Here is a 105,874-nt window from a genome sequence, read left to right on the forward strand (position 1 = left end):
TTCGTGCATATCGTACTGCTCGGCACGGGAGATGGGCATTAAACCAAAAATGTCTGCAGGGTTTCGTTTCGGTTTTTCTGGTTGTGTTCTGTTGAATCCTGCTTTTTTATTGTCCCCGAGGGAGGCTACTATTTTTTTAATATGATTAAGCGCATCCGCATCATCCTTAGCTCTGTAATCAGTAACCCCGGATATTTCGGAGTGCGTTTTGGCTCCGCCAAGTGTTTCATTATCAATGACTTCCCCTATTGCCGCTCTCACTAGATAGCTGCCTGCAAGGAAGATAGTCCCGGTGTTTTCCACAATGATTGCTTCATCGCTCATAGCCGGCAGATAAGCGCCCCCCGCCACGCAGCTCCCCATGATTGCTGAGATCTGCACGATGCCCATCGCACTCATTTTTGCGTTGTTCCGAAAGATTCTCCCGAAATGTTCCTTATCCGGGAAAACTTCGTCTTGCATTGGTAGGAAGGCACCGGCAGAATCCACAAGATAAATTATCGGAATACGGTTTTCCATTGCAATTTCCTGTGCCCGGAGGTTCTTCTTTGCGGTGATGGGGAAGTAGGCACCGGCTTTTACTGAGGCATCATTGGCTACCACCACGCAAAGCTTCCCCGAGATGTAGCCCAATCCAGCAACCGTGCCGCCGGCAGGGCAGCCGCCATGCTCCTCGTACATCCCGTGTCCAGCAAATGCCCCGATTTCCAGAAAATCTGTGCCTGCATCGAGGAGGAAATTTATGCGTTCCCTGGCGGTCATTTTACCCTCTTCCCGTATTTTCTGCAGCCGTTTTTTGCCGCCGCCCATTTTTATTTCTTCTAGAAGCCGGTTGATTTCCGCCAATTTCAACTTATTGTGATCTTCTCTCTTGTTGAATTCCAAATCCACGATTTAAATTTTTAAGATAAATTTTATTGCGACCTATTATAATTCGCACTAAACAGGAAACGCAAAATTGCGAAAATTATGAATAAATTTGCATCCTGATGAAAAATTCTGCTGTATTTCGGCTGCATCTAATTGTTTTTATCTGGGGCTTTACTGCTGTGCTGGGCAAGCTTATCCAAGCAGGGGCATACCCGCTTACATTCTACAGGATGCTATTCGCAGCATTTTTTCTTTTTATTTATTTAAGAATGATTCGCAAAGAATCCATCGCGGTACCTAGGAGGCTGCTGCTGCAGCTCGTTGGGATCGGTGGGCTGATGGCTGCGCACTGGCTGTGCTTTTTTTATTCTATCAAGGTCTCCAATGTCTCCATCGCGCTGTCGTGCATGTCTCTCTCCACGCTATTTGCGGCGTTTATTGAACCTATGGTATACCGCAGGCGGATAGACCTTACCGAGTTGCTTTTAGGCATCGTGATCGTTTTTTGCATCGGCTTGATTTTCAGGACGGAGTTTCACTACAAGGAGGGCATCGTTGTCGGCATTGTATGTGCGCTTCTGGGAACCATATTCTCAGTACTGAACGGGAAAATTTTTGGAAAAACTTCGGCGGGAAATATTATTTTTTACGAAATATTTGGCGGATGGCTTCTGATGGCGATTTATTTCACGATTTCTGGCGATATTTTTAGTTTTACTGAAATATCCAGTCGGGATTTAGCGTTAATACTTTTGCTTGCCAGTGTTTTTACCGCATATCCGATGTTTGAATCTGTGAGGCTAATGCAGTACATTTCTCCATTTACCTTAATTTTAACTGTAAATTTGGAGCCCGTGTACGGAATTATCCTCGCTTACCTTATCTTTGGAGAACCGGAGCACATGAGTCCCGTGTTCTATCTGGCATCCCTCGGGATGATTCTGGCGATAGTAGTTAACGGAATCATAAAAGCAAAGCAAAAATCTGTTTCTCAGTATGATTAAGAGAATTCTTCCCGTAATATTTGCCTTCAGTTCAGGCTTTGCACACTCGCAGATTGTCCGGAAATATTCCAATGAATTCCTGAACATCGGCGCGGGAGCACGCGGCCTCGCCATGGGCGGAGCGGTGATTTCCAATCAGAATGATGCCTATGCCCCGATGTGGAACCCTGCGGGGCTTACCGGCGTGGAGAGCGACTGGCAGGGCGCTGCGATGCACGCGGAATATTTTGAATCCATCGCGAAGTACGACTATATCTCCTATGCCAAAGCGCTGGACAACAACGGCGGTGCGCTGGCGCTTTCCTTGGTGCGGCTTGGGATAGATGACCTCCTCGATACTACACAAATGATAGATCCGGAGGGGAATATCGATTATGACAAGATTTCAAAGTTCTCGCAGGCAGATTATGCGGGGCTCATTTCGTATGCCTTCAGGCTGAACCAGAGGGTGGATGTGGGAGCCACCGCCAAAATCGTTTACCGGAATGTTGGGAAATTTGCCAATGGTTTTGGGTTTGGCTTTGATGTCGGTGCCCTGTATCACGCAGATTCAGGCTGGAATTTTGGCGGGATGCTGCGCGACGCCACTACTACGGTAAATTTTTGGAAGATCAATGAGGAAAAGCTCTCCGCAACTGTAGAAGGCGAAGAATTTAACCCCGCACCAGAAGATAGGCTGGAACTCACAATGCCCAAGCTAAATCTCGGCGCGAGTAGGAATTTTACGCTGTCCAGAGATCTATCGCTGCTACCTGAAGTGGGCATCAATGTGGACTTTGCTAAAACCGCGGCGGTAATTTCCACCGACTTTGCCAGCATCACGCCGTACTTCGGTGCCGAGCTGGTGTACGATAATTTAATTTTCCTACGCGCGGGGGTGAACCGTTTTCAGACCATCACCGATATCGAAAACGAAAAAAGGAAAGTTTCCTTTCAGCCCAGCGCGGGCATCGGCGTGCGCTACCGCGGCGTCACCGTGGATTATGCCATTTCCAACTCCGGGGTGGGCGGGTCTAATTATTACTCTAATTTCTTCTCACTGAAACTGGATATGGCGCCTATCCGTGGCAGATGATTTAGCGGCAAGTGCCGAGAGCCAAAAAACGAAGATTTAATTCAAAAATAGTTTCGGGTTTACGGGCGTGCCGTTGCGGTGCACCTCGTAGTGCAGGTGCGGCCCTGTGGATCGCCCATTGTTGCCCGTTTTTGCGATCACTTCGCCTACCTTTACCTCATCGTTTACCTTGGTAAGGATTTGCGAAAGATGCCCGTATAGCGTAGCGAGCCCGTTTTTGTGGGACACGATTACGCAATTCCCGTAGCCTCCTTTTACTCCGGCGAAAATTACCGTTCCCTCCGCGGTGCACCTCACATCGCTGCCATAGGGTACCGCGATGTCCATACCTTTGTGAAACTGCATTTGCTCCGGTTCGGATTCGTCGCTTTTTCCTTCCGCCTTACTTTTTCCTGTGGGCTTTTGCGCTGCTATTTTGCCCGGTATTATGTTCCCCAGGCTATCCCTTTCTTCAGGGTATATCTCTGTAGGTTTGGCAGGCTCAGGAGCTGGTTTTATATCTTTATCTTTTGGCGGAATTGGATTTTTTCTCAACCCGAAATTTGATGACACATACCCATCGGCGGGCATACCCAGCGGGGTTTGCAGCAGTTTTTCCTGAAGCTCGGCAAGGTAGCGGCTGTAGCGCTGGCTGCTCCTGGCGAGGTATACTGCGCTGGCGAGGCTGTCCGTGGAGAGTTTCTGTAGTTTTTCATTCGGGATTTTCTTTGCTGCAAAAAGATTGTTAAGACTCCGGAGATATTGATCTACATCCGCCAGATCGCTGCGCATCTGCAGAAAATCTACGCTGTCCCGCTCGTTCTTTATGGGCATCAGATTTACTTCGTACAGCTTGCCGCCTGCCTTATCTTCTGTTTTGAGTTTTAAGATCCACAACGCCTGTGCTATGATAATTGCTAAAAGAATCACTACCGACAGCGGGCTTTTTGCCACTTTTTTAAATATGTCCTTCATCGGGATTTGAAAATAAAAGCAAAAATACAAACTTAATAACAACTTAATCCCTAATGAATTAGTATCTTTGCTCTCATTATTTTTTCAGTAAAATTGGCTGCAAAAAAAGCGAAGAAATCGGAGAAAAATACCAGAACCCTGCCTGCAGTAGGCGTAGTGGGCAGCGGCAGTTTTGCCACGGCTATTGTGAAGATGTTGTTGGAGAACTGCGAATGCGTGCACTGGTGTGTACGAAGCGAGTTTGTAAAGGGCGCCATAGAGCTCCGCGGCCACAACCCGACATATCTTCCAGCGGTCAATTTTAACTTAAAATGCCTGAAGCTTACCACTGATATCAACGAGCTGGTGGCGCAGTGCGATGTGGTAGTGCTCGCCACGCCATCCATTTATCTCTCAGAAGCAGTAGAAAAACTCTATGTACCGTACGAAGGCAAGATTTTTGTTTCCGCAATAAAGGGTATTGTTCCGAAGGCAAATGATGTGGTAGCTCACTACCTGAGGGATGAATTCAACATCCCCTTTGAGCGCCAGGCGGTGCTTGCCGGCCCGTGCCACGCGGAGGAAGTGGCGATGGAGCGGCTCTCCTACCTTACCATAGCGGCTGGGTGCACCGAGGTTTGCGGGATGCTGGAGCAGGCATTTACTTCTGATTTCATCCGGGTGCACCCCAGTGCCGATATTTTAGGAAATGAATATAGCGCTATCCTGAAAAATATTTATGCCGTGGGGGCAGGCATCAGCAGCGGGCTAGGGTATGGGGACAACTATACGGCGGTCTTTGTAAGCAATGCTATCCGCGAGATGGAACATTTTCTGGAAGGCATACACGAGGTGCCCCGAGATGTGAACGAAAGCGCCTACCTTGGCGACCTAATCGTGACGGCGTACTCTCTATTTTCCAGAAACAGAAATCTTGGGAACTTAATAGGGAAGGGCTACACCGTAAAATCTGCCATCCAAAGCATGAATATGGTTGCGGAAGGCTATTACGCTGCCAAAAGCATCTACGAAACCTCCAGGGCAAAGGGCTTGCACACGCCGATCATTGATACTGTCTACAGAATCCTTTACGAGGAAAAAAATCCGGAAAAGCAGTTCCGGAAGCTAAGCACAATACTGAATTAAAAAAATAAAAAATTAAAATATGCCACAAAATAAAACTCCAAAACCGCACTACGACGCCGTAATGATCGGCGGAGGAATAATGAGCGTAACCCTTGCGATGATGCTCCACGAGCTGAACCCGGAGATGAACATAGCCATCTTTGAGAGGCTTGGGAAATTTGCCAAAGAAAGCTCCGATGCTTGGAACAACGCAGGCACCGGGCACTCCGCTTTTTGTGAGCTGAACTACACCCCGGAGGCGAAGGACGGAAGTATATCAATCTCAAAGGCTGAGAAAATCGCCGAGCAGTTCGAGGTTTCCAAGCAGTTCTGGGCATACCTCGTGGACAAGGGCTATATCGAAAACCCGGCGGATTTCATCAATACCTGCCCGCATATGAGCTTGGTTTTTGGTGAGAAAGATTCAGCTTTTTTAAAGAAAAGATTTGAGGCTCTTCAGAAATCTCAGCTTTTCGAAGGAATGGAATTCAGTAACGAGGCTGAAAAAATCAGAGAATGGGTGCCGCTGATGATGAGCGGAAGAAGCGAGGCAGAAGCCATCGCGGCCACAAGGATGCACCTGGGTACCGATGTGAATTTTGGCGAACTTACCCGGAAAATGGCGCAGTACCTCTCGCAAACTGGTAAGGTAGAAACCTTTGTTTACCACGAGGCCAAGGATATTACCCCGGATCAGAATGGTAAGTGGAGAATCACAATCAAAGACAGGATCAATAAGCACAAGCAGCGTGTTTCCGCAGATTTCCTCTTTATCGGCGCGGGCGGGTATGCCCTGCCGCTCCTGAATTCTTCGGGAATCAAAGAGTCCCAGGGCTACGGTGGGTTCCCCGTATCCGGGCAGTGGCTGGTATCGTTCAATCAGGATCTGGTAAAGCAGCACCGCGCAAAAGTCTATACCCAGGCAACGGTGGATGCGCCGCCAATGTCTGTACCGCACCTTGATTTAAGAATAATCGACGGGAGGGAGGCGCTTCTCTTCGGGCCGTTTGCCGGCTTTTCCACAAAATTCCTCAAGCAGGGCAGCTACCTGGATCTGCCGTTCAGCGTGAATTTTAAAAACCTCGTGCCGATGCTTGGTGCGGGCATTCACAACATCCCGCTTTCAAAATATCTTGTGGAGCAGGTGGCGATGACCAAATCGCAAAGAATGGCGCACCTTCGCCATTTCATAAAAGATGCCCGCGATTTTGACTGGGAGCTAAAGATAGCGGGGCAGCGCGTGCAAATCATTAAGGCCGACGAAAAAGATGGCGGAAAACTTGAATTTGGAACGGAGGTAGTAGTGAACAAAGCCGGCAATCTGGCATCGCTCCTCGGGGCGTCCCCAGGCGCCTCTACCGCGGTTTTTGCGATGCTTACTGTCATCGAAAAGTGCTTTCCGGAGCAGGTGAAAGGCGATTGGAAAGAAAAACTTTCTGCGATGATCCCATCTTACGGTAAATCGCTTGCAGAAGATGCCGGCTTGGTAAAAGAAATAAGAGATTACTCCCACAGCAAGCTTGGTTTGAAGAGATAATAAAGTTATAAAAAAACTGAAAAATCCGGCCAATAGTGGTCGGTTTTTTTTATTTATTCTGTCATTTGCTTTATCACTTCAAGAGATTTCGGGATTCTGATGCCCTGGTGATAGCTTAGAAATACCAGCAGGCTCTCCAGCAGTGCTTCCTTTTTTTGGATAGGAATTTTTTCGGCGTAATGAATCCCTGCGTCTAAAACTCGCTTCCAAATTTCAGAAACCTCTGCGCTGAAAAGTGTACTGCTCTGCTCCGCAGAAAAAATCCCTCTTTCGGGATCGAGAAAATCCCCACTACCCGACAGCGGCAGGATGCCAAATATCTCAATCAGTTTGAAGATGAATAGATAATGCGCGCTGTAATTCCTGCCCTCCAGCTGCCGGAGGAATTCTTCAACGGCGGTGTATACTGCAATGTTTCGTTGCTCATCCCGCAGCAAATCATTCAGCAAATCGGCGGCGAAAAACAATATGAGATTAGCTTTTACGCTGAATTCCCGGGAATCCTTTGCCTCAAATCTTGAAAGATATGCTAAGCTGGAGTGCCTCGTACTGTAGGAAAATTCTACTTTCTGCAAGGGTTTCAGTAGGGCTTTCTTACCTCTTCTGGATTTAAAAACAGATTTTGAAAAAAAACTTTGGTAGCCGGAGTTTTGTGAAAAAATATGCACTACGGCATCATAATCTCCCACTTTTACAAATGAGAGTAGGTAGCCTTCATCGCTGTGCATCAGTTTACTACTGCAATTTTTGCCGATGCCTTGTCGGTGCCGTCCGCATTGGTCATCAGCACGAAATAAATTCCGGACGCCACTCTTTTGCCCTTGCTGGTAAGATCCCACTCATAGGTGCCGCCGCGTGCCACCGCCTGGTGCACCAAGTTGCCGGCTGCATCCGTAATCCTGATATTTGTTTTCTCTGCAAGGCCTTTCAGGTGTACGCTGCCCTTGTACTGGGTGTAAATCACGGGGTTAGGGTAAACGAGGACATCGGAAAAGTTTTCAGTGACATTGGCAGTATACTCCTGAAAACTTACTATCCCAGAGTGTGACACGAAATATACCTTGCCGGAGGAGTCTATTTTAATGTCCGTTACGCTGTTGTCCGGCAGCGGCGAATTTTCCTTGGTGAAATGATAAATAGTCTGCTGCCCGGAAGCGCTGAGATAATACACCCCGCCGCCATCTACGGATACCCACTTGCGGTTCCCAGAATCCACCGCGATCTGAAGGATAGCCGAATCTCGGAAGAGTTCCTCGCCAAGGCCGTTTTGGCTAATGATTACGGGGTCGGTTTTCGGGTTATTTGTCACGGCATCATTGGCATTGCGGAGGATCCTCAATCCCGCATCCGTGCCCAGCCAGGCATCGCCATTATTATCGAAGGCCAGAGCGATGGCTCTGTTCGAATTTTCAGGCAGATTGTTGGTTTTACTTATATGATAAATTTTATCATCGTTCAGGTTCTGCGGCGTGCCGTTTAAGTTTATGGCAATTACTTCGCTTCGCCGAGGGTTGGTGTACCATAGAAAGCCGTTGTAATAGATAGGTTTCTGAGCCCCGGCAAAAGTTTGTGCGGATCGGCTCCCGGTGATGCTCAAATTCTGCGAGAGATGAATATAGCCGGAATAATCCGTCTTGTTAATCAGCGCTATCGTGGCGAAGATATTTTTATTCTCATCAAAAGCAAAGCCTACAGCTCTGTCATAAGCTGAGCCATATCCTATCATCAGTTGCTTTTTTAAACTGAATGTTTCGTCATTTCGTTCCAAAAGCAGAAGCCCTGTACCAAAGAAGGGACTGTTGTAATTTGCAATCAATACTTCTTTTGGATTTGCCGGATTAGGCTCCACATCTAAGATATTTAAAGTGAAGCCAAGAGATTTGGAAATCTGTGGATCAATCCATTTTTTACCGTTGAAATAGTAAAAGCCCAGGCTGCTGGCTTCTATCTGCTTATTGTAATTATCCCTGCCACCGGAGGAAACATATAGCTCCTTGTTCCTGATGCTCATCTTATAGGAAATATTGCTGTGGGGCCCGTCCGGCTTTATATTAAGATTATTTTCTGTAATAATTCCTTCCGTTAGGCTGGCGGCATAAATCCTGTTATCAAAATAAAAACCGGCGTTTATCTCGGCGTCATAAATTTTCTGGGCATTTCCAGCTCCGGGAACCTGTATTCCGAAGCTGTTGACATTTTTAAAAGTCACCACCGGTGCAGACTCTGCAACGCTGAGGTTTTTTATCACCCCATTTATTGCCAATGCCCCGCCACCGAGTTCATATAGCCAGCCATCCCCAGCCGAGTAATATATTTTTCCACCGGCATTTATCAGGTTATCAAAAGGCTGTTGGCGTATGGTGTTCCAGGATTTCGGATCAGGAAAAGTAACATTCAGCAAATGCGATTTCAGAGCACTGTCGGTAATTACAAAAACTTCCTCATCTCTTATTGCAGCTTTTCTTATGGCCTCCCCCATTATCACCGACTGCCCGAATTCCTTTTTTTCGAGGTCGAATATAGCCAGAGCATACTGGCTGGATTGTTTGCCATTCTCGTAGCCTATCGAAACCGCCGCCTGATTCCCTGTGATGGAGATATGGTTGATGCGCTTCGTGCCCCTATATCCTCCGGAGAGCGGCACATCTACTACAAGGCTAATACCCTCCGGTGTGATCACATCCAGACGCCCGTTTTCGTAGCCGATGAGTCCCGTCTTTGTTTCATTATTATAATCAAAGGCGGAAATTTTTACATCGTGTAGCCCATTGGCTTTGGAAAGTTTGCTGATCTCCCCCGAAACGGGATGGTAATAAAAAATTCCGTTCTCCGCGGCAGCTATCAGCCGCTCCCCGTCTTTACGGATGGCGAGGACATTATTGTAAGAAAACAAATCCTGCCAGCGGCTGTCGCTTATCTTCTGAGCAGAAGACAAAAAAGGTAATGCCGAAAAGATGGCAAATATAATTTTCCTCATATCTTACACAATTATGCTGCCGTCCACCGGCAGTGCGCCCCACGCGATGCGCTGCACATTTTTCTCCTTATCGAAATAATAATCCAGCCGGCCGAGGAGCAGCCCTGCCCAGCCAACCTGGTTAATGAGCACCGGTTTGCCGGCTCGGTTCATCACCTGCTGGGGCTCCGGGAGGAAGGTATGCGTATGCCCGCCGAGAATCAGGTCGATGTTTTCCGTCCGCGGAGCAAGCGTAAGGTCTGAAATCTGGTCATTGCCGTACTTGTACCCAAGGTGGGAAAGGCAGATTACCAGGTTGCATTTTTTTTCTTTCTTTAAAAATTCAGAATAATGCTGCGCCATTTCTACAGGGTCTAGGTATTGAGTCTCCCCGTAGTGCCTTTTGCCCACCAGCCCTGCCAGCTTTATACCGAGCCCAAAAATTCCCACCCGGATTCCTCCTTTTTCAAAAACTTTATATGGGAGGGTCTTCCCGCTCAGGATAGTATTGTCAAAATTATAGTTTGAAATAATATAGGGGAAATTGGCATTCGGCATTACCTTTAGCAGGCCCTCCAGTCCGTTGTCAAACTCGTGGTTGCCTATAGTGGTAGCATCGTAGCCCATCATGCTCATCAGCTTCAGCTCCAGCTCGCCGCCGAAGAGGTTGAAATAAGGCGTCCCTTGGAACACATCCCCGGAATCCAGCAGCAGCACATTTCTTTCCTTGCCTCGGATGTCGTTTATCAATTTGGCGCGCCTGGCGAAGCCGCCCTGGTTGGGGTTGCGGGTGTAGCCGGCATCGAAGGGGTCTATACGGCTGTGCTGATCGTTCGTGTGGAGTATCGTGAGCTTGTGCTGCGCTTTTTCCGCAGAGAGGTTTCTGCCGCCGGCAAACAGCATGCCGGGCGCGAATGAGGCTGCAAGTATGCCGCCGCCCGCTAGTTTCAGGAAGTGTTTTCTGTCCATTATCTGCCGGTTTTTTTGTTTTTAAAATTAAGCCGAATGTCGCTCGGTGCGGTAATTTCTGGGTTTTCCCTGAACATTTCCACGAAAGCATCCCGCAGTTTCAGCCCGGTGCTTATCATCTCTCCTTTGCCGAAAAAATCCATATTGTCCCCGCCCAGGGCGAGGTAGTCTGAAGTAGCGATTATGTAAGTCTTCTCCGGGCTCGGCGCTGCCCCCCGGATAAGGTAGTTAGTAAGCCTGCCGCTGTCGGTTTCAATATAGAGCTGAGAAACCGGATTGTTTTTCTCCGTTGTTTCATAATAGTGGAAGAGTTCCCCTATGTCCTTACCCTTTATTTTTACCAGTACCAGTTCGTTTTCAAACGGCATTACTTCGTAAATATGCCGCAGCAGTATTTCGCCGCGCCCGATGGTGGAGCGGATGCCGCCGATATTGATGATGGCCGCGTCGGGCTCCGCGATGCCGTTTTGCTTTGCCCAGCGTTTGGCGCTTTCCAGCGTGTAATCTGCCAGCAGTGCGCCCAGGTTGCTGTTGTCCCCGGTTTTTGTAAGGTCCATCGCGGTATGCGAGATGCGCTCGTTCATCTGCTTTTCCATGGTGTTGCGGTAGGGCTCTATCGTGGCGCTCACGCGCGGCTCATCCTCCAGCTCCGCGGTGATGGCGATGTTTTTCTGAGTATGCACATCCGCTACTGCCAGCGGAGCCCTGCAGGCGGATAGCGCTACGGAGGCGGCAGCGAGCGCGAAAAATTTTCTTTTCATCGGAGAGAAAGTCTTGCGGGCAAATATAATGATATACTCTAAAAATCGGTTGCAAATCCGGCGCATACTCGGTTATTTTTTTTAAATTTGGATAAAAGATTTGCTATGGAAAAACTTAGAGGTGTTGGGGTGGCCCTGGTGACGCCTTTTCAGGATGATTTGTCAGTCGATTTCGAAGCGCTCACCCGCCTGATAGAATTTAATATAGAAAACGGCACAAACTACCTCGTGGCGATGGGTACCACCGCAGAGGCAGCCACGCTGAGCACGGAGGAGAGGTCGCAGGTCATCAGCCATATTATTAAGGCGAATTCCGGCAGGCTGCCGCTCGTCCTCGGCATCGGTGGCAACAATACCGCCGAGGTAAGACATCAGATCGAGGCTGCGGATCTTTCGGAATTCGAGGCAGTGCTTTCGGTCTCTCCCTATTACAATAAGCCAAACCAGGAGGGGCTTTACCAGCATTACAAAACCCTCGCGGAAACGGGCAAACAAATCATCATCTACAATGTACCGGGCAGAACCGGGCAGAACATAGACGCTGATACCACGCTGCGGCTCGCCGGGGAGTTCCCGAATCTTTTTATGATAAAGGAGGCAGCGCCGAACATCAGCCAGTATTTCGATATTTTAAGGAAAAAGCCCGCGCACTTCAGCCTTTGCTCCGGTGACGATGAGTATACGCTGCCCGTCACGCTAGCGGGTGGGAGCGGCGTGATTTCGGTAATCGCGCAGGCTTACCCGAAAGAATTTTCAGATATGGTACAGCTTGCTTTCAGCAGGAAGGTGGACGAGGCCTATGAAATTCACAACAGGCTTGTGGATATTACGCGGCTTATCTTCGCGGAGGGGAATCCGTGTGGCATCAAAACCGTGCTGGCAGAAAAAGGCATCATCAAAAACAATCTGCGCCTGCCGCTGGTGAAAGCATCCGATATTCTCCAGGAAAAAATCCGGAACGAAATGCGAGAGATTTCTTTTTAAGGAAATTTTAACAATTTTCTACCGTCTTCGGCAGCATATTTGCGGTAAACTATTCAAATTTTAAATCTTATAATTATGAGCGATTCAAACAAAAAAGAAGTCCTTCTAGGAACAGCAGCAGTAGTGGGCGTAGGTGCGCTAGCTTATTATCTGACTAAGGGAAATGACAAAAAATCCCTGAAAAAAACTAAGAAAAAAGTAAACAAATTTGCGCACAATGCTTCTGATAAATTTGAAGACTGGAGAGACGAGGCAGAAGATAAAGTAGAGGATGCAAAGGAAACCATTTCCGACTTCGTAAATGATGTTCTGGATTATATCGTGGATAACCGCAAACTTATCGAGAACACAGTATCTTACGCTACTAAGATTTTTGGAAAATAATCCTACACAAAAGTTGAGACAAAACCTGCAGATTGCTGCGGGTTTTTTTATGAAATCCTGCCCCAGCGATTTTTCTGACGAAGATTTTTTTGATAAAAGTTTTTTACCAACATATTTTTTGGAAACAACAATAGTGGGTCTTCTTCCAGCAGCCGTTCTGCGGATTTCTTTGCCGCGCGCATAATGTGTGCATCAGCCACGAGGTCTAGTTTTTTAAAGTCCAGCGTCCCGCTTTGCTGTGTCCCGAGAATGTTGCCGGGACCGCGAAGCCTCATATCCATCTCGGAAATCCTGAACCCATCGTTCGTTTCGCACATTGTCTTTATCCTCGTGCGGCTGTCCTGAGAAAGTTTATTGGAAGTCATCAGTATACAATAACTTTGCTCGGCTCCGCGTCCCACTCTGCCCCGAAGCTGGTGCAGCTGCGAAAGCCCGAAACGCTCGGCGCTCTCGATTATCATCACAGAAGCATTGGGCACATTTACCCCAACCTCTATCACGGTGGTAGCTACCAGGATCTGCGCATTTCCTGAGGCGAAATACTGCATCGCTTCTTCCTTTTCATCAGGCCGCATACGCCCGTGCAGCATTGCCACATTGTACTCATTGAAAAATTCTTGGATGTGGGCGAAGCCTTCCGTAAGATTTTTATAATCAAGCGTTTCGCTCTCCTCTATCAAAGGATATACGAAATAAACTTGCCGGCCTTTCCGGATCTCGTCTGCCGCAAACCGGTAGACGGACAGCCGTTCCTGCTCTCGGCGGTGCACGGTGAGTACAGGTTTGCGCCCTGCCGGGAGTTCATCAATTACGGAGACATCCAGATCGGAATAGAAGCTCATCGCCAGCGTCCTGGGAATTGGGGTGGCGCTCATGATCAGGATGTTCGGAGGCGTACTATTTTTCGCCCATAGCCTTGCGCGCTGTGCCACGCCGAAGCGGTGCTGCTCATCGATGACGGCAAGCCCGAGGTTGTGAAATTCCACCGGATCCTCCAGCACAGCGTGTGTACCGATGAGGATGGGCAGGGCGCCATTTTTCAATTCCTCAATGATGCCGCGGCGGGCGGAATTTTTCGTAGAGCCCGTGAGGAGCGCGGTTTCGATGCCGGTGTTTTTCAGTAATTCCGAAATGCTGCTGTGGTGCTGTTGCGCAAGAATTTCCGTAGGTGCCATCAGCACGCTTTGGTATCCGTTGTCCATCGCAATCAGCATAGATAGTAGCGCCACCATAGTTTTTCCGGAGCCTACATCACCCTGAAGCAGCCTGTTCATCTGGATAGGAGACTTCAGATCTGCGCGTATCTCCTTTAAAACTCGTTTCTGTGCAGCGGTGAGCTGAAAGGGAAGATGATTTTCATAAAAATCATTAAAATAATCTCCTACTGCAGGCATTGCGATTCCCGCCGGCGTGCTTTTCCTCAGCTGTTTTTTCAGTGCGTAAGTCAGCTGGAAGTAGAAAGCCTCCTCGAATTTCAGCCGTTCCTCAGCCCTCTTAAAATGTTCCAGATCTTTTGGGAAATGGCTCTGTTCAAACGCCTGGCTGCGGGGCATCAGTTTATATTTGTTTAAAATATCTTCTGGCAGGTTTTCCGGAAGCAGCCTTTCAGCTTCGGCAAGGATCAATTTGTTTGTTTTAAGGAAAAATGCCTGGTTGAAGCCGCGTTTTTTAAGTTTTTCTGGCAATGAATAAACCGGCATTAACGAGTGATCTTCCAAATTTCCTTTTGGAATTTCAATTTCCGGATGCGCTATTGAAATTGAGTGATTAAAAAAATTGGGTTTCCCGTACACCAAAACCTCACGGTCCGTCGGGATTTGCGCAATCAACCAGTTTTTGTAGCGGAACCATACCAGCTCCAGCGATCCGCCCTCGTCCTGAAACCTCGCAGTTAGCCTCCTTTTATAGCCTTCGCCCACCTCGCGCAGTGCTGAGATTCTTCCTTTCAGCAGTACCTCCGAGGAGAGTTCCGGCTGGAGTTCGGAAATTTTATAAATTTTTGTTTTATCGGTAAATTTAAACGGGAAATAGAAAAGAAAATCCTCCACAGTCCGTATGCCCAAGGCGTCGTTCAGTAGCTTGGCGCGCTCCGGGCCGATGTTCTTCAGAAATTCTATGGAGGTGTCCAGTTCCAGCAACACAATATTAAAAAAAGAGGCCGAAGCCTCTCGTAGATTATCTGATCAGGTGTTCGGCGCAGGTTTCTTCCGCACATTGGACAGAATATCCGGGAAGAACTGATCAGAAAGATGATCAAATTCATCCCCACGCATAAACATCGAAGCATCTACCTGATCGTAGGTTTCCCTTCCAGCCGCGGCTAGCAGCTCGTTGCAGGTGTGTAGCGTATTCTTGTGAAAGTGGTAAACGCGCTCTGCTTTATCGGTAATGTTCAGGCCTTTAATCAGGTTTTTATCCTGCGTAGCCACACCTGTAGGGCAGGCGTTGGAATCGCAGCGCAGCGCCTGGATGCAGCCCACCGCGAACATAAAGCCGCGCGCATTGTTGCACAGATCGGCACCCATTGCCAAAGCGCGAAGGATATCCAGCGCCGTTAAAACTTTTCCACTCGCAATGACTTTGATTTTATCGCGTACGCCATAATTGATCAGCGTTCTGTTCACGAAAATAAGGGCGGGTTCCAGCGGCATCCCCACGCCGTCGGAAAATTCCGGCGGAGCAGCACCGGTACCACCTTCAGCACCATCCACCGTGATGAAGTCTGGGTAAATGCCCAGCACATTCATCTGCTCACAAATGTCTTCAAATTCCTTCGTATCTCCGATGCAAAGCTTAAAGCCGATAGGCTTCCCATTTGAAAGTTCTCTCAGTTGCTGCACAAATTTGAGCAGCCCAGCCGCATCTGAAAATGCACTATGCCCCGGCGGCGATAAGATGGTAACGCCCGGCGTCACATGGCGGATCTTCGCAATTTCCGGAGTGTTTTTCACGCCTGGCAAAACGCCGCCGTGCCCCGGTTTTGCTCCCTGGGATACTTTAATCTCAATCATTTTCACATTCGGGATAGCGGATTTTTCCCGGAAAAGCTCGGGATAGAACATCCCTTCTTCATCGCGGCAGCCGAAATATCCTGTCCCGATTTGCCAGCAGAGATCGCCGCCCTCCAGGTGGTAAGGGGAGATGCCGCCCTCGCCGGTGTTGTGGTAAAAATTCCCTTTCTTCGCGCCGCGGTTCAGGGAAATCTGTGCGCGGTCACTCAGCGAGCCGAAACTCATCGCAGAAATATTGAAAAGCGAGGCGCTGTAGGGCTGAGTGCACTGGTGGTTGCCCACGGTTACGCGGGGTAGTTCCTCTTTCGGGATTTTTGCATAGATGGAATGCTTTATTCCTTCGTATTTCCTGTGGTTGATGTCTAGCTGGGTACCGAAGGGTACGGTATCTCGCAGGTTTTTTGCCCTGCGGTACACTGCGCTTCTCTGATGCCTTGGAAACGGCCTGCCGTCGGTTTCCCTTTCGATGAAATACTGCTGAATTTCCGGCGAGATGCTCTCGAAGAAATAGCGGAAATAGCCTAGAAGCGGGAAATTCCGCATAATGGAGTGGCGTTTCTGCGTCATATTGTAGATGCCGATCCCAAACAGGATAGTGAGGATAATCGGTATCGAATAATGCACTTTGAAAATCAGCGTCAACGCCCAGCTTACGGCCAGGATGATGCCGCCATACATCAGAAATTCCTTTCTCATTATTTCAAGCTAAAAAATTGCTCAAAGGTAATAAAGTTTTTGATAAAATGTAAAAATTCTACAGGTCGCGAAGCCGCGTTAAATAACCCTGCTGAGGAAACTGCGGAAAGCATCTGCGGAGGAAGCTGGCTCTATGGCAACTGTGCCGTCATCCTCAGCGGAAATAAGTTTTACAAGCTCAATATTGTTTGCAGAATCCGCATTATAAGGTTTTTTTACCCTTACATAATTTTCTGTGAATCCATACATCGTCCCGTGTTTGTTGTCGTGCTCCCAAAGCACAGGCAGCGTGTTCCCCATTTGTGTGCGGTAAAATTCCGCCCGCTTTTTCTCGGAGAGAATCCTTAGCATTTTGGTGCGCCGCTTTCTCTCGGCAATTGGCACGGCACCTTCCATCAGCACGGCTTCTGTATTTTGCCTTTCGGAATAAGTGAAGCAGTGCAGGTAGGAAATCGGCAGGCTGCTCAGGAAGTGGTAGGTTTCCAGGAAGTGCGCTTCGGTTTCGCCGGGAAATCCAGTGATGACATCCACACCGATGCAGGCATCGGGCATTACTTCGCGGATTTTCGCAATGCGGTCTCTGTAAAGTTTCGTAAGATAGCGCCGCTTCATCTTCTTCAGGATTTCATCGCTGCCGCTTTGTAGCGGGATGTGGAAGTGCGGCACGAATCTTTCTGACCTGGCCACAAGCTCTATGCACTCGTCTTTCAGCAGGTTGGGCTCTATGGATGAAATCCTGATGCGCTCGATGCCTTCCACTTTATCGAGTTCGGAAATCAGGTCGAGGAATGTGTGCTCGTGCTTTTTGTTGCCAAATTCACCCTTGCCGTAATCGCCGATGTTCACGCCGGTAAGGACAATTTCCTTAATGCCTTTTGCCGAAATTTCTCGGGCGTTTTTCAGCACATTTTCGATGGTGTCAGAGCGGGAAATTCCGCGCGCCAAAGGAATGGTGCAGTAGGTACATTTGTAATCGCAGCCGTCCTGAACCTTCAGGAAAGCCCGAGTCCTGTCGCCGATTGAGTAGCTACCCACGAAGAAATCTGCCTGCTCGATTTCGCAGGAATGCACGGTGCCAAGGTTTTCCGCTTTCTTTAAATCATCGATGAAATGGGCGATGTTGAATTTTTCCCTGGCTCCCAAAACCAAATCCACACCGGGAATCGCGGAAATTTCTTCGGGCTTCAGCTGTGCGTAGCAGCCTACCACCACCACCAAACCATCGGGATTGGCTTTCATAGCGCGCCTTACCACGAGCTTGCATTCGCTGTCTGCATTTTCCGTGACGGAGCAGGTATTGATGACATACACATCTGCCGCATCATCGAAATTCACCTTTTGGAAGCCTGCATCGCTGAGGTTTCGGGCAATGGTGGAGGTTTCCGCAAAGTTCAGCTTGCAGCCCAGGGTATGATATGCGGCGGTTTTCGGCAAAGAAAAGATTTTTAAGGGTGCAAAATTAGTGAAATAAAGCTAATTTTCTCTGGAGTGGCTCAAGCCTTAATGGCCGTGATGTTTCCGCAAAGGTTTTCCAGGTGAAAAATCTTATGGAACGGGCTCTGCACCTTGCTCAGCTTCTCCTTGTTAAGAATGAAAGAATAGCGCGAGGCGAGGGAATTCATATCGGAAACAATCACCAGCCAGCATTCATCCACGGTGCGGTCGTAGTAGGGATATTTCTTGTTTTTCTTCTCAATCAGGCTGATGATTTTCTCCGAAGAAAGCCCGTCGAACAGGTTCAAATCATACTCATAGGTGATAAACACATTGCGGCGGTGCGGCGTTTTCCGTAGTTTTTTCACCGCGCCGCAGGGCCTGCCCAGCCGGATGGACTTCGTGATATCAGCAATGATCTCCGCCTCGCGGCAATAAACGCTCGCAGATTTCTGCTCGGCAAGTTCCACAAAATAAATGCCGCGAAATTCCGCGACATTCTCGTTCTCCAGCTCCAGCTCCGCCTTGCGGAAAATTTTATTCAGAACCGATTCTTTCTTCTTGATTTCCAGGTGGTTGATAACTTCAGTAAGCTCGATGCCTATCTTTTTATCATTCACCTTCGCTATAAAATCCGGGCTCTCGCAGGTCAGGTTCTCAAACTGCACATCCGGGAAGTGGTGCAGGAAGGCATTCAGCAGCAGGATCTCAGATTTCTTTTTAAACTTCTCCCGCTCGTGCAGCGCGGAGCCGTCTATTTCCTCGTGGTACTTCCGGATCCGGGTTTTTTTCAGGTGCCGGTTGTGGTAGTACAGGGAGAGATTTTTTACCAGGTTATCATCAAAAGCAGCAGTTTTCATTGCAGAAACTTTTTGATAATGAAAAAATTACGATGCTAAAGTTAGCCAATATTTTAAAATCAAAATCATTGTTAAGGAAATTTAAAATAGGGAATTAGGCTGCAAGATTTTAATGCCTAACTTTGCACTTTAGCAAAATTTTTTCTTGTGATGGATTTTAGAAATTTTGAAATGCCATTCGCCATCAGCGAAAAATATAAGAAAAAGGTGGCATATTTTTCAATGGAATTTGCGATAGATCAGTCGCTGAAAATCTACTCCGGGGGGCTGGGCTTCCTCGCAGGCTCCCATATGCGCAGTGCGTACAGCCTCCGGCAGGATTTCGTGGGCATCGGCATCCTCTGGAAGTACGGCTACTACGACCAGGCGCGTAACGCCGACCAGACGCTGGTCCCGGTATGGACGGAGAAATTCTACTCCTTTCTTGTGGATACAGGCATCAAGTTCCAGATAGAAATACACGGAGCGCCGGTTTGGGTAAAGGCGATGTACCTCGATCCGGAAACCTTCAACACGGCGCCGATGTTCTTCCTCACCACCGACCTGGAGGAAAATGATGAGATGTCAAAAACCATTTCCCATCGCCTTTACGATGCCAACCAGGCCACCAAGGTGGCGCAGTATATCCTACTGGGCAAAGGCGGGGCTAAGCTACTGGACGAGATGAATTTTGAGCGCGATATATACCACCTGAATGAGGCGCACGCGCTGCCAGCAGCATTTTATTTACTCGATAAATTTGGGGGGAATCTGGAGAAGGTAAAAGAGAAGCTGGTCTTCACCACGCATACGCCGGAAGAGGCGGGGAACGAGAAACACAGCCTCCAGCTGTGCGAGGAGATGAGCTACTTCAGCGGGCTTCCCGCCGAAAAGGCGAAAGAAATTGAAGGCTACCCCGCTCCGGATCAGTTTAACCATTCCCTTTGTGCACTGAAGATGGCGCGCATCTCCAACGGTGTATCCCAGTTGCACGGGATTGTTTCCAATGAAATGTGGGGCAAATACGAAGGGATATCTGAAATTACCTCCATCACCAACGCTCAGGATTATAAATATTGGGCGGATAAGCAGCTCTACGACGCAAAGGACGACAGCGACGGGGCGCTTTTCGAATTCCGAAAAAAAAGGCTAAAAAAACAATTATTCCAAATAGTGGCGGATCAGTGCGGAAAGCTTTTCGATCCGGATGTTCTCACCATCGTCTGGGCTAGGAGATTTGCAGGATACAAGCGTGCAGACCTCCTTTTGAGAGACAGGGAAAGATTCGAAAAACTACTGAACAATCCGGAGCACCCCGTGCAGATCATCTGGGCAGGAAAGCCGTATCCGCTGGACTATGCAGCGATAGACACCTTCAATTATCTGGTGAGGGAGAGCCACAATTACAAAAATATGGCGGTGCTTACCGGCTACGAGCTGGAACTGAGCCGCGAGCTGAAACAAGGCTCCGATGTATGGCTGAACAACCCGCGGGTGCCGCGCGAAGCATCGGGTACTTCGGGGATGACGGCCGCAATGAATGGCTCCATAAACCTCTCTACCGACGACGGCTGGATTCCGGAATTTGCCCGCCACGGAGAGAATGCCTTCGTGGTGCCAAAGGCAGATTATGAAAATATGTCCATAGAAAAACAGGATCAGTACGATCTTGAAAAAATCTATGAAATAATTGAAAATGAAGTACTGCCGACCTATTACGATAAGCCGGCAAAATGGAGGAAAATTCAGTTCGCGGCGATGGATGAGGTAAAGGAGTGCTTCAGCAGTGACCGTATGGCAGATGAGTATTATACCAAATTATATAATTTTTAAAATTTCTAAAAGATATTGAAAATTCCGCAATTTGTAGGTTGCGGAATTTTTTTTCTTTCCCTGCCTGCTTTTTAGTCTGGCTGAGAAAATCTTATCTTTGAAGATTTTGTAAACTTAATTTTTTTATGAAGAAATTCTTTTTTTCCGCGGCGGTTTTTATGGCGGTTTCGGTGTTTGGCCAGGAAATTACCCTGGATAAAATTTACTCGGGATATTACCGTGGGAAGGGCATTGCGGGAATTTCTTCGATGAAAAACGGCGAAAATTATACCGTAATGGAAGCCGGCGGAATCGCAAAATATTCCTACAAAACTTCGCAAAAGGAGGGCAACATTGTGGAAGGCGGTTTTCAATCTTACGAGTTTTCCGATGATGAATCTAAAATCCTTTTGCTGAAGCAAAGGCAGCAGATTTACCGCCATTCTTTCCTGGGAAAATATGAGGTGCGCGATTTGAAAACCGGAAGAACGCTGGCTATTAACAATGGGGATTTCGTGCAGGAGCCCGCATTTTCGCCGGATGGAAAAAAGGTGGCCTTCATCGCGGCGAACAATCTTTTCTATCAGGATTTGGATTCCGGGAAAATCGTGCAGATTACCACTGATGGCGAAAAAAATAAAATTCTCAACGGCCTTGCAGATTGGGTTTATGAGGAAGAATTTGGGCACGCCAAGCAATACGAATGGACGAAGAATTCTGATGCCATAGTCTTCGTGAAGTCCGATGAATCGGAAGTTCGCGAGGTTTTGATTCCGGTTTATGAGAAGCAGCTTTATCCATCGGAAATGCGTTTCAAATATCCAAAAGCCGGCGAGAAAAACTCGGTGGTTTCGGCGCATCTTTACAGGCTGGATGCCGGAAAAGTGCTGCCCATCAACCTTTCGCAGTTCAAAAACTACTACATCCCGAATGTTTTCCAAACTGCGAAAGCCGATGAAATGGTGCTGATAACTTCCGGCAGAACGCAGAATGCGAGCGATGTGCTGAAGGTGAACACGAGGAACGGCAGCGTGACAAAACTTTTCACGGAAACCGATGACAAGTGGATTGATACGGATAATGTGACGATGAAATTCCTGGAAGACAACTCGTTTCTCTGGGCTTCTGAGCGTGATGGTTTTCGCCATCTTTACTGGTATTCTGCGGACGGAAACTTGAAAAAACAGGTAACGAAAGGCAACTGGGAAGTTACGAATTATTACGGCTATAATCCTGATACTAAGGAAATTATGGTGCAAACCACGCAGAACGGCAGCACGAATAAAGTGGTTTCCAAAATCAATATTCTCACTGGGAAATCTCAGCTGATTTCCAACGCTGAGGGCAATAATTCCGCGGCGTTCTCGAAGAATTTTAAATATTTCATCGAAACTTCTTCCACCGCTGCAAAACCGCATACTTTTACCCTGAAAAATTCGGACGGTAAGATTTTAAAAGAAATTCAAAATAATGACGAATTATTGCGAAAACTTCAAAAGGATAATTTCGTGGTAAAGGAGTTTTTCACCATGCCGAACGATGCTGGCGACCAAATGAATGCCTGGATTCTGAAGCCGAAAAATTTCGACAAAAACAAGAAGTACCCGCTCTTTATGTATCAGTATTCTGGACCCGGTTCTCAGCAGGTTTCCAATTCGTGGGATGGGGGTAATACGCTGTGGTTCAACCATCTTGTGCAGCAGGGCTACATTGTAGCCTGTGTGGATGGCAGAGGTACAGGCTACAAAGGTTCGAGGTATAAAAAAGTGACTTTCAGGAACTTAGGCAAATATGAAATTGAAGATCAGATTGCGGCAGCGAAATGGTTTGGCAAGCAATCTTACATCGATAAAGACCGCATCGGAATTTTCGGCTGGAGCTTCGGAGGCTATATGGCGAGCCTTGCACTTACGAAAGGTGCCGATGTTTTCAAGCTGGGAATTGCCGTGGCACCGGTTACAAACTGGCGTTATTATGACACCGTTTACACCGAAAGATTCCTGCTGACACCGCAGGAAAATCCATTAGGATATGATGAAAATTCACCCACAAATTTTGCGAATTTGCTAAAAGGAAAATTCCTGATGATTCACGGAACGGCTGATGACAATGTGCATTTCCAGAACGCATTGGAATTTTCCGAAGCGCTGATACAGCAGAAGAAGCAGTTTGAATTTATGACCTATCCAGACAAAGATCACGGCATCTATGGCGGCAACACAAGGCGCCAGCTTTATGAAAAAATGACACAGTTTGTGGTGGAGAATCTTTAATCCAAATGAAATTGTGAAGCTATAAGTTTAACTTCCATAAAAAACTTTTTGCATTTTTGTGAATTGTAAATTAATTTAGTGTTAAATTTTTATTCAAAGGAAATGCAGAAAAATTCGCCAAAACATCCTAAAGGACTGCCATATTTATTCCTCACAGAAATGTGGGAACGCTTCGGTTATTACCTGATTCTTGGAATTTTCGTGCTGTATCTCATTGAACCTGAGGGATATAACGGTGGTCTTGGCCTGCCAGACAAAGCAGCGGACGATATCTTCGGCACCTTCATCGCGCTCACCTATCTTACGCCTTTCATCGGAGGTTTCTTGGCAGATAAGGTCATCGGTTATGTGAAATCCATTTACATCGGCGGTGTTCTAATGGCTGCCGGCTACATCGGTTTGGGGCTTTTCAAAGAAATGCCATTGTTCTACCTTTCGCTGGCGTTCATCATTATCGGAAACGGATTTTTCAAACCCACGATTTCCACGGTGCTTGGCAACCTTTACAGCGAGGAACCCTACAAGGCGAACAAAGATTCCGGCTACAATATTTTTTATATGGGCATCAACATCGGTGCGTTCATCTGCAACATTATCGCGGCCTATATGCGCAATAAGTATGGCTGGGGGCCTGCGTTCATCACGGCAGGTGTTGGTATGCTGCTGGGCTTGGTGGTGTTCACGATGGGTAGGCCGCACTACAAACACGCCGTTCATATGAAGCCCGTGCAGGAAGGCGATACGAAGCTGTCCGAAATTTTGCTAAAGGTATTCGTGCCGGCAATTATCGCAGGAGTTATCGGCTGGTTTTTACCAAGTTTATTGCTCGGGCAGCCGCTTATCGGCAGCCAAAATACGGATGCGTTCATCTTTGCCTGCATCCCTGTCATCTACTTTTATGTATCGCTTTACTTCAAATCCAACCCTGTCGAAAAGCCTGCGCTTGGAGCCCTGCTTTCGATATTTTTGGTATCGATGTTCTTCTGGGCGGTATTCAAGCAGAACGGAACGGCCTTGACACGATGGGCTAATTACTACACCGAGCGTTCCGTACCGAAAGCTGTGGAAAAACCGCTCGCCAATCTTTTCCTGGTGGAAGAGAAAACCTTTGCAGACAAGGAAGTCCCAATTTACGATAATGAATTTCGGGCGAAAAAAGATGCTGACGGTAAAACGCTGAAAACTATCGGAAAAGATGTTTATTTCCAAAATGCTTCGCCGGAGCAAAAAGCCGAACTGGCGAAAAATCCGGAGCAAACGGTTTACCTCTACAACACGGAGCTTTTCCAATCGGTAAATCCTTTCTGGGTGATCGTTCTCACACCTGTGCTGGTAGGCGTTTGGGCATTTTTGAGAAGGTTCGGAAAGGAGCCTTTGACGCCGTCCAAAATCGTACTCGGATTATTCATTTCTGCACTGAGTTGCTTGGTAATGTATTTCGCCGTAAAGGCTGGAGGCAACGGCGCTGTGAAGGTTTCGCCGTGGTGGCTTATTGCGTCGTACGGCGTAATCACAGTGGGAGAGCTTTGCCTTTCACCAATGGGCTTGTCCTTCGTTTCCAAGCTTTCGCCGCCAAGGCTTACAGCTTTAATGATGGGCGGTTTCTTCCTGGCAAATTCCGTGGGCAACAAGCTTTCCGGGATTTTGGCGAGCACCTGGTACAGCTACGAAGACAAGGGCCATTACTTTTTGGTGAATTTTGCGCTGCTGATTTTCGCCACACTTCTAGGCCTATCCATGCTGAAAAGGCTGAACAGAATTATGAAGGAGCAAGGACATTAGTGTATTAAGGTTTAGTTTAAGGCTGAGACTGAGTTTAGGTTGGACAGAATAAAAATAAACAGTGAAATTTTATACTTAAAAAAAACTTTTCTCAACCAACCTCCGCCTTAATCTCAAACTTAACCTTAATCTCAAACAATACTTTTTCAAAAAAAACTATATTTGCATTTGTTAAAAAATCTTAACATATGTTAAACCCTGATTATAAATTAATGCTCATCGCCTGGATTGGCGTGGCACTGTGGGTTGGAATCGTGATTTTTTCCAACCGGAAAGTTCATCCTAAGGCACTCTTCACGCTTTTTATGGTAGAGCTGTGGGAGCGCTTCAGCTACTATGGTATGCGTGCGCTGCTCATACTTTATATGACGGCAAACCTGATGGACGGCGGCTTCGATTTCGATGATGCCAAAGCCTACGGTGTTTACGGTGCCTACGGTGCCTTGGTTTACCTTACGCCTATTATCGGCGGTTATTTCGCGGATAAGCTCATCGGTTTCCGCAGGGCTATCGTTGTCGGATGTTTGCTGATGGCAGCCGGCCAGTTTACTTTATTCCTAAACAATCAGACCACATTCTATATCGGCCTGGCGCTGCTTGTGGTAGGGAACGGCTTCTTTAAACCAAACATTTCATCGATGGTTGGCCGTTTTTACGAAGACGGCGACAAAAGGAGGGACGGTGCTTTCACCCTGTTTTATATGGGTATCAATATGGGTGCGTTTCTTGCGCCGCTTACCTGCGGTGCCATCGGTGAAAACGAAGGCTGGCAGTACGGTTTCCTTACGGCTGGTATCGGTATGCTGCTCGGTTATGTCATTTTTGCCGTGGCTTCGCGCCGTGGTGTTTTCAAGGAAGTTGGGCTAAAACCTGACGAACTTCCGGCGAAGGATGTAGTGCCTGCAGTGCCAAACAACATCCTGCCGTACATTACTATTGTTGCCATGGTGGCAGTTTCCTGGTTGCTGATTCGCAATAATGATATTGTGGATGTGCTGCTCAGCGTGCTTGCTGTGGGAATTATCGGCTATCTGCTGTATCAGGCGAGCAAGATGGAAACCGTGGCAAAACAGAGAATTTGGGTGGTGGTAATCCTGTTGCTTTTCACCACGATTTTCTGGACATTCTTCGAGCTTGCAGGCTCTGCCCTGAACCTTTTCACCGCAAGGAATGTGAACCGCCAACTTTTCGGGTTGGAAGTTCCTACAACTTTCTTCCAATCCATCAATCCGCTCTTCATTATGCTTTTTGCGCCGATGTTCTCGCTGCTTTGGATAAAGCTTGCTAATGCGAACAAAGAACCTGCGGCACCATACAAATTCGGTATCGGGCTGTTGCTTCTTGGTGCAGGATTTTTGATGCTGATGTTCGGCGGAAATTTCGCAAAACTGGGTATGGTGCCTGCGCTTTTTATGGTGCTGCTTTACCTGCTTCACACACTGGGTGAGCTTACGCTTTCGCCGGTTGGCTTGTCGCTGGTTACCAAGCTTTCGCCAAAGCATATGGTGGCATTTATGATGGGAATCTGGTTCCTATCATCATCCATCGCTCACCAGGGCGGAAAGCACATTGCAAAACTGACAACCGTGAACGAGAAAACCATCGTGCAGAGCGATGCCTTCCGGAATTCTCAGGAAATTGATCAGGATATTAAAAACCTGCTGCTTAGTGAGGATTTCGTGGACAACCTGGATGAAACTTCCGTGGAAAGCCTTTTGGTTTCGGATGAATTCATCAGCAAAATTAATTCTGTAAATCCTGAAAAGCAGTATGCGAAAACCACGGTAAAAATTAAGGATTTGGAAGAAAATGCGCAGAACTACAGCGGTACGAAGCGTGATAAGATGCTGCAATCGTCGCAGGCTTCCTTCCTTACAACTGCCGACAAAGCGCAGAATACCGAAGTTCAGTCGATTGAAGATTACGAGAAACTGCTGGAGCAATCACCGGTTTCAAAAATCGGCAGCGTAATTGCCAGCGAATCCCTGAACAAAGGCCTCAGCGTATTTTCCACGCTTGGTTTCATCGCGATTGGTTGCGGTATTTTACTGTTCGTCCTTGGTCCATTCATCAGCCGCTGGATGCACGGCATCAAATAATTGTATTGATTTAAAACGAGAAAAACGCGGGACGAAATGTTCCGCGTTTTTATTTTTTTGCAGAAGTTCAAACAAAAATCCGTGCCCTGTTTCAAACGGCACGGATTAATAATTCAAATCGAAAAAAATTACTTTCTTTCCGAAGTTTTATAAACCTGAAAATTAAAAACAAAGTTGCGGTTGCGCCAGCTGGTGCTGCCGTAGGGATAGTGCGCGTCCCGAGCAAATGCCGCGCGCGAAGGCACGATAATCACGCCCTGGAGGTTGTAATTCTGGCTGTCCGGGATTTCGCAGCTTTTGAAGTGTTTTAATCCTTCGCGGAAACCTTCTATTTCATAAAAATCTCTTGCCTTGCCGGATTCTGATAGAGTTTTAGCGCTGGCAAAATAGAAAGACGGGTCGTTCTGCGGTGCGCCGGAGCCATCAATCGTATTTCCGAAAACAAGCTCGGAAATGTAGTTCGCCTTGCCATCTTCCAGGTTGGAAAGGAAGGTGCCGGTATGGTGCATAATCCTTATGATATCGGTATCGCCTATGCTTCGGCCATTCTCCGGTTGCGCGCCTTCTCGCAGTATTACGACTACCCCCGAGCTCAGCTTTAAAGGATTCATTGAAGAGAGCCTCGGGTGGTTTTCAGGAGTTTCTGTGGCGGTAAATGCCATTATTTTCCCCTGGCTGTTCAGGTAATGCTCATCCAGATACTTGGCGATGGCAGCATCATCATTCGTGTTTTGCGTGGAAATATTTTCGGGTTCTACATAGGCGGGCTGGCCGTCATTATCATCATCTTTCTTGCAAGCACCGAGGCTGATGCCAGCCACCATTGCGAAAATGAGCACTTTTTTCATCAGAATCTTTTAAATTTGATTGACAAAAGTAACAAATTTTATGAGAGTGGATAAGTTTCTGTGGTCGGTAAGGTTTTACAAAACCAGAAGCATCGCCGCGGAGGAAATTAAGAAAAACCGTGTATCGGTGGGCGATTCTGCCGTCAAATCTTCCAGGGAAATAAAGCCCGGGGATGTCATCAAAATCAAAAAAAATCAGATTGAGTATGCCATAGAGGTAATACAGCTGCCGCAAAGCAGGGTGGGGGCGAAGCTTGTGCCGCTGTATGTGCGCGACAGAACGGAGAAGGCACAGTACGAAATTCTGGAGCGGCGCAGGCTGGAGCAGAGCTACTACCGCTCGAAAGGTGAGGGCAGGCCCACGAAGAAGGACCGCCGGGAAATTGCGGAATTCATTGATAATGACGAAGATACATCAAAAACTTCCTCGGAAGATGATTGGGATGCGTTTTTCAGAATGCAGGAAGAAGACGAATGATTTCATCGGAAACTTCCTGCGCAGTTTTTCCATCAACCGAGATAACTGCCTGACACTGAGTGTAATAAGGATTTCTTTCGAAGAGGTGTTTCGCGATGAATTCCGGTAAATCTTCATCCGAGATTTTTGCGATTAGCGGCCTTTCGGATTTCTCAGATTGAAGTCTTTCGGATAAAGTTTTCACGCTGGCCTGCAGGAACACGCTGAAGGATTTTTGGTTGAGTAGGTGTATGTTGTCAAAATACGCCGGGGTACCGCCCCCAAGGCTCAGTACGCTGTTTTCGGGGGCGTTCAGGATGTTTTCCAAAATTTTCCGCTCAGCTTTTCGGAAGAAAATTTCACCTTGCTTTTCAAAAATTTCCGAAATCTCAAGTTGGTTTTCGGCTATAATTTGTTGGTCTAAATCTACAACCTTAAAATTTAGTTTTTTGGCTAAATCGTTAGCAATCAAAGATTTGCCGCTTCCCATATATCCTGCGAGAGAAATAATCATCTTTGGATTTTGCACAAATTTCGAAAAAAATTTTGAGAGCTGTAAAAAAAGCGTATCTTTGCACCGCTTTTTTAGAAAAAGGGAGACTCGGTAGCTCAGCTGGTAGAGCAATACACTTTTAATGTATGGGTCCTGGGTTCGAATCCCAGCCGAGTCACGGGTCGCCGTGCGACGCGGCAGTGCAGCCTGTGTGGTGAAATTGGTAGACACGCCATCTTGAGGGGGTGGTATTCGTAAGGATGTGCTGGTTCGAGTCCAGTCGCAGGCACAATCCATAATTGATGGATGATTAATGATCCTTGATGACAATCAATTATCGCATATCATCTGTCAATTGTAAATTTAGACTCGGTAGCTCAGCTGGTAGAGCAATACACTTTTAATGTATGGGTCCTGGGTTCGAATCCCAGCCGAGTCACGAATTTGCTGCAAAGTAGATTTTTTTCATATTAATATTTTGTGATTTGGTGTTCGGAGGCCTTCCCTTATTGGGAGGGCTTCTGTTCTTATTCCAGGTGCATATTGTCTATCAGCCGCACGCCTTCCGCCCATACTGCGATGAAGGCGCGGTAGCTTTTCCCCGCGTAGAAAAAATCTGTTTCCTTCAGGGTTTCTTCGTCGGCAATGATGAAATATTCGAGATCGAAAGCTTCTTCTTTCTCAAAAATTTCCTGAACTCTTTTCTTGATCTCCGGGATGGAAATGATGCGGAACCAGTCCTTTACTTTCACCAATGTTTCGTAGATCAGCGCAGCTTTTTCCTTCATTTCTGGGCTTAGGCGCATATTCCGGGAGCTCATCGCCAGCCCGCTTTCTTCTCGTTTTATTTCTACGCTGCGGATTTTTACGGGAATTTTTTCATCGGAAACCATTTTACTTATGATCGCGAGCTGCTGGAAATCTTTCTCGCCAAAATAAGCATTATCAGGCTGCACCTGTTGGAAAAGCTCCTTCACCACGGTGCCTACTCCATCGAAGTGTCCCGGTCTGGAGGCGCCCTCCATCTCGTTTTCCAGCCCGCCGAAATCAAATTTCTCGCTTATTGCGCCGTTCGGATAAATGTCTTCCACGGAAGGCAGATACACTGCGTCCACAAGGCCACTGTCTCTAAGTTTTTCGATATCCTGCTCCACCGTTCTGGGGTATTTTTCCAGGTCTTTGGGATCGTTGAACTGGGTAGGATTTACGAATATGGAGGAAATTACCACATCGTTTTCCGGCCTTGCAGCGGCGTAAAGCGAAAGGTGCCCGGCGTGTAGTGCGCCCATCGTAGGTGCAAAGCCGATAGTCTTGCCGTCAGTTTTTATCTCTGAAATATATTCCCCAAGGGCGGAGCGGCTTTCTAAGACTTTCATATGAAAATATTTTTTTGACAAAGATAATAAGCAGATGCCCAAGTGGGGAATAAATTTCCATTACTTCATTTTTTCGTAATTTTGCCGCCAGAGCTTTCAGAAAGACAGCCTGATTGATTATGCCAGGACAGAAAATTTTATTTGTCACTACAGAAATGTCCCCCTACCAGGAGGATAGTACCATAGCGGAAAGCGTGAACAGGATGGCGCTGAAGATGCACCGGGAGGGCAACGATGTGCGCGTACTGATGCCAAGATTCGGTCCCGTGAGTGAGCGTCGGTTTCAGCTGCACGAGGTGATCCGCCTTTCCGGGATGAACATCATTATTAACGACCTCGATCAGCCCCTGATCATAAAAGTGGCATCGCTGCCCGGAGAGCGGCTGCAGGTTTACTTTATTGATAATGAGGAGTATTTCAAGAGAAAGGCATACTATCTCGATGCAGAGGGGGCGCCTTTTGAAGACAACCTCGAGCGTGCGGTATTCTTCGCCCGGGGAGTGATAGAGACTGTGAAAAAGCTGAACTGGGTGCCAGATGTAATCCACCTGAACGGCTGGATGTCGGCAGTGGTTTTGGTTTATCTTAAAACTTTTTACAAGAAAGATTTTTATTTCAACAATACAAAGCTCGTCCTTTCACTTTACAACGAGCCTGATTTCGACTTTGCCGGTAGTGCCTCGGATGTGTTGAAATTTGATAAGATCCCTGCGGAGCTCTCCCTTGCTTCCGTGCGGGGTACGCTGAAGGCTGCGGCCGGTTTTGCAGATGTGCTGCTGCAGGGCGATGAGTTCCTGGAAGGGGAAATTCAGGATGCGTATGAGGCTTCTTCCGCTCAGAAGGGCGGCCACCTGGATGCCGATGCTGTATCATCAGTTTATTAAGCAACTCTGATTATGACGAATTTTAAATTAATTTTAAAGACTTCCATTGCCATAATTGGGAGCTTTCTGTTGTTTAGCTGCGAGCCCGAGCTGGATTCTCTTGGGTCTCAGCTTGTAAAAGACAATGTAATCCCGGGGAATGTGGTGTCCTATGATGTAGTGGCTTACAATGTGAACAACGGTGACATTATCCGCACCGACGGGAGCAAACTTACCGCGGCCACTATTGGCGCGTTTCACGAGTCCCAATTCGGATTGCAGAAGTCATCTTTCATTACGCAGATCCGGCCCTCCGCTTATGCCCCGGATTTTGGAAAAAACCCGGTGGTAGATTCCGTAGTGCTTGTGCTGAAACCTTATTTTGCATCCGACAGCCTCACCACATCCACCGACGAAAACTTCCAGTGGAACGGCACCGCGGCGAAGAAAACGGTCAGCAGGTATCCTATCACTAAGTATGGGAAAGCCAAAAAGAATATGACGCTCCAGGTACACGAGGTAAAGGATTTCCTTGGCTCGGCGAGTGACACAATTTACAGTAACAGACAGGTAAACACAGGCGTAATGCTTGGCACAAAAAACCTTGACGGGAGTGTATCTGCAGTAAAAATTGTAAAAAAGGATGATAATTCAGAGCTACTCAGCCGGGATGCGGGAATTAGAATACCTCTGGACAAAAACTTTTTCCAGGATAGAATTATCAGCAAGGCAAAAAGCCCTGAGATGGCGGATGCCTCGAATTTTGTGAGATATTTCGGAGGCCTCAGGATTTCAGTCGCTGAGGACGATGGATACATTTTTACAATGGCTCCCGGCGGAATGGAGCTTATAATCTACTACCACCACGACGCTGATGCGAATGGCAGCAGCACTGCGCAGCAAGGTACTTTCTCCTTCATTTTTGGAGGAGCGAATGCAAGGTTTAACCAGGTATGGTACGATAGGAAAGGAAGTGCACTTGCCAATTGGGCATCCGATGAAAATATGGGGGATAAAAAACTTTACGCCCAGGGTATGGGAGGCCCAGGCTTCGGTATAAGGATTCCTCAATCCGTCGTTGCCCAGATAAAGCAGCTCGGCGCGTCCCAGGATCTGGCAGTGCTTTCAGCAAAACTCAGACTGTATTCCGATGTTTCCACCTGGAATAATACTTTTGCCAAGCCTGTAAGCTTCGTGATTTCTCCAAAGGGCAAAACTTCCTTTATCTCCGATATGACTGCCTTTGCGGCAAACCCTGTTTTTTCTTTAATAACTACCTCATCCCTGAAAGAAAATCCGGCATATTATGACATCTCCATCACTCAGACTTTAAAGGACATTATTGAGAAGGATGCGGAAAATACGGACCTGATTCTGAATGTCGGATATTACGAGGTAAATGCCTCTAATATAAAACTCGGAGCGGAGCACACCTCCACTGCCTACACGCCGAACAGGATTGTGCTTGTGGGAAGCGACGCCGGGAATGACAAGCGCGCACGATTACAAATAATTTACACTAAGCGATAAAATGATATAATATGTGTGGAATAGTAGGTTACACCGGACACAGGGATGCTTATAATATCGTAATAAACGGCCTGCGCCGCCTAGAATACAGGGGATACGACAGCGCCGGGATTGTTCTGGATGCTGAGAATCAGGAATTTAAAGTTGCAAAAACCAAGGGCAAGGTTGATGATCTGGTTGCCATCTCATCCAGCCTGGAAAATACAGCCAATCACGGGATGGGGCATACGCGCTGGGCTACTCACGGAGCGCCAAGTGACAGAAACTCTCACCCGCATCTGTCTAACAATGGGAAGATAGCCCTGGTGCACAACGGCATCATTGAAAATTATGACGCGATAAAAACTCTCCTCTCCGGCAAAGGTTTTAGCTTTAAATCTGATACCGATACGGAAGTGCTGGTAAATCTCATCCAGTATTTTATGGATGTAAATGGGGATGTAGGCTTCCCAGAAGCGGTACGCATGGCTCTAAACGAAGTTTACGGCGCCTACGCAATCACCGTAATGCACGATGACTACCCCGGGCTGCTGGTAGTAGCGAGGCTGGGCTCCCCGCTGGCAATCGGGCTGGGGGATAGGGAATACTTCATAGCCTCCGATGCATCCCCGTTCGTAGAATTTACAAAAGAGGCCATCTACCTTGAGGAAGGGCATATGGCTACAATTTCTACGGAAAACGGTGTGGAGATAAGAAGCATTGAGGCTAATGAAATTATTAATCCGCTGGTGCAGGAGCTAAAACTGAACCTTGAACAAATAGAAAAGGGTGGCTACGAACATTTTATGCTGAAAGAGATCTTCGAACAGCCGAAATCCGTGCTGGATACAATGCGCGGCCGCCTTCTAATGAGTGAAGGAGACATCCGGATGGCCGGCGTGTGGGACCATATCGATAAATTTAGAAATGCCGACCGCATTATTATCATCGCCTGCGGCACCTCCTGGCACGCGGGACTCATTGGCGAGTACCTCATTGAAGAATTTGCCAGAATACCGGTGGAAGTAGAGTATGCCTCAGAATTCCGCTACAGAAACCCGATCATTCATGAGAACGATGTAGTGATAGCCATATCCCAGTCCGGCGAAACAGCAGATACTATGGCAGCCCTGAAACTTGCGAAGGAGAAGGGCGCCTTCATCTACGGCATCTGTAATGTGGTAGATTCTTCAATTGCAAGAATCACCGATGCCGGCTCCTACACGCACGCAGGACCGGAAATTGGTGTGGCGTCCACAAAAGCATTTACTGCCCAACTTACAATTCTTTCCCTGATAGCATTAAAACTTGGTAAAGAAAAAGGTAAAATAAGCCAGGCAGAATTCATATCACTCATTTCTGATCTCAACGCCCTGCCATCGAAGATTGAGGAAGTGCTGAACGGTACGAATGAGCTGGTAAAAGAAATTTCCAAAAATTTCGTGGATGCGCAAAACTTCCTGTATCTCGGGAGGGGCTACAACTTCCCTACGGCGCTCGAGGGCGCGCTAAAGCTTAAGGAGATATCTTACATCCACGCGGAAGGCTACGCAGCAGCAGAGATGAAGCACGGGCCAATTGCGCTGATTGATGAAAATATGCCGGTAGTCATCATCGCGCCAAAGCGAGGCCACTACGATAAGCTCGTGAGCAATGTTCAGGAGATAAAGGCAAGAAAAGGCAAAGTGATTGCAATAGTGAATCCCGGGGACGAGCAAGTGGCCGGCATTGCAGATTATGTGATAGAAATACCGGATGTTCACGAGGCATTTTCGCCTATTATCGCTTCCGTTCCGCTGCAGCTGCTCTCCTACTATATCGCGGTTTTCCGTGGTGCAAATGTGGACCAGCCGAGGAATTTGGCAAAATCTGTAACGGTGGAATAAAATATTTGCTCAATTAAAATAATTAATGCAGATTTGCGTTCGAAATAAATGGACGCTTTGCTTAAGCAAAAAGCAATCAAATGAAACTCAATAAGGCAATAATTTATGCGCTGGCAGCAGTAGCTCTTTCCTCCTGCGGGGGCAAAGGGAGGTCTGCCGGTAAACCTGGAACGAAAGGGGAGCTTATTCCGAAAGAAAAATCAAAAAGCTTCGTGGCGGAAAGGCCATATGGAATGGTAGCCATTCCTGGAGGCTCGTTCGTAATGGGGCTTGCGGACCAGGATATGACGAACCAACCTGAAAAGGCGCCCCTGAAAACAGTAACTGTTTCATCTTTTTTCATGGATGAAACGGAAACTACGAACGCAGAGTATAGAGTTTTTGTACAATATGTAAAAGATTCTATTGCAAGAGCTCTGCTCGCTGAAGCAGCGGGAGACGGCGGATCTTCCGGGAATGGCGGCAGCATTTCGGACTATGCCTACCTGGCAAAAAAGGACGGCTCCAAAAATGCGTATCAGGAATTTCTTGAGTCTCAGGGCGGGCGTGATGGCTATGATGAATCAAAACGGCTGGATTGGTCGGTACCATTGCATTGGAGAACTTCCGATTATCCGGATGTTCAATATGCTGAAATTATGGAATCTCTGTATCTGCCGCAAAGCGAACGAATTAACAATGAAAGACTTATAGATACCCGCAAGCTGAAATATGCTTATAACTGGGAGGATGTGACCACTGCCGTGAAGGATGGCAGGAGAAGTTCTACCTATTTGAAGCATGAAAGTATCGCAGTTTATCCTGATACCACCGTGTGGGTGAAGGATTTCAATTATTCCTATAATGAGCCGCTTTTTGACCAGTACTTCTGGCACAACGCCTACAAGGATTACCCCGTTGTCGGCGTCACCTGGGATCAGGCGCGGGCGTATTGTAACTTCAGAACCAAACTTAAAACCGATTACAATAAAAGCCTGAAACGCTCAAAACAGAAATCTATGACCTTCCGCCTCCCTACAGAAGCTGAATGGGAATACGCAGCGAAGGGCGGTCTCGAAAATGCGACCTATCCTTGGGGTGGCCCGTATATGACGGACAGCAGAGGCTATTATCTCGCTAACTTTAAGCCGAAGCGTGGTAATTATATCGAGGATGAAAAGAAGGGCAACTATCTCTATACTGCTCCGGTAAAAAAGTTTAAGCGTAATGGCTACGGCCTATATGACATGGCAGGAAATGTAGCCGAGTGGACGGAGTCCCCGTACAGCAACTCCACTTATATGTTCTCTTCTACCATGAACCCGCAGCTCTCAAACCAAGCTTACAGAGAGACGAAGAAAACAGTAAGAGGCGGTTCCTGGAAAGATGTGGGCTACCTACTAATGACTGGCTACAGAGACTGGGAACATAAGGATTCTGCACGAAGCTACATCGGATTCCGCACCGTACAGGATATCGCTGAGGGATCCGCCAAGTTTAAAAGAAAAACAAATTAAAAATAAAACACAAAAAAATTATTATGAGAAAAGAAGCAATCTTTAACTTCATCTACTCCATCGGTGCGGCTATTGTAATCATCGGTGCACTTTTCAAATTGACACACTGGAGCCTTGGGCCTCTTAGCGGCAATGTAATGCTTGCAATCGGTTTGATTACTGAAGCCTTAATCTTCATTGTTTTTGCTTTCGACCCTCCAAAATCCGAGATCAATTATGCTTGGGAAAATGTATATCCGGAACTTATGGATCCGAATGCACAGCCAAAAGCGCGCCCAGCAATCACCCAGCAGTTCGCTGAAACTAAAGAAATTGAGAGCTCACTTTCTGATAAACTTGATAAAATGCTCGCAGAAGCAAAAATTGATTCAGGCTTGTTTGACCGCTTAAGAGAAGGTATGGACAGATTCTCAACAACCGTAGAGCAGATGAATAAGGCTACAGATGTTTCCGCAGCTACATCAAAATATAACGATCAGCTAAACCTCGCCGCTCAGCAGCTTGAAAATATGAATGCGCTATATGCCACACAGCTAGAACACGGAAGAGCGCAGACGGAATATAGCAGGAAATATGTTGCCGATCTAGAACAGTCAGCCCAGCAATCTCAGAAATTCAACGAGGAACTTGGCGGACTTACACAAAATCTAAGCAATCTCAACCGAGTGTATGGCGGAATGCTGAATGCTATGAAGTTTTAATCCCGGGCGTTTAAACTTTTTTTTAAATTTATTTAAATGGCACAGGGAAAACAGACACCAAGGCAGAAGATGATAAACTTGATGTATCTGGTTTTCATCGCAATGCTTGCAATGCAGATTGATCAGGAAATTATAAGGTCTTACAGGGATACTAACCAGTCCCTTACCGATACCAGGGCTCTCACTCAGAAAAATAATACCATTTTTGAGCAGACACTTCGGGTAAAGGCACGGGATAATCAGGAATATACCGCTGCTGTTCAGCAGTATGATGGTCTGAAAGCTAAAGCTGACGCGCTAGTTGCGGAAATAGAAGGGATAAAAGCTCAGCTGAGTAAGGATGCGCAGTATAATCCTAGCCTTGATATTAGCGAGAGCTTTACCGCGCTGAACAATACAGATCCTTCCACTCAATTCTTCTTTGAAAGGGGAGATGAAGGTAAGCCTAGCAAGCAGGCAGCTTCTATGAAAGCTAAGATTGATGATTTCAGAAATTATGTGATAAGTAATTTCAGTAATAACGGCCAGATGCAGGGGGTAGTTGAGCGAGCAAAAAGTAGCGCGATGCAGACAGAATTTCAGCAACCTATTAATAACAAAAACTGGCTTCAGTACAAATTTTATAATCAGCCGTTGATCGCCGCACTTTCCAACCTGGAAGTAATAGAATCAGCTGCAAGAGGCATCCAGACGGATGCATTGATGGTGATGCTACAGGAGAAGGTTGATGCAAATATCCAATTCGATGCGTTTCGGGCAATTGTATCCGCGCCTACCACAGTTATCCAAGGTGAGAATGCAGTTGCTGAAGTAGCGATTGGTAATTATTCCAGCAATGTGCCTGGACTATCTATGCCAGGGCTTACAGTGACCAATGGCGTCGGTAAAAGGCAGCTGAACACCTCATCCGTAGGGCAGCAGTCATTCAGTGGTACAATCAACTTTACGGATGCTAAAGGTAAAACATTAAGCTTGCCGTACAACCATACCTATAATGTAATTGCTGGCGCAAAAGAAGTGGCGCTGCAAAGCGGTGCATTGGTATCTGCGGATAAGATGAATGTGCTTTATCGCGGACTTCCGAATCCAGTTTCAGGATCCATCCTCGGCGCAGATAATTCTCAGACTTCTCTTTCGGCGTCTGGCGCATCTGTGAGCGGAGGAAGAGGCAAGTGGACGGTAACGCCAACTGGCGGAAACCAGGTTACATTAACTATCTCCGGCAAGGATCCGAAAGGCAAAACAATCTCACAATCATTCCCGTTCCGCGTGAAAAATGTGCCGCCACCAGTCGGCGAGATCCGCGGACAGAGCGTGGTAAGTATGCCTGCAAGCTCAATCCCAAATCAGACTGTTTCCGTGAATATGCCTGATTTTGATTTCCCAGTTAGTTTTTCTGTAAACAGTTTTATGTTTAAGGTTCCTGGAAAGCCTGCGATGCAGGTAAGCGGCAACTCTCTCAGAAGTGTTGAGGGACTGGTGAGAAATCTTCGTTCCGGCGATATCGCTTATGTTTTTAAAATTAATGCAACCGCTACTGGGCTTGGAAACCAGCAATTAAAAGAAATTCCGCCAGTAGTAATTAATGTCCAGTAACATCTGGCAACAATTATGAAGAAAGTATTTTTAACATTATCATTTCTGTCTTCTCTGTATTCGTTTGCACAAAATATTCTCAATGCAAAATCCCCGGCTGAATTCCGTGAAATGAGAGAACAGAATATGGCGATGAAGGGTGACTCTGCGGTATCGGTAAAGAATCAGCCGCTCAGCTATGGCTTTATAGAAGATAAAGATGTCCTGAAAAGTATGGTTGTTTGGGAAATTATCGATATGAATGACCGTATAAATCAGCCGCTGTACCATAATTCTGACGGAATTGTAGGAGGTAGTAAGTCTCTTTATCAGCTCTTGCTTGATGGAATAAACAATGGTGAGATTAAAGAAGTCTATGATGATGAAATGTTCACTACGAAGCTTACACCAGACCAGATCTCTGCACGCACACATAGTGAGCGTATTTCAGACTGGCTCGTAGACAAAATAAATTCGGGAGAAAAAATTTCTGATGAAGACAGGCAGGCAGGTACCGATCGATATGAGACTAAGACAGAAAATGTAAAGCTCATCAAAATTAAAGGGATGTGGTACATTGACCGCAGAGATTCTCAGATGAAATACAGGCTGCTCGGCATTGCAGCTATGGGTCAAGACCCTGCTACGATGGGACAATTTGGGCCGGACGGCCAGCCAATTGCCGACAGAGACGAACTCATTGATTTGTTCTGGGTGTGGTACCCTGATGCACGGGAAATCTTGGCCAATAATGTAGTTTTCAATGGTGATAATATTTCTTCTGATATTACTTATGACGATATCCTGAACGCCCGCCGGTTTTCATCCATTATCTACAAATCCTCCAACGGGCCAGGTGACGGCGTCATTGCGAATTATATACCTCGTAATGCAGATGAACAACTTGAAGAACACGACCGGATAAAGAATAAAATTCTGGAAATGGAGAACGAAATGTGGAATTATTAATCTTAAATTCTTGCAAAAATAAACCTGAGTAACCGCTCAGGTTTTTTCTTATGACTACGGATTACATTATTGTTGGCGGCGGTTTTGCGGGGCTTTTCTTGGCTCATCAGCTCATTAAAAACGGGAAAAATTTCCAGCTGTTTTCTGACGGCAAAATTGGTGCTTCGCAAGTTTCCGCTGGCATTGTAAATCCTGTGGTGCTGAAGAAATTCACGACCTTCTGGAAAGCGCAGGAACAGATTGTGCATTTGCAAAAAACGATGCTCGAAATTGCGGAATATACCGGTGAAAATTTTTTGGTGAATGAGCAGGTTTACAGGATTTTTCACGATGAGAAGGAAAAAGAAATCTGGCAGAAGAAAAGAGAGCAGCCGGATTTGCAGAATTTTCTTTCATCCGAATTTGTTGATTTTCAAATTGTTAGCAATCCATTTGCCACGGGAAAAGTTTTACAATCTGCAAGATTGAATGTGAAAGGTTTTTTTCAAGGAATGCAGGATTTTCTCAGGAAAAATAATTTTCTCATCGAAGAAACTTTTGATTATGAAAAACTTAATCCCGAAAATTCTACTTACGGAAATCTAAAATTTAGCAAAATTATTTTTGCGGAAGGCATTGCAGCAAGGCAAAATCGATTCTTTAAAAATTTGCCCATCGTCCCGAACAAAGGCCATCACTTGCTGGTGAAATTTCCTGAGCCGCTGAATTTATCGGCAACTTTGAAGAAGAAACATTTTCTTTTTTCGGTGGATGAAAATATATTCTATTACGGTGGAACTTATGACCGCGAAAATCTTGGTAATTCGATTGATGAAGCCGCAATTTCCCAATTGAAAAACGGGCTTTCGGAAATTTATGACGGTAGCTTTGAAATCATCGAAAAAAAATTTGGCTTCCGCCCAACTGTGAAAGACCGCAGGCCGATTTTGGGAAGGCATCCAGTTTACCGCAACCTATTCATTTTCAATGGGCTTGGTGCCAGAGGCATTCTGAACGCCAGCTATTTCTCGCAACATCTTTTTGATTTGGCGGAAAACGGAACTGCGCTTCCGCAAGAAATTGATTTGCGGCGGTTTACATAAAAAACCGGAAAAGATCCTGAGACTTTTTCCGGCTTCTACAAAAACAAATAAACTATGAAAAAAACTACTTAGGTTCCAGGATTGCAATCGGGATGATGCACTCTTCCAGCGAAATTCCGCCGTGCTGATAGGTATTCCGGTAATAATTCACGAAGTGGTTGTAATTTTTCGGGTAGGCAAGGAAGGTGTTGTTCTTCGCGAAAATGTACTTCGAGCTCAGGTTGCCTTTCGGCAGAAACAGCTTCTCAGGCTGAGTAACCGCCCAAACTTCCTTCTCATCATATGTCAAACTGCGGCCGGTTTTGTAGCGGATGTTCGTGGAAGTCTCACGATCGCCCACAACCTGACTTGGTTTTTTCACATAAATCATACCATGATCTGTGGTGATTACCAGCCTGAAACCGCCTTCAGCAGCCAGCCTCACAAGTTTTACTATGGATGAATTTTCAAACCAGTTGTAAGTGAGCGAGCGGAAAGTTTTATCGTCCCTAATCAATTGATCCACAATTACATTGTCCGTTTTTGCGTGCGAAAGTATGTCGATAAAGTTGTAAACTATCGTGAGCAAATCGTACTTTTTGTGCTGGTTGAAATCCTCAAAAACCTTGCGCTCAAAATCAGCATTTAGGATTTTGATGTACTTTCTCGTCTTCGCCGAAAGCCCTAGCCGCTTCATCTGGTCGTCCAGAAATTCCTTCTCGTACTCGTTTTTATTGCCGTCCTCATTATCGTTGAACCACTTGTCCGGAAAGCGTTTTTCAATTTCCGACGGCAACAGCCCGGCGAAGAAAGAATTCCGTGCATATTGCGTAGCCGTAGGAAGAATTGAGTAATAATAATCTTCCGAAATCTTGTTGTAATACCGCGTGAAAAGCGGCTCTATCATCTTCCATTGGTCGTAGCGCAAGTTGTCAATCACCAGCAGAAGCACCTTGTCGCGCTCAATTTCCGGCTTCACTTTTTCTTTGAAAAGCGTGTGGCTCATCAGAGGCTTGTCATCGGTATGAAGCCAGTTTTCGTAATTTTTTTCGATAAATTTTGCGAATTGTATATTGGCCTCTTCCTTTTGCGATTGCAGTAAAGCCGCGAATTCACTATCGAAAACATTATCGAAGCGGATTTCCCAGTTTAGGATTTTTTTATAATAATCCGCCCATTCCTGATAATCTCGCAAATATCCCAGTTCCATCGAAAGGTTGCGGAATTCCTGCCTATATTCTTCAATGGTTTTTTGCTCCACCAGCGTATCTTCCTGCAAATTTTTCTTCAAAGAAAGAAGAATTTGATTAGGATTTACCGGTTTCAAAATATAATCCGCAATTTGCGAGCCGATGGCCTGCTCCATAATGTGCTCTTCCTCATTCTTCGTCACCATCACGATTTTCACGGCAGCATCCTTCGCCTTTATCATCGGTATTGCCTCTATGCCGCCAATTCCCGGCATATTTTCATCCAGCAGGGCCAGCGAGAAATGCTGCTCATCCAGCAAATCCAGCGCATCATTCACATTGTTCACAGGCGTTACCTGGTAGCCCTTTCTTTCAAGGAACACAATGTGCGGCTTCAGCAGATCCACTTCATCATCTATCCATAAAATCTTTCCCGACATCTGTTTTTCAAAAAATTAAGCTCAAAATTACGCAGAAATCTTCCTAAGATTTTTGTAAATTTTTTGATGGATTAGTTAAAAATAGTTAAGGTTGATTTTCAAAAGGAGGAGCCAGGGCAAAAGTAAAATGGCAAAAGTGCTACCTTTGGAGGATTACAAGAATGAAAACTACTAAAATCTTTCCGCGTTGAACAAACTCAAAATCATCAACGACCCGGTGCATGGCTTCATCAGGATTCCGCACGAAATCCTGTTCGATGTTATCGAGCATCCGTACTTCCAAAGGCTGCGGAGAATCGGGCAAACCGGCCTGCTCAGCCTGATTTTTCCGGGAGCTACGCACACAAGGTTTCATCACGCCATCGGAGCGATGCACCTGATGCATCAATCTTTGGAGACGCTGAAAATCAAAGGGATAGAGATTTCGCGGGAAGAAGAAATCGCGGCACTTTTAGCGATTTTGTTGCACGATATTGGGCACGGTCCATTCTCTCACGCCTTGGAGAATGTGCTGATGAACAGCTGGCATCACGAGAAACTTTCGCTGATTTTAATGCAGGAAATCAACCGTGAATTCAGCGGTGAGCTGAGCCTTGCCATCGAAATGTTTCAGGGAAAATACCACCGCAATTTCTTCAATCAATTAGTGTCTTCCCAATTGGATGTGGACCGGCTGGATTACTTGAAGCGCGATAGTTTTTACACCGGCGTTGCGGAAGGAAATGTGAATACGCAGCGCATCATTTCGATGATGAATGTCTCTGAAAATGAATTAGTTGTGGATGCGAAAGGCATCTATTCCATCGAGAATTTTCTCACGGCAAGGATGTTTATGTACTGGCAGGTTTACTTCCACAAAACCGCGGCGCTTTCCGAAAGACTTTTGGTGAAAATTTTAGGCAGAGCAAAATTTTTGGCGAAAAGCGGCCAAGACGTTCCTGCGCCGGAAAATCTGCAATATTTTCTGCAAAAAATCGATGAGAATTTAACGAAGGAAGACATCGAAAAATTCACTTTGCTGGATGATAATGATGTAACAATGGCGATGAAACTTTGGCAAAATCATCCGGATGCTGTGCTGTCTTATTTCTGTAAAGCGGTGATACAGAGGAGGTTACCGAAAACTAAAATACAATCGAAACCTTTTCCACAGGAATTGATCTCGGAAAAAATAAAGGAAGCTGATGTGTTTTTCGGCGAAGGTTTGGGCAGGCATTTCGTAGAAGAAATTTCGCGCAGCCTTTTGCCATACAATAAGGAAGAAAAACCGATATGGCTTCTGCTGAAAAACGGCAGGAAAATCCGCCTGGAAGATTCTGAAAATCAGATACTTTCATCATCCATCACTACGGAAACCACGAAGCATATCCTGTATTTTCCGCGGGAAATTTCCTGACCGAAAATTTTGCGAAAACCGCACGGAATTAATGCAAATTTCTATCTTTGCAAGATATGGAATTTACGGCTGGGCAAATTGCGTCTTTTATCGGCGGCAAAGTTATTGGCGATGAGAACGCGCGGATTACCGGTGTTTACCCGATTGAGCAGGCAATGCCAAACGGCTTGTCATTCATTGCGCAGGAAAAATTTCTGCCACTTTTGAAGGACACGGAGTGTTCCGTAGTCATAGTTTCCGAGAAATTCATCGGCGAAGAAAAATTCCGTCCCACACTGATTTTGGTGGATGACGCTTACCTTGCCGTGCAGCAGCTGATGAAAATTTACGCGCAAAATAAGCCGCAGAAAACCGGCATAGAAGCCAATTCGTCCGTTGCTGAAACAGCACAGATTGGTGAAAATGTTTACATCGGAAGTTTTAGCTATGTTTCGGAAAAAGTTAAAATAGGAGATGATTCTCAAATTTATCCGCAGGTTTTTATTGGGAATAATGTGAAAATCGGAAGGAATTGCATTATTTACAGCGGGGTTTCCATTTGTGATTATTCTGTGATTGGTGATAATTGCATCATCCATTCCAACACGGTGATTGGTGCGGATGGTTTCGGTTTTCAGCCTACGGAAAAAGGCTTCGAGAAAATTCCGCAGCTTGGAAATGTGGTAATTGCCGATGATGTGGAAATCGGTGCCAACTGCACGATTGACCGCGGAACCATAGGCTCTACGATTATCGGCAAAGGTACGAAAATCGACAACCTGATACAGATTGCGCACAATGTACGCATCGGCGAAAATAATGTTATAGCAGCGCAGGCAGGAATTGCAGGCTCTGCCACGATTGGTGATTGGAACCAGATTGGCGGGCAAAGCGGAATCGTAGGCCATATTAAAATTGGAAACCAGGTGAAAATTCAGGCGCAAAGCGGCGTGAATAATAATGTGAACGACGGCGAAATCATTTACGGTTCGCCTGCGTTTTCTGCTGGAGATTTCCGCAGAAATTATGTGCATTTCAGAAATTTCACGGAAATCGTAAAAAGAATTGAAAATCTTGAAAAAAACGCAAAACACAGCGATGAGTGACAAGCAGAAAACCCTTGCCAAAGAAGCCGAGCTGAAAGGCGTAGGGCTGCATACGGGCAAAGAAGTGAGAATGACGCTGAAACCTGCAGCGGAAAATACGGGCTTAGTTTTCGTGCGCACCGATCTGGAAGGGCATCCAAGAGTGGAGGCCGATGTGAATTTCGTGACGACTACAGAGCGCGGAACCACGCTGGAAAAAAACGGCGTGCGCATACAAACCTGCGAACATCTGCTCGCCGCCTTGGTAGGCTGCGATGTGGATAATGCCATCATCGAAATGGACAGCGCAGAGCCGCCGATTCTGGACGGTTCGTCAAAATTTTTCGTGGAAGCCATTGAAAATGCTGGAGTTATAGAGCAGGATGCAGAGCGCGAATATTTTGTGGTGAAGGAAGTAATGCAGTACATCAATCCGGAATCTGGTTCTGAATTAACCATCATTCCTTCCGAAAAATACGAAGTAACAACGATGGTGGATTTCGGCACGAAAGTTCTGGGAACGCAGAATGCCACGCTGAAAGATATTTCGGAATTTAAAACGGAAATCGCTTCGGCAAGGACTTTCAGCTTCCTGCACGAAATAGAAATGCTACTGGATGCAGGCCTGATAAAAGGCGGCGACCTGACGAATGCCATCGTTTATGTGGATAAAGAGCTGACCGACGAAACGGCGCAGAAGTTGAAAAAAGCGTTTAACAAAGAAGATGTTTCCATCCATCCAAACGGTGTTTTGGATAATTTAACCTTGAAATATCCGAACGAAGCGGCACGGCACAAATTGCTGGATGTAGTGGGAGATTTGGCCTTAGCCGGCGTAAAACTGAAGGGCAGGGTGATTGCCAATAAGCCTGGCCACTTCGTAAATACGCAATTTGCGAAGCTTCTGAACCGGCAATGGAAGCAGGAAAAGAAAAAAAGCGTGCCGCAGTTTGACCTGAGTGCAGAGCCGCTTTACGACATCAAGGGTGTGATGAGAATGCTGCCGCACCGTCCGCCGTTTTTGCTCATAGATAAAATTCTGGAACTTACAGAAACAATGGCAGTGGGCGTAAAAAATGTAACGATGAATGAGCCATTCTTCGTAGGGCATTTTCCGGAAGAGCCTGTGATGCCGGGCGTTCTGCTCATCGAAGCAATGGCGCAAACTGGCGGTATCTTTGTGCTGGCCGGTGTTCCGGATCCGGAAAACTATTCCACCTACTTTATGAAGATGGATAATGTGAAGTTCAAGAAAAAAGTAGTGCCGGGCGATACCGTAGTTTTCCGCATCGAGCTGCTGGAGCCTATTCGCCGAGGAATAGTGCAGATGCACGGCGAAGGTTTCGTGGGCGAAAATCTGGTGGTGGAAGCAGACCTGATGGCACAGGTCATAAAAAATAAAAATATCGAGTGATGGTGCATCAGCTGGCTGCCGTGGACAAGCGTGCGAAAATCGGGAAAAATGTGGTGGTAGAACCTTTTACCACGATTGCTGCAGATGTGGAAATAGGCAGCGGAACCTGGATAGGGCCAAATGTGACGATAATGGACGGCGCGAGAATCGGGGAGAACTGCCGGATTTTTCCGGGAACGGTGATTGCCGCAATTCCGCAGGATTTGAAATTTGACGGCGAGGAATCTCAGGTAATCATCGGTAATAACACCACGATTCGTGAATGCGTAACCGTGAACCGCGGAACGAAGGCGCTGGGCTACACGAAAGTTGGCAACAACTGCCTGATTATGGCGACTTCGCACATTGCGCACGATTGTGTTTTGGGCGATAATGTAATCATCGTGAACGGCTGCGGAATTGCAGGCCATGTGGAAATTGGCGATTTCACAATTCTGGGCGGGCTTTCGGCGGTGCACCAGTTTGGGAAAATCGGGAAGCATGTGATGGTTTCTGGCGGAACCTTGGTGCGGAAGGACATTCCGCCGTATGTAAAGGTGGCGAGAGAACCGATGAGCTATGCAGGCATTAATTCCGTAGGGCTTCGCCGGAGAGGTTTTACTAATGAGAAAATTTTTGAAATCCAGAAAATTTACCGCTACATTTTCCAGATGAAAATGAATGTAACGCAGGCTATGTCCTTCATTGAAAAGGAAATGCTGCCCACCGCAGAGCGCGACGAAATTTTGGAATTCATCAAAAATTCACCAAGGGGAATTGTGAAGGGCTATGGCTCGGCGAAAGAGTGAGGCTAAAGAGCCAGTAAAAAGTAAAAAGGCAAAAGTAAAAAGTAATGACTGATATTTTTGTTTTGGAAGATTCTTCTGATGAGAAAGTTAAGCTTTTGCTTCGAAAAGCAAAAGAAGCGGGCCTTGCTTTGAAAATTCAGAAACGCATTCCTAAAGAAATCACGAGGGAACTTTCTGAAAAAGAAGAGAAAGAGGCATTTCTTTACACATCAAAAGTTAATCTTTCGAAAATAATTGACCGGTACATTTGATGAGATTTCACAAAGGTGATATAGTTGAGGTAAACTTTCTTTTTGCAGATGGACGGCTAAAAGTTCATCCTGCTTTGGTAGTTTCAAATGATGAGCTTCAGGAAGTTGAGGGTATTATTTATTTGGCTTTAATTTCATCAAAAGCAACATTTCATCAGTATGCATTTTCAATTGAAGATGGAATGGCAAATTTTAATTTTGCAAAACCAAGCTATGTTAAATGTCAAATAATTGTCGCAAATGTAGAGCGCGACATTTACCGCAAATTAGGGATTATGAAATTGGAGTTTGTAGAAAAGGTGATAGAAAAGATAAAACAATCAATATTTTAACCCGTTAAAAAGCAAACGGCAGCTGCCGAAAGCAATTAGCAAAAAAAAATTTTTTATGGCGACAAGTAACGATATTAAGAAGGGAATGTGCATCGAGTTCAACAATGATATTTATAAGGTCATTGAGTTTCTGCATGTGAAACCGGGTAAGGGGCCGGCTTTTGTGCGCACGAAACTGAAATCAGTAACGAACGGTAAAGTGCTGGACAATACCTTTTCCGCAGGGCATAAAATCGATGAGGTGAAGGTAATCACCCGGAAATTTCAGTACCTGTACGATGATGATAATGGTTTTCACTTTATGAACAACGACGATTTTTCGCAAATCTACCTGAACAAGGATATGATTGAAAATGCGCAGTTTATGAAGGCTGGGGAAGAGGTGACCATCATCCTGAAGGAAGCCGATGAAACGCCGCTTTCTGCGGAAATTCCACCGACGGTTTATCTGGAAGTGGTGGAAGCAGATCCCGGCGTAAAAGGCAACACGGCAACGAACGCGCTGAAAAACGCCATCGTTGAAACGGGTGCAAGAGTGATGGTGCCGCTGTTCATTGAGCCTGGCGATAAAATTAAAATCAACACGGAAGACGGCGCCTATCTGGAAAGGGTGAAGGAATAATTCATCATTTATCACTCATCAATTATCATTTATAAACGGTGCGTTTCACACATCCACAAACGCTGAAATCCATTGCGGAAATCATTGATTGTCAATTCGTTGGCGATGAAGATTTTCCAGTTTTGGGCACGAATGAAATCCATCTTGTTCAGCCGGGAGAAATCGTGTTTGTAAATCACCCGAAATATTACGACAAGGCGCTGAAATCTTTGGCCACGGTAATTCTCATCGACAAAGAAGTGGAGGTTCCGGAAGGAAAAGCGCTGCTGATTTCGGAAGATCCGTTCAGGGATTTTAACCGGATTAATACGCATTTTACCAAAATATCCAACTTTCGCGAAGAAAGGCACGCCTTGGAAATCGGGGAAAATAGCTTCATTCATCCGTCGGTTGTTTTGGGAAATGAGGTGAAAATCGGCAGCAATTGCCATATTTTCCCGAATGTAGTAATTGGCGACAGAACGGTCATTGGCGATGATGTGATCATCCAAAGCAATACGGTTTTGGGCGGAGATGCTTTTTATTACAGAAAAATCGACGGGAAGTTTGACCGGCTGATTTCCGTGGGAAATGTGGTGATTGAAAACAATGTAGAAATTGGCAACGGCTGCACGATAGACCGCGGCGTAACGGATTCTACGGTGATTGGCGAAGGCTCTGTGCTTGATAACCAGATACAGATTGGCCACGATACGAAAATCGGCAAACGGGCGCTGATAGCTTCTCAGACGGGAATCGCAGGCTGCTGCGTTGTGGAAGATGATGTTACGATTTGGGGTCAGGTAGGCATTGCATCGGGAAACCGTATTGCGAAGGGCTCTGTATTGATGGGGAAAACCGGCGTGAACAGGGACTTAGAAACGGGAACATACATCGGGATGTTTGCCGAGGATTATCGGGAATATCTCAAAAAAGAGGTGAAGCTGAGAAATTTATAGAGGAAAAAATTTTAGCAGAAAGATTAAATTGAGTAAATTTACCGAAAGTTTTAGGAATGCTGACTTCTCTGCAAATTAATACGATAATCAATACGCTGAAACCTTATGCACCGAAAAGCATCGGTGTGTTTGGTTCTGCAGCTCGTGGCGAGGATTTGGAGAGCAGTGATATTGACATCCTTTATAACTTTGAAAACGGAATCACGCTGTTTCAGCTTGCGAAAATGCAGTACGAGCTGGAAGAACGGCTGAACCGAAAGGTGGATTTGATTTCTGCAAGCTACATCAGTCCGTATTTGGAAGAGGGTATCAACAGGGATTTGAAGGTGATTTATGAAGCCTGAGGATGAAGCGAGGCTGCAGCATATTCTGGATTCAGCGGATAAGATTTTAGAAATTTATTCGGAAGTGGATTTCCGAAAATTTTCGGAAGATTGGCGAAGTCAGGATTTGATGATAAGGCATTTTGAAATTATTGGCGAAGCGGCGAAGCATTTGAGTGAAGAATTGAGGAATGAGTACGATGATGTGGAATGGCGTGCTGTGATGGGAATGCGGAACCTCCTGATCCATCAGTATTTCGATGTGGATGTTGCCACAGTCTGGAATACGGTGAGCTGGGATTTGAAGCCTTTTAAACAGAAGATTGAAGGAATTTTAGCTAAAGATAACAAAGCTTAAACGAAAAAAATTACAAAAACATAACACTATGTCAGTATTAGTAAACAAAGATTCGAAAGTAATCGTTCAGGGATTTACAGGGAATGAAGGTACTTTCCACGCTGAGCAGATGATCGAGTACGGCACCAATGTGGTAGGCGGCGTAACGCCTGGGAAAGGTGGCAGCGAGCATCTTGGCAAGCCGGTCTTCAATTCCGTGGCGGAAGCTGTGGAAAAAACCGGCGCGGATGTTTCCATTATTTTCGTGCCGCCTGCATTTGCTGCGGATGCCATTATGGAAGCGGCAGAAGCCGGCGTGAAAGTCATCGTGTGCATCACGGAAGGAATTCCTGTGGCTGATATGGTGAAGGTGAAGGACTACATCAGGGATAAAGGCAGTCGCCTTATCGGGCCGAACTGCCCTGGTGTGATTACTTCCGGCGAAGCGAAAATCGGCATTATGCCTGGCTTCGTTTTCAAAAAAGGAAAAGTGGGCATCGTTTCAAAATCTGGAACTTTGACCTACGAAGCTGCAGATCAGGTGGTGAGGGCAGGCTACGGCGTTTCCACAGCGATTGGAATCGGCGGTGACCCAATCATCGGCACAACGACGAAAGAAGCGCTGGAACTTTTCATTAACGATGATGAAACCGAAGCGGTGGTGATGATCGGTGAAATTGGTGGCTCTCTGGAAGCGGAAGCTGCGAGATGGTATAAGGAAAGCGGTTCCAAAAAACCTGTGGTGGGCTTTATCGCTGGCCAAACCGCGCCGAAAGGCAGGACGATGGGGCACGCCGGCGCAATTGTAGGTGGTGCAGAAGACACAGCGCAAGCCAAGATGGCGATTATGAGAGAATGTGGCATCACCGTTGTAGATTCTCCAGCTGACATCGGCAAAACTGTTGGGCAGGTTCTAGGAAATAATTGATAAAGTTAATGAAGAAGATTTTCATAACATCTGCGTTGATTGCTGCCTCTGCAGTGTCAGCGCAGATTGATTTTAGCAGCACCCGTTTCGGAATCACGGGTGGATACAATTATTCGCGCGTGCGGAATGCGCACAATCCTTCCGGGCCAAGGCATACTTTCCAAGCCGGAGTGCTGGCGCTGATTCCGGTTGATAATAATGATCAATTCTATCTCCAGCCGGAGATTACCTACTACGGTGCAGGAGAAACCGGAAAAGACAAAGATGCCAAAAACCGCCCGGGATATGATGCACTTTATGCTATTAATTATATCAGCGTGCCTGTTTTTGCAAAGGTTTATTTCTCAGAATCCGAAAGTGAATTTTTCGGAATGATAGGCCCGAGGTTCAATTTTGTGATTAATGAGAAAACAGAAAAGTATCCTGAAAATAAGCCTTATTATTCAAAGGATACGGAGTTTGGTGATGCTGCAAAGTTCCACTTGGCTTTAGCTGCGGGGTTGGGGTTCAGCTATAAGCGGCAGCTGGAAGTCGCCCTTCATTATGATTTTGGGATTTCCAATACCTATCCCCACCTGAAGAATTCGCCGGATGCGAATGTTGATAATGCTGCGAAACTTCACAAGGCACAGCACATCGCCGGCGTTACATTAAATTATATATTCCCGTAAATAAATTGATTCCCGAAGCTGAAGTTTCGGGAATTTTTTTATCCCTTAATCCACTTCCAAAGTTCGCGGAAAGTGGCTTTGTTGCCGTACATCAGGATGCCGACACGGTAGATTTTCCCGGCAATCCATACCATTAGCAAAGCCGAAATTATCAGCAGGGAAAGCGAAAGAAAGATCTGCCAAAGCGGCACACCGAAAGGAATTCTTGCCACCATTGCAACCGGCGATGTGAACGGGATGATGGACAGCCACAATGCCATCGGGCTTTCAGGATTGTTGATAACCGAGAAGCTGCCGTACATCGCTATCATCAGCGGAACCACGGCGAAAAGTGTGAACTGCTGCGTTTCGGTTTCGTTGTCTACCGCAGAGCCGATGGCTGCATACATCGAGCTGTAAAAAATGTAGCCAAGTAGGAAAAACAGAATGAAAACCACGATAATCTGCGGATAATTGAGGCTTAGCAGCGTGTGCGAAATTTCCGTGGCCGTTGCGGTGAAATCTAAATTGGCGGCTTCATCGGCATTCATCATTTCGGTTTGCAGTGTGCCGAAACCCTTGTTCAGAAACAGCGCGCCAAGAACCGCCATCGTAATCCACACTAAAAATTGTGAGAGCGCAACGCCTGTAACGCCGAGGATTTTCCCCATCATCAGCTCGAATGGTTTTACCGATGAAATCAGAATTTCTACTACGCGGTTGTTTTTCTCTTCCAGAACGCTGCGCATCACACGCACCCCATAGATGATGATGAACATCAGCGTGGAATACATCAGCAGGAAGCTGAGCCCGGTTTGCACACTCAATTCCAAATCGCTGTTTTCAGAATTTTCCGCTACATTGTTGATTTTCAGCGGGAAAGGCTTTTCCAAATTTTCCATTTCGTTTTGGGAAAGCCCTAAATCCTGAATTTTCTTCGTGCGCAAAACGCTGCCTAAATCCGCACTGATTTTCGCTCTCGTTTCAAGCCCGATTTTTTTATTCACCAAAAATTCCGTGCCCTGCTCAATTTGCGAAAAATCTTTTGTGGGAGGGATGATTAAAAGGCCATCCACTTCCGGCATTTCTTTCAGCAAAGATTTTAGCTGGTTTTCGCTCTCCGGATTTACGAAAATGTATTTTACATCGTCATCAGATTTCAGTTGGCCGCGGAAAATTTCACTCTTATCTATCACATTTACAGTGTGTTGCACTCTGCCGGAATTCATCAGGTAGGCCATAAAGGCACCCAGTGCCAAAACCATCAGCGGTGCCAATATCGTGAGGATGATGAAGGATTTTTTCCGAACCTGCGTGAAATACTCCCGTTTTGTAATCAGCCAAATATTTTTCATAAACTGTTGGTTTTCACTGCATTAATAAAAACTTCATTCATACTCGGAATTTTTTCTTCAAAAGTGCGGATGCTGCCAATCTGCATCAGCTCATTTATCAAATTATTCTGTGTGCCGTGATTTTGTAACTCAAACGAAATCAATCCGTTATCGTTTTTCAAATCTTCGATTTTATATTTTTGCTGAAAATTTCTCAGCTGAAATTCATCTGCATCGCTAAGGACAACGCGGAAAATATTCTGCTTGAATTGCTCACGAACATCGAAAACCTTTCCGTCCAAAATCTTTTTGGAATTGCTGATAAGCGCCACGAAATCACACATTTCCTCCACGCTTTCCATTCGGTGTGTCGAAAGGATTATCGTCGTTCCTTCCGCTTTCAGCCGCAGAATTTCATCCTTGATCAAATTGGCATTCACAGGATCAAAGCCGGAGAAAGGCTCGTCCAAAATCAAAAGTTTCGGCTGGTGCAGCACCGTAACCACGAACTGAATTTTCTGCGCCATACCTTTGGAAAGCTCGGCCAGTTTTTTCTTCCACCAATGCTCGATATGCAAACGATCGAACCAGAATTTCGCCCGCTCCAAAGCTTCGTTTTGCGAAAGGCCTTTCAGCTGCCCGAAATACATCAGCTGCTCACCTACTGCCATATTTTTGTAAAGTCCGCGCTCTTCCGGCATATAGCCTATCTCATTGATATGGTGGATATTAAGCGCTTCATCGTTGATAAAAATCCTGCCGGAATCTGGTTTTGTAATCTGGTTTAGAATTCGGATGAAGGAAGTTTTACCCGCACCATTCGGACCGAGAAGTCCGTAGATTGAGCCTTGCGGAACGCTGATGCTAAAATCATCGAGCGCGATTTTTTTGCCGGCGTTGTAAGTTTTGGTGATGTGTTCTGCCCGTAGCATTTCTGCGAAAAGTAAGTGAATTTTGCTAAATTTCACAAAATTAAAAACAAATTTTATACCCGCCAATTTGCCAGAATTTTATTAAATTTGTAACTGATGAAATTTTTACCGCAGGAAAATCTCGGTATAAAATTTGCTGGATGAATTAACACCAAACTGAAGTTTAACCATAAAAATTACGACAATGATTTCACAAGACGAACAACTGAACCCTGAAGATGTAAAGGTAACGAGAGAAGACGAGATTACGACGCAGAACGCCCTGAACGGCGATGGCGACGGAACCGATGGTGATGGTGACGGTACTGATGGGGATGGCGACGGAACGGATGGCACTGACGGTGACGGAACCGATGGCGATGGAGATGGAACGGATGGCGATGGAGATGGAACGGATGCGGATGGCGACGGAACGGATCTTTAATCTTTTACAATGAAAACTGAAGTCGCGGGAATTTTCCGCGGCTTTTTTATTCCTTATATTTGAATAAAATTTAGAAAAATGGAAAATCCTTTTTTCAGCAAAATCGTGGCGCCGCTTTCTGTGGAAGAGTTTTTCGAGAAATACCACGAGAAAGATATGCTGCACATCCAGCGGAATGATGAGCAATATTATAACAACATCCTGACTTCGCAGGAAATCTCCGACTACCTGGAAAGGCAGGATATTTTCTATCCTTCGGTGCGAATCGTGAAGAACGGCAGCGAACTTCCGAATTCCCAATACACGAAATCGCAAATCCCAATCGGTTTCCATAAAAAGGACGGCTTGATCGATACGGAAAAAGCCTTTGCGCTTTTCAACGCTGGAAGTACGCTGGTAATTCAGGCTGGGCAGCGGTATTTCGACCATCTTTCGAAATGCTGCCTGGATTTATCAAACAAGTTTGGTTCGCCGGTTCAAGCCAATCTCTACATCACGCCGAATAAATCGGTGGGTTTCAATCCACACTGGGATACGCACGATGTTTTCGTGCTGCAGATTGCCGGCACCAAGACCTGGAAACTCTACGGCTTCGAAAACGAATTGCCTACCGTAAACCAAAAATCCAAACTGAAAAATTACCAAAAAGAGCCACTGAAAACGCTACAGGTAAAGCCAGGCGATTTCCTCTATGTTCCGCGCGGCTTCGTGCACGATGCAATGGCGGACGACGGAATTTCCGCACACATCACCATCGGAATTCTCTCGTTCACCTGGATGAGATTCTTCAGCGAACTTCTACCGCAGCTTGAAAACTTCCGGGAATTTCGCGAGGCCGTGCCTTTCTGGAAAGAAGATTTGACGCCAATCATCGCTGAAAAACTGGATTTGTTCAAGCAAAAAGCAGCGGAGCTTGATACGCAGAAAGTAGTGCGCAAGCTCAATTCCGCACAGAAAAGAATTCAGCCGCAGCCTTTTAACAATTATTTCGAGAGCCTTTTGAATATCGAAAAAATTTCCGAAAGCACCGTGTTTGCGCTGAACGAAGGCATCATCATCAGCAGAAAAGAAAATGCGGACGGCATCAGCCTCAGCTTTATGGGTAAAAGCATCTCGCTGCCTCTGCCGATGAAGGATTTTATCGACGGTATTTTTGAAAAGAAAATTTTCACGGTGAAGGATTTTGAAAGTACACGGCCGGAAAATGCGCTGAGTGCGGCGAAAATTTTGCTGAAAGAAGGTGTGATAAGCATCAAAGAAATTTAGGTTTGGAAGGGAAGTTATTTTGCGAAACCGTCTTTTTCTGCAGCCAGTTGTCGCGTGATTTTGGCGAAAATCTTCACGGCACGGCATCGCAATACCGCGGTTTTATTTTGGTGGAGTACAGCGAGCCTTTTCCCAAAAAGGCTTTGGATGCAAGGTTGGATGCCAACTGGCTTCAACAGACTAATGCGCTGGCGAAATCTCTCGGCGCAAAATTAATTTTGATCAGAAATGGACAATCAGACGGTAAGTCGCTGAAAATCATCTATGTAGATGCCTTGCGGAAACGCTGGTGCCAGTATATTTCGGATGCGCAGACTTACAAGTATTTCAACCTGGCGCTTTTCATTGATGATGATGAAACGCACTGGCACCACGAGCCGTTTTTCATCGTCTGCACGAACGGAAAGAAGGATAAATGCTGCGCGAAATTTGGGCTGCCAATTTATAGGGCGATGCAAAACAACGGCGATTTTACGGTGTATGAATGCACGCATTTTGGGGGCGATAGATATGCAGGAAATGCCGTGCTGATGCCGTTTGGCGTTTATTATGGAAGGCTTCTGCCGGAACAGACTGCAGATTTGATTTCAGCGACGAAAGCCCGAAAAATTTTGGCGGATAACTACCGCGGAACTTGCACGATGAATTTCGCAAAACAGTCCGCAGAATATGAACTTCGGAAGTTTCTCGAAGATTACCACATCGATTTTCATTTTCAGGTGGTTGCCGAAAGAGTGGAAGGCGATATTTTCGTGTTCGAAGCGCTTACTGATTATGGAATTTTCGACATCACGCTCCGGAAATTTTTCCTTCCGGAAAAGCGGCTTCTGACCTGCGCTGCCAAAACGCCCAATCCTGTGGCAAACTACGAACTCATCGGCGTTGTGCAGAAATCATAGTGCGAATTGGAGATTTTCTCTACCGAAGCGCGCACACCGCCCATACCTTTGGTAAGTCTGGGCAAAATAACACCGCCGTTAGTGTGAAATTAATGCTATATTGTACTGCGTTGGTAGACATTTTGCTATATTTGTTGTATGAAAAAGCGTTATTTTCTTCTGATAATTTTAGCAGTCGTTCTGCTGTTTATTGCACCCCAAGTATTGGCAGGTATCTTTTGTATTGCCTTTACCGTGGTAATGTTATTAGGAATAGCAGGGCTTTTCAAGATTGTTTTTTTTGAAAAAAACTGCTAAGCGACGAAAATTTTAATAAACAGTTCGGCTTGGTTTTCCATTCTCCACATTTCCAGCCATTGTGCCTGTGATAAAAGTTTCTTTGGCATAGAAATCCTTCACTTCGCCGATTAAATCGTCCATTTCCTGCAGCGTGAAAATTTCGAGAAATCTTTTGCGCCATTCCTTAAAATGCGGTACACCGCGGAAATAATTGCTGTAGTGCTGCCGCATTTCAATCAGCCCGAGCCTTTCGCCCTTCCATTCTGCAGACCATTCTGCGTGCTGACGAACGGCGGTCAATCGGTCGTTCAAGTTTGGTTCCGGCATTTTTTCCCCGGTTTTCAAGAAATGCTTGATTTCGTTAAAAATCCACGGATAGCCGATGGCCGCTCTACCAATCATCATTCCATCGCACGCATATTTCCTGCGGAATTCTACCACCTTTTCCGGTGAATCGATGTCGCCGTTTCCAAATATCGGGATATCAATGTTCGGGTTCTGTTTGATGCGCGAAATATGTTCCCAATCGGCGAAGCCTTTGTACATCTGTGCCCGCGTTCTCGCGTGAATTGTGAGCGCCTTAATGCCGCATTCTTGCAGCCTTTCCGCCACTTCATCGATGTTGATGGAATTCGTATCCCAACCAAGCCGCGTTTTCACTGTCACCGGAAGATGTGTGGATTGCACCACGGCCTTCGTAAGGCGCACCATCAGGTCCACATCCTTCAGAACGCCAGCACCAGCACCTTTGCACACCACCTTTTTCACCGGGCAGCCAAAGTTGATATCCACAATATCCGGCTGCACGGTTTCCACGATTTTTGCGGACATTGCCATCGCCTCTTCATCGCCGCCGAAAATCTGAATGCCGATAGGCCTTTCGTAATCGAAGATGTCGAGTTTTTTTCGGGATTTAATGGCATCACGAATTAAGCCTTCGGACGAGATGAATTCCGAATACATGAGGTCTGCGCCGTGCATTTTGCAGAGCTTTCGGAAAGGCGGATCGCTCACATCCTCCATTGGTGCAAGCAGGAAAGGGAAGTCCGGCAATTCTACCGTGCCGATTTTTAGCATCCGGCAAAGTTACATATTTGAGGATTGATAATTGATTACTCATCATTCACCAATACTCCACCAAATAAAAATCCAGCTCCTTAATTTTTTCAAAACCTTTATCAGCGGAGATTAAAGGAATTTTGTACGCTAAGGCTGTGGCGGCAATTATTGCATCGGGCAATTTGATGTTGTAATTTTTTCGAAGGAAAATAGTATGATTTTTTATTTTGGAATTCCAGCTTAGCAAATGACAATCGCTGATTAAATTTTTAATTAATACTTCGTCCGTTTCGGTTAGATTTTTAAAACCAAGCAACTCAACTTCTGTGACGAAGGATATTCCAAAATTAAAATCCAGGAAAGCTTCGATGGCATCGTTTCCGTTTAGGATAAGCAGAAGGATATTGTGGTATCCGCAATGAAATCAATCCTCATTTTTACGCATCTCAAGCTGATATTCCAGCGGATCTATGTCTCTTTTCAGTTTTCCGAAATGCTTTTTCAGATTGCCTTTTTCCGTTTTTTTTCGAATGTTTCGTTTCAGTTTTTCTGAAGTTTCTTTCGCATTTTTCTGGTTTATCACTACGGTCATCATAATGCTTTTCTGCAAAGATAAGTGATAAATGATGATTAATCAATTATCAAACATCTCAAAAACTGGCCCGAATTTGTACGCTTCCGGTGTGTATCGTTCGCTCGCCGGAATTTCTGCCGTCATAGCTTAGGTTCAGGTTGATGAAGGAGTTTATCGCCTGCTGAAGATACACATTCCAAACCGCATTTTTCCCAGGCTGAAGTCCGTCCAGCATCTGGTTGCCTACAATCGAAAAACTTGTGCCATGGAAAGCATTGCTGATGAACGAAAAACTTCCGCGCACAGAACTGCGGTTCTTCTGCCATTGCACAGTTCCCGTGGCTTCCCACGCCTTCAGCTTTTCCGCGCCAAGCTGGTTGCCGCGGTTTCGGTAGGCCGCCAAAGCTTCCGCCTGAAAGGCATTCGTGAAGCGGTAGGTAATCTTCGGGCGGCTTTCCCAGTTTTCCAGTCTGTAATTTCTCGATGAGAAAAGTTCAGAATCCGCCTTCACATTCTCGAAGGAATTTTCAAAATCCAAACGGAAATCCTTGCTGAAAGCATAGCCCAAGTTCAGGAAATGCAGCGCCCGCCGATTTTCTTCCTGGCTGAAATTCGCATTTATCAGATTATCGTTCGCCGTAAATCGGTAGCTGCCGTTCCAGCCTTTCAAATCGCTCGGGTTGAAATTTAGCGATGCCAGAAAGCTCTGGTTTTTAAGGATTTGCGATGCTTCCCGCTCAAAAGGGTTCCACGCCAAAACCCGGTTTTTCTTCAGAAATGAGTTTTGCGAAGTGAGCGATAAATTCAGCTGCCAGCGTTTTAAGAATGCATTTTCCGAACTGAAAACCACGGCAGGATTTACGAAAAGCGAAAGCTGCAGCTTGTTTTTGTTCGAAGGCAGGTAGCGTACAGAATTCGTGTAAATCCTGATGTACTGCGCCAGATCCGAAAACTCCGCCACCTCAAATTCATCCAGCTGCTGCACGCCGTCCGCATTGTAATCCGTCCATTTGTACACGCCCTTCCCATCGGTCACCTTCACATACTGAAATTCCCGCTGCGCTTCCTGCCCGTTTCCAAGCTCGTAAAACGCCTGCAAACGCATACCGTTGCGGAAAAGCTGCTGATGGTAATTCACATTTCCAACCACGAAATCCTGATTTTCACCATTGCTAAATTCCGCTTTTTTGTAGATGATTTTTCGGTAATGAGCCAGAGCGCTCAGCGTGGTTTTTTCAGTCTTAATTAATTGACTTTCAGCCATTACGCCAAAAATATTGTTGATGTGCTGCAGTCTATTTTCCCGCACAGAATCATTGCTGCGGAGGTAAATTCGCGAGAGCAGTTTCGTCCTCGCAGAATCGCCGATTTTCCTTTGAGCAAAAATTTCGCGCCAGCTGAAACTCGTAGCATCAGTAATTTTTAACTGGTTGATTTCCTTTACATTATGTTCCAAGCTGCCGCCAATTGCCCAGCTCCCTTTCTGCCCGAAATATTCCGCAGATAAATTTCCTCGGGTAAATTTCGTGTCCACATCCGGCGATTTTGTGCTAAGGTGAGAAAGCTTGCCGTGCGCAGCAATGCGGTTTTTCCGCCAGCCAAAATCCAAATCGTTTTTGAAGCCTTGGTAAAAATCCTTCTCGTCGAGAAAATTCAGGCGGTAATTCAGAAAATGCTGATTTTGCCAAAGGTTTAAAAAATTGAAAATCAATCGGTTCTGCGTTCTTCCGTTAAATTCATTTGCCAGATTAAAATCCCGTGCGAATTCCACGCTGTTAATCCTGTCCAAAATGTGAAACCTTTGGCTGATGTGCTGGTATTCCAGCGATGAAGTGCCCTGCCAATCCTTCTTCCGAAAAATTTTATCACCGAAGATTCTTGCGGCATAGCCCAAATTTTCATCATTGTTCTTAGCTGAAAACAGGTTTAAATCCCGGTTGCTCAGCGAAACATCTGCACCTATTTTCCCGCCTTCAAAGGTGAAAACGCCGTCCGCAGAAAACACCTGGCTTTTTTCCGGCGCAGGAAGTTTCCGCACCGCAGAATAATCGCCCAAGCCTTTACCCACAAATTCGAAAATCCTGCCGTTGTTCAGGCTCTGCTTTATTCGGTAATCGCCACGGTTTTGACCGAAATATGTGAAGGCTACGCTGTACAGCGGCTCAGCTGCATCGGTGGAATATTCGTAGAAATCGCCCGCAGCACCGCTTCTCTTCGCATACAAAATCTTATCCGCAGAAAATTCCGCAAGTTCAGCACTTGGCGCAAACATCAGGTTTTCGTCGCTGCCTGCATTCGCCAAAATCTGCTCGTCTTGCTTGCTCAGGTTCAGCGAGAGCGGCGCATTTTTGTTATCATTTTCTAAGAACCAATGTAGCCCAAGTTTCAGCCGCTGCCTTTCGTGGCGCAGGTTTCCGGTTATCAGGTAGCGGTTGTAGTTGCGGTTCGTGTAGTTGTAGGCTATGGTGATGAAGTTCTGCCGGTATATCGGGCGGAAGCTCGTGAAGGTGATTTCTCCCGTGTTGTAATTGATGGTGTAGTCCGCATCTTCGCCGCGCCGCATCGGTACGCCATCGATGAACACTTCTTCCGAGCCGGAAAGTATCGTGATGAAATTTTCGCCGTTCTTCCCTGTAAGCCTGTAAGGGCCCTGGTTGCCTTCTATGCCCTGGAAGCGTATGCGGTGGAATTCGCTCCGTGCAACGCCGGCGGAAATTTCCGCGAAAGTCCTGTTTTCCTTGCCGAAATTCGTCTGAAATTCCAGCCCCATACTTCGCCTTTGGAAGCGCGCAAAGTGTGGCCTGGTTTCCATTAAATCCAGGTGGCCGCCACGAAGCATCGTGTTTTTCTTGATGTTGAGCTGGATGTAGATTTTATCGAATTCCGCCAGGCTCTGCGTATAGCCGTCTGCCTGAATGGGCAGGTTGTGGTCCGAAATGCTGGCAAGGATGGAAACCTCCGGCGAAAGCCTGCCGGAAAGCTGCAGGTCCATACTGCTTTGCACGCTGCTTCCCTGGTTGTTGCCGAAGCTTACACCACGGATTATCGCGCCGCTGGCGTTCAGGTCGCCCAGGAATCTGTCGCGGTCGTTCTTCGCCTTTGCGGCCTCCTCCACAATCATCGTGGAGCCGCCAGTGCGTATGATGCTTGCCGTATCGCGCACGAAGTACTCTCTGTTCATCCTTGCCGCGAGGATGCTATCCTGCCGCAGGCTATCCTTTTCTAAATTGGGATTGTTCCAGGAGAAGATTTGCGCCTGAAGGAAATTTAGGCCGAAGAACAACGCCACGAAAAAAACTGCAAACCTGCGCAAAGCCACAGGCAAAGATAAGCGATAAATGGAGATTGAAATCCAAAGAAAAACTGCCGCGATTTTAAGTGCGATAAAGCCGTTCTGATTAAAAGATTTAATACATTTTATAAAAATACTTAAGAGCTTTTGCCCAAAAGCACGCGTGGTTTCATCAAAAGACACGCCTAGTTTCATCTAAAAGCACGCGTGGTTTGTGAGCCCTTTATTCATAGGCGTTTCCAGAGGAAAAAAATAAGCGGAAAAAAGCATTATTGTATGGTACTTAGCAGGTGCCTGCGGACTATTGAATGGCTCTAAAAGTTCACAAATAATTAACATTGGCATATTACTCAGGAAGGAAAAAGCTCTTATTTTTGTGGCTGAAATTTTTAACCATTTTAAATCTTTTACGATGAAAAAATTCTATTCTCTAATTGCTGTGGTAGGTATCGCAGCTTCTGCTTTCGCACAGCAGGTGGTGTTCAACGCTACATTTGATGATGTAGATGGTGTGGGCGGTAACGACGGCTACTTCAAAAACGACAAGGATGCTGGCGTAAACAATGTGGCTGGATCTGAGCTGAAAGAATATACTACCGGTGGCGAATGGGGCCTGGAAAAAGCTTACAAGGCAAAAGAGTGTGTGAAGCTAGGAACAAGCAAAGTTGCTGGAAGCATCACTACCCCGGCAATCAATCTTTCAGGTGACGGTGTTCTTACTTTCAGAGCCGGCGCTTGGGACGGGAAAGGTGAGAAGCTGAATCTTGCCGTTTCTGCAGAAGGCGCAAATGCTGCACCTGCTCAGGTAACAATCGAGATTGGTAAGTTCAATACTTATACAGTGAATCTTTCCGGCGGTAATGGTAATGTGAAGATTACTGTAGCATCTGCAGAGGCAGCTAACAACAGATTCTTCATTGATGATATCAAGGTTGTGGCGGGTACTCTTGCAGTTGCAGATGCTTCCAAATCTTCTGTAAAGCTTGCTAAGACAACCTTCGTAACCGAGGAAATCGTTTTCGGTGCTAATGCTGCCGTGTCTCTAGTTAATATGAACGGCCAGGTGGTAAAAACTGCTTCCGTGAAGGAGAACGACAGAATGAATGTGGCGAACCTTGCTAAAGGTACCTACATCCTTACCGGCGTAGTAAACGGCGAGAAGGTATCCCAAAAAATCGTGAAGAAGTAAATTTAACGAAACCTTAACAAAGACCATCTATCGCAGGTGGTCTTTTTTGTTATCTTTACACACAACAAAAAATTTTCAGTTATGAAAAAAATCTTTACAATCTTAGGCGTTGCAGCGCTGGCATTTACTGCAAACGCACAGCAGGCAAACCTGGTACAGAACCCAGGATTTGAACAGGGAATTGCTCCGTGGAAAGGCGGTACAGGTAAGGGGTACTCGGATCCTCAGCTCATTACTTCTGATAAGCACAGCGGCAACAGCAGTGCTGGTTATGAAAACCCTAGCGAGACGACTGGTTTTTATCAGAATGTGGCAGTGCAGGCTGGTAAAACCTATACCATTTCTTTCTGGTATAAAACCGAAGGCAGCACGGCTTCCCTTGCCAGACTTTGGAGCGTATATAAAGACGGCAGCAATAAAACGGTGTATACTACCTCGGACGCTAAAGAGGATGCTTTCAGAACCTATAACAAGTATCTGGAAAATACCAACGGTACCTGGGTTCAGCATACGGCTACTATGCCGGCTGGTGCAGGAGCTGTTTCTCTAGATGTAGCAGTCCGTGCCTACGGAGCAGCGTCCAAAGCCTATTTTGACGATTTCTTAGTGGTGGAGGGTGCCCTTGCAACATCTGAAGTTGGAGTTTCCAGGCACGCGCTGATAAAAAATACTGTAGCCGCTGATGAGCTTACTTTTGCAGCAAAATCCAGCATCGAAATACTTGATATGTCCGGTAAGGTGGTGAAAACAGCAGAGGTAACCGATGGTTTCAATCTGAATGTAAGTAGCCTGCCAAAAGGCACTTACATCGTGAAAGGTCTTGCCAACGGAGAAACGAGCGTACAGAAATTCGTGAAGAAGTAATCCTACAATCCTCACCCTAAACCCCTCTCCAAAGGAGAGGGGCTTTTTTGTTTAAAATCTAAAGCCTTGAATCCCGGTTCTTGCGTCTGTATTACTTCGCGCTTTCTTCATACGCCTTCCATCCAGCGATTTTATATTCAAGCGCAGCCTGCTCAGGATTAGGGTTTTTGTAAATTCCGCGGCCTACGATGATGAAATCCGTGCCCAGGTTTTGGAAAGCAAAATGCGGCGTGTTGTACTGCTGGCCTTTGCCATCGCCCGAAGTTTCCAGGTTGATGCCCGGCGTAAAGTGCAGCAGGTCTTCCGGCAAAGATTTCTGCGACACGCCGCCCAAAATGTTGTGGTGCTTCTGCGCAATTTCCACCGCCTTACCGAAATAATGGTCGTCCGTCAGCGCACCTACGCTGGACATGCTAAGGATCGCCACTACACCTGTATCCATAAACAAATCCGCGGACTTTTCGCCGGCTATCAAGTGCGCTGTAATCAGGTCTGCCCAGGCGGAAATCTGGTAAGCACCGTAGGCATACTGCATTTCCTGCGTGCTTCCGATGTCGGCAAACTTGCGGTCTTCCATCAGCAGGAAGTTGTGCTTTTGCGCTAAATTTCTCAGCGGATAAATGGTTTCATCGAAACTGAAATCGCTCAGGATGTCGATGTGTGTTTTCAGCGCGGCAATGTGCGGGCCTACCTTTTCCGCGAATGCGAGCAGCTCCTTAGTCGTCAGCAAATCTGCTGAGGCTATCAGGTTGGTCTGCTTTTCTATGGCTATTTCCAAAAGTTTTTTAGCGGCAGGGTGTGCTGCCGTTTCCAATTTTTGCTGATAAGTCAGCCGCCGTTTTTTCTCAAACTTAATCGGGTTTCCGGCGATGAAATCTTTAATCCGCAGCACTTCATCGGCATTGATTTTTCCTTCCTGATGAAGAATTTCCACCGCTTCGGAAATTGTGAAAAGCGCCGAAACCTTATAGCCTTGGTTTTCAAGAAGTTGCTTGCCGCCCTGTTCACGATCCAGCACCACCACGATTTCGGAAACCTTCACGCCTTCGCTTTCAATTTTCGGAATGGTTTCCAACAGAGATTTCCCGGAAGTTATCACATCTTCTACCACGAGGCATTTCTGCCCAGCTTTGTAGATGCCTTCTATCAGTTTCTTCGTGCCGTAGGCTTTCGCTTCTTTCCGCTTGATAATCAGCGGGATATCGGCCTGCAGAGACATTGCCGTTGCCATTGGAAGCGCAGCGTATGGCACGCCGCAAATCAGTTCGGAATTTTGGATTTCCGTAAGGCTCAGCAGATGTTCGGCGAGCGATTTCAGAATTTTCGGGTCCGAAGCCAAAGGCCTGAGGTCCACATAAAACGGGCTTTGGATGCCGCTTTTCAGCGTGAACTGCCCGAACTTTATTATTCCTAAATCATAGCACTCGAGGAAGAAATCCCGTTTGTTTTGCATAAAGAATCGTTTTCCACAAATTTAGGCAAATGTTTATCTTTGAAGAAAAGATTTATGCAAACAAGCACGATAAAACTGGTGGGCGAAGTTTCCCCAGAAAAATATGAGATGGCTGTAAGGGTGCTGGAAGCAATTGGCTTGCCCGTAGAGTACGACGGGCTCTCGGATTACGAAATCGAGGGAATTGAAGAAGGGCTGCGGCAAATGGAAGAAGGCAAAACGGTACCGAGCAGCGAAGTTCACAGGATGGCAGAATTGCTATGCACAGAAAAATAAGCTGGACTGAGAGGGCCTCATACGAGTTTCAAAATACTTTAAATTATTGGAATGAAAGAAACGCTACTTTTGATTATTCCAATAAAATCAGGAATGCCGTGAAAGAAGCGGAGGAAAACCTGATGCAGTTTCCGTTTCTTGGAAGATTGCTTGTAAATCGTCGGGCAAAGAATGTTCGCCGATTGATAATATTACGGAATTATTCGTTGTATTATAAATTAGATGATGACAATAAAATTACTGTTCTTTTCTTTTTCGATAACCGAAATAATCCTGCTAAACTAAAATTTTAGAAAATGAAAATCCGTGCGGCTATAATCTCGCTTTTTGCTTTCGCAATTTCTTTCGCCCAAATCCCTGAGCATCAATTAGATGCGTTAATCCAAAACACGCTGAAAACCTTCGATGTCCCGGGAATTTCCGTGGGTATAGTGAAGGACGACAAGTTGATTTATGCCAAAGGTTTCGGAACGCGATCGCTGAAAAATCAGCAGCCGATGAACGAGCAAACGCTGGTGGGCATCGCTTCCAATTCCAAAGGCTTTACCTGTGTGGCGCTGGCAATGCTGGCGGACGAAGGCAAGCTGAGCTGGGATGATAAGGTGACGAAATTTATCCCGGAATTTAAAATGTACGACGATAGTGTGACGAACGAAATCACTGTGAAAGACCTGGTAACGCACCGCAGCGGCTTGGGATTAGGGCAGGGCGATTTGATGTTTTTTCCGGAAGGCGGCACGCTGAGCATTAGTGACATCATTCACAATGTTCGCTACCTGGAGCCGAAGGATTCCTTCCGTAACAAGCTGAATTACAATAACATAATGTACATTGTGGCTGGAGAAGTTGTCACGAGAATCAGCGGGAAAAGCTGGGCGGAATTCATTGAGGAGCGCATCTTGAAACCAGTAGGGATGAATGCAAGTTTCGGCAGCTACAATCGCGCGATTTCCAGCGGTGCGAAAAACATCATCGATGCTCATGCACCTGTGAACGGGAAGGCCATCGCTGTTCCGCACGATTGGAATGAGACGGCCAATGCAGCAGGCGGAATTATTTCCAACATTGATGATATGGCACTGTGGGCCAACTGCCTGATGAACGGCTTTACAACGAAAAGCGGTAAGAAGCTGGTTTCCGATAAGCAAATTCAGCAACTGTGGCAACTGCAGATGCCACAAACTGTGGCGCTGAAAAACCCTTACGATACGCATTTCTACGGCTATGGCTTGGGCTGGTTTCTTAGCGATGTGAAGGGTAAACTGCAGGTGCAGCATACGGGTGGACTGATTGGGACGGTGACGCAATTCACGCTATTGCCCGAATTAAAGCTGGGCATCATCGTTCTAACGAATCAGCAGCAGGGCCTGGCATTCAGCACGATAACGAACACGATAAAGGATTCTTACCTTGGAATTTCGGACAGAAACTGGCTAAAAACTTACGGCGAGCGTTACCAAAAAGCGAACGAGCGCTACGATAAAGAAAGAATTGAAGCCTACACGAAAGCTGCAGAATTCAGCAGGAAGAAATATGAGCAAGTGCCTGTAGATCAGATAGTTGGAGTTTACAATGATCAGTGGTTTGGTGATGTGGAGATTTTTGAGCAGAAGAAAAAATTTCGGCTGGAATGTAGAACTTCGCCAAGGCTGAAAGGCGATGTGCTGCCGTACTCTAAGGATACCTTCATCGTGAAATGGGACGACAGAAGTTACGATGCCGATGCCTACATTACCTTCACTTTTCAGGATGGCAGAGCGGTTTCCGCAAAAATGAAAGCGATATCTTCTGTTACCGATTTCAGTTTCGATTTTGAAGATTTAAATCTCAAGCGGAAAAAATCTGCGGAGAATAATTAAATATCCTTCGGCTTAAAGAAATTCACAAGTTTGCCCTCGGCTTCCTGGAAATTCCGCCAAGCATTGGTGTTGATTTCGTAAATGCCAACACCACAGGTCGGGAAATCCGGCGTGCTTTCATCGATAGATTTGCCAAATTCCGTAATGCCGTTGTTGTGCGAGAAAATTGCGATGGAATTGCAGGTAATTTTCAAATTGGCAATCGTGCTGATGATGTCCGTAAGAAGCGGCTCATACAAATCCACAACCTTTGTAACTTCCCGATTGCCAAAGGTTTCCGCAAAATAGCGGCAGGTCGTGGCGGCGCGTTTTGCAGGGCTCGTGAAGAAGCCCTCAATGTTGCAGCCGCTGTCCACCAGATGCTTGGCCATTTTCCGCGCTTCCTGGTGCCCGTTTTCAGAAAGAGGCCTATCGAAATCTTCTATGTTTTCCGGGTGCTCTGCTTCGGCGTGCCGGATGAGATAAATCGTCTTCATTGGTAAAAGATTTTAGCGAAAGCTTTGCAAAAGCATTCTTCGAGTAAAAATATAAATTTTGCGTAATTTTGCCAAATGCCACAAATCCTCGCTATCGATTATGGCGGAAAGCGCACAGGAATAGCTGCTACGGATGATCTGCAGCTTATTTCCAGCGGGCTTCCCACCGTGGAAACTTCGCAGCTTTTCAGCTTCTTGGAAAAGTATTTTTCTGAAAACGATGTGGAGAAAATAGTGGTGGGCTTGCCGAATGATTTGAAGGGCAATCTTTCCGAGATTGAGACTGAGATTCAGGCATTTATACAAAAATTTAGAGAGAAATTTCCGGCAGTAGAAGTGGATAGGCTCGATGAAAGATTTACATCAAAAATAGCCTCATACTACATCAGCCAGAGCGGAAAGAGAAGGAAACAGCGGCAGGATAAGGCCTTGATTGATAAGGTAAGCGCCACCATAATCCTGCAGAATTATTTAGAACAGAAGAAATGATTTTACCGATAAGAGCATTTGGTGACCCGATTTTGCGGAAGGAATGTGCGGAAGTTCCGCAGGATTATCCCGGCTTGCAGGAACTCATCGAAAATATGTTTGAGACGATGCACAATGCGAACGGCATCGGCATTGCGGCACCGCAGGTTGGGCTTGCGCTGCGGCTTTTCGTGGTGGATGTAAGGCTGTTGGCAGATGATGAAGATTTCAAGGATGTGGCCGATAAACTTCGGGATTTCAGGAAGGTCTTCATCAACCCTACCATTCTGGAACGCAGCGGTGAGCCGTGGAAATTTAACGAAGGTTGCCTATCCATACCGGAAGTTCGGGAGGATGTGCTGCGCGAAGAGACCGTGAAGATAGAATATTTTGACGAGAATTTCCAGAAGCATACCGAGGAATTTTCGGACATCAGGGCAAGGGTTGTGCAGCACGAATACGACCATATCGAGGGCATACTCTTCACGGATTATCTTTCTCCGCTGAAGAAAAAAATGGTGAAGGGCAAGCTTACAAAAATTGCGAACGGCGATGTGGATGTGAACTATAAAATGCGCTTCGCCAAATAATTAACTAAAATCTAAAGAAAACAGCAATGATGCAGTTAGAAAAAATTATATCCATTTCCGGAAAACCAGGGCTTTACAAGCTGGTTTCCCAACTGAAAACCGGCTTCATCATCGAAGATGTGAGCACGAAGAAGAAGATCAGAATCGGCAATTCAAGCCAGGTAAGTTTGCTGGATAATATCTCGATGTTCACGCTTGAGCAGGAAGTTCCGCTGTTCGAAGTCTTTGAAAACATCGCTAAAGATAATGATTATCAGGAAAGCATTCCGCACAAATCTTCCGACGAAGAACTGCGCGCCTTTATGCTGAAAGCGCTGCCCAACTACGATACTGAGCGCGTTTACATTTCGGACATTCGGAAACTTGCACAATGGTACAACATTCTGCACAAGGCTGGCTACATAACGCCGGAAAGCTTCGTGAGAGAAGATGCGGAAGTTGCTGAGCCTGAGAGCTTTACGGAAGCAGAACCTGAAATGCCAGAGCCAAAGAAGCCGAAAAAAGCGGCGAAGGAAACCGAGGAGAAACCGAAGGCGAAGAAAACTGCGAAGCCGAAGAAAATGGCAGACGAAACGGAAAGCGAAAATAAATAACTTCAACAAACCTTGTTTTGCGCAAGGTTTTTTATTTGAAAACAATGAACAGCAAGCAGAAAAAACTGGAAGCATTTTCCCGGCTTCTCGATATAATGGATGATTTGCGAGAAAAATGCCCGTGGGACAGGAAGCAAACGATGGAAAGCCTGCGGCATCTTACGCTTGAAGAAGCCTACGAACTTTCTGACGCCATCCTGGAAAATAATTTGCCAGAAATCAAAAAAGAATTGGGGGATGTAATGCTGCATTTGGTTTTCTATGCGAAGATTGCCTCAGAAGAAAAAGCGTTCGATATTGCCGATGTCATCAACGCGCTGAACGACAAGCTGATTTTCCGCCATCCTCATATTTACGGCGATGCAACGGCGGAAGATGAGGAAGCCGTGAAGCAGAACTGGGAAAAGCTGAAACTGAAAGAGGGCAACCGCTCTGTTTTGGCGGGCGTTTCCAAAGGTACGCCAAGCCTTGTGAAGGCCTACAGGATTCAGGATAAGGTGAAGGGCATTGGCTTTGATTTCCCGGACGAGCATTCCGCTTTGAAAAAGGTGGAAGAGGAATTTGCGGAATTTCAGTCGGAAAGCGCTGCGGATAAAAGGGAGGCGGAATTTGGCGATGTGCTTTTCTCGCTCATCAATTATGCGAGAATTACCGGCATTAATCCTGATACAGCCTTAGAGCGTACGAACCGGAAATTTATTTCGCGCTTCCAAAAAATGGAGCAAATAGCCGCGGAACGAAAACTGAACCTTACAGAAATGAACCTTCAGCAAATGGACGAACTTTGGGACGAAGCGAAGGGAATTTTGGAAGAGTAAATTGAGTAACACAAGCACAAAGAAAAACCGCCGCACTTTTTAGCACGGCGGTTATTTTTTAGGCAAGATATTTTACATCAAACCTTTTGCAAATAAATCTGGGCTGATGCCTAATGCGAAAAGTAGCAGGATGATGAAGGCCGCCACGATTTTATAGGTGATGCTCGCCGTTTCCGTTTTTTCAAAGGTATCGTCTTTGAAGAAAAACATCGACATTATCAAACGAAGATAGTACGCGATGGATATGGCGGAACCAAGCACCGCTACCAATACCATAAATGGCGCGGTTTTGATGGCCTGCGCAAAAAGGTTGAATTTCGCTACGAAGCCTGCAGTAATAGGGATGCCTGCCATCGAAAGTACGGAAACTGCGGCGCAAACTGCAAGCAGTGGCTCCGCTTTTACCAGGCCTTTGAAAGCGGAAAAAGATGTTTCGCGTTTCATTTTTTCCACATAAATCAGGGAGATGAAAACGCCGAGCGTTGCCAAGGAATATGCGAAGAGGTAAAATGCCAATGTGTGCACGGACTGATTGGTGAGCCCGAAGAAAACCAAGCCAAGATAGCCTGCGTGAGAAACCGATGAGTAGGCAAGCATCCTTTTGGCGTTGCTTTGCGCAAGGCCCATCACATTCGCAACGAACATTGTGATGATTACCAACACACCGATGATATTTATCCAAGATGGAAGCACGCCGGAAAACACGATCGTCATCAGACGGAAGAAACCATAGAACGCAGCAAGCTTCACAATGCTTGCCATAAATGCAGTGATGAGTGAAGGCGCACCCTGATAAACATCCGGGCTCCACATATGGAACGGCGCCAGCGAAACCTTGAATGCCATAGCGCAAAGCATCAGGATGGCACCGCTGATGAACATCATATTTTTTGGGTTTTCCACGCCGAAATTATGCAACTCATAAATATCGAAACTTAGCGCAGAGCCGTAAACCAGCGCAATTCCAAAGAGCAGAAATCCAGTGGCAAAAGCACCCATCAGAAAATATTTCATTGATGCTTCCACGGAACGGATGTCCGTTTTATTAGCACCAGCCATCACATACAGCGGAATTGAAAGAATCTCAATGCCAAGGAACAGCACCACCAGATTTTGGAAGGAGAACAGCAGGATGCCGCCGCACAATGCGAAAAGCATCAAGGCATAAAGTTCGCTCTGATGGCTGCGGTGACTGATGAATGCGAAACTTCCCAGGAAGAAAATCAGGATGGTGATGATAAGAGCGATACGGGTGAAAAGTGCAGCATTAGCACCAAAATCAAACATTGATTTAAACTGCGTGAAAAACTGATGCTCTGGTTGGAAGCTGAAGCCCAGCGCAATCAGAAGTCCGGCAATTCCCACATAACGCGCCAGCTTTCCCTGACCGAAAGTGCCGGTGAAAAGCGTTGCAATGGCTGTAAGGAAAACGATAATTAATACTGTCATCTCTAAAAATCAAATTAACTTGCCATCGAATGGAAGATGAATTCCAGCGAACTTCTTACCAATCCGATGATTGGCTGAGGGTAAATTCCGAACATCAGCGCGAAGCCTGCGATGCTTGCCAGCACGGCAAATTCCGAATCCGACAAATCATTCATCGTGGAAAGCTTCTGCTCATTACCTTTGCCGAACATTGTTTTCGCATAAAATCTCAGCAGGTAAACCGCCGCCAAAATGATGGTGAAACCGGCTAAAATGCCCAAAACGGTGTTGAAATCAAACACGGATTTTATCAGTAAAAATTCTCCGATGAAACCGTTAGTGAGCGGCACACCGAGCGAACCGAAAAGAACGATCATAAACAGTACTGCGAATTTCGGCATCACCGCTGCAGCACCGCCCATTTCGTTAATATTCCTCGTGCCGAACCTTTTCAGCAAAACATCTGCACAAAGGAAAAGCCCTACCACATTGAAGCCGTGCGCAAAAGCTATCACCATAGCACCTTCTGCACCTTCGCTGAAATACTGCGGATTTCCGGGCTGAGAAATTTTCAGGCAGAGCATTGCTGCGGCGAAAATTCCGGCAGTAATCAAACCGATGTGAGAAAGCGATGAGTAAGCGATGAGCCTTTTGGCATCATTCTGAACGATGGCGATGAGTGCGCCGTAAAGCACGGTGAACACCGCGAGAAGCAGCACAATGCCGCCGGAGGTTCCGCTGATTGCCGCAGGAATAATCGGCAAGAGATAACGGAAGAGCCCGTAAACTGCCATTTTCAGCATAATCCCAGAAAGCAGCATACTGCCCTGGGTTGGCGCCGAAGAATAGGTATCAGCTTGCCAGGTATGGAACGGGAAAATTGGAAGCTTCACGGCGAAAGCCAAGAAGATAAACCAGAATACCACATTCTGTTCGCCCACGGTCAGTGATGCATTATACAAATCGGTGAGTGCGAAAGATGCGGCGTTTGTGTAAACATAAATGAGCCCGGCAAGCATAAACAGCGAGCCAACGAAGGTGAACACGAAAAACTTCGTGGTAATGTGCAGTCGCTTTTCCGGCTCACCCCATAATCCTACGATGAACCAAATCGGGATGAGGGTGATTTCCCAGAAGATGTAGAACAGCAGGCCATCCAGCGAAGTGAATACGCCGAGCAAACCGAACTGCATCAGCAAAATTAATGCATAAAAACTTGACGGGTAGGCTTTACTTTCGTTGAATGATGAAAAAATTATCAGTGGCACCAGGATGTTGGTAAGCATCACCATCAGCATTGAAAGCCCATCCAAACCGAAATGGATGGAGCTCTTAATCCTGTCTGACCAAGGCCAGTTGATTTCGTGCTGCAGCACAGAATCCACGGTGGGTTTCGCATCGAAATCTATCAGTAGATAAAAGGTGAGAACCAGCTGCAGAAGCGCAATCAGGAAGGCTGCCCACTTGCTGAAATTCTTCGGGAGGAAGAACAGCAGGGCAGAGCCGATAAGCGGAAGCAGCAGCAGTGCAAGCAAATGATAAGACATCAGATTAGGGGGAAATTTACAATTAATATAATACCGATGGCCAGCGCCATAATCAGGATGTAGGTTTCGGTGTTGCCGTTCTGCAAGCGTTTCATAGCGTGCCCCGAATCTTCTGCGCCTGTACCGATGAATTCAACGGCAGGATCCAGGATGTCCTTATCGAACATTTTTCCTGCTCGGCCAAGGCCTTCCACGAATTTCACGAAAAGCACATTATAAATCTCATCGATGTAGAGCTTCCGTGCTGAAAGCCTTTCCCATCCTGTAAACTCGTTTTCTGCCAGAGGCATTCTGTCCAGAGATGAATATTTCTTCTTCATCCAAAGCCAAACGCCGAAGAACATCAGCACTGTGGCTGCCATTAGAATCATTTCTGTGTTAAAACTCAGGCTGCTAAGCAAGGCTTCCTGAGCATCCCAGGAACGCTGCGCCAAAACAGGCTGAAGCCAGCCGGCAAGCTTGGCATAATTGCCGTGACCAATGTAATGCGGAAGATTGATGAAGCCGCCCACTATGGAAAGCACAGCAAGGGCAATCAGCGGAATCGTCATATTCATCGGGCTTTCGTGCAGGTGCTGTTCCTGCTCTTTGGTTCCGCGGAAATTTCCGTGGAAAGTGAGGTAGTAAAGGCGGAACATATAGCAGGCTGTCATAGCAGCCACGATGAACAGCGTAGCCCAGATCCACGGTGCTTTAGCGAAGGCTGCTGCTAAAATCTCATCCTTGGATATCATCCCGGAAAGCAGCGGGAAGCCGGAAATTGCCAGCGTACCAATCAGGAAGGTAATATGCGTTACCGGAATTTTACTTTTCAGCCCGCCCATCAATCGCATATCCTGTTCACCGCTCATAGCGTGAATTACGGAGCCTGAGCCCAAGAACAGAAGTGCCTTGAAGAAAGCGTGCGTCATCAGGTGGAACATTGCTGTGGTGTAGGCACCGAGGCCCAGCGCCACGAACATAAAGCCCAGCTGAGAAACGGTAGAGTAGGCGAGGACTTTTTTAATATCATTCTGGCGAAGTGCCATGAAAGCTGCGATGGCCGCTGTAACTAGCCCTATGAATAGGATGCCTTCCTGAACTGTAGGCGTAAGTGTGTATAGGAAATTTGTGCGCACTACCAGGTAAATTCCGGCGGTAACCATCGTGGCAGCGTGGATGAGCGCGGAAACCGGTGTAGGCCCAGCCATTGCATCAGGCAGCCAGGTAAAGAGCGGGAATTGTGCAGATTTACCGATAGCACCGATAAAGAGGCTGGCACAAATGAAAATCAAAATAGGTGCATCCACATCGAAATTTGCGGAAGCGTTTCTCACCGTTAAATAATCAACCGCGCCAAACTGGTTGGCAATCAGGAAGATACCGATGAGCAAGCCAAGGTCGCCAATTCTGTTCATAATGAATGCCTTCCTTGCAGCCTTGCCGTAATCCCAGTTTTTGAACCAAAATCCGATGAGCAAATATGAGCATACGCCAACACCTTCCCAACCGATGAAAAGGATGAGATAATTGTTGCCCAGTACCAGCAAAAGCATCGAGAAAATGAAGAGATTAAGGTATGCGAAGAACCGCGAAAAACCAGGATCTTCCTTCATATATCCGATGGAGTAGAGATGAATAAGCGAGCCGATTCCTGTGATAATCAGCGCCATCATCAGCGAAAGCTGGTCAATCTGAAAACCGAAAGGCACGCTGATATTCCCTACCTTAAACCATTCAAAAGCGTTGATGATTATAGGCTGAGAACCGGCGGTAAAGCCGGAAAAAATTCCCAGTGCAATGCAGAACGGCGCAAACACCATCAGGCTTGCCAAAGCGCCAACAACATTCTTCGGCAACCTTTTCCCGAAAAGCCCGTTGAATACAAAGCCAAACAGCGGCAAAAGAATTATCGCGTAAATTAACTGTTCCATCCTTTAGCCTTTTAATCTGTTTAAAATACTGATATCCACCGACTTAGCGTTGCGATACATCATCGCAATAATGCCAAGCCCTACGGCAACTTCCGCCGCTGCTACCACCATTATGAAGAACACCAGAATTTGCCCAGCAGCATCACCATTGTATGCGGAAAACGCCGCCAGAAGCAGGTTTACGGAGTTTAGCATCAGTTCTACACAACCCAGGATGATGATGGCGTTTTTCCTAAGCAAAACACCCAAAACGCCGAGCGAAAACAGCACCGTGCTCAGCACGATAATGTATTCAATCGGGATGGTTTGTATGAATGTATTTCCGGTTTCCATTTACAAATCTCTTTTGCCGACAAGCACCGCGCCCACAATTCCCGCCAAAATCAGGATGGATGCAAACTCGAACGGCAGCACATATTCATTAAATAGTAATTTCCCAAGATTCTTCGTCAGCCCCACCGTAGTATCGGCAGAAGTTGCCACGGTATTTCCGCTCAAACCTTTGTAAGCGCCCAGCAATCCCAGAAACAGAATGCAGGTTGCGAAAACGCCGATAAATTTATTGGCATTATGTTTCTTTACATCATCTATCTTATTGAGGTTCAGCATCATAAGGATGTAGAGGAAGAGCACCATAATGGCACCGGCATACACGATGATTTGGATGATGAAGAGAAACTGCGCATTCAGCATCAGGTAAAAACCTGAAATCGAAAAGAAGGTGACAACCAGCGAAAGTATGGCATACAGCGGGTTTTTCGCCACCACGAAATATACCGCGCTCGCTAAAGTAATGGCTGCCAAAACGAAAAATACAATCTGATCCATTATTTCACAGCGTTTTTTTGGCGTTCAGTTTGCCGCGGCGTTATATCGATTCTGTTATTCACATCCTCCACCAGTTTGTCCTTGCCATAGATGAAAGATCCACGGTTGGATTCCACATTTACCAGCCTATCCGTCAGATAAATCGCTGATTTCGGGCAGGCTTCCTCGCACATTCCGCAGAAGATGCAGCGCAGCATATTGATTTCGTAAGTAATGGCGTACTTTTCTTCGCGGTATAGGTGCATTTCGTCCTTCGTTCTTTCGCCTGAGGTCATCGTAATGGCTTCGGCAGGGCAGGCCACGGCGCAAAGTCCGCAGGCTGTGCATCTTTCGCGGCCTTCTTCGTCGCGCTTCAGGATGTGCTGCCCACGCCAGATTTTCGCGCGGTGCCTTTTTTCTTCAGGGTAAGAAATTGTGGCAGGGCCTTTCACGATGGTTTTAATGGCGTGCTTCATGGTGATGCCCATACCTTTGAATACGGCAGGCAGGTACACGCTTTCAGCCAGCGTCATTTTCTTATTCGAAGCAACTTTAGAGCGGTTCGTCAGTTTCATTTCTTAGCTTAATTACTTCCTTTTCAGGAAATCAGTTCAGCAATTTAATTAATTATCAATCTACACCTATCGTTCATCATCTGTGGATCAGCAGCATTACCACGGCTGTTATCAGAAGGTTCACGAGAGATAGCGGTATGAATTTCTTCCAGCCAAGGTGCATCAGTTGGTCATATCTGAATCGCGGCAAAGTCCAGCGGATCCACATAAAAATCAAAATTCCTATTACCACCTTGGTGAACATTGCCAGGATGGAAAGCACGCCTGCCCAGTTTTCGCCCCAGTTTTCCGTCACCCAGTCAATCCCCGGATATTGATAACCACCGAAGAAAAGGCAAGTGATGAATGCGCTTGAAATAAATAGGTTCACATACTCGCCGAACATATACAGCCCCAGCTTCATCGATGAATATTCCGTGTGATAGCCGTTCACCAGCTCGTTTTCGCATTCCGCCAAATCGAAAGGTGCACGGTTGGTTTCCGCCAAAGCCGTTACGAAAAAGATGATGAAGGCTAAAGGCTGATAAAAGATATTCCAGTTCATTCCGGAAACTTCCGGCAGGATGCCCCATATTTTCCCGGTGCCCTGCTGTGCCACGATTTCGCTGAGATTAAGGCTGCCGCTCATCAGGATGATGCATAGCAGGCAAAGCCCCATTGCTAATTCGTAGGAAATCATCTGCGAACTTGCACGGATGGCACCAATCAGGGAATATTTATTATTGGATGCCCAGCCACCGAGCAATATGCCGTAAACGCCGATGGACAGCATCCCGATGAGGTAAAGCACGCCGACATCTATATCTGCAATTTGCAGTGCGAAACTTTCGCCGCCGATGTTTAGAGATTTCCCCCAGGGTATTACAGCGCCGGTAATCAGCGAGATGAACATCACTAATGATGGCCCCAGCACAAAGAGGAACTTATCAGCATTGGCAGGTGTGAAATCTTCTTTGAAGAAAAATTTTCCGCCGTCTGCTAAAGGCTGCAGCAAACCGAATGGCCCCGTTCTGTTCGGCCCGATTCTGTCTTGCATCACGGCAGCCACTTTCCGTTCCCCCCAGGTTGAATAGGCCGCCACAAGCAGCGAAACCAGGAAGAGAATTAATATCAGGATAACTTTAAAAGTTAATACGCTCATTTTCAGTTAATTATTCCAAAATTTTTTCGCCGTGCTGATTATCGTCCGAAGCGCTGATTTCCTTCGCATCGCGGTTATCAATTTGGCGGAAATAATCCTTCGGTTTTTCGTAATGATTCAGTGAAATCACAGAATGCCTGTCAATATGTCTCGGGCCTTCAATTGTCCAAAGCTTCGGGTCCTTCTTCTCGAATCGGCATTCATTGCAGATGAAATCTTCCACTTCATCATACTGATTTTTCCGCGCCGTAACCCGGATAATCTCATCATCCTTCATCCAGAGCACCGCCTTGCCAGAGCATTTATCGCAATTGCAGTGGGCATCCATCGGCTTGGTGAACCATACCCTGCTTGCAAACCTTGAAGTTTTGTCGGTGAGTGCACCTACAGGGCACACATCAATCACATTGCCGATAAAATCGTTGGTAAGCGCTTTGTTGAGATAAGTTGAAATTTCGGCGTGGTCTCCGCGGAAAAGTATGCCGTGCTCCCTTTCTTCCGTCAGTTGATTAGCCGTCAGAACGCATCTTGCACAAAGAATGCAGCGGTTCATATGCAGCTTGATGTACGGCCCGATGTCTTCTGGCTCAAAAGTCCGCCGCTCGAATTCTGTTCTCGTATTTTCTACGCCGTGCTGATAGCCTAAATCTTGAAGATGGCATTCGCCGGCCTGGTCACAAATCGGGCAATCCAAAGGGTGGTTCAGAAGAAGGAATTCCGTCACCGCCTTTCTTCCAGTCTGCGCTTTTTCGGAAGTCAGGTTTTTCACTTCCATTCCGTCCATCACCGCTGTTCTGCAGCTTGCCACTAGTTTTGGCATCGGCCTTGGGTCTGCCTCGGAGCCTTTGGAAACTTCCACCAGGCAAGTTCTGCACCTGCCGCCGCTTGTTTCCAGCGGTTTGTAGTAGCACATTGCAGGCGGTACGGATTTCCCGCCGATTTTCCGCGCGGCTTCCAGAATTGTGGTGCCGGCATCTACCTCGGTGGTTTGTCCGTCTATCGTGATTTTAAATTTTTTTACTTCTTCGCTCATATTTTCTTTGCCAAAATCAGGCGCAGATTTTATTATACTTTTGCGGCAACTGCCGATATAGGATCCGCATACCCTGCCAATCCGTAATTTTGCGTGCGGCAAAGTTCGGGATTTAAAATATGCCATTCAAATTCATCGCGGAAATGCCGTATCGCTGCAGCTACAGGCCAAGCTGCGGCATCGCCCAGCGGACAAATGGTGTTGCCCTCAATCTTGCTTTGGATGTCCCACAGCAAATCGATGTCTTGCATAGTGCCTTGTCCGTTCTCGATTTTTTGCAAGATGCGGTACATCCATCCTGTTCCTTCGCGGCAAGGTGTGCACTGCCCGCAGGATTCGTGGTTGTAAAACCTCGCCAAACTCATCGTGTGCTTTACCACGCATTGATCTTCGTCCAGAACTTCAAAGCCTCCAGAACCCATCATTGTTCCCGTTGCAAAGCCTCCATCTGCCAAGGATTCGTAATTCATCAACCTAGGTTCGCCGTTCATTGTTTTCAGCAGAAGATTGGCCGGAAGAATAGGCACGGAAGAACCGCCGGGAATGCAGGCCTTCAACCTCTTACCATTTGGAATGCCGCCACAATATTCGTCAGAATAAATGAATTCTTCCACGGAAATCGTCATATCGATTTCGTAAACACCCGGCTTGTTGATGTTTCCGCAGGCAGAAATCAGTTTGGTTCCGGTAGATTTTCCCACACCGATTTTCGCATATTCCTCTCCACCAAGCTCGATGATTGGGACAATGGCAGCGATGGTTTCTACATTATTTACAACCGTTGGCCTTTCCCAAAGCCCTTTTACAGCGGGGAATGGCGGTTTCAGCCGTGGATTTCCGCGCTTGCCTTCCAGAGATTCCAGAAGGGCCGTTTCTTCTCCGCAGATGTAGGCTCCGGCACCGCGCTGCACGAAGATTTCCAAATCGAAGCCGGTGCCCAGGATGTTTTTACCTAAAAATCCGTTTGCTTTTGCTTCCTCGATTGCCTGCTCTAGAATATCGGGAATCCAGGAATATTCACCTCTGATATAGATGAAGGAAAGATTGGCGCCGAGCGCAAAGGACGAGATGATCATTCCCTCAATCAAAAGGTGCGGAATGTACTCCATCAGGTACCGGTCTTTGAAGGTTCCTGGTTCGGATTCATCTGCATTTACCACAAGGTGTCGTGGCACGCCTTCAGGTTTTGCAAGGAAGCTCCACTTCATTCCGGTAGGGAATCCTGCACCGCCCCGCCCACGAAGTCCGGAAGTTTTCACCTGTTCCACAAGTTCTTCCGGCGTCATTCTCAGTGCCTTCTCTACGGCAGCGTAGCCTCCGTTTTTTCGGTAAGCTTCGAAAAACCGAATGCCTTCGATGTGTGCGTTTTTAAGTAAAAGTTTCCTGCTCATTGTTATTTCAGCGGCTCAATTTTTTCAAACGAAGCCGGATTGTTTCATTTAAGTTGTTCCAATTTTTAAGCAAATCTTCCCTGTGGATTGCGGCCCACTCCATTACCATTGATAAAGCTTTGGGTGGGAATTTTCCTTTTATTACTGCAAAGTTTCAATTCCAATCATTATTTCATACTCCTCGTACCTTGCGTGGAAATGTGGCGGATTATGGTCCTGCAAATACATATAGATTACAATCCCATAAAATCTACTGATTTCCGGCATATTCAAAAAAGTTTTTTCCTATGATTTTCAAATACATTGCATCGGCATCCATCTCACAGTTTTCATTCCAGCTGATGATATTGCGGTCGACTGAAAACTTTTCAAAATCATTATTCCAAACACTGAAAAATCCACATCTCGGAATTTCGGACAAATCCACTTTTCCCTGAACGCCGTCATCGAAACTTAATTCTAGTACAAAGTTTCCAACTGGTTTTGCAGATTTTAAATTTGGAATCTCTCTCATAATTATTTCATCAGCCCAAATCTATCGCTCCCTCTCTGCACAGCTGCAGGATTTCGTCCACTTTTTCAGTTGTTAAATTCTCGTGGTAGAATTTCCCAAGCTGCATCATAGGTGCATAGCCACAAGCACCGAGGCATTCCGCAGGCTTCAGCGTGAACATTCCGTCTGCCGTAGTTTCACCGTCATTGATGTTCAGCACCGCTTTTATATGCTCTAAAATCTTATCGCTTCCGCGCACCATACAAGGCCCTGTTCTGCACACTTCCAGCACATACTTTCCCACAGGCTTCATATTGAACATGGTGTAGAAAGTCGCCACTTCATAAACTTCAATCGGCTTAATCTGCAGTAAATCAGCCACATAATCCATCACGGGAACATCCAGCCAGCCGCCAAATTCCTTCTGCGCAATATGCAGCAAGGGAATCAGCGCCGATTTCTGCCGCCCTTCAGGATAGCGTCCTATGATTTTCTCGACCTGCTCTAAAACTTCCGGTCTGAAAGCTATTTCATTCATTTACAATCAATTAAGAATAGTTAACTCTTAATTTTAATTTTTAAAACTTTACGCATCCAGCTCACCTGCAATTACATTTAGCGAGCTCAGCGTTACGATGGCATCCGAAATCTGCGCACCGGTAATCATCTCAGGATAAGCCTGGTAATAGATGAAGCAAGGCCTGCGAAAATGCAGCCTGTACGGGCTTCTGCCGCCATCGCTCACCAAATAGAAGCCAAGCTCTCCGTTTCCTCCTTCTACGCAATTATAAACTTCGCCGCGTGGAATTTCCGTCTCACCCATCACGATTTTGAAGTGGTAAATCAGCGCTTCCATTTTAGTGTAAACATCCGCTTTTTCCGGCAGATAAAAATCTGGAACATCAGCGTGGAAGGGCCCTTCCGGAAGATTTTCGTATGCGTTCTTCACAAGCCTGATGCTCTCCCAAATTTCCTGCTGGCGCACCATAAATCTGTCATAAGTATCGCCGGAAGTTCCTACTGGAATTGCGAAATCAAAATCGTCGTAGGATGAGTACGGCGCAGCGTAGCGCACATCATAATCCACACCGGTTGCCCGAAGGTTTGGCCCTGTAAAGCCGTAGCTAAGGGCTCTTTCCGCAGAAATGCTGCCGGCGTTTATCGTTCTGTCCATAAAGATTCGGTTGCGCTCCAGCAAATTGCTGAATTCCTGGAATCTTTTCGGGAAGCCGTCCAAAAATGCACGCAGCATCTCGTGGAAGCGTGGCGTAAAATCGCGCTCAAAACCACCGATTCTGCCCATATTGGTCGTCATTCGGTAGCCGCACATTTCTTCGTACATTTCGTAGATGCGCTCACGATCTTGGAAAACATGGGTAAAGCCAGTCAAAGCGCCGGTATCCACACCGGTTACCGAATTGCAAACCAGGTGGTCGGCAATTCTCGCCAGCTCCATCATTATGATACGCATATAATCCACACGCTTCGGAACTTCGATGCCTGCCAGCTTTTCTACGGTGAGATGCCAGCCGATGTTGTTAATCGGTGCTGAGCAATAATTCATCCGGTCAGTCAGCGTGGTAATTTGCGCAAAATTTCTCCGCTCGGCAATTTTCTCGAAAGCCCTGTGAATGTAGCCTACAGTCTGTTCAGAATGCAGGATTCTCTCACCATCCATCGTAAGGATGTTCTGGAAAATCCCGTGCGTTGCAGGGTGCGTAGGCCCAAGGTTCAGCGTATAAAGCTGCCCGTCGATCTGCTCCTGTGCATCGTACGAGTTCAAAAGGTTTGAAAGTGCGTTGTCCTTCATTGCTTTACGGCTTTATCTGCCGAACATTTTATCGTCTTTATCCGTTCTTGTGCCATCTTCCAAGCGGTATTGCTTCAGCATTGGGTGATAGCCCATTTCAGGATCGTTTAAAATAATTCTCAAATCGGGATGTCCTTTAAACTTTATGCCGTAGAAATCGTAAGTTTCTCGCTCCATCCAGTTGGCCCCTGCAAACAAATCTGTCAGCGAATCGATTTCCGCATCATCCTTCGGCATGTAGGCCTTTATGCGCAGCCTGGTGTTCTCCGGCATATTGTGGAGGTGATAAATCACGCCCAGTTCCTTTTCCGGATTTTCCGGGAAATGAATTCCTGTAACATCCGTAAGAAAATGGAAATTCAGCGATGAATCTTTCAGATGATGGATGATTTTCTTCGCATCGTTTTTACGCACTTCTACCGTCAGCATCCCGTAAGGTTCAGAGTGCTTCACGATGCTTTCTGGGAATTCCCTTTTCAGCGCTTCTAAAACAAAATCATTCGTCATACTGTAGATTCAAGATACAAGAATCGAGAGCAAGGATTTATTTTTCATACTCTCACATTCTTTAATTATCGCTTATCACTTATCATCAATTAATACCGTAGCTTTCCAGCAAAGCCTTATATTCCGGTGAATTTCTTCTCCTCAGGCTTTCGTTCTGTGCTAATTTCTGCACCTCCATTATCCCGTCCAAAATCTGCTCTGGCCTTGGCGGGCAGCCCGGCACATACACATCCACCGGCATTATCTTATCCACGCCCTGCAGAACGGAGTAGGTGTCGAAAATTCCGCCGCTGCAGGCGCAGGCTCCCACGGCTATTACCCATTTTGGCTCCGCCATTTGTGTATAAACTTCCTTCAGTACCGGTGCTAATTTTTTGGCGATGGTTCCGCAAATCAAGATTACATCGGCCTGCCTTGGTGAAAAACTCATTCTTTCGCTGCCAAATCTCGCCAAATCATAATGTGGCGACATAGTGCCCATAAACTCAATGCCGCAGCACGATGTAGCGAATGGCAGCGGCCAAAGGGAATAAGAGCGCGCCAAGCCGATAAGGTCGGAAAGTTTCGTGGCAAAGAAGCCTTCACCTTCATATCCTGCCGGCGGTGCAACGTTGGTATTTATTACGGGTTTATTCTCTTGCATTTTAGTTGTTTACTTATCCCAGTCTAAAGCGCCACGTTTCAGCACATAAATGAAACCTACAAAAAACACGCCTACGAATGCTAAAATTGCAGCGAAGCCTTCCCAGCCGAAGTCCAGGAAATTCACAGCGTAAGGATAGAAGAATACGATTTCAATATCGAACAGCACGAAAAGCACTGCCGTGAGGAAATATTTGATGGAATACGGCGTTCTTGCGTTGCCTTCCTGCTCGATGCCGCACTCAAAGTTTTTGTTTTTTTCCACCGCGCTCTTGCGCTGCCTTGCGCCAAGGTATTTTGCGCCAAGCAAAGACATCAGCACGAAGCCTACGGAAACCGCAGCCATTATCAAAATCGGGATGTAGTCTGTAGGCAGATTCATAGGATTCAAAAATTCAGCAAACAAAGTTAGAGAAAATCATAGGGACATTCAGAGTAGGGTTTTTAATTTAGAAGCATTATAATTTATCATCTTTACTGGTGTTCTTCATTTTTTTTAAAAATAATATGGCGATAACTGCCAGATAAGCCAAAAGTATGCTGCCAAACAAAATGATGACTGCGGTATTCGTACGCTCGTCATCAGTGGGCGGGAAGAGATTGAGTAAGAAGTAAGCGAGGATCAGCGCGCCGTAGATGTAAAGATGCTTGTTAAAATTCATACGCTCCAGTTAGTAATGTCCATCCCGTAGGTTCTTCGCCGTTTATGATTTATAGGGTTATAATCCTGCCACAGAAGCTGTATGCTTTTATTTTCCTCCAGCTCGGGGTTTGTTTCAAGAAACTTTACGCCTTTTCTTCGGAAGGTTTCATAAATTTCTTTGAAAATTATTGCTGTTACGCCCCTGCGCTGGTACTCCGGATGTATGCCGATGAGGTAAAAATTCGCCCGGTCGTTCCTGCGGCTGGCTTCCAGAAGATGCATCCAGCCAAAAGGGTAGAGGCGGCCACCCGCTCTCCGCAGTGCCTCGGAGTAGCTGGGCATCGTGATAGCGAAGGAGATCAGGCGGTCTTCCGGATCGGCGATGCAGATCACGAAGTCTTTATTGATGAATGAAAAATACTGTTCCTTGTAGGTTTCCATCTGCTCGCTTGTCAGCGGGGTATAGGTGGAGAGGTTTCTGTAAGTTTCATCCAGCAGGCGAAACATCGGCTCCACCAGCGGCAGCAATTCCTCCTTTTTCTTGAATTTTAAAACCCGGAGGCCGTACTTTTCCTTGATCAGTTCGCTGAATTTCGTGATTTTATCGGGCAGGACTTCGGGGAATTCAATTTCGTACTCCACCCATTCTTTCTCCTTTTCCAGCCCAAGGTTCTCGAGATGCCGCGGATAATACTCAAAATTGTATAGCCCGATCATCGTTGCGAGGCGGTCGAAACCCATGGTCAGCATCCCCGCTTTGTCCAGGTTGGTAAAGCCCATCGGACCTTCTATTTTTATAATCCCATTTTCTTCCGCAAAATCCACAGCTTTCTGAATCAAAGCGCGCGAAACTTCTTGGTCATCAACGAAATCCAGCCATCCGAAGCGCACCTTCTTTATCCCAAGCTCCCTGGCCTCCTTATGGTTGATGATCACAGCGATTCTCCCGACCACGCTGCCCCCCCTTATCGCAATATACAGCCTGGCATCCGAGTAGGCGAGGGCAGGGTTTTTCCTCGGGTTCAGGATTTCCATTTCATCACCTATGATGGGCGGCACAAAATAAGGATTATCACGGTAAAGCTCTATCGGGAAGCGGACGAACTTCCTTAAGTCCACCCGTGTTTTTACCTCGATAATTTGTAGATTTTCCGCTGTGCTCATCAGGGGCAAAGATACGGTTTACGCAGAAAACTTCCTGCCGTAGTTTTAAAGCGTTTGGCACACTTTTTAGTAAGGATTTAAACATACATTTATAAAAGTTTAAATGAGCTACTATTTACTTTTTGGAATCATCTTTCTGGCGTCTCTGGCTGTGCAGACGATGCTGAAGTCAAAATTTAAACGCTATTCCGAACTTCACCTCCGCAACGGGATGTCCGGAAAGGAGGTGGCAGAGAAAATGCTGCGCGACCACGGAATCCACGATGTGCAGGTAGTGTCGGTACCCGGGCAGTTGACGGATCATTACAATCCTCTCAATAAAACCGTGAATCTTTCCGAAGGGGTCTATATGCAGCGGAATGCCGCCGCCGCCGCCGTAGCCGCTCACGAATGCGGGCACGCCGTACAGCACGCCGTAGGCTACTCAATGCTGAAGCTGCGCTCTGCGCTAGTACCAATTGTCAACATATCGTCTTATCTTCTGCAGTTTGTCTTAATGGCGGGCATTTTTGTGATGGCTTCCTATGGAAATCCTACACTCTTCACTCTAGGAATTATACTCTTTGCAGTCACTACCGCTTTCGCATTCGTAACCTTGCCGGTAGAGTACGACGCGAGTAACAGGGCGCTGGCGTGGCTACAGAACACCGGTACGGTAACCCCGGACGAGTATGCCGGCGCGAAGGATGCGCTGAAGTGGGCGGCAAGAACTTATGTAGTAGCGGCACTCGGTTCGCTGGCGCAGCTGCTGTATTTCATTTCAATGCTTAATGGCAGAAGGGATTAAAAGAATTCAAACTCAATAGCCAATTCCGAAAGTTTTTGTGTAAATTCTTCCCTATATCTGGCTTTTATTTTCGCATAAATTTCACCCTGTTCTTCAGCGGTGAAATTTTTTATTTCAGCAGAAAATTTATTCAGCAGCGTGAAAACCACATGCTGCTTTTCCAATGGGAATTTAGTTAATAGTTTGATTTCCAGCTCCTTGGTGATGATCTCCGTTTCGTCCAAAGTCATCTTCGCAGATTCTTTATACGCCTTTATTAGCCCAGATACGCCCAGCTTGGTACCGCCATAGTAGCGCACCACGACCAGTAGAAGATCGGTAATTCCGTGAGACAAAATCTGGTTGTAGATTGGCAGGCCGGCACTTCCTGAAGGCTCCCCGTCGTCATTAGTCCTATAGATTTCTCCCGCAATGCCCAGCCGGTAGGCATAGCAATGGTGCGTGGCTTTCGGATGAAGGGCGCGGACCTCATCAAGAGCATTCTTCACCTCAGTTTCATCAGATACCGGTGTTGCGAAGCCTATGAATTTGCTACCCTTTTCTTTGAAAGTAATATCCTTTACAGGGCTCGCTATCGTCTGAAATTCAAAAATTTCGTTCATTTATTCCGGTAGAATTCTACAGTATTATTTCCGAAGATTTCAGTCTTTAGCGGGCTAAAAGGAAAATCCGGAGCGGGTGTACCTGAGTGCAGGTGCAAATCCGGCCGTTTAATATTAACGGCTTCATCCCATAAGTTTCGTCTAATGAAATTTCCCAGGATATGCCCCCCACCTTCTACCATAACAGACTGAATTTCATTGTTATACAGTTCTTCAATAATCTCGTCCAAATTCAAGCTTTCAGTTTTAATAAACCTAACGCTGCCGCGCTCATCGTTTTTAACGGAGTTGAACACCAAAGTCGGCGCCTCATCATTGAAAACTTTGAAATTTTCCGCGACAGCAAGTTTGGAATCCAGTAAAATTCTCACGGGATTTCTGCCAGCAACTTCGCGCACCGTTAGGCTGGGGTTGTCATTTATAGCAGTATTTTTCCCAACGAGGATGGCCTGTTCCTCGGCGCGCATCCTATGCACCATCTGCCTCGTAAAGGCATTCCCAATCTGGTACGGCTGGTGGTTTTGGTCAATAAATCCGTCACTGCTTTGTGCCCACTTCAGCACTATGTACGGTCGCTTTTTTTGATGATAAGTAAAGAACCGCCGGTTGAGTTCGCGGCATTCTTCTTCCAGGATCCCCTGTGTCACGCTGATGCCGGCTGCCCGCAGAATTTCGATGCCCTTTCCTGCCACCTTTTCATTTGGATCTGTACAGCCGATGATGACCCGTTTGAATTTTATTTCGGCAAGTCTCAGCGCGCAGGGTGGGGTGCGGCCAAAATGCGCGCAGGGCTCCAGCGAAACGAAAATTTCCGACTCCTCCAGCACGCTTTTGTCTTCCACGGAATTTATCGCGTTGATTTCCGCGTGCGCTTTGCCGGCGCGCTCGTGGTAGCCCTCTCCGATGATCTTCCCTTTGTAGACTACTATGCTGCCCACCATAGGGTTCGGGTAGGTGCTGCCCTCTGCTAGCCTGGCAAGCTGTATGCACCTTCGCATTAAATCTTTGTCTTCCACAATTGATTTGCTAAAAAAAATGTCAGAGGGTTGCGCCGCTCTGACCAGAATTTAGATTATTTTTTTTGCGAATTAATTCTCTGTCTGCGCAGATCTCAGCTCATTTTTAAGGATGTTCAGCTGCTCGCGCTTCTCATCGATGCTGCGGTAAGTATCGGCAAGCAGAGGATTTTCTCTAGAAGGATTGCTAAAGAAATTGAGGTTGCGCTCCAGGTTGGAAATTTCATTTTCCAGCTCGGAAATTTGGTTTCTCAGTTTCCGCATACCATCGTCCATTCCTGTATCCCTGCGGCTGTCGTTTCTTCTTCCGGTAAATTTTCTCTCGCCATCTGCAGAAGGAAGTTTCTCCCGGATGATGCGGTTAAACTCTTGGTTGATGCTCATCCTGTCCCGCGGAACTTTGCCTATGGCATCCCATTCTGTACGGATCTCGCGGGCTCTGCCTTGTTCCTCCTCGCCGAGGGATTTCAGCTCCTCCAGGAGGGCTTCTTTCCGCTTAAGATTTTCTTTCCAGTTGTCGCCGGAGGCTGTTTGGCTGCTGCCCTTTTTCCTGAAATTATCGAAGAAAGTGTTGCTAGCCTCGCGGAACTCCTCCCAGATTTTCTCCGCTTGCGCGCGCGGTACGAAGCCGGTATTTTTCCATTCTTCCTGGAGTTTTTTAAACAGCGGCACGGCAGTATCCCAGTCCTCAGAGTTCATATTGTCCTGAGCGGCCTTCAGCAGCTCCCTTTTTTTCTCCAGATTTGCCTGCTGATCGCCTTTCAGATTTTTGTAAAATTCGTTCTTTGCCGAATTGAAATCCCTTAGGCTGTCCTTAAAATCCGTCCAGTTCTGGTTGGAGAGCTTCCTTGGCACGCTGCCCACCTGCAGGAATTCTTCGCGCAGCTGCTCCACTTTTTTTATGGACTGCTGCCAGAATTTGTGGTTCTTTTCTTCCGTGCTAGCGAGTATCTCCTTTATTTGCTGGATCAGCGCATTTTTCCTTTCAAGGTTAGCATTCTGTACCGCCTCGATTTCCTCACTCAGCTCGGATTTTCTTGCGTGGATCTGGTTAGAAATTTCCTTAAATTCCTGCCAGGTCTCTTCGCGGAACTCCTCCGCCACTGGGCCGGCCTCCTCTTTCCAGACTTTATGGAGATACTGCAGCTCGTTCAGCGCCTTCTGTACGGAAGATTCTTCCAGAAGTTCCTTCGCTCTCTCGATGATGCTACGCCTGCGCTCAAGATTCTGCGCATATTCCTGATCGCGGTACTCCTTGTTCAGGTCCAGCATTTTGTAGAACTGCCCGAGGTGATAGAAATAATTGTTGCTGATGTTTTTAAAATCCGCCTTTGCCACATGCCCAGCGGTTTCCCAATGGTTCCTGATTTCCCGGATTTCCTTGAAGAGATTGGTGCCGGGCTGGGTGTTCATATAGAGGTTTTTCAGGCGCTCCACGATGCCCTCGCGCTCGGCAATGTTTTTGGCATTCTGTTCAGGATCCAGTTCGGCTGTGTCCGTCTTAGCGCTGCTTGCATCATCAGCGGTTTCATTAGCGCTGCTACCAGGTGCTTCAGCAATATCAGCAGCCAGATTCGTTTCAAGATTCTGATTTTCTGAGGAGTTTTCTTCATTGGTGCTCTCCTCACTGCTGAATTGTTCTAGTATTTCCTGCTGGTTTTGGTTGTTTCCGGCAGAAGTCGGGTTCAGTGCCTCGTTTTCGGATGTATCTTCCGGGCTCATGCTTATTAGTTTTAATATCAAAATAATCCGCTTGGCGGGATATAAAATCGGCTAAAATTAAAAAGATTTTCCTATCTGTACCAAATTTCCCAAGATTTTTCCGCCTGCATTTCCAGCATCAGCTGTCCGTTCACGGTTTCTGCGCCGTTTTTCCGGCATTCTTTCAAGAATTTGGTTTCGCTGGGGTTGTAGATTAAATCTATCGCTAAGTGTTTGTCGCTCAACGCATTAAATGGAAATTTTACCGAGTTTTCAATGTCCGGAAAAGTTCCAACCGGTGTGCTTTGTACGATGATTTTGCTTTCGCGGACAAGCTCTTCCGTTAAATTTTCAAAATTTATTTTTCCCTTTTTACAAACGGTTTCATATGGTATGCCGTGTTTTTCCAGCACGAATTTCACGGCTTTTGCTGCGCCGCCATTTCCTAAAATCAATGCTTTGTCGTGATGCGGTTTTTTGTATTTCAGCAAGGTTTGTTCAAAACCAAAAGTATCCGTGTTAAAACCTGTGGCTTCTCCGCCGGAAATCTTCACCGTGTTTACTGCACCTATTTTTTCCGCTTCTTCGGAAAGCACAGTTAAGTAAGGTATAATTTCCTGCTTGTACGGAATCGTCACATTAAAACCTACCAGATTTTCCTGCGAGAAAAGGCTTTCGATGTCGTCTAAGTTTTCAAAATCAAAAAAATCATAGGAATGGTTTTTCAGCCCAAGTTCCCGGAATTTTTCCTCAAAATATTTTTTCGAGAAAGAGTAAGAAATATTCTTTCCCAGCAAGCCAAACCGCTTTTTTTCCATCGGCTAAAACTAAAAAACCGAAGTTTTCCCTTCGGTTATTTTCCTCACATCTTAGATTTTTACTGCACCACAAGTTTCGTTGTCGCCTTGCCGGCCTTCACGATGTAGGTGCCTTTCGGAAGGTTCAGGTTGATGCTGCCTTCGCTCTTCGTAGTCGTGAAATAGCGCACCATACGGCCTTCCGCATTGATGATTTTAATCTCGGTTTTCGGTTCAGCGCCGGAGTAATTCATAAAGCCGTCCTTCACAGGATTCGGGAAAATCCGGAAATTCTTCTGAGTTTCCGTTTCGCTTGCCGACAGATATTGTCCCCAAACTTTTTCCACGAAATCTGGGCGGTCGATGTACGGGTTCCTGTTGCCCTGGTAGGCATAGGCAGCGTTGTTCCGAGAGATTTCTTCTGGCGAAACTGGGTCTTGCTGCGCCCATTTCAGGAGCTGCCTCAGTTCCCATTCCTGCAGGCCTGGATAAGCGCTGCCGCCAAGAATGTTTTCCGTTTTGAAGGTCGAAAGCTGAGATTCATACCTCGTCACGAAATACAGGATCATCCGCGCTACATCGCCTTTGAAAGCGTCAATCGGCTCGAAAACTGTACCGCCATAACCAGGCGATGCAGAGCTGCCCAGCTTGGAGCCATTCTTAGTGGTGATGCTCGCATTTTTCACCACTCCAAATGGATAATTGTCACGGTAGCCGTTTACTTTTCCGTCCGTCGCACGAATGTGATGCACATCGCTCTTCATCGGGAATTTCTCGCTAAACAAGCTCTGCGGCACGATGTGCTCACGGTTGTAGCAATCGCCCTCAACTTTGTAATTTCCGCACTGGTCGGTTACCATTATAAAATTGTACGGATCTGCACCGGTAGGATTTTCGGAATAAATATCCAGCACGGTACCGTCGTTTTCGTAGAATTTATCAACATCCGTGGTTTTAAACGCCGTCCAAAGCCCGTTGTAGCCTCTATCCCTGTGGCCGTTAGAAATAATTTTGCTGAGTTCGGTTTTCAGCGCCGCGCCGCTCAGGTTTTCGGCGCTGCTGTAATAATTGGCAGGAGCCTGTGCCAGGGAGAGACCGAAGCACAGTGCTAATAAAAGCTGGATGATTTTTTTCATATTAAAATTTCGGCTAAAATATAAAATTATGATTAACTATTATATTACAAAAATATTAAATCCTTAGTAAACAGTATTCCGCACTTTCGGTTTTGAAAATATGTGGGAAACTAGCAAGCCAAAAAAGGCTGATACCGCTGCAACCGTAAAGTAATTTACAGGCCGAATTCTCACCGGAAACGGCAATTCTGCGGTGGCCTTGAAAAAGCCCGTCTCTATCTGCAGCCAGCAGATCAGCGTACCGAGCACCAGGCCAGCCGCCAGGCCCGCAAATACTATCAGCAGCCCTGTGTAGAAATAGATTTGCCTTAAATCTTTTGCGGAAAATCCTATTGCAGAGAGGGCGCGTGCCTGCTCACTTTTATCGAGCTGGAGGATGATGATAGCCCCGGCCAGGTTGAATGTGGTGATGAATATCACAAGGGAAAAGATAAGATAGATAATCATTTTCTCTGTGTTTATCATTTTCCAGAATGCGGAATTTTCCTCCTCCTTTGTTTTGATGATGAAGTTTTTTCCGAGTTTTGCAGCAAGATTTTGCTTCACGGCATCCGCCTTCTTTGGGTCTTTTAATTTGATGACAATTTGGTAAGCGGCTTCCGGTGGGAGGTCCAGAAGTTCCTGCGCGAGATCTATGGGGGCTATAAGGTAGCTGTTCAGCTGGTCTTTTCCTGCAAAAACTCCTGAGGCGTAAATTTCTTTTTTATTGAAAATATCTTCCTCCCTGGTGATAATCCCCACGCCCGGCTTTGCCATATAAATATAGGCGTAGTCTTCCGTCTCGCCCACGGGCAGGCGCAGGCGGTTGTCCAGGCTGTTTTCAATAAGAACCTCATTGGTGTAAGTAAAATCCGGATACTTTCCAAAGAAGACCTCCCTGTTTATCGGGTTCACCGTGGTATATGCAGAATCTACCGCGCGCAGGTAGGCAATTTCGGAAACCTCCCCGTATGATACCACTACTTTTTCCTCGATGATTTTGGAGTAGGCGGCGATTTCCCGGTGGCTCCGGATTAAGTTTTCTGTGGTGTTAATGTTTTTCAGCCTCTTGCCGCTTGCGGATGAAATTGTAAGATCAGCGTGTAGGTTGGCAATAAGATCCCGGTTCATATCCTCCAATCCCGAAAATACGGAGAGAATGATGAACATTGCTGCGGCAGCCGTCATCATTGCAAACGCAGCCAGCCAGGTGATGAAAGTAACGGCGGTGCTCCCTTTTTTGGAGATGAGGTAGCGGCGCGCTATGTGCAGGGAAGTTTTCGCCACGGGATCAGAGTTTCGGATTGTCGCCTTCCCCCTTCAGCTCGCGCTCCAGGCGCTCCACATCGTCCAGCGAAGTATCCAGATAAAATTGCAGGTTGGGGATCGTGCGCACCTGCCTAGCCATCTTCTGCCCCAGGAAGTTCCTGTACTGGGGCTTATTCAGGTCTATTTCTTTCATGATCGGCTCCCGAAATTCCGGCGGGAATACGCTGAGGTAGATTTTCGCAATGCCAAGGTCGGCAGTTACTCGCACATCCGATACGGTAATCAGCAAATTATGAGGGCTATCGGCGGACTGCTTTCTGAAGAGTTCCGAGAAATCTTCCTGGATGATCTGTGCGATCTTTCTCTGGCGGTTATTTTCATTCATTCTACAAAAATACTTTTTTTGGATGAAAATACTTTTTTGCGAAAATAAATAGGTTTGAAAATAAAAAAATTCTTATTTTTGCAAACTCAAAAGTGAGTGTCGTGGAGACAGACATTCACTTATGGCCTTGTAACTCAGTTGGTTAGAGTAGCTGACTCATAATCAGCAAGTCCTTGGTTCGAGCCCAAGCTGGGCCACACTGAAATCAGCCACTTACAGTAGGTGGCTGATTTATTTTTTGAAGAGTATTAGCCGGACTTTTTGCCAAACCCCTGTCAGCGGCTGATTAAGAAAAAAGCCCTCCAATGTGGAAGGCTTAAAAAAGTTCGGCTTTAAAATTTTACAGCGTGGAAGAATATTCCAGCAGATCCACAAGCTTGTTGGAGTAGCCCATTTCGTTATCGTACCAGGATACTACTTTCACGAAAGTTGGCGAAAGCATAATGCCGGCATCTTTATCGAAGATGGAAGTTCTCTTATCGCCCACGAAATCCTGAGAAACCACCAATTCTTCAGTGTAGCCCAGGATGCCTTTCAGTTCGCCCTCGGAAGCCTCCTTCATCGCAGCGCAGATTTCTTCGTAAGTTGTTGGGTTTTCAAGCCTTGCCGTAAGGTCCACCACGGAAACATCTACCGTAGGCACGCGGAAAGACATCCCTGTGAGTTTGCCGTTCAGCGATGGGATTACTTTGCCTACAGCCTTTGCAGCACCCGTGGAAGAAGGGATGATGTTCACGCTTGCAGCGCGGCCACCTCTCCAGTCCTTCATTGAAGGGCCGTCCACAGTTTTTTGCGTAGCAGTGGTAGCGTGCACCGTAGTCATCAGGCCTTCCGCGATGCCGAATTTATCGTGAAGCACTTTGGCAACCGGTGCAAGACAGTTCGTGGTGCAGGATGCGTTCGAGAAGATTTTCACATCATCGGTAAGCTCCTTGTGGTTCACGCCCATTACGAACATTGGCGTATCGTCTTTGGAAGGTGCGGAAAGCACTACTTTTTTCGCGCCTGCATTCAGGTGGGCAGAGGCTTTTTCCTTATCCAGGAAAAGCCCTGTAGATTCCACGATGTACTCCGCGCCGATTTCGTTCCACTTCAGGTTGTTCGGGTCTTTCTCTGCCGTCACACGGATTCTCTTGCCGTTCACTACAAGGTCATTACCTTCCACGGAAACTTCGCCGCAGAATTTGCCGTGCACAGAGTCGTACTTCAGCATATAAGCCATATACTCCGCATCGATAAGGTCATTGATGCCTACCACTTCGATGTTTTCGCGCTCCGTCATCGCACGGAAAACCAGGCGCCCGATTCTTCCGAAACCGTTGATACCTACTTTGATTGTTGACATAATATTAAATTTAATTGGTTTAATGGTTTTAAACTTTAAAGAGCCAGAACCTCGGAAATGAGTTTGAGCTCCGGATCCAGGTCGTTATGTTTTTTGATGGCTTCAGCAATAGGCGTGAAAACCAGCTTGTTGGACTGTATTCCTGCCATTACGCGAGATTGCCCCTCCATAAGTCCCTTTACCGCGCCGTAGCCTAGGCGGCTTGCCAGAACGCGGTCGGCGCAGCTAGGCCTGCCGCCCCTCTGGATGTGCCCCAGCACGGAGATGCGGATGTCATAATTTGGGTAGTGCTGCTTGGTAATGCGTGCCAGTTCATAAACATTGCCGAGCTTTTCACCCTCTGCCACCACCACGATGCTGGAGTTTTTCCCCCGTTTAGCAGCTTTGTCAAATGTTTCAAACATCTCATCGATGCTGTCTGTTTCTTCCGGGATCAAAATATCCACAGCGCCGGTAGCAATTCCGGAATTCAGGGCGATAAAGCCAGCATCCCTACCCATTACTTCCACAAAGAAAACGCGGTTGTGAGAAGTGGCCGTATCACGGATTTTGTCGATGGCATCCATCGCGGTATTCAGCGCAGTATCGTAGCCTATCGTATAATCTGTTCCGAAAATATCATTGTCGATGGTTCCCGGCACACCTATCACCTTGATGCCTGTTTCTTCCGAAAAAAGCTGCGCACCGGTGAAGGTTCCGTCACCACCGATGCAGATGAGCCCGTCGATATTTCTTTTCTGGCAATTCTCGAAGGCCTTTTGTCTTCCCTCCTTAGTTTTAAAATCTGCCGACCGTGCCGATTTTAGAATCGTTCCCCCAAGGTTGATAATGTTGCTCACAGAGCGTGGGCCCATTTTCGTGAAGGTATCCTTTATCAGGCCGTTATACCCTTCACGAACGCCGTAGCAATCAATCTTGAAATAATGTGCGGTACGCACCACAGCACGGATCGCCGCATTCATTCCGGGCGCATCGCCGCCGGAGGTAAGTACCCCGATGGATCTGATTTCTGTAGCCGACATAGAGAACAGTTTTTAAACTTCACAAATTTAATTAAAATTTCCTTCCCAGAAAATGCTTGATAAAAGTTTCCCCCATTAAAAATATCACCGCATATCTCTTCATTTTTTTATAATTTTGTGAATATTTAAGGATAAAATGAGCACAGCAGAAGACAAGAAAAAAGCGCTATCCTTAGTGCTTGAGAAACTCGATAAAACTTATGGCAAAGGTACGGTGATGACGCTGGGTGACGAATCTGTGGATACTTCCATCGAAGTAATTCCCTCCGGTTCGCTCGGCCTTGATATTGCGCTTGGTGTAGGCGGCTATCCGAAAGGCAGGATCATCGAGATCTACGGCCCGGAATCCTCCGGTAAAACCACGCTTACGCTGCACGCCATCGCAGAAGCGCAGAAGCAGGGCGGCATAGCGGCATTCATCGATGCGGAGCACGCTTTTGACAGAAGCTACGCCGCGAAGCTTGGCATCAACCTGGAAGACCTGATTATTTCTCAGCCGGATAATGGTGAGCAGGCCTTAGAAATTGCCGACAACCTGATCCGTTCCGGCGCAATTGACATCGTGGTAATCGATTCCGTGGCTGCCCTTACGCCGAAGGCTGAGATAGAAGGTGAGATGGGCGATTCCAAGGTTGGGCTTCACGCAAGGCTGATGTCTCAGGCCTTGAGGAAACTTACCGGCACGATTTCTCGCACGAAATGCACCGTGATTTTCATCAACCAGCTTCGTGAAAAAATCGGCGTGATGTTCGGCAATCCGGAAACTACAACAGGCGGTAATGCGCTGAAATTTTACTCCTCCGTACGCATCGACATCCGGAAGGCAAGCCAGCCGATTAAAAACGGCGACGAAGCCATAGGCAGCCGCGTGAAAGTGAAAATCGTGAAGAATAAGGTGGCGCCGCCTTTCAAGCAGGCAGAGTTCGACATAATGTACGGCGAGGGCGTTTCCAAATCTGGCGAAATCCTTGACACCGCGGTGGATATGGGCATCATCAAGAAAAGCGGCTCGTGGTTCTCCTATGATGACACGAAGCTTGGGCAAGGCCGTGATGCCGTGAAAGATGTGCTGCGCGACAACCCTGAGCTTTCCGAAGAAATCGAAGAGAAAATCAAGGAAGAGATAGTTGCGAGAAAGTAATCTATTAAAGTGTAATATTGAAACTTAGCAGGTTTGTCCGCCAAGTTTTTACTACTTCGATATCATAAAAATTGCCCAGCAAAATAGCCGGGCAATTTCTTATTTCCTCAATCTCCTAATTTCTAAATTTGAGCTTACGAATTTTCAAGCACATAAGTGAACATCAGTGGTGCGCAGATTGTGGCATCGCTTTCCACGATGAATTTCGGCGTGTTGATGTCCAGCTTTCCCCAGGTAATTTTCTCGTTCGGAACGGCGCCGGAATATGAGCCGTAGGATGTAGTAGAATCCGAGATTTGACAGAAGTACGACCAGAACGGCACATCGTGCATCTCCAAATCCTGATACAGCATCGGCACCACGCAGATTGGGAAATCACCGGCAATTCCGCCGCCAATCTGGAAGAACCCGATGCCTTTTCCGCCAGAATTTTCACGGTACCAGTCGGCAAGGAATGTCATATATTCAATCCCGGATTTCATTGTAGAAGGCTTCAATTCGCCCTTGATGCAGTAGCTCGCGAAAATATTTCCCATCGTGGAATCTTCCCAGCCTGGAACTACAATCGGTAAATTTTTCTCCGCAGCGGCAATCATCCAGGAATCTTCTCGCGGAATTTCGTAATACTGCTCCAGCACGCCGCTCAGCACCATTTTGTACATATATTCGTGCGGGAAGTAGCGCTCGCCTTTTGCCTCCGCATCCTTCCAGATTTCCACGATGTGCTTCTGCAGGCGGCGGAAGGCCTCCTCTTCAGGTATGCAGGTATCCGTAACACGATTCAGCCCGCGCTCCAAAAGATCCCACTCTTCCTGCGGTGTAAGGTCTCTGTAGTGCGGCACCCTTTCGTAATGAGAGTGTGCCACAAGGTTCATCAAATCCTCTTCCAGATTGGCACCTGTGCAGGAAATAATCGCCACTTTATCCTGGCGAATCATCTCGGCAAGAATCTTCCCAAGTTCTGCGGTAGACATCGCTCCGGCAAGGGAGATCAGCATTTTGCCGCCGTCTTTCAGGTGTGCCACATAGCCTTTGGAGGCGTCCACCAAAGCTGCCGCATTGAAATGCAGGTAATATTTCTCGATAAACTCCGTAATCGGTTTGCTCATAATGAATTATTTTGTGCTAAGATAGCGATTAGAAAATGAATGGCGATTCTGCACGCAAAAACGCGAAGTTTTTACTTAAAACTTAAACCTCCTGCTCTCCTTCTTCTCCGAAATTTTCTTTTTCGCCGAAAGCCGCTTCTCAATCTGCGCTTTGGAAGGCATCGTTTTCTTTCTCGGTTTTTTCTTTATGATGGCAGCATTCACCAAAGCCAAAATTTTTTCCGTGGCAATTTTCCTGTTTTGAAGCTGTGTCCGTGCTTCCGAAGCATTTACCTGCAGAATTCCCTCAGAATTGATGCGGTTGGCAAGCTTCGTTTTAATTAAAACTTTTTCCTCCTCGCTGAAAAACGCGCTGTCCTCCACCTTCCAGAGCGCCGCCACAGCAGTTTCCACCTTGTTCACATTCTGGCCGCCAGCTCCGCTGCTGCGCGAAGTTTTATAGGTCAATTCTTTGGCGAAATCTCTCATTGCAGTGCTTTTCGAAGCTGGATTCTGTCCACCTTTCCATTTGGTGTCCGTGGAATTTGCGGGATGAAAACGATTTCCTTCGGTTTGTGGAAAGATTTTTCATAGGGCAAATTGTAAATAATTTCGGTTAATTTTTCGCTTTCCCTGCCTTCAATCACGGCGATTAATTTCTGCCCGAAAACCTCATCCTCCATTCCCAAAAATACGATTTCGTTGGTGATTTCTTTTTTTGCCAGCGCTTCCAGCTGTTCCGGAAAAATCTTCGCTCCGCCGGAATTTATGACATTGTCGATTCGTCCCAAAAATCGAAATTCCCGCCCGTTTTTGATTTCCACCAAATCGTTGGTCTGAAGAATTTCCGCATTAAGTTTTGGCGCGAAAATCCTCAGGCAGCCTCTCTCATCCGTAGAAATTTCCACACCATCAAAGGTTTTGAAATAATGCTGAGCTTCCGGCGCAATTTGTTTCAGCGCAATGTGCGACAAAGTTTCGGACATCCCGTAGGTTTCGTAAACAGCAGTTGGCTGATGGCCGTTGGCTGATGGCTCTCCGCTAATTTCCTTAAGCTCCGTTACTTTGTAGTTGTCAAAAAATGGTTTCTGGTTCTTGGTTCTCGATTCTTGAATCTTATACCTCAGCCTTTCCGAAACTGCCGCACCACCTATGATTAGATTTTTGATGAGATGAATTTTATCGAGAGAATTTTCAACCTGCAAGGGCGTCATCGCGCCAAAATCAATTCTTCCCCTGAAATTTTCCAGCGGCTTGGACGAAGGATTTACCACAAAAAGTTTCAGCCCTCGTTCGATGGCCCTCACCACCATCATCTTCCCGGAAATATATTCGATGGGCAGACACAGCAGCGCAGAATCGCCTTTCTCTAAGCCCAGAAAATCGCAGGTCATTTGCGCGGAGTTCAGCATCCTGGCTTTCTCCACTTCAAAAACCTTTGGCGTACCGGTGGAGCCCGAAGTTTTCACCGGCACAGTTTTCGACCAGAAGAACCAATCTTCGACAAAATCTACCACCTTAGCTTCAAACTCTGTTTCAGGTTTTAATTCCGGTAAAATATCTTCAGAGAAATCGATAAGCATATGAGATGCAGTGCTAAAATAAAAAACCATCCTAATTAAAGGATGGTCTGTAGACCCACAGGGATTCGAACCCCGACGAACAGAACCAAAATCTGGTGTGCTACCGTTACACTATGGGTCTCCGTTTTTGGTGGTGCAAATGTATAACTTTTTTTATAATTGGCAAATTTTTCGCTGTAATTTCTACTTGAGGATTTAGACACAATCTGCTAAGTTGTTATTTGTTAAAATTTTATATACCCTTTGCTTTAGCTAATGAATCTTGGATTTCAACAATATCAAAGCGTTCTTTTGGCGTGAAAAATTAATTTTAAACTTTTAATACTCAACTAATTTCTACACGCTCAGCGTGACAAGACATCAAGTGCTTTTATGAATTTTTGAAACTCCTCAAGTATTTTTTCTGCTTAACACATTAGCAGCGCGATGCAAATGCGGCAGCAACTCATCAATTTATTTCAATTGCAACATTGCAAAACCCCATTAAATGGTAAAGCCGCCATAATTTTGTAGGAAAGATTTTGAAGAGTAAATCAGTCTCAGGAAAGCCTGCTTTTTTTATTAAAGAAGTGTTTGAAATAAGTATATTTGCAATACTTCAACGGATAAAAAAGTGTGAACTTTTTTGCTGTGTCTTGATAAACGACCAATTTATTCAAAGAACAACACGCAGAAAGCAGCACACTTGCCTTATGGCGAGTGGCTTTCCTGTTTATTGTTCTGGGCTTTGGTCGGCCTTTCAAGATAAGCAGAGATTTGCCTCTCGCTTTTTTGTGCCGTAATATTAAACCCCATAACAATAAATATGATAAGAAAATTAATTTTCACGGTGGCTTCGGCCTTCACCCTCGCAGCCTGTGCTACACAACAGGCAAAAGTGGCTAAGATTTCTTTCATCGAAAAAAAGCCGGATGAAATCCAGACTTCGCAATCGTTGAGAACTTTTTTAGCTAAAAATAAAAGTCCAAAGGTAGTGGTACGGGTAAGCCAGGGCATCAGTAAACTTGCCGAAAGCAATGAATATGAAATGGTTTACTCCACCATTGAAAAGGTGCTGCTTGCTAACGGTTTTCAGGTGAGAGACCGCAAACTTTTCGACCAGGTTTTTAGTAATAAGGACAATGCAACGAATTATGAGAATCTTTACAAAAGATCGGATACCGACCTGATTATAGAGGTGCTGGATACCAATCCTACCGTGAAATATACCACGAATAAATACCGCGAGGAAGGCTCTACAGAGGAAAAAACCGGCTCGTACGATATCACAAAATACGGTAGCAATATTGAGTATAAAGTTGTAATCCTGAAAACCAACGAGTTTGCCGGCGCGTATAAGTTCAATTTCACGCCTTGCACGGATGGATGCCTATATGCAGCATTGGTGCCAAGCAAGCAGGAGCTGATGGGGATGCAGAAGGCCTATAAAAAGGGTGAACCCACTGTATATGCTGAAAGAACTGTAGTTTACGACAAGGCGGCCTATGAGGATTTCATTAAAGTTTCTACCCAGAAGCTGATAGATGCAATGAGAAGTAATTAATTTTTGAAAATCAAAAATGATTAAATTATGACAAGTTTCGAATTAGGTTATTGGATTGGCATTATCCTGGTGCTGGTGCTCGGCATTGTGATTGCGAAATATGTTGGCGCTAAACGCTATATAGGTTTTGGATGGTCACTCTTTTTTTTATGGACGGGCGGCCTCATTTTCGGTTTACTCGTTTTGGCATTTTCATCCAAATTGACAGAAAAACCTAAAAGATATTTTGGCGGACAAAAAGTTACGGGATGGATTTTAGCAGGATTTTTTGGTATAGGATTGCTGTCATTAATAGTGGGTTTAGTGGACAGACCTTACATCCCTGTGGACGATTTCGGAAGAGTTGGACAATCAATTGGAGTGGCAATTTTTTTAATGGGTCTTGGTATTTACTTAGTTCAGTCTGCAAATTTTAATATCAGATATTATTCAGGACAGGTTCTGCAACAGCAGACTGGGACAACTTATAATATAAACACTCAGCAACTTCCGCAGCCTAACCCGTTTGCTTACAACGGAGGACACAATGCACCGCAGCAGCAAGCAAATGTAAATTTCCAAAATCAAACAAATAATAACTTGCAAAACAGCAAATACCAGCCACCACAGCAGCTTACACCAAACCCGCAGGTAAAAAATAAAGAATTCAATGATCCTAATCAACTATATGGTAAAAGTTAATGTAAAATTTAATAAAATATATGAAAAATATTCTTTTACAGCTAAAGCTCGCATCATTCGTTTTACTCTTTAGCCTTGCAGCAAAAGCACAACACAGTAATCCGACAATAACGATACCCGAAATAGATACAAGAGTTTTCATTGAGAATTCTGCGCCAACGGAATCAGAACCTATGCCCATGCCGGATTTATCAGTTCCGGCACAACCGATGCCTAAATTTCAAAGCCATGCCGAAAAGTTTGAGAAATTAGCAGAGGAAGTGAGAAGAGAAACCCAGAATATTTCTGTCGCAACAAAAACTAATCCGGAGCCTGACTGGATGAAAGCGATAGATCCACATAAAGGTAAAATCCCCTTCTACACTGTAGTTCCTATAGATTCTACTCATGTAATGCAGGAGGATGGTACCTGGAAACCAAGATACCCAGATTATATACCGGGTATGAATAATGCAGCAAGACACGCCAAAAGCTCCGGAGACTTTAATTTTGCCTTTCTCCTTATTCCGTTAGCGCTTCTGGCAATAGGTACATTAATCTGGTTTTTAGCAAGTAAAAACAAAAAGCAAAATTATCAAAACCCCAATAATAATACTGCCCGCTGTTCAAAAGAGTTCGATCCCAGCCGGCTTTATGGTAAAAATTAAATCAAAATACTATGTACAATATAGAAACCTTACAAATCAGCAGCGCATATCCTTGCCTAATTGTCTATTTGCTTGATCAGAGCTACTCAATGGGGGAAGCATTAGACACCAATAATAAGGCTCAGAAGTTGGCGGATGCTATTAACGAGATTATTTTTGAAACAGGCTTAAAATGCTACGATGCTACAGGAGAATTGAAAAACAGATTCGAGCTCGCGGTGGTAGGCTATGGCTCGCAGATTAGTGTTGTAGAGCCTGCGTGGGAAGGCACACTGCAGGACAGATGGGTGGTACCGATTTCTGAAGTTTTCCCGCAGGCTGTGGGTGAGCGTGACGGTATCCCAATCTGGATCCGGCCAAAGGCGGGACAGGATACACCGATGACGAAAGCCTTTGAGAATGCCTACAGAATCTGCGAGGCGTGGATTAACTGGGGTAATCACAGGGATTGTCATCCGCCGATTGTTATCAACATTTCTGACGGGGTCCCCACAGATGACGGGAGCTACAACTTTAGCAATCTGCGCAATGTCGCCGAAAGCTTGAAGATGCTTTCAACAAATTACGGAGGCACCAATATTTTCAACATCCACATTGGCAATATGGGCGGGGACAGCATCCTTTTTCCATCGCATTTACGGAATATGAACCAGTTTGCCAACCTATTGTTTGACCTTTCCACACCATTGAATCCATTTATGGTGCAGATGGCTGCCAATATGGGGTATAATGTGGTAAACGGCTCGAAAGGCTATGTTTATAACGGAAGCGCGAAAAATCTGCTGGACTTCCTAAACATTGGAAGTAATCCGCTATAACAGATGGAAGCGAAGATTTTTCAGCTACATAAACGCACGGCTGAATGTTTTGAAAATATTCAGGACAAGTATTCAATTGATTTACAGAATGGAATTTACAGCATTGCTGACGGGGCTACACAGGGCTACCGCTCAGAAATTTGGGCGGATATTCTGGTGAAGGGCTTCCAAGAAAACCCAGATTTTAACGAAAATGTGCTATTGAATTTGCTCCAAAATCTTGAAAAAGAATTTTCATCAATTGAATTCCCTGAGCAGACGGACCCTGCTTTAAAGGTACTGGATCTACGGAAAAGGCAGGAAGGCGCATTTTCCACTTTTTTAGGGCTGAGCATTCAGGATCAGCTGGTGAGGTTCATATCCTCCGGCGATGTATGCTTTTTTATAATTAGTGAAAATCAGGTGTTGTCTTATCCCTTCAACACGATTGAAGCTCTCGACAAGGATAAAGGATTCATCGGAACCTCCAGAATTAAAAAGGGAGAAATCAAGCCGGAGCTGTTTAATACCGGAGAAATTCGCCTGAAGCCTGGCCACAGACTTTTACTGGCCACCGATGCTATTGCCCGCTACATCTTCCGCAATCCCCATTCCCTGACAGCACTTACCGAGCTTGAAAATTATGAGAAATTCTTTGATTTCATCATTAAAAAATGGGACGCTAAAGAGCTGGAGGAAGACGACATCACACTGATGATTTTGGAACCTGAAAAAGCAGACCGCCTCACAGAATTCTTACCGAAAGCAGATTTTAAATTTCCCAAAGAAGACTCAAATGTCGTAATAATTGATCCGAATAATGAACTAACACCAGAAGAAATGAAACAAATACAGCAGCAACTGGTGCAACTGAGCCTGCAGATTACAAGTTTGAACCAAAGCCTTGCATCATCTCAAAACGAAAACCGCCTAAGAAGCGAATTGGAAAATTTAAGGAAAAAGCTAACCGCAGCCTTAGCTGTTGCAACAATTTCTTTGCTATTGGCATTAAGTGCGCTCAGTTTTCTATTGCTAAAAAATTTACTTATTAAAAAAGATGGAAAACCGACAGAAAACACAGCAACGATAGAGAGTGTGAAAGAGCAGAACAGAGTTCCTGCAGAAAACGAGAGGAGGGAAAATTCTACTACTGAAAATCCAGGAACTATAGAGTATGAGAGTGAGATAAGGGAGAAAGAAGAAACTTCGAAAACTGAAGCGGCTAAAACCAGAAGCAAGGATATTGTAAGCGAAAACAATTCCACTAGAAGAGATGGGGAAAAAGCAAAGGGACCAGAAGAAACCAACCGCAAAAGCACATCTACTGATGAAAAAAAACCTGCTGAAAAAACCGAATCTAAGAAGGGCGAGGAAACAGCCGAGAAAAAGACAGATGTAGCAACCACAGCTGAAAGCCAAAAGAAAGAACAAAGCAAACAGGACAACGCAGAATCTGAAAGTAAGAAATGATACAGTACCCCAGCCTTACGGAGTATGAAATAGAGTTTAAAAAGCGCGGAAGAAGCGCACTAAACTTCAGCGGAAATTATGAATTCATTACTTCGCAGAATGCGCCGATTAAGATTTTCAACCACGGTTCCGGAGCGTATGCTGCAATTTACAAGATTAGAGATGTAAGCAGCGGGAAACATTATGCCCTGCGCGTTTTCCTTAAAAATGGAGATGCGGGAAACATACAGCGCGTTGTCCGTATCAATGAATTTCTGGAGGGCATCAGCGCACCCTGGCTCTGCAAAAGCCAGGTTTTTACCACCGGTGTCAGCGTGATGGGAAGATCTTATCCCGCTATCCTTATGGAATGGAGTGCAGGAAAGAAGCTCAATGATTTTGTGAGTGGTATCCTGCACGATAATACAATGCTGGAAAATCTGCAGAAGAAAATCGTAGAACTCAGCCAGGATTTGGAATCCAAAAACATTGCACATGGCGATATTCAGTCAGGAAATGTTTTAGTAGAAGGCAGCGGCATCAATCCCACACTGAAGCTGGTAGATTATGATGCAATGTTCGTACCGACTATTACCGGTCAAAAAGCAACAGAAACCGGCCACAGCTCGTTTCAGCATCCGCGAAGAACGAAGCAAGAATTTAATCCCGAAATCGACCGTTTTTCTTTTTGGCTTATTCTTACTGCGCTGGAAGTCTTGAAATGTGATAAGAAACTCTGGACGAACCCAAATCAGGGTGGATTTTATGATGGAGATAACTTCCTTTTTAGGGCGAAAGATTTAGAAGCACCGCAGCAATCACGGTTAGTAAGCAGGCTTCGGCAGCTTAACCGCCCATCGCTGAATTTTTATCTGGATCATCTTTTTTCGAACAATATTTCATCGAAAAGAGAAGTTCCAAAACTCTACAGCTCTGCAGGAATAAAATCAACCCGATCGCAAGAATCTGTATCAGAATATAAACCGAAAGTAAAAAAAACTGTATCATCGGGAAATGATTTTGTAATTAATTCCACACCACCTATTGCTGATGTTTATTTGGGAGATGGATCACATCTTGGCACCACTCCGCTCAAGCTGGACAAGGACACCTACGCTTCCAAGAAAATTACGGTAAAGTTTAATGAAAATGAAAAATCGTTCTACCTGAACCGGAGCGAAAGTGAATACAATATTTTTCTGGGCTCAAGCGGTAAATCAGCTAGTGGAGCATATTTTTACATAGACAGTACACCATCCGGAGCAAGAATATTTGCAGAAAATGGCCAATTTGTTGAAAAAACCCCAGCTACGCTTCCTATATCGCAGTATGCTAACAGAAAAGTAAAGCTTGTTTATGATAATGTGGAAGAAAGAGTTTATTTAAATGCTGCGCTGAAGGATTATCATATTAATCTGAAAGCAACATCGCCACCACCAAAGCCTGCTATTCAGGAATACGGCTATTATGATAATGGACAACTTTACTATGTTGATTTGGCAGGTTTTGAAGATCGCGTAAGAAGTGGCTGGAGTTTTAAAAAGATTTACAAGCATGGTGTAGGGTATGAGGTTAATGATCTGCCGGAATTGAAAGAGATTGTGGAAAAATACAAGCAAAACAAACCTATATCTTCTAATAACAATGGCGTCATATGGGCATTAGTCATTCTCCTATTTTTTTTATTGTTAATTTTCTTTGCTTCGATAAGAGAAGTGGAAACGGAACTGAAATTATTGAAATTATGCCGGGCGATACTGCATCAGTGATTATGGATACCTTGGCTCCTCCAATGGAAACTCTTTCAAATGTACCAACGGAAATATCAGTTGGCGAAAAATTAAATCGTGCAGGCATTTCAGTTTTTAACGAAAACTCTAATGTAAAACCAGTTTTTGACGGGTGCGGAAGCTATTTTTCGCTTGACAAAAATGAACTTCAGAATGGAAATTATATCTTTACCGGATTCACTACCAGTTATTTTGTTGGAACTAATATAGAACATTCTATTAGTTTGGTAATTGATGGAAATGTAGTGCCTTTTTATGCCTCCGAAGTTACAAACGGAGGAGATCATTGCGAATTTACAAGTTATATCGGAAAAATTGTGATTGATTTCGAACAGATAGACAGTGGTGAAGAAGTAGCTTTCTACAAAGGTCGGATGATAGTAACAGTAACCCGTAGTGCATTATCACGCGAGATTTATTTTCAGGTTGTTTATATTTCTGCCGAAAAGAAATTTATTCAGATATTGAATAGTTGTAAGTGTAGCAATTTTAGCCAAAATTCTGGTTTTAAAACCTTGAAAAGTTTTGGCATAGTTCCTTCTAATCATAAATTGGTCACAAAGTTGGGAAAATAACGTTTCGATTCTTTTCCGATATTTTTTGAATTGATAAAACTGTGGCTTGTAGTCTTTTTGATTTCTCCTTTTAGGAGTTTCTAATTCTATATTTACCTCATTGAATAAGTCTAACTGGATGGTTTGAGACAAATAGCCTTTGTCCCCAAGTAACACACAGTCAGACATTTGGAGTTTTATATCTTGCAAGTAGTGGATGTCGTGAACGGATGCGGGAGAAATATCAAAACTCTGAAAAACCCCAGAAATTGAACATACAGCATGTAGTTTATACCCATAGAAATGCAGGTTCTGCGAAGCACAAAATCCTTTGTTGGGATAAGCATAATCTACATCCTTGCAAATCCTGCT

Annotated in this window: 104 protein-coding genes, 5 tRNA genes and 1 pseudogene (1 of these 110 only partly in view); 56 read left to right on the forward strand and 54 right to left on the reverse strand. The window is 46.0% G+C overall.

All coding sequences use genetic code 11. The features are described from left to right. Positions 1-891, reverse strand: partial view of an acyl-CoA carboxylase subunit beta gene (locus BUB43_RS04615; RefSeq protein WP_073178785.1) — the 5' portion only. The gene continues 738 nt to the left of window position 1, outside the view; only the first 891 of its 1,629 coding nucleotides appear in the window; its start codon is at positions 889-891; its stop codon lies off the left edge, out of view. Between the two features lie 98 nt (positions 892-989). On the opposite strand from BUB43_RS04615, the gene BUB43_RS04620 reads away from it, so the two are divergent. Together BUB43_RS04620 and BUB43_RS04625 are read left to right on the forward strand one after the other, a co-directional pair. Then, a complete protein-coding gene (locus BUB43_RS04620) occupies positions 990-1,874 on the forward strand; it encodes a DMT family transporter (protein WP_073178787.1) in 885 nt (294 codons plus the stop codon). Next, positions 1,867-2,949: a putative type IX sorting system protein PorV2 gene (locus BUB43_RS04625; protein WP_073178788.1), complete on the forward strand. Its 1,083-nt coding sequence runs from the start codon at positions 1,867-1,869 to the stop codon at positions 2,947-2,949. Before BUB43_RS04620 ends, BUB43_RS04625 begins: the two co-directional genes overlap by 8 nt. A gap of 36 nt (positions 2,950-2,985) precedes the next feature. Here BUB43_RS04625 and BUB43_RS04630 read toward each other — a convergent pair whose 3' ends face one another. Next, positions 2,986-3,903 (reverse strand): M23 family metallopeptidase, encoded by a 918-nt coding sequence (locus tag BUB43_RS04630; protein ID WP_083541144.1) that lies wholly within the window; start codon positions 3,901-3,903, stop codon positions 2,986-2,988. Between the two features lie 93 nt (positions 3,904-3,996). On the opposite strand from BUB43_RS04630, the gene BUB43_RS04635 reads away from it, so the two are divergent. Both BUB43_RS04635 and mqo read left to right on the forward strand, forming a co-directional pair. After that, positions 3,997-5,028: an NAD(P)H-dependent glycerol-3-phosphate dehydrogenase gene (locus tag BUB43_RS04635; RefSeq protein WP_073178790.1), complete on the forward strand. Its 1,032-nt coding sequence runs from the start codon at positions 3,997-3,999 to the stop codon at positions 5,026-5,028. 19 nt (positions 5,029-5,047) lie between these two features. Next, positions 5,048-6,544 (forward strand): malate dehydrogenase (quinone), encoded by a 1,497-nt coding sequence (mqo, locus tag BUB43_RS04640; RefSeq protein WP_073178793.1) that lies wholly within the window; start codon positions 5,048-5,050, stop codon positions 6,542-6,544. Positions 6,545-6,597: 53 nt separating this feature from the next. Here mqo and recO read toward each other — a convergent pair whose 3' ends face one another. Genes recO through BUB43_RS04660 form a run of 4 tightly spaced genes read right to left on the reverse strand, consistent with a single transcriptional unit; the run spans position 6,598 to position 11,230 of the window. Continuing rightward, positions 6,598-7,272 carry a DNA repair protein RecO gene (gene recO / locus BUB43_RS04645; protein ID WP_073178795.1) on the reverse strand — a complete coding sequence of 225 codons (675 nt, stop codon included), beginning with the start codon at positions 7,270-7,272 and terminating at the stop codon, positions 6,598-6,600. Beyond that, on the reverse strand, positions 7,272-9,521 hold the full coding sequence (gene porZ / locus BUB43_RS04650; RefSeq protein WP_073178796.1) for a type IX secretion system anionic LPS delivery protein PorZ: 2,250 nt from the start codon (positions 9,519-9,521) through the stop codon (positions 7,272-7,274). The genes recO and porZ overlap by 1 nt, the downstream gene beginning before the upstream one ends. Positions 9,522-9,524: 3 nt before the next feature. After that, positions 9,525-10,469 (reverse strand): bifunctional metallophosphatase/5'-nucleotidase, encoded by a 945-nt coding sequence (locus tag BUB43_RS04655; RefSeq protein WP_073178798.1) that lies wholly within the window; start codon positions 10,467-10,469, stop codon positions 9,525-9,527. Then, the gene (locus BUB43_RS04660; RefSeq protein WP_073178800.1) at positions 10,469-11,230 is read right to left on the reverse strand and encodes a 5'-nucleotidase C-terminal domain-containing protein; all 762 of its coding nucleotides are present in this window, start codon (positions 11,228-11,230) and stop codon (positions 10,469-10,471) included. Before BUB43_RS04660 ends, BUB43_RS04655 begins: the two co-directional genes overlap by 1 nt. Positions 11,231-11,335: 105 nt before the next feature. On the opposite strand from BUB43_RS04660, the gene dapA reads away from it, so the two are divergent. After that, entirely contained in the window at positions 11,336-12,214 is an 879-nt protein-coding gene (dapA, locus tag BUB43_RS04665; protein WP_073178802.1) for a 4-hydroxy-tetrahydrodipicolinate synthase, read from the forward strand. Between the two features lie 75 nt (positions 12,215-12,289). Next, the gene (locus BUB43_RS04670; protein ID WP_073178804.1) at positions 12,290-12,598 is read left to right on the forward strand and encodes a hypothetical protein; all 309 of its coding nucleotides are present in this window, start codon (positions 12,290-12,292) and stop codon (positions 12,596-12,598) included. A 47-nt stretch (positions 12,599-12,645) separates the two neighbouring features. On the opposite strand, the gene recG is transcribed toward BUB43_RS04670, so the two are convergent. The 4 genes from recG to BUB43_RS04690 form a co-directional block, all read right to left on the reverse strand. Beyond that, positions 12,646-14,733: an ATP-dependent DNA helicase RecG gene (gene recG, locus BUB43_RS04675; protein WP_073178965.1), complete on the reverse strand. Its 2,088-nt coding sequence runs from the start codon at positions 14,731-14,733 to the stop codon at positions 12,646-12,648. Between the two features lie 48 nt (positions 14,734-14,781). Then, positions 14,782-16,305, reverse strand: a complete 1,524-nt coding sequence (locus BUB43_RS04680; protein WP_073178806.1) for an FMN-binding glutamate synthase family protein — start codon at positions 16,303-16,305, stop codon at positions 14,782-14,784. A gap of 78 nt (positions 16,306-16,383) precedes the next feature. Next, the gene (mtaB, locus tag BUB43_RS04685) at positions 16,384-17,739 is read right to left on the reverse strand and encodes a tRNA (N(6)-L-threonylcarbamoyladenosine(37)-C(2))-methylthiotransferase MtaB (RefSeq protein ID WP_395858364.1); all 1,356 of its coding nucleotides are present in this window, start codon (positions 17,737-17,739) and stop codon (positions 16,384-16,386) included. Between the two features lie 59 nt (positions 17,740-17,798). Continuing rightward, positions 17,799-18,599 carry a hypothetical protein gene (locus BUB43_RS04690; protein WP_073178809.1) on the reverse strand — a complete coding sequence of 267 codons (801 nt, stop codon included), beginning with the start codon at positions 18,597-18,599 and terminating at the stop codon, positions 17,799-17,801. Positions 18,600-18,749: 150 nt separating this feature from the next. Between BUB43_RS04690 and glgP the strand changes: the two genes are divergently transcribed. From glgP to BUB43_RS04710, 4 genes are all read left to right on the forward strand, one after another. Then, a complete protein-coding gene (gene glgP / locus BUB43_RS04695; protein ID WP_073178811.1) occupies positions 18,750-20,411 on the forward strand; it encodes an alpha-glucan family phosphorylase in 1,662 nt (553 codons plus the stop codon). Between the two features lie 125 nt (positions 20,412-20,536). After that, positions 20,537-22,663 (forward strand): S9 family peptidase, encoded by a 2,127-nt coding sequence (locus tag BUB43_RS04700; protein WP_073178813.1) that lies wholly within the window; start codon positions 20,537-20,539, stop codon positions 22,661-22,663. Positions 22,664-22,765: 102 nt separating this feature from the next. Beyond that, positions 22,766-24,445, forward strand: coding sequence for a peptide MFS transporter (locus tag BUB43_RS04705; protein WP_073178967.1), 1,680 nt, complete (start codon positions 22,766-22,768; stop codon positions 24,443-24,445). A 188-nt stretch (positions 24,446-24,633) separates the two neighbouring features. Next, positions 24,634-26,544 (forward strand): peptide MFS transporter, encoded by a 1,911-nt coding sequence (locus BUB43_RS04710; RefSeq protein WP_073178815.1) that lies wholly within the window; start codon positions 24,634-24,636, stop codon positions 26,542-26,544. Positions 26,545-26,672: 128 nt separating this feature from the next. Here the strand turns inward: BUB43_RS04710 and BUB43_RS04715 are convergent, their stop codons facing one another. Beyond that, a complete protein-coding gene (locus tag BUB43_RS04715; protein ID WP_073178817.1) occupies positions 26,673-27,392 on the reverse strand; it encodes a hypothetical protein in 720 nt (239 codons plus the stop codon). 40 nt (positions 27,393-27,432) lie between these two features. Between BUB43_RS04715 and BUB43_RS04720 the strand changes: the two genes are divergently transcribed. Further along, the gene (locus BUB43_RS04720; protein WP_073178819.1) at positions 27,433-27,870 is read left to right on the forward strand and encodes an RNA-binding S4 domain-containing protein; all 438 of its coding nucleotides are present in this window, start codon (positions 27,433-27,435) and stop codon (positions 27,868-27,870) included. Here BUB43_RS04720 and BUB43_RS04725 read toward each other — a convergent pair. After that, the gene (locus BUB43_RS04725; protein WP_143154034.1) at positions 27,845-28,363 is read right to left on the reverse strand and encodes a shikimate kinase; all 519 of its coding nucleotides are present in this window, start codon (positions 28,361-28,363) and stop codon (positions 27,845-27,847) included. The genes BUB43_RS04720 and BUB43_RS04725 overlap by 26 nt on opposite strands. An 84-nt stretch (positions 28,364-28,447) precedes the next feature. Between BUB43_RS04725 and BUB43_RS04730 the strand changes: the two genes are divergently transcribed. The 3 genes from BUB43_RS04730 (at position 28,448) to BUB43_RS04740 (ending at position 28,781) form a co-directional block, all read left to right on the forward strand. Beyond that, positions 28,448-28,520, forward strand: a tRNA-Lys gene (locus BUB43_RS04730). 27 nt (positions 28,521-28,547) lie between these two features. After that, a tRNA-Leu gene (locus BUB43_RS04735) sits at positions 28,548-28,631 on the forward strand. A gap of 77 nt (positions 28,632-28,708) precedes the next feature. Next, a tRNA-Lys gene (locus BUB43_RS04740) sits at positions 28,709-28,781 on the forward strand. Between the two features lie 88 nt (positions 28,782-28,869). Here the strand turns inward: BUB43_RS04740 and panC are convergent. After that, complete coding sequence (gene panC, locus BUB43_RS04745) at positions 28,870-29,718, reverse strand: pantoate--beta-alanine ligase (RefSeq protein ID WP_073178823.1); 849 nt, start codon at positions 29,716-29,718, stop codon at positions 28,870-28,872. 119 nt (positions 29,719-29,837) lie between these two features. On the opposite strand from panC, the gene BUB43_RS04750 reads away from it, so the two are divergent. The 8 genes from BUB43_RS04750 to BUB43_RS04785 all read left to right on the forward strand — a co-directional run bounded on the left by BUB43_RS04750 (position 29,838) and on the right by BUB43_RS04785 (position 39,799). Continuing rightward, positions 29,838-30,602 (forward strand): glycogen/starch synthase, encoded by a 765-nt coding sequence (locus BUB43_RS04750; protein WP_073178825.1) that lies wholly within the window; start codon positions 29,838-29,840, stop codon positions 30,600-30,602. A gap of 12 nt (positions 30,603-30,614) precedes the next feature. Beyond that, entirely contained in the window at positions 30,615-32,111 is a 1,497-nt protein-coding gene (locus BUB43_RS04755; RefSeq protein ID WP_073178827.1) for a DUF4270 domain-containing protein, read from the forward strand. Between the two features lie 11 nt (positions 32,112-32,122). Next, entirely contained in the window at positions 32,123-33,976 is a 1,854-nt protein-coding gene (glmS, locus tag BUB43_RS04760; protein ID WP_073178829.1) for a glutamine--fructose-6-phosphate transaminase (isomerizing), read from the forward strand. An 80-nt stretch (positions 33,977-34,056) separates the two neighbouring features. After that, entirely contained in the window at positions 34,057-35,472 is a 1,416-nt protein-coding gene (porK, locus tag BUB43_RS04765; RefSeq protein WP_073178831.1) for a T9SS ring complex lipoprotein PorK/GldK, read from the forward strand. A 23-nt stretch (positions 35,473-35,495) separates the two neighbouring features. Then, positions 35,496-36,173, forward strand: coding sequence for a type IX secretion system motor protein PorL/GldL (porL, locus tag BUB43_RS04770; RefSeq protein WP_073178833.1), 678 nt, complete (start codon positions 35,496-35,498; stop codon positions 36,171-36,173). Positions 36,174-36,209: 36 nt separating this feature from the next. After that, positions 36,210-37,769 (forward strand): type IX secretion system motor protein PorM/GldM, encoded by a 1,560-nt coding sequence (gene porM, locus BUB43_RS04775; protein ID WP_073178835.1) that lies wholly within the window; start codon positions 36,210-36,212, stop codon positions 37,767-37,769. 15 nt (positions 37,770-37,784) lie between these two features. Continuing rightward, the gene (porN, locus tag BUB43_RS04780) at positions 37,785-38,717 is read left to right on the forward strand and encodes a type IX secretion system ring subunit PorN/GldN (RefSeq protein ID WP_073178836.1); all 933 of its coding nucleotides are present in this window, start codon (positions 37,785-37,787) and stop codon (positions 38,715-38,717) included. A gap of 50 nt (positions 38,718-38,767) precedes the next feature. Then, positions 38,768-39,799 (forward strand): NAD(P)/FAD-dependent oxidoreductase, encoded by a 1,032-nt coding sequence (locus tag BUB43_RS04785; protein WP_073178838.1) that lies wholly within the window; start codon positions 38,768-38,770, stop codon positions 39,797-39,799. 64 nt (positions 39,800-39,863) lie between these two features. Here BUB43_RS04785 and porX read toward each other — a convergent pair whose 3' ends face one another. After that, positions 39,864-41,408 carry a T9SS response regulator signal transducer PorX gene (gene porX / locus BUB43_RS04790; RefSeq protein WP_073178840.1) on the reverse strand — a complete coding sequence of 515 codons (1,545 nt, stop codon included), beginning with the start codon at positions 41,406-41,408 and terminating at the stop codon, positions 39,864-39,866. A 187-nt stretch (positions 41,409-41,595) separates the two neighbouring features. Between porX and BUB43_RS04795 the strand changes: the two genes are divergently transcribed. Genes BUB43_RS04795 through BUB43_RS04850 form a run of 12 tightly spaced genes read left to right on the forward strand, consistent with a single transcriptional unit; the run spans position 41,596 to position 50,472 of the window. Further along, positions 41,596-42,804, forward strand: a complete 1,209-nt coding sequence (locus tag BUB43_RS04795) for an HD domain-containing protein (protein WP_073178841.1) — start codon at positions 41,596-41,598, stop codon at positions 42,802-42,804. A 56-nt stretch (positions 42,805-42,860) separates the two neighbouring features. After that, a complete protein-coding gene (lpxD, locus tag BUB43_RS04800) occupies positions 42,861-43,889 on the forward strand; it encodes a UDP-3-O-(3-hydroxymyristoyl)glucosamine N-acyltransferase (RefSeq protein WP_073178842.1) in 1,029 nt (342 codons plus the stop codon). Beyond that, on the forward strand, positions 43,882-45,282 hold the full coding sequence (locus BUB43_RS04805) for a bifunctional UDP-3-O-[3-hydroxymyristoyl] N-acetylglucosamine deacetylase/3-hydroxyacyl-ACP dehydratase (protein ID WP_073178969.1): 1,401 nt from the start codon (positions 43,882-43,884) through the stop codon (positions 45,280-45,282). Before lpxD ends, BUB43_RS04805 begins: the two co-directional genes overlap by 8 nt. Further along, entirely contained in the window at positions 45,282-46,070 is a 789-nt protein-coding gene (gene lpxA / locus BUB43_RS04810) for an acyl-ACP--UDP-N-acetylglucosamine O-acyltransferase (protein ID WP_073178844.1), read from the forward strand. Before BUB43_RS04805 ends, lpxA begins: the two co-directional genes overlap by 1 nt. Positions 46,071-46,114: 44 nt before the next feature. Beyond that, positions 46,115-46,321, forward strand: coding sequence for a hypothetical protein (locus BUB43_RS04815; protein WP_143154036.1), 207 nt, complete (start codon positions 46,115-46,117; stop codon positions 46,319-46,321). Then, positions 46,321-46,653: a type II toxin-antitoxin system PemK/MazF family toxin gene (locus BUB43_RS04820; RefSeq protein WP_073178847.1), complete on the forward strand. Its 333-nt coding sequence runs from the start codon at positions 46,321-46,323 to the stop codon at positions 46,651-46,653. Before BUB43_RS04815 ends, BUB43_RS04820 begins: the two co-directional genes overlap by 1 nt. 55 nt (positions 46,654-46,708) lie before the next feature. Continuing rightward, positions 46,709-47,275, forward strand: a complete 567-nt coding sequence (efp, locus tag BUB43_RS04825) for an elongation factor P (RefSeq protein WP_073178849.1) — start codon at positions 46,709-46,711, stop codon at positions 47,273-47,275. A 38-nt stretch (positions 47,276-47,313) separates the two neighbouring features. Beyond that, on the forward strand, positions 47,314-48,213 hold the full coding sequence (locus tag BUB43_RS04830; protein ID WP_073178851.1) for a UDP-3-O-(3-hydroxymyristoyl)glucosamine N-acyltransferase: 900 nt from the start codon (positions 47,314-47,316) through the stop codon (positions 48,211-48,213). A 56-nt stretch (positions 48,214-48,269) separates the two neighbouring features. Then, positions 48,270-48,557 (forward strand): nucleotidyltransferase family protein, encoded by a 288-nt coding sequence (locus BUB43_RS04835; protein WP_073178852.1) that lies wholly within the window; start codon positions 48,270-48,272, stop codon positions 48,555-48,557. After that, on the forward strand, positions 48,547-48,894 hold the full coding sequence (locus BUB43_RS04840; protein ID WP_073178854.1) for a HepT-like ribonuclease domain-containing protein: 348 nt from the start codon (positions 48,547-48,549) through the stop codon (positions 48,892-48,894). The genes BUB43_RS04835 and BUB43_RS04840 overlap by 11 nt, the downstream gene beginning before the upstream one ends. Positions 48,895-48,922: 28 nt before the next feature. Further along, complete coding sequence (gene sucD, locus BUB43_RS04845) at positions 48,923-49,801, forward strand: succinate--CoA ligase subunit alpha (RefSeq protein WP_073178856.1); 879 nt, start codon at positions 48,923-48,925, stop codon at positions 49,799-49,801. Between the two features lie 8 nt (positions 49,802-49,809). Then, entirely contained in the window at positions 49,810-50,472 is a 663-nt protein-coding gene (locus tag BUB43_RS04850; RefSeq protein ID WP_073178858.1) for a porin family protein, read from the forward strand. A gap of 38 nt (positions 50,473-50,510) precedes the next feature. Here BUB43_RS04850 and BUB43_RS04855 read toward each other — a convergent pair whose 3' ends face one another. Then, positions 50,511-51,806 carry an ABC transporter permease gene (locus tag BUB43_RS04855; protein ID WP_073178859.1) on the reverse strand — a complete coding sequence of 432 codons (1,296 nt, stop codon included), beginning with the start codon at positions 51,804-51,806 and terminating at the stop codon, positions 50,511-50,513. Further along, positions 51,803-52,717, reverse strand: a complete 915-nt coding sequence (locus tag BUB43_RS04860) for an ABC transporter ATP-binding protein (protein WP_073178971.1) — start codon at positions 52,715-52,717, stop codon at positions 51,803-51,805. Before BUB43_RS04860 ends, BUB43_RS04855 begins: the two co-directional genes overlap by 4 nt. A gap of 184 nt (positions 52,718-52,901) precedes the next feature. On the opposite strand from BUB43_RS04860, the gene BUB43_RS11075 reads away from it, so the two are divergent. From BUB43_RS11075 to BUB43_RS11250, 4 genes are all read left to right on the forward strand, one after another. After that, entirely contained in the window at positions 52,902-53,141 is a 240-nt protein-coding gene (locus BUB43_RS11075; RefSeq protein WP_143154037.1) for a hypothetical protein, read from the forward strand. 78 nt (positions 53,142-53,219) lie between these two features. Beyond that, positions 53,220-54,407 carry a cupin domain-containing protein gene (locus BUB43_RS04870; RefSeq protein ID WP_073178864.1) on the forward strand — a complete coding sequence of 396 codons (1,188 nt, stop codon included), beginning with the start codon at positions 53,220-53,222 and terminating at the stop codon, positions 54,405-54,407. Between the two features lie 2 nt (positions 54,408-54,409). Further along, complete coding sequence (locus tag BUB43_RS04875) at positions 54,410-55,306, forward strand: sucrase ferredoxin (RefSeq protein WP_073178866.1); 897 nt, start codon at positions 54,410-54,412, stop codon at positions 55,304-55,306. Between the two features lie 138 nt (positions 55,307-55,444). Next, complete coding sequence (locus BUB43_RS11250) at positions 55,445-55,603, forward strand: hypothetical protein (RefSeq protein ID WP_159430227.1); 159 nt, start codon at positions 55,445-55,447, stop codon at positions 55,601-55,603. Between the two features lie 12 nt (positions 55,604-55,615). Here the strand turns inward: BUB43_RS11250 and dusB are convergent, their stop codons facing one another. From dusB to BUB43_RS04890, 4 genes are read right to left on the reverse strand one after another with little or no spacing between them, the layout of a single operon-like run. After that, the gene (gene dusB, locus BUB43_RS04880) at positions 55,616-56,662 is read right to left on the reverse strand and encodes a tRNA dihydrouridine synthase DusB (protein ID WP_073178868.1); all 1,047 of its coding nucleotides are present in this window, start codon (positions 56,660-56,662) and stop codon (positions 55,616-55,618) included. 46 nt (positions 56,663-56,708) lie between these two features. Further along, positions 56,709-57,047 carry a type II toxin-antitoxin system VapC family toxin gene (locus tag BUB43_RS11560; RefSeq protein ID WP_083541145.1) on the reverse strand — a complete coding sequence of 113 codons (339 nt, stop codon included), beginning with the start codon at positions 57,045-57,047 and terminating at the stop codon, positions 56,709-56,711. Positions 57,048-57,068: 21 nt separating this feature from the next. Next, positions 57,069-57,254, reverse strand: a complete 186-nt coding sequence (locus BUB43_RS11255) for a hypothetical protein (RefSeq protein ID WP_159430228.1) — start codon at positions 57,252-57,254, stop codon at positions 57,069-57,071. Between the two features lie 40 nt (positions 57,255-57,294). Next, on the reverse strand, positions 57,295-60,531 hold the full coding sequence (locus BUB43_RS04890) for a hypothetical protein (protein ID WP_185113762.1): 3,237 nt from the start codon (positions 60,529-60,531) through the stop codon (positions 57,295-57,297). 391 nt (positions 60,532-60,922) lie between these two features. On the opposite strand from BUB43_RS04890, the gene BUB43_RS04895 reads away from it, so the two are divergent. Beyond that, positions 60,923-61,699: a T9SS-dependent surface endonuclease, AS87_RS02955 family gene (locus BUB43_RS04895; RefSeq protein ID WP_073178975.1), complete on the forward strand. Its 777-nt coding sequence runs from the start codon at positions 60,923-60,925 to the stop codon at positions 61,697-61,699. A gap of 81 nt (positions 61,700-61,780) precedes the next feature. Continuing rightward, a complete protein-coding gene (locus BUB43_RS04900) occupies positions 61,781-62,563 on the forward strand; it encodes a T9SS type A sorting domain-containing protein (RefSeq protein ID WP_073178870.1) in 783 nt (260 codons plus the stop codon). A 91-nt stretch (positions 62,564-62,654) separates the two neighbouring features. Here BUB43_RS04900 and BUB43_RS04905 read toward each other — a convergent pair whose 3' ends face one another. Then, positions 62,655-64,016, reverse strand: coding sequence for an orotate phosphoribosyltransferase (locus BUB43_RS04905; RefSeq protein WP_073178872.1), 1,362 nt, complete (start codon positions 64,014-64,016; stop codon positions 62,655-62,657). 54 nt (positions 64,017-64,070) lie between these two features. On the opposite strand from BUB43_RS04905, the gene BUB43_RS04910 reads away from it, so the two are divergent. From BUB43_RS04910 to BUB43_RS04920, 3 genes are read left to right on the forward strand one after another with little or no spacing between them, the layout of a single operon-like run. Further along, positions 64,071-64,292: a hypothetical protein gene (locus tag BUB43_RS04910; RefSeq protein WP_073178874.1), complete on the forward strand. Its 222-nt coding sequence runs from the start codon at positions 64,071-64,073 to the stop codon at positions 64,290-64,292. Next, complete coding sequence (locus BUB43_RS04915; RefSeq protein ID WP_073178876.1) at positions 64,277-64,585, forward strand: type II toxin-antitoxin system RelE/ParE family toxin; 309 nt, start codon at positions 64,277-64,279, stop codon at positions 64,583-64,585. Before BUB43_RS04910 ends, BUB43_RS04915 begins: the two co-directional genes overlap by 16 nt. Before the next feature lie 3 nt (positions 64,586-64,588). Next, complete coding sequence (locus BUB43_RS04920; protein WP_073178878.1) at positions 64,589-66,151, forward strand: serine hydrolase; 1,563 nt, start codon at positions 64,589-64,591, stop codon at positions 66,149-66,151. Here BUB43_RS04920 and BUB43_RS04925 read toward each other — a convergent pair. Next, on the reverse strand, positions 66,148-66,627 hold the full coding sequence (locus BUB43_RS04925; protein WP_073178879.1) for a SixA phosphatase family protein: 480 nt from the start codon (positions 66,625-66,627) through the stop codon (positions 66,148-66,150). The genes BUB43_RS04920 and BUB43_RS04925 overlap by 4 nt on opposite strands. Positions 66,628-66,702: 75 nt before the next feature. On the opposite strand from BUB43_RS04925, the gene ruvX reads away from it, so the two are divergent. The 4 genes from ruvX to mazG are packed head-to-tail and all read left to right on the forward strand — an operon-like array spanning position 66,703 to position 69,096. Then, entirely contained in the window at positions 66,703-67,116 is a 414-nt protein-coding gene (ruvX, locus tag BUB43_RS04930) for a Holliday junction resolvase RuvX (protein ID WP_073178881.1), read from the forward strand. Then, entirely contained in the window at positions 67,113-67,685 is a 573-nt protein-coding gene (def, locus tag BUB43_RS04935) for a peptide deformylase (protein WP_073178883.1), read from the forward strand. The genes ruvX and def overlap by 4 nt, the downstream gene beginning before the upstream one ends. A 26-nt stretch (positions 67,686-67,711) precedes the next feature. Beyond that, complete coding sequence (locus BUB43_RS04940) at positions 67,712-68,278, forward strand: DUF5606 family protein (protein WP_317615157.1); 567 nt, start codon at positions 67,712-67,714, stop codon at positions 68,276-68,278. A gap of 44 nt (positions 68,279-68,322) precedes the next feature. Next, positions 68,323-69,096, forward strand: a complete 774-nt coding sequence (gene mazG / locus BUB43_RS04945) for a nucleoside triphosphate pyrophosphohydrolase (protein ID WP_073178885.1) — start codon at positions 68,323-68,325, stop codon at positions 69,094-69,096. A 72-nt stretch (positions 69,097-69,168) separates the two neighbouring features. Here the strand turns inward: mazG and BUB43_RS04950 are convergent, their stop codons facing one another. The 18 genes and pseudogenes from BUB43_RS04950 to BUB43_RS05035 form a co-directional block, all read right to left on the reverse strand. Then, positions 69,169-70,545 carry an NADH-quinone oxidoreductase subunit N gene (locus BUB43_RS04950; protein ID WP_073178887.1) on the reverse strand — a complete coding sequence of 459 codons (1,377 nt, stop codon included), beginning with the start codon at positions 70,543-70,545 and terminating at the stop codon, positions 69,169-69,171. Positions 70,546-70,559: 14 nt separating this feature from the next. Beyond that, complete coding sequence (locus BUB43_RS04955; RefSeq protein WP_073178889.1) at positions 70,560-72,071, reverse strand: complex I subunit 4 family protein; 1,512 nt, start codon at positions 72,069-72,071, stop codon at positions 70,560-70,562. Beyond that, positions 72,071-73,984, reverse strand: a complete 1,914-nt coding sequence (nuoL, locus tag BUB43_RS04960) for an NADH-quinone oxidoreductase subunit L (protein WP_073178891.1) — start codon at positions 73,982-73,984, stop codon at positions 72,071-72,073. Before nuoL ends, BUB43_RS04955 begins: the two co-directional genes overlap by 1 nt. A 3-nt stretch (positions 73,985-73,987) precedes the next feature. Next, the gene (gene nuoK, locus BUB43_RS04965; protein ID WP_073178893.1) at positions 73,988-74,317 is read right to left on the reverse strand and encodes an NADH-quinone oxidoreductase subunit NuoK; all 330 of its coding nucleotides are present in this window, start codon (positions 74,315-74,317) and stop codon (positions 73,988-73,990) included. Beyond that, on the reverse strand, positions 74,318-74,812 hold the full coding sequence (locus BUB43_RS04970; RefSeq protein WP_073178895.1) for an NADH-quinone oxidoreductase subunit J family protein: 495 nt from the start codon (positions 74,810-74,812) through the stop codon (positions 74,318-74,320). Then, complete coding sequence (locus tag BUB43_RS04975; RefSeq protein ID WP_073178897.1) at positions 74,812-75,366, reverse strand: NuoI/complex I 23 kDa subunit family protein; 555 nt, start codon at positions 75,364-75,366, stop codon at positions 74,812-74,814. Before BUB43_RS04975 ends, BUB43_RS04970 begins: the two co-directional genes overlap by 1 nt. Positions 75,367-75,442: 76 nt before the next feature. Further along, positions 75,443-76,507: an NADH-quinone oxidoreductase subunit NuoH gene (gene nuoH, locus BUB43_RS04980; RefSeq protein WP_073178899.1), complete on the reverse strand. Its 1,065-nt coding sequence runs from the start codon at positions 76,505-76,507 to the stop codon at positions 75,443-75,445. Positions 76,508-76,517: 10 nt separating this feature from the next. Continuing rightward, positions 76,518-77,540: an NADH-quinone oxidoreductase subunit G gene (locus BUB43_RS04985; RefSeq protein ID WP_073178900.1), complete on the reverse strand. Its 1,023-nt coding sequence runs from the start codon at positions 77,538-77,540 to the stop codon at positions 76,518-76,520. A gap of 32 nt (positions 77,541-77,572) precedes the next feature. Continuing rightward, entirely contained in the window at positions 77,573-78,931 is a 1,359-nt protein-coding gene (gene nuoF / locus BUB43_RS04990) for an NADH-quinone oxidoreductase subunit NuoF (RefSeq protein WP_073178902.1), read from the reverse strand. 7 nt (positions 78,932-78,938) lie between these two features. Continuing rightward, positions 78,939-79,198, reverse strand: a pseudogene (locus BUB43_RS11565) (DUF4160 domain-containing protein). Beyond that, positions 79,182-79,445: a DUF2442 domain-containing protein gene (locus tag BUB43_RS05000; protein ID WP_073178904.1), complete on the reverse strand. Its 264-nt coding sequence runs from the start codon at positions 79,443-79,445 to the stop codon at positions 79,182-79,184. Before BUB43_RS05000 ends, BUB43_RS11565 begins: the two are co-directional and overlap by 17 nt. A gap of 10 nt (positions 79,446-79,455) precedes the next feature. Beyond that, positions 79,456-79,962, reverse strand: coding sequence for an NADH-quinone oxidoreductase subunit NuoE family protein (locus tag BUB43_RS05005; protein WP_073178906.1), 507 nt, complete (start codon positions 79,960-79,962; stop codon positions 79,456-79,458). A gap of 48 nt (positions 79,963-80,010) precedes the next feature. Continuing rightward, complete coding sequence (locus BUB43_RS05010; protein ID WP_073178908.1) at positions 80,011-81,234, reverse strand: NADH-quinone oxidoreductase subunit D; 1,224 nt, start codon at positions 81,232-81,234, stop codon at positions 80,011-80,013. Positions 81,235-81,246: 12 nt separating this feature from the next. Then, the gene (locus BUB43_RS05015) at positions 81,247-81,741 is read right to left on the reverse strand and encodes an NADH-quinone oxidoreductase subunit C (protein ID WP_073178909.1); all 495 of its coding nucleotides are present in this window, start codon (positions 81,739-81,741) and stop codon (positions 81,247-81,249) included. Positions 81,742-81,826: 85 nt separating this feature from the next. Further along, complete coding sequence (locus tag BUB43_RS05020) at positions 81,827-82,384, reverse strand: NADH-quinone oxidoreductase subunit B (RefSeq protein ID WP_073178911.1); 558 nt, start codon at positions 82,382-82,384, stop codon at positions 81,827-81,829. Between the two features lie 9 nt (positions 82,385-82,393). Further along, positions 82,394-82,765: an NADH-quinone oxidoreductase subunit A gene (locus BUB43_RS05025; protein WP_073178913.1), complete on the reverse strand. Its 372-nt coding sequence runs from the start codon at positions 82,763-82,765 to the stop codon at positions 82,394-82,396. Between the two features lie 76 nt (positions 82,766-82,841). Continuing rightward, entirely contained in the window at positions 82,842-83,045 is a 204-nt protein-coding gene (locus BUB43_RS05030; RefSeq protein WP_073178915.1) for a hypothetical protein, read from the reverse strand. After that, a complete protein-coding gene (locus tag BUB43_RS05035) occupies positions 83,042-84,190 on the reverse strand; it encodes a GNAT family N-acetyltransferase (protein ID WP_073178917.1) in 1,149 nt (382 codons plus the stop codon). Before BUB43_RS05035 ends, BUB43_RS05030 begins: the two co-directional genes overlap by 4 nt. 103 nt (positions 84,191-84,293) lie before the next feature. Between BUB43_RS05035 and BUB43_RS05040 the strand changes: the two genes are divergently transcribed. Then, entirely contained in the window at positions 84,294-84,977 is a 684-nt protein-coding gene (locus tag BUB43_RS05040) for a zinc metallopeptidase (RefSeq protein WP_073178918.1), read from the forward strand. On the opposite strand, the gene BUB43_RS05045 is transcribed toward BUB43_RS05040, so the two are convergent. The 7 genes from BUB43_RS05045 to rbfA form a co-directional block, all read right to left on the reverse strand. Continuing rightward, positions 84,974-85,579 (reverse strand): IMPACT family protein, encoded by a 606-nt coding sequence (locus tag BUB43_RS05045; protein WP_073178920.1) that lies wholly within the window; start codon positions 85,577-85,579, stop codon positions 84,974-84,976. The genes BUB43_RS05040 and BUB43_RS05045 overlap by 4 nt on opposite strands. Continuing rightward, positions 85,576-86,595 (reverse strand): bifunctional diaminohydroxyphosphoribosylaminopyrimidine deaminase/5-amino-6-(5-phosphoribosylamino)uracil reductase RibD, encoded by a 1,020-nt coding sequence (gene ribD, locus BUB43_RS05050; RefSeq protein WP_260200465.1) that lies wholly within the window; start codon positions 86,593-86,595, stop codon positions 85,576-85,578. The genes BUB43_RS05045 and ribD overlap by 4 nt, the downstream gene beginning before the upstream one ends. A 72-nt stretch (positions 86,596-86,667) precedes the next feature. Next, positions 86,668-88,317: a DUF349 domain-containing protein gene (locus tag BUB43_RS05055; protein WP_073178924.1), complete on the reverse strand. Its 1,650-nt coding sequence runs from the start codon at positions 88,315-88,317 to the stop codon at positions 86,668-86,670. 71 nt (positions 88,318-88,388) lie between these two features. After that, complete coding sequence (locus BUB43_RS05060; RefSeq protein WP_073178925.1) at positions 88,389-89,114, reverse strand: shikimate dehydrogenase family protein; 726 nt, start codon at positions 89,112-89,114, stop codon at positions 88,389-88,391. 59 nt (positions 89,115-89,173) lie between these two features. Beyond that, complete coding sequence (locus BUB43_RS05065) at positions 89,174-90,229, reverse strand: endonuclease (protein ID WP_073178927.1); 1,056 nt, start codon at positions 90,227-90,229, stop codon at positions 89,174-89,176. A gap of 63 nt (positions 90,230-90,292) precedes the next feature. Continuing rightward, the gene (locus BUB43_RS05070) at positions 90,293-91,495 is read right to left on the reverse strand and encodes an ABC transporter permease (protein WP_073178929.1); all 1,203 of its coding nucleotides are present in this window, start codon (positions 91,493-91,495) and stop codon (positions 90,293-90,295) included. 4 nt (positions 91,496-91,499) lie between these two features. Then, positions 91,500-91,862, reverse strand: a complete 363-nt coding sequence (gene rbfA / locus BUB43_RS05075; protein WP_073178931.1) for a 30S ribosome-binding factor RbfA — start codon at positions 91,860-91,862, stop codon at positions 91,500-91,502. 123 nt (positions 91,863-91,985) lie between these two features. Between rbfA and BUB43_RS05080 the strand changes: the two genes are divergently transcribed. Next, a tRNA-Ile gene (locus BUB43_RS05080) sits at positions 91,986-92,059 on the forward strand. Between the two features lie 143 nt (positions 92,060-92,202). On the opposite strand, the gene gap is transcribed toward BUB43_RS05080, so the two are convergent. Both gap and pfkA read right to left on the reverse strand, forming a co-directional pair. After that, the gene (gene gap, locus BUB43_RS05085) at positions 92,203-93,207 is read right to left on the reverse strand and encodes a type I glyceraldehyde-3-phosphate dehydrogenase (protein ID WP_073178933.1); all 1,005 of its coding nucleotides are present in this window, start codon (positions 93,205-93,207) and stop codon (positions 92,203-92,205) included. A gap of 35 nt (positions 93,208-93,242) precedes the next feature. Further along, the gene (pfkA, locus tag BUB43_RS05090) at positions 93,243-94,229 is read right to left on the reverse strand and encodes a 6-phosphofructokinase (protein ID WP_073178935.1); all 987 of its coding nucleotides are present in this window, start codon (positions 94,227-94,229) and stop codon (positions 93,243-93,245) included. A gap of 136 nt (positions 94,230-94,365) precedes the next feature. On the opposite strand from pfkA, the gene recA reads away from it, so the two are divergent. Then, complete coding sequence (gene recA, locus BUB43_RS05095; protein WP_073178936.1) at positions 94,366-95,370, forward strand: recombinase RecA; 1,005 nt, start codon at positions 94,366-94,368, stop codon at positions 95,368-95,370. 134 nt (positions 95,371-95,504) lie between these two features. On the opposite strand, the gene BUB43_RS05100 is transcribed toward recA, so the two are convergent. The 4 genes from BUB43_RS05100 to BUB43_RS05115 all read right to left on the reverse strand — a co-directional run bounded on the left by BUB43_RS05100 (position 95,505) and on the right by BUB43_RS05115 (position 98,162). Continuing rightward, positions 95,505-96,479, reverse strand: a complete 975-nt coding sequence (locus BUB43_RS05100; RefSeq protein WP_073178937.1) for a deoxyhypusine synthase family protein — start codon at positions 96,477-96,479, stop codon at positions 95,505-95,507. 75 nt (positions 96,480-96,554) lie between these two features. Continuing rightward, a complete protein-coding gene (gene arfB, locus BUB43_RS05105) occupies positions 96,555-96,947 on the reverse strand; it encodes an alternative ribosome rescue aminoacyl-tRNA hydrolase ArfB (RefSeq protein ID WP_073178938.1) in 393 nt (130 codons plus the stop codon). Then, positions 96,944-98,041, reverse strand: coding sequence for an acyl-CoA synthetase family protein (locus BUB43_RS05110; RefSeq protein ID WP_073178939.1), 1,098 nt, complete (start codon positions 98,039-98,041; stop codon positions 96,944-96,946). The genes arfB and BUB43_RS05110 overlap by 4 nt, the downstream gene beginning before the upstream one ends. Before the next feature lie 50 nt (positions 98,042-98,091). Beyond that, a tRNA-Gln gene (locus tag BUB43_RS05115) sits at positions 98,092-98,162 on the reverse strand. A gap of 684 nt (positions 98,163-98,846) precedes the next feature. On the opposite strand from BUB43_RS05115, the gene BUB43_RS05120 reads away from it, so the two are divergent. From BUB43_RS05120 to BUB43_RS05145, 6 genes are read left to right on the forward strand one after another with little or no spacing between them, the layout of a single operon-like run. Further along, on the forward strand, positions 98,847-99,584 hold the full coding sequence (locus BUB43_RS05120; protein ID WP_073178940.1) for a hypothetical protein: 738 nt from the start codon (positions 98,847-98,849) through the stop codon (positions 99,582-99,584). A gap of 27 nt (positions 99,585-99,611) precedes the next feature. Further along, positions 99,612-100,265, forward strand: coding sequence for a hypothetical protein (locus tag BUB43_RS05125; protein WP_073178941.1), 654 nt, complete (start codon positions 99,612-99,614; stop codon positions 100,263-100,265). Positions 100,266-100,285: 20 nt separating this feature from the next. Then, positions 100,286-100,912, forward strand: coding sequence for a hypothetical protein (locus BUB43_RS05130; protein WP_073178942.1), 627 nt, complete (start codon positions 100,286-100,288; stop codon positions 100,910-100,912). Between the two features lie 11 nt (positions 100,913-100,923). Next, positions 100,924-101,730, forward strand: a complete 807-nt coding sequence (locus BUB43_RS05135; protein WP_143154038.1) for a vWA domain-containing protein — start codon at positions 100,924-100,926, stop codon at positions 101,728-101,730. Between the two features lie 3 nt (positions 101,731-101,733). Further along, positions 101,734-103,179, forward strand: a complete 1,446-nt coding sequence (locus BUB43_RS05140; protein WP_073178946.1) for a hypothetical protein — start codon at positions 101,734-101,736, stop codon at positions 103,177-103,179. Beyond that, positions 103,176-104,927, forward strand: coding sequence for a protein kinase domain-containing protein (locus BUB43_RS05145; RefSeq protein WP_073178948.1), 1,752 nt, complete (start codon positions 103,176-103,178; stop codon positions 104,925-104,927). Before BUB43_RS05140 ends, BUB43_RS05145 begins: the two co-directional genes overlap by 4 nt. A gap of 425 nt (positions 104,928-105,352) precedes the next feature. Here BUB43_RS05145 and BUB43_RS05155 read toward each other — a convergent pair. After that, positions 105,353-105,874, reverse strand: a 522-nt coding sequence (locus tag BUB43_RS05155) for an IS982 family transposase (protein ID WP_143154039.1), incomplete at its 5' end; no start/stop codon positions are given.

This window comes from Cruoricaptor ignavus, assembly GCF_900141665.1.
GTDB lineage: Bacteria > Bacteroidota > Bacteroidia > Flavobacteriales > Weeksellaceae > Cruoricaptor > Cruoricaptor ignavus.

Excerpts from the sequence above, each read along its gene's own strand:
- BUB43_RS04620 (WP_073178787.1), top strand. The coding sequence starts at position 990 with ATGAAAAATTCTGCTGTATTTCGGCTGCATCTAATTGTTTTTATCTGG.
- BUB43_RS04625 (WP_073178788.1), top strand. The coding sequence starts at position 1,867 with ATGATTAAGAGAATTCTTCCCGTAATATTTGCCTTCAGTTCAGGCTTT.
- BUB43_RS04630 (WP_083541144.1), bottom strand. The coding sequence starts at position 3,903 with ATGAAGGACATATTTAAAAAAGTGGCAAAAAGCCCGCTGTCGGTAGTG.
- mqo (WP_073178793.1), top strand. The coding sequence starts at position 5,048 with ATGCCACAAAATAAAACTCCAAAACCGCACTACGACGCCGTAATGATC.
- recO (WP_073178795.1), bottom strand. The coding sequence starts at position 7,272 with ATGCACAGCGATGAAGGCTACCTACTCTCATTTGTAAAAGTGGGAGAT.
- porZ (WP_073178796.1), bottom strand. The coding sequence starts at position 9,521 with ATGAGGAAAATTATATTTGCCATCTTTTCGGCATTACCTTTTTTGTCT.
- BUB43_RS04655 (WP_073178798.1), bottom strand. The coding sequence starts at position 10,469 with ATGGACAGAAAACACTTCCTGAAACTAGCGGGCGGCGGCATACTTGCA.
- BUB43_RS04660 (WP_073178800.1), bottom strand. The coding sequence starts at position 11,230 with ATGAAAAGAAAATTTTTCGCGCTCGCTGCCGCCTCCGTAGCGCTATCC.
- dapA (WP_073178802.1), top strand. The coding sequence starts at position 11,336 with ATGGAAAAACTTAGAGGTGTTGGGGTGGCCCTGGTGACGCCTTTTCAG.
- BUB43_RS04670 (WP_073178804.1), top strand. The coding sequence starts at position 12,290 with ATGAGCGATTCAAACAAAAAAGAAGTCCTTCTAGGAACAGCAGCAGTA.
- BUB43_RS04680 (WP_073178806.1), bottom strand. The coding sequence starts at position 16,305 with ATGAGAAAGGAATTTCTGATGTATGGCGGCATCATCCTGGCCGTAAGC.
- BUB43_RS04690 (WP_073178809.1), bottom strand. The coding sequence starts at position 18,599 with ATGAAAACTGCTGCTTTTGATGATAACCTGGTAAAAAATCTCTCCCTG.
- glgP (WP_073178811.1), top strand. The coding sequence starts at position 18,750 with ATGGATTTTAGAAATTTTGAAATGCCATTCGCCATCAGCGAAAAATAT.
- BUB43_RS04700 (WP_073178813.1), top strand. The coding sequence starts at position 20,537 with ATGAAGAAATTCTTTTTTTCCGCGGCGGTTTTTATGGCGGTTTCGGTG.
- BUB43_RS04705 (WP_073178967.1), top strand. The coding sequence starts at position 22,766 with ATGCAGAAAAATTCGCCAAAACATCCTAAAGGACTGCCATATTTATTC.
- BUB43_RS04710 (WP_073178815.1), top strand. The coding sequence starts at position 24,634 with ATGTTAAACCCTGATTATAAATTAATGCTCATCGCCTGGATTGGCGTG.
- BUB43_RS04715 (WP_073178817.1), bottom strand. The coding sequence starts at position 27,392 with ATGAAAAAAGTGCTCATTTTCGCAATGGTGGCTGGCATCAGCCTCGGT.
- BUB43_RS04720 (WP_073178819.1), top strand. The coding sequence starts at position 27,433 with ATGAGAGTGGATAAGTTTCTGTGGTCGGTAAGGTTTTACAAAACCAGA.
- BUB43_RS04725 (WP_143154034.1), bottom strand. The coding sequence starts at position 28,363 with ATGATTATTTCTCTCGCAGGATATATGGGAAGCGGCAAATCTTTGATT.
- panC (WP_073178823.1), bottom strand. The coding sequence starts at position 29,718 with ATGAAAGTCTTAGAAAGCCGCTCCGCCCTTGGGGAATATATTTCAGAG.
- BUB43_RS04750 (WP_073178825.1), top strand. The coding sequence starts at position 29,838 with ATGCCAGGACAGAAAATTTTATTTGTCACTACAGAAATGTCCCCCTAC.
- BUB43_RS04755 (WP_073178827.1), top strand. The coding sequence starts at position 30,615 with ATGACGAATTTTAAATTAATTTTAAAGACTTCCATTGCCATAATTGGG.
- glmS (WP_073178829.1), top strand. The coding sequence starts at position 32,123 with ATGTGTGGAATAGTAGGTTACACCGGACACAGGGATGCTTATAATATC.
- porK (WP_073178831.1), top strand. The coding sequence starts at position 34,057 with ATGAAACTCAATAAGGCAATAATTTATGCGCTGGCAGCAGTAGCTCTT.
- porL (WP_073178833.1), top strand. The coding sequence starts at position 35,496 with ATGAGAAAAGAAGCAATCTTTAACTTCATCTACTCCATCGGTGCGGCT.
- porM (WP_073178835.1), top strand. The coding sequence starts at position 36,210 with ATGGCACAGGGAAAACAGACACCAAGGCAGAAGATGATAAACTTGATG.
- porN (WP_073178836.1), top strand. The coding sequence starts at position 37,785 with ATGAAGAAAGTATTTTTAACATTATCATTTCTGTCTTCTCTGTATTCG.
- BUB43_RS04785 (WP_073178838.1), top strand. The coding sequence starts at position 38,768 with ATGACTACGGATTACATTATTGTTGGCGGCGGTTTTGCGGGGCTTTTC.
- porX (WP_073178840.1), bottom strand. The coding sequence starts at position 41,408 with ATGTCGGGAAAGATTTTATGGATAGATGATGAAGTGGATCTGCTGAAG.
- lpxD (WP_073178842.1), top strand. The coding sequence starts at position 42,861 with ATGGAATTTACGGCTGGGCAAATTGCGTCTTTTATCGGCGGCAAAGTT.
- BUB43_RS04805 (WP_073178969.1), top strand. The coding sequence starts at position 43,882 with ATGAGTGACAAGCAGAAAACCCTTGCCAAAGAAGCCGAGCTGAAAGGC.
- lpxA (WP_073178844.1), top strand. The coding sequence starts at position 45,282 with ATGGTGCATCAGCTGGCTGCCGTGGACAAGCGTGCGAAAATCGGGAAA.
- BUB43_RS04815 (WP_143154036.1), top strand. The coding sequence starts at position 46,115 with ATGACTGATATTTTTGTTTTGGAAGATTCTTCTGATGAGAAAGTTAAG.
- BUB43_RS04820 (WP_073178847.1), top strand. The coding sequence starts at position 46,321 with ATGAGATTTCACAAAGGTGATATAGTTGAGGTAAACTTTCTTTTTGCA.
- efp (WP_073178849.1), top strand. The coding sequence starts at position 46,709 with ATGGCGACAAGTAACGATATTAAGAAGGGAATGTGCATCGAGTTCAAC.
- BUB43_RS04835 (WP_073178852.1), top strand. The coding sequence starts at position 48,270 with ATGCTGACTTCTCTGCAAATTAATACGATAATCAATACGCTGAAACCT.
- BUB43_RS04840 (WP_073178854.1), top strand. The coding sequence starts at position 48,547 with ATGAAGCCTGAGGATGAAGCGAGGCTGCAGCATATTCTGGATTCAGCG.
- sucD (WP_073178856.1), top strand. The coding sequence starts at position 48,923 with ATGTCAGTATTAGTAAACAAAGATTCGAAAGTAATCGTTCAGGGATTT.
- BUB43_RS04850 (WP_073178858.1), top strand. The coding sequence starts at position 49,810 with ATGAAGAAGATTTTCATAACATCTGCGTTGATTGCTGCCTCTGCAGTG.
- BUB43_RS04855 (WP_073178859.1), bottom strand. The coding sequence starts at position 51,806 with ATGAAAAATATTTGGCTGATTACAAAACGGGAGTATTTCACGCAGGTT.
- BUB43_RS04860 (WP_073178971.1), bottom strand. The coding sequence starts at position 52,717 with ATGCTACGGGCAGAACACATCACCAAAACTTACAACGCCGGCAAAAAA.
- BUB43_RS11075 (WP_143154037.1), top strand. The coding sequence starts at position 52,902 with ATGATTTCACAAGACGAACAACTGAACCCTGAAGATGTAAAGGTAACG.
- BUB43_RS04870 (WP_073178864.1), top strand. The coding sequence starts at position 53,220 with ATGGAAAATCCTTTTTTCAGCAAAATCGTGGCGCCGCTTTCTGTGGAA.
- BUB43_RS11250 (WP_159430227.1), top strand. The coding sequence starts at position 55,445 with ATGAAAAAGCGTTATTTTCTTCTGATAATTTTAGCAGTCGTTCTGCTG.
- dusB (WP_073178868.1), bottom strand. The coding sequence starts at position 56,662 with ATGCTAAAAATCGGCACGGTAGAATTGCCGGACTTCCCTTTCCTGCTT.
- BUB43_RS04895 (WP_073178975.1), top strand. The coding sequence starts at position 60,923 with ATGAAAAAATTCTATTCTCTAATTGCTGTGGTAGGTATCGCAGCTTCT.
- BUB43_RS04900 (WP_073178870.1), top strand. The coding sequence starts at position 61,781 with ATGAAAAAAATCTTTACAATCTTAGGCGTTGCAGCGCTGGCATTTACT.
- BUB43_RS04905 (WP_073178872.1), bottom strand. The coding sequence starts at position 64,016 with ATGCAAAACAAACGGGATTTCTTCCTCGAGTGCTATGATTTAGGAATA.
- BUB43_RS04910 (WP_073178874.1), top strand. The coding sequence starts at position 64,071 with ATGCAAACAAGCACGATAAAACTGGTGGGCGAAGTTTCCCCAGAAAAA.
- BUB43_RS04915 (WP_073178876.1), top strand. The coding sequence starts at position 64,277 with ATGCACAGAAAAATAAGCTGGACTGAGAGGGCCTCATACGAGTTTCAA.
- BUB43_RS04920 (WP_073178878.1), top strand. The coding sequence starts at position 64,589 with ATGAAAATCCGTGCGGCTATAATCTCGCTTTTTGCTTTCGCAATTTCT.
- BUB43_RS04925 (WP_073178879.1), bottom strand. The coding sequence starts at position 66,627 with ATGAAGACGATTTATCTCATCCGGCACGCCGAAGCAGAGCACCCGGAA.
- ruvX (WP_073178881.1), top strand. The coding sequence starts at position 66,703 with ATGCCACAAATCCTCGCTATCGATTATGGCGGAAAGCGCACAGGAATA.
- def (WP_073178883.1), top strand. The coding sequence starts at position 67,113 with ATGATTTTACCGATAAGAGCATTTGGTGACCCGATTTTGCGGAAGGAA.
- BUB43_RS04940 (WP_317615157.1), top strand. The coding sequence starts at position 67,712 with ATGATGCAGTTAGAAAAAATTATATCCATTTCCGGAAAACCAGGGCTT.
- mazG (WP_073178885.1), top strand. The coding sequence starts at position 68,323 with ATGAACAGCAAGCAGAAAAAACTGGAAGCATTTTCCCGGCTTCTCGAT.
- BUB43_RS04950 (WP_073178887.1), bottom strand. The coding sequence starts at position 70,545 with ATGACAGTATTAATTATCGTTTTCCTTACAGCCATTGCAACGCTTTTC.
- BUB43_RS04955 (WP_073178889.1), bottom strand. The coding sequence starts at position 72,071 with ATGTCTTATCATTTGCTTGCACTGCTGCTGCTTCCGCTTATCGGCTCT.
- nuoL (WP_073178891.1), bottom strand. The coding sequence starts at position 73,984 with ATGGAACAGTTAATTTACGCGATAATTCTTTTGCCGCTGTTTGGCTTT.
- nuoK (WP_073178893.1), bottom strand. The coding sequence starts at position 74,317 with ATGGAAACCGGAAATACATTCATACAAACCATCCCGATTGAATACATT.
- BUB43_RS04970 (WP_073178895.1), bottom strand. The coding sequence starts at position 74,812 with ATGGATCAGATTGTATTTTTCGTTTTGGCAGCCATTACTTTAGCGAGC.
- BUB43_RS04975 (WP_073178897.1), bottom strand. The coding sequence starts at position 75,366 with ATGAAACTGACGAACCGCTCTAAAGTTGCTTCGAATAAGAAAATGACG.
- nuoH (WP_073178899.1), bottom strand. The coding sequence starts at position 76,507 with ATGAGCGTATTAACTTTTAAAGTTATCCTGATATTAATTCTCTTCCTG.
- BUB43_RS04985 (WP_073178900.1), bottom strand. The coding sequence starts at position 77,540 with ATGAGCGAAGAAGTAAAAAAATTTAAAATCACGATAGACGGACAAACC.
- nuoF (WP_073178902.1), bottom strand. The coding sequence starts at position 78,931 with ATGAGCAGGAAACTTTTACTTAAAAACGCACACATCGAAGGCATTCGG.
- BUB43_RS05000 (WP_073178904.1), bottom strand. The coding sequence starts at position 79,445 with ATGAGAGAGATTCCAAATTTAAAATCTGCAAAACCAGTTGGAAACTTT.
- BUB43_RS05005 (WP_073178906.1), bottom strand. The coding sequence starts at position 79,962 with ATGAATGAAATAGCTTTCAGACCGGAAGTTTTAGAGCAGGTCGAGAAA.
- BUB43_RS05010 (WP_073178908.1), bottom strand. The coding sequence starts at position 81,234 with ATGAAGGACAACGCACTTTCAAACCTTTTGAACTCGTACGATGCACAG.
- BUB43_RS05015 (WP_073178909.1), bottom strand. The coding sequence starts at position 81,741 with ATGACGAATGATTTTGTTTTAGAAGCGCTGAAAAGGGAATTCCCAGAA.
- BUB43_RS05020 (WP_073178911.1), bottom strand. The coding sequence starts at position 82,384 with ATGCAAGAGAATAAACCCGTAATAAATACCAACGTTGCACCGCCGGCA.
- BUB43_RS05025 (WP_073178913.1), bottom strand. The coding sequence starts at position 82,765 with ATGAATCTGCCTACAGACTACATCCCGATTTTGATAATGGCTGCGGTT.
- BUB43_RS05030 (WP_073178915.1), bottom strand. The coding sequence starts at position 83,045 with ATGAATTTTAACAAGCATCTTTACATCTACGGCGCGCTGATCCTCGCT.
- BUB43_RS05035 (WP_073178917.1), bottom strand. The coding sequence starts at position 84,190 with ATGAGCACAGCGGAAAATCTACAAATTATCGAGGTAAAAACACGGGTG.
- BUB43_RS05040 (WP_073178918.1), top strand. The coding sequence starts at position 84,294 with ATGAGCTACTATTTACTTTTTGGAATCATCTTTCTGGCGTCTCTGGCT.
- BUB43_RS05045 (WP_073178920.1), bottom strand. The coding sequence starts at position 85,579 with ATGAACGAAATTTTTGAATTTCAGACGATAGCGAGCCCTGTAAAGGAT.
- BUB43_RS05055 (WP_073178924.1), bottom strand. The coding sequence starts at position 88,317 with ATGAGCCCGGAAGATACATCCGAAAACGAGGCACTGAACCCGACTTCT.
- BUB43_RS05060 (WP_073178925.1), bottom strand. The coding sequence starts at position 89,114 with ATGGAAAAAAAGCGGTTTGGCTTGCTGGGAAAGAATATTTCTTACTCT.
- BUB43_RS05065 (WP_073178927.1), bottom strand. The coding sequence starts at position 90,229 with ATGAAAAAAATCATCCAGCTTTTATTAGCACTGTGCTTCGGTCTCTCC.
- rbfA (WP_073178931.1), bottom strand. The coding sequence starts at position 91,862 with ATGAATGAAAATAACCGCCAGAGAAAGATCGCACAGATCATCCAGGAA.
- gap (WP_073178933.1), bottom strand. The coding sequence starts at position 93,207 with ATGTCAACAATCAAAGTAGGTATCAACGGTTTCGGAAGAATCGGGCGC.
- pfkA (WP_073178935.1), bottom strand. The coding sequence starts at position 94,229 with ATGTCGGCTACAGAAATCAGATCCATCGGGGTACTTACCTCCGGCGGC.
- recA (WP_073178936.1), top strand. The coding sequence starts at position 94,366 with ATGAGCACAGCAGAAGACAAGAAAAAAGCGCTATCCTTAGTGCTTGAG.
- BUB43_RS05100 (WP_073178937.1), bottom strand. The coding sequence starts at position 96,479 with ATGAGCAAACCGATTACGGAGTTTATCGAGAAATATTACCTGCATTTC.
- arfB (WP_073178938.1), bottom strand. The coding sequence starts at position 96,947 with ATGAGAGATTTCGCCAAAGAATTGACCTATAAAACTTCGCGCAGCAGC.
- BUB43_RS05110 (WP_073178939.1), bottom strand. The coding sequence starts at position 98,041 with ATGCTTATCGATTTCTCTGAAGATATTTTACCGGAATTAAAACCTGAA.
- BUB43_RS05120 (WP_073178940.1), top strand. The coding sequence starts at position 98,847 with ATGATAAGAAAATTAATTTTCACGGTGGCTTCGGCCTTCACCCTCGCA.
- BUB43_RS05125 (WP_073178941.1), top strand. The coding sequence starts at position 99,612 with ATGACAAGTTTCGAATTAGGTTATTGGATTGGCATTATCCTGGTGCTG.
- BUB43_RS05130 (WP_073178942.1), top strand. The coding sequence starts at position 100,286 with ATGAAAAATATTCTTTTACAGCTAAAGCTCGCATCATTCGTTTTACTC.
- BUB43_RS05135 (WP_143154038.1), top strand. The coding sequence starts at position 100,924 with ATGTACAATATAGAAACCTTACAAATCAGCAGCGCATATCCTTGCCTA.
- BUB43_RS05140 (WP_073178946.1), top strand. The coding sequence starts at position 101,734 with ATGGAAGCGAAGATTTTTCAGCTACATAAACGCACGGCTGAATGTTTT.
- BUB43_RS05145 (WP_073178948.1), top strand. The coding sequence starts at position 103,176 with ATGATACAGTACCCCAGCCTTACGGAGTATGAAATAGAGTTTAAAAAG.